The organism is Pelotomaculum sp. FP, assembly GCF_004369245.1.
In the GTDB taxonomy this organism is placed as follows: domain Bacteria; phylum Bacillota; class Desulfotomaculia; order Desulfotomaculales; family Pelotomaculaceae; genus Pelotomaculum_C; species Pelotomaculum_C schinkii.
The window spans coordinates 1-98,982 of record NZ_QFGB01000009.1; the positions used below are offsets into that span (position 1 = coordinate 1).

Here is a 98,982-nt window from a genome sequence, read left to right on the forward strand (position 1 = left end):
GGCTTCTTTAACAAGCTGCTCTTTGAAATCCTGAGGATATCTTTTACGTTTCATCCATACCCCTCCGTTAATATTAGTTTATATTAATAAGGGGGTATGGCTCAAACTCAATTAAGGGGCTTAATAGAAAAGATCAATAGTCTCAAATATCAGTGTGGGGTCAAATTGTATCCCTGCATATTTTACAAGTTCTTTCTTAGCCACTTCAATTGACATAGCCGCACGGTAAGGACGGTTGCTGGTCATAGCATCGAAAGCGTCCGCAATCGCCAGGATACGGCATTCAATTGGAATTTGCTCTTCCTTCAGACCAAGAGGATAGCCTTCACCGTTCCACCACTCATGATGTTTAAGTATCCAATCGGAAATCAGAACAAGGTCCGGGGCAGACTGTGCGATACGATGCCCGATTTCACAGTGGCAGCGCATAACCTCTTTTTCCTCTTCAGTAAGAGAGTTTTTCTTAAATAAAATGCGATCAGGTACAACCGATTTGCCGATGTCGTGAAACTTTGCAAAAAGGCGCAGGTCTGAAAGGTTTCGCTCGTTCATACCAAGGTTCTCACCTATTTTTACAACGAGGTCCTGTATCCGGTCGGCGTGTCCTTTGGTAAGATAATCCCTTTCCTCAAAGGCTATCATCAAAGTGTGTACGATGGCGCTGCGGGTGCTTTTACTACGGTGCAGTTTCTCACGGTACATATTGTTGTCGGCCTCTTTAAAGGCATCAATAATATTTGTGTTAGAGCCACAGGAAAATCCTGTTGATATACTCAGAGGTAGATTTGGGTTAGAGTCATTATAAGCGGCAACGGTCTTTTGGATCCTGGCGCAAACAGCTTTTGCGGCATCAGGATCATGGCCGGGGAGAATTAATGCAAATTCATCCCCGCCTATACGGGCTACAATATCCTTTTCGCGAAGGGTGCTTTTCAGTAAACTTGCGGCTGTTATAAGGAGTTTATCGCCAATGTCGTGCCCGAGGGTGTCATTAACCAATTTTAGTCCGTCCACATCGCATACGACAAGGCAAAACTGTTTGCTTAGCTGTTTCATTTCCCGCTCGAAATAGGCGCGGTTGTATAACCCGGTTAGAGAATCCTGTAAACTTAAAGTTTTTAATTGTTCCTCAAGCTTTTTTCGCTCGCTGATGTCGATAATTATGCCGCGAAAACCGACTGGCCTGCCGTCTTCTATCATGGCGTTGGAGTGGATTGTTATTGGGAATCTGCTCCCGTCTTTTCTCCGGGCTGTGTATTCCTGGCCGCCAAGATAACTACCGTTTATGATTTTTATCATATTCTCCCGAACTCTCAACCTATCCTCCGGAACAATATAATCGAATACTACAATTCCTTTGTCGAAATCTTCCTGTGTGGCGCCAAAAAAATTAATCGCGTTCCGGTTGGCGTAAAGAAGGTTTCCTTTCAGGTCAATTTCATAGATTACTTCAGGAAGGGAGTCTGCCAAATGCCGGTATCTATCCTCGGCAAGCTTTCGTTCATTGATATCACGGACAATAGAAATGACTTTGTCTGTTCCTCCAACTGCTGCCCGTTTTAAATTCACTTCCACCCAAAAAGGCCGGCCATTTTTTCCCCTGGCCCGCCACTCAAAAATTTGCGGACCCTCGCTGCTTGCCAATCTAATTTTTTGCAGCGCATCATCTTTTGAGTAAGGTGGCGGTTCGCATGAAATTATGTCCATAGGGCCCTTCAGCTGATCAACTGTATATCCGTACATTTCACAAGCCTTTAGGTTGGCGTCTATCACGTTTCCTGTTTCAATATCGTGTATAAATATAGCGTCATTGACAGCATTAAAAATAGAAAGGTAGTCATTACAGTCGCAGTTTCTCACAAGAACCTCTCCCTCTGCTACTTGAATTTAACCATTTCGACAATATCGAATAGATTCCTTTAAGCTCCAGACATGGGATTATTCATTATCTAATTTTTTATTTAGATATTTAATCAAAAACAGAAGAGTTGAACAATGCGGAGGTTGAGAAGGTATGTGATGGAAATGGTTTTTGGCGGGAATTGTACTCATGGCGCCAAAAAACCTGGCAGCCGCCAGGTTTTAGTGTTTTCTGGAAGGCGATGTTTCACCCATTTCCTGTCTAAGGATCAGTATCCCTTCCATTGAGGTTGGGAAACCGGCTGTGGGTGCGACCAACATAAGCGCATGTTCAATTTCCTCTCTGCTGCACCCGCTTTTTATTGCTTTAATTATATGGGTTCTGAGTGAATAATGATGTTGACCGGCGGCAGAAATAGCAACTTTGATCAGCCAGCGAGTCTTTTCGTCCAGCGGGCCGCCTTCAGTGTGCACCAATTTGCCGTAGTTCTCATAGGCCCTATAAACATCTTCATGTTTGCCGATAAAATACTTTAAGTTTTGTTCTATTGTATCCATAACCACAAATCCCTTCATTAGATCAATTTTCCTTTAGCATAGCCAGCGCTTCTGATTGTTATTCATATTAGCTTTTTAAATTCTTCCAACCATGGCGAAGTCCCTCTTAATGCCGGGCATGCCCGGCTGCCAGCCGGCCGGGACACCGAGGCCTGTGGCCTCTTCGAATTGCAGCCCCTGAATCACCCGGATGATCTCGTCGACGTTGCGGCCTACTTCGCGAGGGTAAAGGCAGGCATATTTGATCTCCCGCCGGGGAGATATGATGAAAGTGGCCCTGTAGGTGAAGCCCAATTCCTCCCTCAGTACTCCATACTGCCGGGATATTAAATGGGACCTGTCGGACAACAGAGGATACTGCACGGTGCGGGCGGAGGGCGAAACTTCGGCGAACACTTTGTGGGCAAAGACGCTGTCGGTGCTGATAGCCAGGACTTGAGCGCCCAGCTTTATAAACTCGTCGTACCGGGCAGCCACGGCTGCCAGTTCGGTCGGTCAGACAAAGGTAAAATCACTGGCATAGAAAAACAAAACCACCCACTGGTTCTGGAAATCACGGAGTTTTACCGTGATTTGTCCGCCGCGGTAATAAGCTTCCGCCTCAAAGTCCGGAGCAGGTTGGTCTGGTTTAACTAATATATTGGGATATTGGCAGGGACGAAGGCTGCCCGGTGCTTTTGTTTCAAGCTCGATGGACAAAAATACCACCCCCTAAAGGTTTCCATTTATTTTACGTATTCCTGGATTGGTTTGCTACTAATAATAAAATCTGGTGCAAGTGTTCTTTCCCCGTTGTGATGGATATTCTTAGGAATATTTGGAGGTTTTGTTAATTGCCTGTTGAATTGTAGTAGTGCAAGAATTTAAAGATAAGGCTATTCTGTTTAGCAATAATGGGGAAGAGATCTGGGAGCCCCTGAATGCCCGGAACATTCGATGCCATTCCAGGAGGTGGGTATAATGAAAGCCCTTATTTTTGGCGGGACAGGGTTTATCGGGAGGAATTTATGCAATGAATTGCTTTCTGCCGGCTACAGAGTTTCAATTGTCAGCCGGAATCCCCAAAAGGCAGGTTTATCAGGAAGCGGGGCGGAGGCAGTAGCATGGAGTGTATCTGCTGGCGCGCTACCCGTGGAGTTATTGGATGGTGTCACTTTAATTATAAATTTGGCCGGAGAATCCATTGGAAACCGGCGTTGGACGCAGCCTGTAAAAGAGGAAATCTTGAACAGCAGAGTCCAAATAACACAGGCTATTGTAAATGCCATCAAACAACAACGATTTATACCCAGAGTATTGATCAACGCATCGGCTATTGGGTTTTATGGTCCCCGTGGGGATGCGGAAATAACCGAGAGCACACCGGCGGGACATGATTTTTTAGCTAAAGTATGCCAGGCTTGGGAAGAAGAAGCTCTTAAAGCTCAAACTTCAGGCGTTAGGGTAGTTGTTGTAAGAATTGGCGTGGTAATTGGGGATGCAGGAGCGCTTGCCCGGATGAAGGCTCCTTTTCGCTTTTATGTAGGTGGGCCGCTGGGAACAGGAGCCCAATGGATGTCTTGGATACATGTTAAGGACTTGACAAGGTTGATACGATTTGCGGCAGAAAATGAAAACATGAATGGTCCGGTTAACGCCACTGCGCCGGAGCTGGTTCGAATGAAAGACTTTTGTAATACGCTGGGCCAAGTTATGGGAAGACCCTCATGGTTGCGGGTTCCTGGCTTCCTGCTTAAAGTTGTTTTGGGAGAAATGTCAAATATCTTGTTAAACAGCCAGCGGGTCTTGCCGGATAAGATTCTCAAAGAAGGTTTTTTATTCCGCTTCCCGGTCCTCAAGAATGCCCTTGAGGATATTATTCAGCAGTAAAAAGCTTGAGATAGTCTCCATATCCTTCATTTTCTAAATCTTCTTTGGGAATAAAGCGCAGCGAGGCGGAGTTTATGCAATAACGGAGTCCGTTGGGCCCCGGTCCGTCGTTGAAAACATGCCCTAAGTGAGAATCGGCAGTTTTGCTTCGCACCTCGGTACGAACCATTCCGTGGCTTTGATCAACCTTTTCTTCAATAGCAGCTGAAAGAATCGGTTTTGTGAAGCTGGGCCAGCCGCATTCACTATTGAATTTGTCTTTTGAGCTGAATAATGGCTCACCCGAGACAACATCGACATAAATCCCTTCACGTTCATTATTCCAGTATTCGTTCCGGAATGGGGGCTCAGTTCCGTTTTCCTGGGTAACGTGATATTCTAAATCCGTTAGCTTGGCCTTTAAGTGGGACTTATCTGTTGGCCAATGTTTTTTGATAAATTCATCCCTGCCCGAACCTTGACGGTACAGCGCATAGCGAAAAGAGTTCTTTTTGTGAAAATCTTGATGATACTCTTCAGCAGGGTAAAAGGTTTTGGCGGGTAGAATTTTTGTGGCAACCGGTTTTTGAAAACGTCCGCTTTCATCTAGAGCCTTTTTAGATGCTTCCGCCTTGCGGCGTTGTTCGTCGTCATGATAAAAAATCGCAGTTTGATAGGACTGCCCACGGTCATTGAACTGGCCGCCGGGGTCGGTCGGGTCGATTTGCTGCCAAAAGATCTCTAAGAGTTTATCATAAGATATCTGACTAGGCTCAAATGTAATCTGGACGGCTTCATAATGCCCGGTCGATCCGGAGCAGACTTCTTTATATGTTGGATTCTCCGTGTAACCCCCAGTGTAGCCCGATACAACATGAATAACCCCATCCATTTTTTCAAATGGAGCTGCCATGCACCAAAAGCATCCGCCGGCAAAGGTTGCCAGTTCCATTTTGCTCCTCACCTCGCAATTAATTCCCAAATAGTCCTTATTTCACTATAGCATGTTGAAAAATAGTCCTGTTTATGTAAAGATTATTCTTGGATCACGACCAGTGATGATCAACGCGGCCTGGGGAGTGGGTAGGCCCATTGCCAGAGGTAAGGTAGCCTGATACAATCGTGGTCGACAAGACAATACATTCTAAGAGGAAAGCTTAAGATAGAAGCTATTCGAGGTTTGGGATGCAAATAGTTCCAGTTTATACAGCCTATTGGCATGTTATTTGCTATATATTTTGTAGGGTATTCACAACACTAATACAAGTTTTATGAGACGAGTTTTAAATTTAAGTTATCTTAGGTAAGTGCGAGGGGTGTGAAGGGTAATGAGTGATGATTTGGCTGATTTCTTGAGGGGGAAAAAACAGTTGTTACAGAAAGGACTAGAAGAAAAAAGAAATGATATTAAGGAATTATGTCCCAGCGGGATAAAGTCATTTTTTCAGTGCCTTGAAGATTGGCTATCAGATTTAATTGAAGAACAAATGATATCAACTTCTTATGAAGTGGTAACCGTAAATAAGCAAAAATCGGGTGCTTATAAAACAAAAAGATTTAAATTAAAAACAGGAGAAGATGAAATTGAGTTTATACCAAATGGAAGGACTATAGTTGGGGCAACCGGGAAAATAGAAATGAAGACCAAAAAAGGCAATATTTTTTTTATTAGAGATAGAGATGGAATTTGGAAACAAGTAATTTCAAGAACACCATTTAATGTTGAGACTTTAACAAAACCTTATTTTAGGGGTTTGTTAAAATCGGTATTGTCTTAATATAGGGGAGCGCTCCACCAGCAGTAACAGAGTTCTAACCCGCTGCAGAACCCGGGCTGGATTGGCAGAAAAATATACGGGTCTGTTTTAAATTGGTATTGAACCGGCTCGCCCCGGACATTTTAAGTTGGGGGTGAGTTTATTTATGTCCAAAGAACAAGGCTGCTACCGTGGTTTCCAGGGAGGTTCCTGGCAAGAGGGTATTGACGTAAGGGATTTCATCCAATCCAATGTCAACCCTTATACCGGGGACGCTTCCTTTCTGGCAGAACCTACCGAACGGACCCGGAGCCTCTGGGAAAGGTGCCGTACTTTGCTGACGGAAGAGACAAGGAGGGGCGGGGTCTACGAGATCGACACCCATCAGATTACAGGTATTACTGCCTTTAAGCCAGGTTATATCGACCGTAAATTGGAGATTATAACCGGTCTGCAGACTGATGAACCCTTGAAAAGGGCGGTCAACCCTTTCGGGGGGATCCGCATGGCCGTGAAGGCCTGCCAGCAGTATGGAGTAGAACTGGATCCCGGGATCGTCGAAGTTTTTACCAAGTACCGGACCACCCATAATGAGGGGGTGTTCCGGGCCTACACCGGTGAGATACTGCGGCTGCGCCACCACGGCATCATCACCGGCCTGCCGGATGCCTATGGCCGGGGCCGCATCATGGGGGATTACCGCCGTGTGGCCCTGTACGGGGTAAACCATCTGCTCGCCGCTAAAGAGGAAGACCTGAAAGCGCCTGATCTTCTGGTGATCACAGAGGAGACGATCAGGCTCCGGGAGGAGGTGCGGCTGCAGCTCCGTGCCTTGCGGGAGTTAAAGGAGATGGCCGCAGCTTATGGCTATGATCTCGGCAGGCCGGCGGAGAACGGCCGGGAGGCGGTGCAGTGGCTCTATTTCGCTTACCTGGCGGCTATTAAGGAACAGAACGGGGCGGCTATGTCCCTGGGCCGGGTGAGTACCTTCCTGGACATCTACCTGGAGAGGGATCTGGCCGAGGGCAAGCTGGAAGAGTCAGGCGCCCAGGAACTGATTGACGACTTTGTCATCAAACTGCGTCTGACCCGGCAATTGCGGACAAAAGAATATTACGAGCTTTTTGCCGGAGATCCCAACTGGGTGACCGAATCAGTCGGGGGGATGACCACGGACGGCCGCACCCTGGTGACCAAAACCTCTTTCCGGATGCTGCAGACCCTTTACAATATGGGATCCGCTCCGGAACCGAACTTAACGGTGCTCTGGTCTGTGGACCTGCCCAGGGGTTTTAAGGAGTTCTGCGCCAAATTGTCCGCTGATACCTGTTCCCTGCAGTATGAAAACGATGACCTGATGCGCCCCATCTTCGGGTGCGATTACGGCATCGCCTGCTGTGTCTCCGCCATGCGCCTCGGCCGTCAGACCCAGTACTTCGGGGCAAGATCGAACCTGGCCAAATGCCTCTTATTGACTTTAAACGGCGGCAGGGAGGAGTTCAGCGGGGAAAAAATCGCTCCCGAGGTGTTTCAGGCGGGTGACGGGCCTCTGGATTTCCATAAAGTATGGCCCGCCTTTCAGAAGATGGCGGCCTGGCTGGCGGAAAGGTATGTGGCTACCATGAACATCATCCACTATATGCACGACCGGTATTTTTACGAGGACCTGGAGATGGCTCTCCTGGATACACGGGCCGACCGGCTTATGGCCTTCGGCCTGGCCGGGCTGTCGGTAGTGGCGGACTCACTTAGCGCTATTAAATTCGCGCAAGTTGAGCCTGTTTTTGATCACCGGCGTTTGATCACCGGTTTTAACATCACCGGGGATTACCCCAAGTACGGGAACAATGATAACCGGGTAGACGACCTGGCCGTGGAGGTCGTCAAACTGTTTGACGCCGAACTGAAAAAACACCGGACCTACCGCAACGCCAAGCATACCCTGTCCATTCTGACCATTACCAGCAACGTGGTTTACGGCAAAAAGACCGGGAGCACCCCGGACGGCCGAAAAAGCGGGGAACCTTTTGCCCCCGGCGCCAACCCCATGCACGGACGTGACACCAAAGGAGCGTTGGCCGCCTTGAGTTCTGTGGCCAAAATACCCTACGAGCACGCTTTGGACGGCATCTCCTATACCTTCTCCATCACTCCGGGAGCCCTGGGCAGGACCCCGGAAGATCAGGTCAACAACCTTATGGCGCTGTTGGACGGTTACTTCATGAAAGGCGGGCACCACTTGAACGTCAACGTTTTCGACCGGGAACTCTTACTGGACGCTATGGACCATCCGGAAAAATACCCTCAACTGACGGTCAGGGTTTCAGGCTACGCGGTGAATTTCGTTAAACTGACCAGGGAGCAGCAGGAGGAGATCATCAGCCGCACTATCTTTGCAAGGGAGGCCGGACTATGATTGGCTACATTCATTCCATTGAAACCATGGGCGCCGTGGATAACGGCGGGATCCGTTTTGTTTTGTTCCTGCAGGGCTGCGGCCTTCGCTGCAGCTTTTGCCACAACCCGGACACCTGGCTGGCGAGCGGCAAACCGGTGGAAGCGGCAGAGGTTATCGAACAGCTGAAAAGTTATAAGACTTTTTTCGAATTGTCCGGCGGTGGTCTTACCGTCTCCGGAGGGGAGCCCCTCTTGCAAAGCGGCTTCGTCAAGGAACTGTTCATCGAAGCGGGCAAGTTGGGAATACACCGGGCTTTGGATACAGCAGGTTACTGCAAGCGGGGGGATTTACAGGAAGTTTTACCGCACACGGATCAGGTCCTCTTTTCTTTAAAAGTGGTAGACCCGGAGAAGCACCGTCAGCTGACCGAAAGGGAAAATGTCGATATCATCAAGAACCTCAGGATGACTGCTGAAAGCCAGGTGCAATTGGTGGTCTGTTACGTTTTGATTCCCGGTGTCAACGACGCTCCTGAAGACGCCCAAGCCTTGGCGGACCTGGTCAAATCCCTGAACAGAGTTGTCCCGGTGGATGTCCTGGCCTATAGCAAGCTGGGAGCTGACAAGTGGGAGGAAATGGGGCTTTGCGATCCAATGGCCGGAGTTGCCCCGGCGACGCAAAAGCAGGTGGAGCTCTTCCAGGCGGGACTGCGCCGGTTGGGTGTACACCTGCATCATGTACGCAGGTGGGGAAATTTTCTCGATGATGAGGGCCGGGACAAGTTTGCCGGTAATTACAGCGTGATCCATCCAGAGTAAAAGTGATACAGGGGACTGTCCCCTGTATCACTCCTTTTCTAATTGACTAATTGTTGACATACGTTCAGAATAAAACTATAATAATTATCAGAAAACGACAATATTTTCACAACTGATGCTAAGATTCGCTCACTGCTTATGCCCGCCCGCTTTAAATTATATCAAGGAAGTGGAATGTATGCATGATCAGTTCTATACCGATACAGTGATTGAGCATTTCAAGTATCCAAGAAATATCGGAAGAATGAGCGATGCAGACGGAGAAGGGATGTATGGGGATCCTGGCTGTGGGGATTTTTTAACCATATATATCAAAGTCGCAAATAAGGTCATTCAGGATATAAGTTTTCTTATTTTCGGATGCGCTGCCGCAATAGCGACGAGCAGTATGATAACTGAACTTGCCAAGGGCAAGACTATAGAGGCAGCAATGAAAATAACGGAGGATGATGTTGTAAAGGCATTAGGCGGTTTGCCCGAAGACAAAAAGCACTGTTCCAATCTTGGTGTAAAAGCTTTAAGAAGTGCTATTGAAGACTGCAATTATAGAAAAGTTCGGGATAATATGGAATAGGACTGTGAATTATTTACCATATAGGTGCGAATTCATTCGCACAAAAGTTACTTTAGTGCCCAAGTTCTGCGCTACCGCGCCGTGTGTGATTGAAATCGCACCTGCATCGCTGGCATTTTCATCATACGTGGCGCCGCGATAGCGGCGTGTGGAACTACCCAAAAAATATCTGCCTGTGCTTTCTGCGTTTTCAAAAAGTAGTATCCTTTCTTTCAATGACCCATATCCCTGGGTACCCCCCATTACAGAAGAAGTCGTTCAGCTATGGAACACCGTCATATTTCTGTTGCCTTGTGTGCCATAAATTCGATTTCGTTGCGGCAATCGCAGGTGCTGGTTGAATTGATTTTATTTTCATATGATTAAAAGGAATATTGTGAATCTTACCGAATGAAATTTAGTATACCCTACTAGTCTCATATTGATACTCCAAACAATCAAAATGATATATTACTATGGTAATCATGAAAAACCGGTTAGAGAGAGGTGCAGAAGCTTGCTGCAAGAAAATTTAACGCGTTTTTCTCAAAAGATTATCGAATTATCATCAATAACAGAAATGGACGTATGTGTAGTAAATTCTAATTTGGTACGTATTATGGGTACGGGTAGATACTATAGTTTAATAAATGAAAAAGCTGTAGATAGATCCCTTCATAACAGATTGTTTCAAAGTAGCGAAAAGTATTTATTAGTAAAGCCTCATGAAGATAAGGTTTGCAACAAATGTGAGTATTTGCATGATTGTTCAGGACTGGTCCATCTTGCTGTTCCATTTAAGATTAACAAAAATAATATGTCACTATTGTTAACCGCTACAAAAGACCATTATAAGAAAGAATTGTTAAATAATACTTCTTTGTATTTACATTTAGTGGACTATTTTAATAAGCAGATTGAAAAGGAGAGCCATGTACTAAATGATAAAAATGCAATAGATTGTGCTAACAAATCTATTCAAAGCCTTATCAATTTAATTGATAAAAATGTAATGATCATGAAAAAAGACGTTATATTATATGTCAATGATCATTTAAAAATTTTGTTTGGATTAAGCCCATCTGACAGCAATGATTATGTTCAAAACAATCTGCGCTTTGGTAGCGTAAAAATGAATGACAAGAGCTTTCAATTGAGTGCCGATATTTCTGGTGAAACAAGATACTTTAGTGTATATTCCAGGACTATTGACAAGGTGTTGGGTTTGAAATTGGTTTTTGTTGAATCTGCAAGGTCCAAAAATATAAGTTTTTTTGATAGACATATATTCTTAAGTCCTAATATTAAAAAAGCTATTGATATCGCAAAAAAAGTATCAACCTCGAATAGCACCATTCTCTTGGAGGGAGAAAGTGGTACCGGTAAAGAAGTCTTTGCTGACGGGATACACTATGAAAGTGATAGGTCACAAGGGCAATTTATCAGTGTTAATTGTGCTGCGATACCGGAGACATTATGGGAAAGTGAGTTTTTCGGATACGCAGACGGAGCCTTTACAGGGGCTAAAAAAGGTGGCAAAATGGGAAAATTTCAGGCTGCTGATAAGGGCACTCTTTTTTTGGATGAGATAGAAGAAATGCCGATTTCTATGCAGGCTAAATTGTTAAGAGTTTTAGAGACGAAAACCATTATACCCGTTGGTTCCAATAAACAAGTTGGTATTGATGTCCGTATTATTGCTGCAACCAATAAAAATTTAGAGGAAATGGTACGTAAGGGTTTTTTTAGGGAGGACTTATTTTATAGACTTAACGTAATTAAGATACATATTCCCCCGCTTCGTGAAAGGAAAGAAGATATAATTCCTTTAGCTAATTATTTTCTTAAAGGTTTTAGCATAAACAAAGGTGGCAGAGTCATAGAATTGACTTTTGAAGCTTGCGATTGTCTTACTAAATACTCATGGCCTGGCAATATAAGGGAACTCAAAAATGCGATAGAATTTGCGGTTTCAATAACTAATAATACTTACATTACTCCCGAGGAATTACCGGTTTATATTACTGAGGAGAGCAATAGTTTGTCTTCCAATTTATATCAAATAGATACTATAAAAGACTTTGAATACAATGCTTTAAGGACCTGCATTGGAACTTATGGCTTGACAGAAAAAGGAAAGAGGAAAATAGAAGAAAAATTGGGAATCAGCAGAGCTACATTGTATAGGAAGTTGAAAAAGTATAATTTAAGATAAACTGAGGTTCTTTGCTCCAGGTAGAATTTTTAATCAAGCGCTTAACCGGTGGACAAGTATTTTATGTTTTCCTTGTAAATTTTTTAACTTCACAGCTGTTGGACAGATAAAACCAGTATCACTATGAGAAATATTTCTCATAGTGATACTGGTTTTATGTTGTAAATTGGTTGTAACGGTCTCATATTGAGAAAAGTTATTGTTTCATTTGTGGGAAATGTCTGAAAATGTCGGGATCTCTATTGGTATATGCCTCTGGCACGAAACATGCTTATTTAAAGATACACAAAGAAGTTTACATTTTAGGAGGTGATAAATTGATTAAGGCAATTGTAATGAATGAAAAAGACAATGTAGCAACCGCTTTATGTGATATCAGCGAGGGCTCAAGGCCTGTTATTGTAGGATTTAAGTCTAAGCAAGGTATCGTAGTCAAATCCAATATACCTTTTGGGCACAAATTTGCGCTTTGTAAAATACCCGAAAACGTATCTATCATTAAGTATGGTGAAGTAATAGGTGTTAGTAATTCCTTTATTGAAGCCGGAGATTATGTGCATGTACACAATGTGGAGAGTTTGAGAGGCAGGGGAGATCATAATTAAGGAGATCTGGATGAAACGCGATAGGACGCTATCCAGTTGTCTTAGCAGGAGGATCGACATGAACTTTTATGGATACCACAGAAAAAATGGAACAGTAGGCGTTAGGAATTACCTTGTTATTATGTCCACAGTAATTTGTGCAAATGAAGTAGCAGAAGCAATATCTGATAAAGTTAAAGACTCTGTACCCATTTTACATCCTCAGGGCTGCTGCCAAATGCCGGTAGATTTAAAAAGAGTGACTGCTACTTTAGCCGGGCTCGGGATAAATCCCAATGTGGGGGCTGTCCTGCTGGTAAGCCTTGGATGTGAAGGCGTGAATTTGAACGAATTGGAGGAAAGGATCAGACAATCCGGCAAACCCGTTGAAAAAGTCATTATCCAGGAGATAGGCGGTATCTCCAAGGCTGTTGAGAAAGGGATTGAATTGGCCAACCTTATGGCGGAAGAGTTACAAGCCCAGGAGAAAAAGTTAGCTTCCATTTCCGACCTGGTGGTTGGTATAAAATGCGGCTCTTCGGACACGCTTTCTGGTTTGCTGACAAATCCCATAGTGGGAATGGCAGTAGACAAAATAATTGACAGTGGCGGCAGGGTTGTTTTTGGCGAAGTTACGGAAATGATCGGCGCTGAAAACCATATTGTCAAAAGGATAGAAAATCCGGAGATAAAAGACAAGATAATCAACTCGATTATCAACATCGAGAACAGGGCCAAGAGTGTTGGAGAAGATATGCGTGAGGGTCAGCCTACCCCCGGCAACATCAAGGGAGGGCTCACAACTATTGAAGAAAAAAGCCTGGGAGCGATTATAAAATCAGGTTCAAAGACTATAGATGACTTTATTGAATATGGCGAGCAGGTAAAAGGGGGGAAACTGACTGTGGTAGACAGCCCCGGAAGAGAGCCGGAACTGCTTACAGGACTGGCTGCCGCAGGAGCTCAAGTCATCATATTTACTACCGGTAGAGGCGCGCCCCAGGGGTATCCAATATGCCCGGTAATAAAGGTCACGGCAAACCCAAGGACATATGAGAAGCTGCATGAATTTATAGATGTAGGTTTTACGATAGATGATGATATTGAGACTGTAAGATCAGTTTTCGATGCGGACAGCAATAAATTACTTCAATATTTTAATGAAGTATGCAGCGGGAGACAGACTAAAGCGGAAATCAATAAATACAATAAATTTATAAATATTTACATTACAGGGCCAGTAATCTGATATTTAAATAAAAATTTTACAAGCATTATTAATGGTATGGCGTTTTCCCTTTGCTAGTAAAGATGTTATTGGGGTATGTGAATATTCTTGGTAAAGGGGGCGAGCGAAACCAGTTAATGTGAAAGTAAAAAATATTTTAAGAAAACGCAGTAAGTTTAAAGAGGGTGGTGGAAAAATCAATAAGGTGAAAAATGTTAATTGTGAAAAGAAAGGAGAAAAAGGAATGAGAGAAAAGTGGCAAGATGATGGTGGGGAAAAGAAAATCACCATGAAAATTAATAACCAGGAATATAGTATGGTAGTTGAACCGCATTGGACCTTAAGAGAGGTCATTCATGACAAATTAGGGTTGACTGGAACAAAAGAAATGTGTGATAAGGGAGCTTGCGGCTCCTGTACCGTCATAATGGACGGCAGGCCTATTCTATCGTGCATGTCCTTGGCTATTGAATGCGAACGCCATGAGATAGAAACTGTTGAGAACCTTGAGGTCGTAGGGAACCCGCTGGTTGAGGCGTACGCAAATAACCATGCCATGCAGTGTGGTTACTGTACGCCAGGGTTTGTAATGACTGCAAAAGCTTTGCTGGATAGAAACCCTGATCCGGATGAGGAAGAAATCAAAGACGCCCTTGAAGGCAATATATGCCGGTGCGGCACCTACCCGGCGCATTTAGGGGCTGTCTTGGAAGCAGCTACAAAACTGGGAGGAGGGAAAAAATAACCATATGGATAAGAAAAAATTAGGAATAATGGAAATTGAGCCATTGGTATGTGACCGTTATATTCAAGATGAGTTCTCGATTATTGGGAAGCGCGGCATCCAACGTATGTGCGGCAAGGAAAAGGCCGGCGGAAGGGCCGAATACACAAGAGACGTAAAGCTGCCCGGGATGTTGTATTGCAGGATCCTGCCGTCTCCCTACGCTCATGCCAGAATTAAATCAATGAGCACGGAAAGAGCTGAAGCGCTGCCGGGTGTAAGGGCTGTACTCCGGTATGATGACCCCGAGTTGGAAGATAAGGCGCTTTTTGGGCTGGAGACCAAATTTAATGCCGGCCACCTGGCTTCAGATGGACAAGCTTTTTATCATGGCAAAGAGGAATTGGCGGTAACCCTGGAACAGTGGAAGCAAGGGGCGGGACGTGTACTGGATGGTGTGGCATGGTGGGAAGGCCATCCGGTTGGAGCGGCGGTGGCCGCTGATACTCCCGAACTGGCTGAAGAAGCTTTGACCCTGATCGATATTGAGTGGGAAGAGCTGCCATTCCTCCTGAATCCAATGGAAGCTCTAAAACCGGGAGCGCCTTTAGCGGCCCCTGAAATAAACAGCAAGAACAATATCATCAGAAAACTAAAGATAGAGCATGGGGACGTAGAGAAGGGATTTAAAGAGGCTGATCAAGTAATCAAGTTTGATGCGAGACGGCGCCCGTATTCAGTTGCCGATGCGGAACCAATGAGCGATGTAATCCTTTGGAGAGGCGATAACGTAGAAATCTGGGCACACCAGCAACAAGCCTATGACGGAAAAATCATTTTTGCCATGAAAATGGGCCTTCCGCTAAATAAGATTAAACTCCATGTGCCTTATCAAGGCTCTCAGTTTGGCGGGGGCGGCAATCCCATGATGCACCATACCCACGGAGTCCATATCATAAGCGGTATTTTGTCCAAGAGAACGGGCCGGCCCGTTAAGACCTTCTATAACAGAAGGGATAACTTCTACAACCTGTCGCAAGACGCCGACTGTTTTACCACCTTTAAAGTTGGATTTAAAAATGACGGGACCATCACAGCGGTAAAAATAGATAACATTTGCGCTAAAATGGGTCAATACGGCATAGACCACTTTGAAGAAAACACCAGGATCCCTAATTTATTATTGAATTATCTGGAAGCGAACACAAACATTGCGCCTGCTTATTGGTTCAGGTGTGAGCAAAACCATAATGCGCTTTGTCTGAGTTTAGTCTTTGAGCACGTGGCCGATGCGCTTGGTATGGATCCGACCATTGTCGCTTTAAAGAATGACGGGGCTGAAGGGCATGACATGGAGTATCTCTCCAAGTTTAAGAAAGAACACGGTTTCCCCGATAGAGACAGCCTGGCAGAGGCAATAGAGCTTGGGAAAAAAGCCATCGACTGGGATAAGAAATGGCATAAGCCGGGCGCCAAGGTGCTTCCAAACGGCAAGCTGCATGGCATGGGCTTTACCTGGACGCACGAGTGGGATGACACCCGTGGCGTGTCATGTGCAGGTGTGCTGATGCATTGCGATGGAACAGTGGATATCCTGTCGCAAAAATCCGATTGCGGACTTAATGCGATTACAACCCACTGCCAGATTGTTGCGGAAGAAATGGGACTTCGTCTCGAAGACGTCAACTTCAGGTGCTTTGAAGAAGTAGGGTTCCAGATGATGACGCCGGACGGTTCCTGCAATTTAGCTGTCGATGCTTATGTTACCCGTAATGCCGCCAGAGAGGCGAAACAGAAGCTCCTGGAATATGCTACAACTCCTATTAAATTAATTGATATTGAGTATCCTCCTGTTTTCCCAAACAATTATCCGGATGACCTGGATGTCAAAGACAGTGTCGTTTATCTAAAGGCTGACCCCAGTAAGAATGTTCCAGTAGCAGAGGTCGTCAAGCGGGCAACCCTGAACCAGGGTGGTACCCAGGCGCCTATCTTTGCCTGGAACTGGCACCGTCAGGGAAGGTACGGCACTGAAAAGGGAAGACACCGTTTATGCAGGGAGGCGTATTTTGCTGAAGTGGAAGTGGATCCCGGCACCGGTGGAGTTGAAGTTAAGAAAATAGTAAACATAAACGATGTTGGTAAGGCAATAAGTCCGGAGACCTGTGAAGGCCAGCAGTATGGCGGGGACTATATGGGCATCGGCAGAGCTTTAGCAGAAGAAGTAGTATACGATCCCAAAACCGGAGTAAGGCTGAATGCCAACCTCTTAGATTATAAGGTGTGGACCATGCGGGACATTGACACTACAGTGAATCTCCTCCTTGAAACCGGAATGGGATACGGCGCTTACGGATTGAATGGTATCGGCGAATGTATCGCTACCGTGGTGCCGGGTGTGATTGGAGCCGCTATTTACAATGCCATTGGTGAATGGGTTGACGATCACCCGATGACTCCGGATAAGGTCTTAAAAGCAATCAGTAAAGCGAAAGCGAAGCGGGGTGATGTGAAGTGAAAAGATTTAAACACTTTGATGTGCGCACGATAGATGAGGCGGTTTTTCTGTTAAAAGAATTTGACGGTAAAGCGAATGTCATCGCGGGCGGTACGGATATAATCGGTTTGTTTAAAGATAACGTCCTTGCTGAAAGTCCCGAGGCCCTCGTTAACATTAAAACAATACCCGGCCTGGATTATGTCAAAGAGGAATACAACATGTTGAAGATCGGCACGTTAGCTTTACTTCATGACCTCTCTCATAACGAGCTGATCAAGAGCAAATATACCGCCCTTGCCGAAGCGGCGCGGCGTACTGCTTCACCCCATATAAGAGAAATGGGCACAATAGGCGGAAATATATGTCAGTTCAGCCGCTGCTGGTATTATCGCGCGCCGAATAACAGGTTTAAATGTATCAGAAAAGGCGGAGAGGATTGTTTTGCGGAAGAGGGCGAGAACAGGTACCATTCGATATTCGGCAATGTCAAGGATTGCTTAGCGGTTCATCCGAGTGACACCGCGCCAGCCTTGATCGCCTTGGGAGCTAAAGTGAAAACGTCAAAAAGAGTCATTGAGATGGCGGATTTTTATCAGGCCGAAGATCCCAAGAAATTCTCGGTGCTGGATAGCGATGAGGTCGTAATCGAAATACAAATCCCGGCGCCTGCGGCAAATGTAAAGAGTAAATTTGAAAAATTTTCCATCAGGAAGTCGATAGATTTTCCCATTGTAAACTGCGCTTCAATGGTTGAAGTTGAAGGGAATACGGTAAAAAAAGCCAGAGTGTGTTTAAATGCAGTGTTCGTCAATCCTTATGTGGCCCAAAAAGCTCAAGAGTATGTTGAGGGCAAGGCGTTAGAGGATGAAGTAGTTGATACTGCCGCTGAATTAACCATGCAAGATGCCAAGGCGCTATCAAGAAATGAATATAAGATTGAAATTGCCAAGTCTTTGATCAAAAAAACCTTATTGGCCTGCAAATAGTATTTGAAAATAGAGCTTGGCGAGCAATCTGCTCGCCAGGCTCTCCAAAAATAGGTGAAAGAAAAATATAAAATATCAGAAAGGAATCAATTATGGGATTTAAAATAGTTGTTTGCATAAAACAAATAAGTGATCCGGAATACTTTTCTCAGATAACTCTGGATCCGGTAACAGGCGGCATTCAAAGAGATAAGGTTCCGGCTATATTAAATCCGCTGGATGAGAACGCAATCGAAGAAGGTTTGAGGATTAAGGAGAAGTTCTCAGGCAAACTTACCGTTGTAACCATGGGTCCTCCTCAGGCAAGAGAGGTTTTGGATTGGGCCCTGGCTATGGGAGCCGATGAAGCGGTTTTATTGTCTGACAGGGCGTTTGCAGGAGCCGATACGTTAGCTACCGCCTATACTTTATCGGAATATATGCGTAAAACGGGAATACCCGACATTATTATATGCGGCAACATGAGTGAAGACGGAGCAACAGGACAAGTGGCGCCGCAGCTTGCTGAATTCCTAAATATTCCCCATGTAACTTGCGTCAGTGAAGCTGATTTTATTGATGAGTCAACTATGGTTGCTAAACAGAATATTGAGTATGGTGGTTATTTAAAAGTTAAAGTCAAATTACCTGCCCTAATTGCTGTTGTAAAAGATATTAACGAAGTACGGGATATTACCGCTGAAGGCTTGATGTCTGCGGATGAAAAGGACTTTTTTACCCTGGGAGCGGCGGACATTGGGGCTAATGAAGATTTGACGGGTTATAACGGTTCGCCGACGAAGGTGGTTGGCACATTTAAGCAGGAAATAAGCCGGCAAAAAGAAATATTGAGCGGTACGCCTCAAGAGATGGCAAAAGAAGCAATTAAGAAATTACAAGAGGCAAATATTTTATAGGAGAGGAGACTATGGTGAATACAAATAATGAAATTTGGGTATGGATTGAACAAAGAAACGGTAAATTAATGGAGGTTTCACTCCAGACATTAGGGAAAGGCTTGGAGTTATCTAAAGCCTTAAATGGAAAACTTTCAGCGTTATTGATAGGGGATCATGTTGAAGGGTTGGCTCCGGAAATTATAAGCTATGGCGCGGATAAGGTTTATCTGATATCGGACCCGCATCTGAAGTATTACGAAAGCCTGGCGTATACCAGAGTAATTAGCGAACTGATTACTCAGTATAAACCGGATATCATGTTATTTGGCGCAAGCAGTATAGGTATGGATCTGGCTCCTGCAATAGCTGCCAGGGTAAGAACAGGTCTAACCGCCCATTGCAGCGACTTGTATATAGAGATGATAGATAATAAACCTCAACTTGTTGCTGATATTCCCGGCTTTAGCGGAGGTATGATCATCAAGCTCACCTGGGATGAAAAGAGGCCCTGGATGGCGACAGTAAGCTCAGGAGCCGCTGAAAAACCAAATAAAGACGATTTAAGGCAAGGGGAAATTGTTAAAGTTGAATATAAAGTAAATGAGGAAGATCTTAGAATACAGACATTGGAAATGGTGGAGAAACAACCTTCCTCCCTGCCGGTTGAGGGAGCGGCGATTGTGGTTGCCGGAGGAAAAGGAATAAAAGCAAAGGAAGAAGTTAAACTTGTAAATGAATTGGCGGAACTTTTAAAGGCAGCCGTCGGAGGAACGAGACCTGCGCGTGATGCGGAATGGATATCGGCCGATAACCTAATCGGTTCCAGCGGGAAGACGATCAGTCCCAAGCTGTTCATAAGCATCGGCGCCAGCGGGGCGGCTCATTACACTTGCGGCTTTCTTAAATCAAAGTATATTTTAGCAATTGATAAAGATCCCAAAGCGCCCATATTTGATATATGCGACTTGGGAATACAGGCTGACTTAAATGAAATTGTTCCTGTTTTGACGGAAGAGTTAAAAACTATATAAAAATGTAATCCTCAGCCATACAAAAGATACACGGCATAAGCGCCTCCGATTATCAGTAATGTTTCATTTTTAGATTTGTATTACGGGTGGTCTGCCGCCTGTATGCAAGTAAACCGGACCTCAAACAGTAAAGTACATGAGGCGACAAAAAAGTACCGGCAGCAGTATTTCTCCTCGAAAAGCAATACTGACAGCCAGTACACCATAGTAAAAAATTCACGAAAATATTGTAACAAGATTGGTGTTTAAAGACAACATGAAAAATTATCATTGGCAAGCACGTGGTATAAATTGCTAAAGCTCTTGCAGCGCTTGCCGGAAACAAACATTGTCCCTTGTATATTTGAAAATTTGGCAGTTCGGTGGTCCTAAAATAAAAATACGAGGTGCTGTGAAATGGGAAGGTATGTTAACTTTGCTGAGGATACGACACATAGGCAGGCTAAATGGACCGGTTTATATGAAAAGCTAAAAAGTTTTGTCGCTAAGAATCCTGATGTTGATATTCAAGCTGACGTGATAAACATACCCAAGTCCAAGCAGCCAATATTTTATGATTTGTTTGATAGGGTCAGAGATGCCTTTGTCACCGAAGAATTTCCCGCATTGCTTAAAGAGGCTAACCTTTTGAGCATGGCTTATCTAACTATTGAGCAGGAATTAATGCAGCTGCTTGCTTTAAAGGATATTCTCATGCCCAATGATGTTAAAAGATTCCTTTACGACCCGTTGAAACAACTGAGGCGGGAAGCATTTGATCCCTTATTTGATTTGCTCAGCGGCAAGATTGAATTGCAAGGATTTATTTCAGAGATATCGGTAAATGTAAACGCATCTTACAAGCAGCTGTATACGGAAGGCTATGAAAAATGGATCCTGCTTTCTTTAATGAAGCAGTTTGAGCCGGACAAAATCTACCATGTGCCTATTAATGAACTTGGCTCAAAAGAGGTAATAAAACGTCCCGTTTTAGCGAAAGAAACACTTCCGGCGCCTGTTGAATCAGATTATTTTTGTTTTGAGGTTGGACGAAGGCAGTCGTTATTAGTCCCTGACGCCATCATTCACTCCAGCAGGCTAAATAAATATGTTTCCTTTAGAACAGAGTTTTGCAGAGGTATGTGGATTGCGAACAGCTACAGCGCCAAAAGGGAATGGTATTCCGTTGAGGCGCTCATTGGAAAATATGGTTTCGTCACAATAAGGCCGGATATATTAATCTATATCGGTGATGAATTGGAAGATGTATCCTTGGTGGCGGATGGGGAGAAAATTTGCAGACCGGATATAATTGTGGAATGCATAGAGAATATGGATGTTGACAGGTGCTTATTCAGAGAAAAATTGCAAGATATCAGTTCAAATTATACTATTTTAAACCCTATAACCGGCAGTTATTTGGCATCAGGGCAACGCATACCACAAGATGTTTATGCTGAGTCGGAGGGAAAAATCAACTTAATAGAAGTTGGCTTCGAAGAGTCAAAATTGAGATCTATAGTGAATGCAATAAAAATCTGATAATAACTGACTAAAACTCAATATGAAAAATCTTACGAAAAGGAGGAGAGCGAATGGATATTTTAGCATTAATAATATCATTTTGCGGCGGCGCGTTTGGAGCGGCGATAGGCGCTTTGGGAGCTTTTATATTTACTGGTATTACAGGGTTAATAGGTATAGCGATGGCGGCTTCCGGTGTAAGTTTTAATTTTCTCGGGGAGGTTGCTTTCGGCACATTTTTCGGACCTCATATAGCGTTTGCCGGCGGTGTGGCAGCGGCGTCATTTGCAAGGAAAATGGGGTACCTTGGTTCCGGGAAAGATATCATAAGCGCGTTGACGGGGTTGAAAAGACCAAGTGTGTTGGTTGTGGGCGGCATTTTCGGCATGATGGGATATATGTTGAATACAGGGATTGCGTTATTGCCTGTTAAACTGGATACAGTCGCATTAACTGTATTCATACTGGCAATTATTGCGAAGGTTGCCTTTGGAACTACAGGTCTCAGCGAGATATTCGGTACGGTACCGGAAGATATAAAGAATATTGGCGGCAGGTATTGCCTGAAATGTCAAAATGTATGGCTGCCATATTTTACTCTTCCCGGTGAAAAGACCATAATTGGTATTAGTGCCGGTGGAGCTTCAGCTTATCTTACCTATTTGATGCTGCAAAATGCTGAGACTGCGCCTGTAGCGGCTTTTGTGGGATTTTGCATCTCAGCGATAACACTTGTTATGTTCTACTCAGGTTTAGCGGTACCTGTGACACATCACATAACCATATGTGCCTCCTACGGGGTGGTCGCCAGCGGCGGAAGTATCTGGTGGGGGTTTGCAGCGGCGGTAGGGGCGGCTTTTGCGGCGGATTTCCTGGCAAGGACCTTTCATTGTTACGGCGACACCCATGTTGACCCTCCGGCAATGGCGATTGCTACAGTTTCATTTGTTTTAATGACAATTATTCCAAAAGCCATTTATGAAATTGATTATATAGCTGCTGCAATATTAATCCTGGTTGTTGTATATAGTTTTATCCGGCATTCGCAGGGAGCTTGCAACGCTGTTAATGTTGACGCTGTTGAGAAAGCCTAACTAAATAACTGTTATGTTTATTTAGAAAGTTCGTTATCCTCGCCAGAACTGAGATGGCCTCCTTCATCTGCTCATCTCAGTTCGGCGGGGAATTTTGTGCCTGCCTATAATTTGCGAAATATTTAGTAACTTGACATGAGGTGAGCTGAATTGAATCCTGGGAATAGTTTTACCGGGCCGAAATCTTTGGCGGTTATTGGAGCTTCAAAAACACCAGGTAAAATAGGCCATTCACTGGTGGATAATATTATAAAAAGCGGTTACAAAGGCAAGATATTTCCCATTAATCCCAAAGAAAAAGAAATACTGGGACTGAAGTGCTATAAATCTGTTAAAGAAATACCGGAGGATGTGGAGACCGCCATATTTGTCGTCCCGGCGGGCAAAGTCCTTGACGCGGCGCTGGAATGCGGTCAAAAAGGTGTAAAAAACCTGGTTGTTCTAACAGCAGGTTTCAAAGAAACAGGCCACGAAGGTATGGAATTGGAGAAAAAGTTTTTGTCTGTTTGCCGGCAGTATAACATGCGCGTGCTGGGTCCCAATTGCATTGGATTTTTAGATACCCACACTCCTGTGAACGCCACCTTTTTAAAGAAATTTCCTCCAAAAGGAGAGATTGCTTTTATCTCTCAAAGCGGGGCTATGCTGGCCGCGGTATTGGACTGGAGTATATCAGCCGGGATAGGTTACAGTAAAATTTACAGTATGGGCAACAAGGCCGACCTGAATGAAGTGGACTGTATATCTGAAGCAGCGGGAGATCCCAACACAAAAGTCATTCTTTGTTATCTTGAAGACGTGGCGGATGGTCCCCAATTTATAAAGGTTGTATCAGAAGTTACACGAAAAAAGCCGGTTATAGTTTTAAAATCAGGCGCCAGCCAGGCCGGCGCTCAGGCGGCTTCTTCCCATACCGGGGCGCTGGCGGGAAGCGACCTTGCTTACGACGTTGCCTTTAAGCGGTGCGGGGTATTAAGGGTAGACAGCATGTCCGAGCTCTTCGATTTGGCTATTCTTTTCGTTAACCAGCCAACACCCGGGGGTAACAGGGTAGCAATCGTCACCAACGCCGGCGGGCCTGGTATTATCGCCACAGATAAAATTGAAGCGCATGGTCTGTCAATGGCCCGTTTTACCAAAGAAACCATTGAAGAACTACGTCTCAACCTGCCTCCCGAAGCCGGCATTTATAATCCGGTGGACTTATTGGGTGATGCCAAGGCGGACCGTTTTAAGTTTGCCCTGGAAAAAGTTTTGCAGGATGAAAACGTTGACAGTGTAGTAGTGCTGTTATGCCCGGTAGCGGTTACCCAGCCCATTGAAACAGCACAGGCATTGATCGAATTAAATAGATCTTATCCGGCCAAACCCATGATTGCGGCGTATATGGGTGGAGAGTCGCTGGCTGATGGAACAAAGCTGCTCCATGAAAGCGGCATCCCGACTTTTGCCATGCCGGAACCCGCTATAGGGGCTCTGGCCGGAATGTCAACATACACCAGGATGAAAGAACGGGGCACAGATAAAACCAATAATGATTTCAAACCCGACCAAAAGACGGTTAAAGCGATTTTTTACGATGTGAAAAAGGACAACCGGCTGACCCTTCTTGGAAGTGAGGCTGCAGAGGTCATAGCTGCTTACGGTGTGGATGCGACCCCCATCAAATTATCGCAAAGTCCTGAAGAGGCGGCGTTAACGGCAGAAGAAATGGGCTATCCGGTAGTCCTCAAAGTAGCTTCGCCGCGAATACTTCACAAAACTGATGTGGGTGGGGTGAAAATTGGCTTAAAATCCTTCGCTGAAGTTAAAATTGCCTATGTCAATATAATGGAGAATGTACACAGATACCTACCCGAAGTAGTGCCGCATGGCATCGAAGTTCAAAAAATGGCGCCTAAAGGAGTAGAGTTGATAATAGGCGTGACCAGGGATGTGCAATTCGGTCCAATGATTGGTTTTGGCCTTGGTGGTATTTACGTTAATTTGTTGAAGGACGTTTCTTTCAGGCTGGCGCAGGGTTTGACAATTAGTGAAATAAAAGAAATGGTTGCTGAGACAAAAGCATATTCACTCATGAAGGGCTTTCGTGGCGGGAAACCGGTCGATATCGACGCCGTATGTGAGGCAATCAGGCGTCTGGCCATGTTGGCCATTGACTTCCCGGAGATCATGGATATAGATGTTAATCCAATATTTGCTTATGAGCGCGGGTTAGCTGCTCTTGATGTGAAAATTACTCTATCCTGAGGTGAAGGACATGAAAAATTTATATATTACAGGTGTGGCGGGATGTGGTAAAACAGCCATTGCCACAGGGATTGCCTTAAAGCTTAAAAAGGAAGGATACAAGGTAACCTATTTCAAACCTGTGGGAAACCGGTCAAAGTTTAACGGCAGTTTAGACAACGACGCTTTTTTCATGCGTGAAGTCCTTAATATTGATGTCGATATCAAAAAAATAGCGCCTTTTACTGCCGGCACTTCTTACCTGTCCGGGCTCAAAAACCGGGAACTGGCAATTGAAGGCATTAAAGAGGCGTACCAGGTTGTAGCTAAAGATGCTGATGTGGTGATTATTGACGGAGCTGCTTTCCATCATGTCGGGGCAGCTTACAACCTGGACGTGGTTAACCTGGCAAGCCTGTTTAAAGCCTCAATCATAAATGTCATTAAACTTGAAAATGACTTCAGCGTTGACCAGGCTATCTTTTTAAATAACTATTATGTTGCAAAAGGTTTGAAGGTAATCGGCCACATTTTCAATAATGTGCCGCGGCAGCTGTTTTCTAAAACAGAAGGCATATGCAAACCGCTCCTTGAGCAGATGGGCTGCACGACAGTTGGGATCATACCCATACGCTCTGAAATTGCCTCACCTACAGTTTCAGAATATTATGAGGCTCTGGGTGGAGAGCTGCTTACCGGCGAAGACCAGTTAGACCTTTTGGTGGAGGAAGTTATTGTGGGCGCTATGACTATGGACAGCGCTTTAAAATACATGCGCCGCTCGGCAAACAAGGCGGTTGTTATCGGCGGCGACCGGGCAGATATTGCCCTGGCTGCCCTTGAGACCAGCACCTCAGCCTTAATCCTGACTGGAGGACTTTACCCGGACGTTAAGGTGATATCTTCCGCAGCTGAGAAAGGTGTGCCGGTGATTTTGGCGCACAGGGACACTTATACTACCATTGAAAAAATTTCGGAGGTTTCCAGACGAATCCGGCCCGGTGATGCCCACGGGATCAATATTACAGTAGAAAACATTGAACAGCACTGTGATTTGCAAAGGGTATTGAAAATGCTGGGAGAGTAAGTATGCTTCTAAAGAGCTGTCATAGTGACCGTTTTTGTATAGTTACCGTAAACACCAGTAAGCAGAACAGCTCATTGAAAAGACACAAGAAGATGCCAAGGATAGGTATGCATTCTACAAAAAGCTTGCAGAAGGCTAAAACTTACTGCTAGCTTTCAAAGAAGCCAATGGAACGGAGTACACCTACGTCCTCCGTTCCTTTTTCTGTATGACTACCAAGCAATATCCCCACTCGACTAAAAATGATCTAGATTCAACTGCCTATTTAAAATATTCATACGAAGTGATACACTACTAGTGGTTCATCCAAAAGCAAGACGATTTCTCAATAACGTCTCGGGTATTAAATGGGATTATGCGCAAGAGTGGACCAATTTACCATAAAAAGTTAGTTGTAATTTGCATATAAGTAAATGAATTTAAACTTCAAGGAGGCGATAAATTGGTCAAGGCAGTGGTAATGAATGAGAAAGACAATGTAGCAACAGCATTATGCGATATCAGCGAAGGGTCCAGGCCCGTTGTTATAGGGTTTAAGTCTAAGCAAGGTATTATGGTCAAGTCCAATATCCCTTTTGGACACAAATTTGCGCTTTGTAATGTACCTGAAAATGAACACATCATTAAATATGGTGAAGTAATAGGTGTAAGCACTTCCTTTATTGAAGCCGGAGAATATGTACATGTGCACAATGTAGCGAGTTTGCGAGGCAGGGGAGACCATTAAGGGAGAAGATTTCAAAATAAGGGTTTGAACCGATGGGGGAATGTAATGATGAGCTTTTATGGATTCAAACGGCCGGATAATTCTGTAGGGATACGAAATTATCTGGGGATTATATCCTGTTCAGTATGCGCCAATGAACTTGCCGTAAGAATAGCTGGTAGTTTGAACGGCGCTGTAGCGTTCACTCATAATCAGGGTTGCTGTCAATTAAATGAAGACTTGAAGATTGTATCAAGAACTTTGGTATCATTGGCGTACAATCCCAATTTATCCGGTGTAATTTATGTCAGCTTGGGCTGTGAGAATATTGATGTCGATGATATTGTATACCTTGCCAAGCAATCCGGTAAGCCTATTGGCCTAATAAGTATATGGGCTGAAGGAGGGTTGACCTTAAGTGTATCTCAGGGCGTATTTTTAGGACAAAAAATGATTAGGGACGCTTCCAGGATAAAACGTGTGGAAACTCCGCTTTCGGGTTTGGTAATAGGTTTGAAGTGCGGCGCTTCGGATTCAACTTCAGGCCTTATAACCAATCCTTCAATAGGGATAGTTTCTGATAAAGTTATTGAACTGGGCGGCACGGCAGTTTTTGGAGAGGTATCCGAATTTATTTATGCTGAAAACTTAATATCGAAAAGAGGAGAAACTGACGATGTTTGTGAGAAAGTACGAGAACTGATAGTACAAACTAAAGATAGGATCAATAAGAATGACAGTAATTATAAAAAGGAACAAAAAGCTTTATTAAATTATAGTATTGGTTTGACAACAATCGAAGAAAGGGCTCTGGGATCTATCTCCAAGTGTGGCAATCAAAAAATAAAAAAAGTTTATCGTTATGGAGAACGTGTTACAGAAAAAGGTTTGAATCTGATAGATTTTCCCGGTAGGGAGCCTGAGGCTTTAACCGCACTGGCTGCTGCAGGTTGCCAATTGGTTTTGCTTACTACCGGTACCGGGGATCCGCATGGTTTTCCTTTCATGCCTGTCATAAAGATAACTTCAAATGAAGAAACCGCACATAGGCTGGAAGACTGTATAGACTTGGACATTTCATATGTAACAGAAGGCTTATATGACTTGACTCAGTCCAGCAATCTTATTTATCAAGAAATGATTAATGTTATGAATGGTAAAATGACAAAATCTGAAATCAATCGTTATCATTCTTTCATGGGTATTTCTACGAACGGTTTAATAGTTTGAACTTAAATCCGGTGGGTAAAAATCAAGAAACCAGTTAACAGGCAGCCGGTCCAACAGGTAAATTCGTGAATTAATTTAAGGCTATGAAAGGAAGCTTAGAAGAAGGAGATAGATAAGGATAGCGTAATATTAATAAGCATGTTCAGGGAAGGAGCGATACTTTAATGCCTAATACTGTATTGGAAATAACTGTACTTAGCGAAAATACTGTAGGTGCGCCACTGGGACTGGCCGGGGAGTGGGGCCTTGCCATGCTGGTGGAAACAGCAGGGAAGAAATTTCTTTTTGACACCGGGGAACGGGGCGCTTTGTTAGAGAATGCCGCCGCCCTTGGAGTCGGACTGAAGTCGGTTGACGCCCTGGTTATGAGCCACGGTCACTACGACCACAGTGGAGGCATGCAAGCTTTTCTACGACTGCGGGGCAGGCTGCCCGTATATGCGCATCCCGATTTTTTCACCTTTCATTATGATAATCGTGACAAGCCACGCTATATTGGAGTCCCATTCTGCAAAGAAGCGCTGACAAGTTTAGGCGCGGATTTTATTTTAACCCATGGACCCAGAGAGCTTATACCTGGTGTTTGGATCAGCGGAGAAATACCTCGAAAAACGGATTTTGAAAAAGGAGACAGTAGCCTGATTTGCCTGGACAATAATGGTAATCAAGTGCCTGACGCCTTGCATGACGACATGAGTTTGTACTGCGTTGTACCGGGAGGACTGGTGATCATCCTGGGCTGCGCTCATGCCGGTTTAGTCAATATTATAGAGCACGCCCGGGAAGTGACCGGTGTATCCAAGGTTTATGGAATTATCGGCGGCACTCATTTGGGTCCGGCGCCGGTCTCCCAGCAAGAAGCTACCATCAAATTTTTGCAAAGCCTGGAACTTCAATTCATAGCCCCCAATCATTGCACCGGGCAGCCGATGATGGCGCGGTTAGCCGGTATTTTCGGATCGCGCTTCCACTTTGCTCCCGCGGGAGCTAAATTCATCTTTTCTACTAATGACTAATCAGTATAATTTTCTTAAGCGTTGCATACCTAAGGTGTTGGGTGCAAGCTTAACAGGCGCTCATCTATGATATGAACGAGGTGTTCATAGTGCTCCATGAGTTTTCCAGAACAGAAATGCTTATCGGTACGGAAGGTTTAAATAAACTAAAACAAAGCACAGTGGCGGTATTCGGCGTCGGTGGCGTGGGGACCTTTGTTGTTGAAGGACTGGTCCGAAGTGGTGTTGGCGGGTTTGTCCTGGTGGACGACGATTGTGTCTGCCTGACTAACATCAACCGCCAGATCCATGCCACCAGAAAAACCATAGGCCGGCCCAAGGTTGAGGTAATGAAGGAAAGGATCCTGGAAATAAACCCGAAGGCCGGGGTAGAGGTTTACCAAGAACTGTATACCGCCGAAAGCGCCGATAAGCTTCTTTCTGCCGGCTACAGCTATGTGGTTGACGCTATTGATATGGTTACAGCTAAACTGGACCTCATTGAAAGATGCTTTAAAATGAACATTCCCATTATTAGCAGTATGGGAGCAGGGAATAAGCTTAATCCGACCCAGTTTGAGGCGGCCGATATCTTCGACACCAGTGTGTGTCCGCTGGCGCGGGTAATCAGACGGGAACTGAGAAAACGCGGCATTACCGCGCTGAAAGTAGTATATTCAAAAGAACCTCCCATTCTGCCTTTACAAACAGGGGGAGATTGTAGTACCGACTGTATCTGTCCAAATAAAGGCATGAACAGGTCCTGCGCCGACAGAAGAAGCATTCCCGGCAGCGTGTCTTTTGTTCCTTCGGTGGCCGGCTTAATTATTGCTTCGGAAGTAGTAAAGGATATTATTGCCGGGTAATCAAAAACTTGGACAATTTGAGGCGCTCTGTTATGCACCAATGTTGCTTCCCGGCGCCGGACTGGGGTAGCTAAAGTAACATTTGTGCGAATGAATTTGCGCCTTGGTATTTTTTGGATTCGCTCTGTGCGGACAACTGTGCAGTCATTCTTCAGAAAAGGAAGCAAAAGAACCGTCCCCCTGCTTCCGGAGGAGTCATTATGCCTTACACTTACATGCTTCAGTGTTCTGATGGAACGTTTTACACAGGTTGGACAGTCGATCTTGAGGCCAGGCTGAAAGCGCATAACAGCGCAAAAGGCGCCCGTTATACCCGAAGCAGATTACCGGTTGAATTAGTTTATTGGGAATCTCACCTGAGCCGGGGCGATGCCCAGCGGCGGGAGGCAATGATCCGAAAACTCGGTAGAAAACAAAAAGAAGAACTGGTTTTAAGAATACGGAAGGGATAAAAGAATAAATTTTGGGCTATAGGGATACCAATATCCTTGAAAATCAAGATTTCAAGGAGGTATACCGATGACAGTTTCAGCACAGGTAAAACAAACCTTAGCAAGCCTTAAAAGCGCCCAGGCCAACTTGGAGGCCTATGCTCTCCAGACGCAAAACCAGCAGGCCAAACAACTCTATACCAATGCCGCCCAGCAGACTCAAACGATTATTGACACTCTGGAACCGAGGATTGGTCAAATGGAGAGCCAGGAACCCCAGTATAAAGGCTTCTAGCCCTTAAAGCTACAGACTGAGACCGGATTAAAAAAAGATCCGGTCTCAATTTTTTGTATATTAATTTGCACTGGTATGCAAAATACGGATGGGAGGGTGTTTACTAAATGACAATCTCTGCTCAGGTAAAGCAAACTCTGGCCAGCCTTAAAGGAATAGAGGCCACACTGGAAGACTTCTCCAGAATTGAAGAAAACACTGAAGCTAAGGAAGTACTGCGCCGCAATGCGCAACGGGTCAACCAGGTTATCGGGAATTTTGAAAAGAGACTCAGCGTATTGGAATTTGAAGAACCGCAGTATAAGGGTTTTTGAGGCAGGGGACTGTTCTCTGTCTTACATATCAAAATTGAGACAGAGAACCGTCCCCTGTCTCATATAAGGAGTTTACTGTTAAATGCCGGATTGGTTGGTTTTTTTGCTGCGCTCATCAGGTTTATTTATCATTACCCTGTTCCTTGTACGCCTGATTGGGAAGAGACAGACAGCAAGGTTGACTTTTTTTGATCTGGTGACCGGCGTGACTATAGCGGCGATAGCGGCCGCCATCTCGATAAATCTTGTCGCTAATCCGGTCAACGGGCTGATCGCCCTGGCGGTTTGGACCATTTTCCCGGCCTTGATTTATGTCCTGTCGATGAAATATAAAGCAGTAAGAGATATCGTGCAGGGAAAAGAAACAATCCTGATCAACCATGGTAAAGTACTGGAAGATAAGTTGCTTGAGGCCCGCTTCACACCTGAAGACCTGTTGAGCCAGCTGCGCAGGAAAAATGCGTTTAATGTCGCCGATGTGGAGTTTGCGGTAATGGAACCCACCGGAGAGTTAAGTGTGCTGCTCAAAAAAGATAAACAGCCTGCCACCCCCAAGACTTTGGGCATGGAGGTGGGGCAGGAAAGCGTACCCCAGACGGTTATGCTGGATGGAGTGGTGATGGACGAGCCGCTTGCGGCAATGGGGCTTAACAGAGGCTGGCTGCATACGGAACTGGAGAAGGCAGGCGTGGCGCCTGAAAACGTCTTTATCGCCCAGGTTGATTCGGTGGGGCAGCTTTACCTGGATTTATTTGACGATACTCTTCAGGCGCCGAAGCCCAAAACCAAAGAACTGGTCCATGCCACTTTAAAAAAATGCCAGGCGGACTGTGAACTGTTCGCCTTGGCCGCAAAAAATCATAAGGCCAAGGACATGTACGAAAGCTCTTCCAGGATCCTGGCGGAAGCAGTCCGGGATCTGAAACCTTTATTAAAAAGATAAACACCAATCTTTTCATAACATCAGTAGTAGAAGATGCTAGTCAGCGATGCAGGTGCGGTTACAATCGGCCAACCGCGCTCGCGCCGGACTTGTGTGGCTGATGGTACATTTGTGCGAATGCATTCCGCGCCTGCATTTTTGAGATTCGCCCGTGGGCTGTAAAGTTATTTTCAAGGAAGCAAAAAAGGAAGCAAAAGAACCGTCCCCCTGCTTCCTGGAGTGGGAGAAACAAAGATGTCAAATAAAAAAAAGAAGAAGCTGACTAAAGTTCAGCAGGAGTATCAAGATTTTTCCAAGGCCAGGGAGCCGCAAAGGCCGGTTTTGCTTAATGTGGTCAGAGCTTTTTTCGTGGGAGGGTTCATATGCCTCTTGGGTCAGCTTGTTCAGGATTTTTTTATCTGGAATTTTGATTTTACTGAAAAAACAGCGGGGAACCCGGCTGTGGCGGTAATGATTATACTCTCTGTCATTCTAACAAGTCTGGGGGTCTATGATCATATCGCCCAGTGGGCGGGAGCGGGTACCGCGGTACCTGTGACCGGGTTCGCCAATTCGGTTGCTTCAGCAGCTATTGAACACCGCAGTGAAGGGTTTGTGCTCGGTGTTGGCGGGAACATGTTTAAATTAGCCGGTTCGGTAATAGTTTTCGGTGTTTTCGCTGCTTTTATAGTTGCCCTGATCAAAACGACATTAGCAATACTGGGGGGCTCCTGACATGCTGCAAGGACACCAAACGTGGGTATTTCGCAACAGGCCGGCCATTATAGCCACTGCCGCTGTGGGGGGGCCCTTTGAGGCCGAAGGTCCATTGGCAAAAGACTTTGATAAATTGCACGGCGATTTATGGCTCGGCCAGGACAGCTATGAAAAAGCCGAAAAGAAGCTGCTGGAAGAGGCCTGTTCAACCGCCATTGAAAAGGCCGGTTTGCAAAAAAGCGACGTCCAGTTCTTCTTGAGCGGCGACCTGATGAACCAGATTATATCCAGCAGTTTTACCGCCAGAACCCTGGCCGTGCCCTTTATTGGACTTTTCGGCGCCTGTTCCAGCTCAATGGAAAGCCTTGCCTTGGGTTCCCTGATTGTAGACAGCAAAGCCGGTAATTATGTTCTCTGCGGAACTTCCAGCCACAATGCGACGGCTGAAAAACAGTTCAGGTATCCTACCGAATATGGTTCCCAAAAGCCGCCCACCGCGCAGTGGACAGTGACCGGCGCCGGCGCCGCTCTGCTAGGCCGGGAGGGGCAGGGGCCAAAGGTTATGGCCGCCACCGTCGGCAGGGTGGTGGATATGGGTATCAGCGACCCCTTCAGTATGGGGAGCGCCATGGCGCCGGCGGCTGTAGACACGATTACGGCTCATTTCAGGGACCTGCGGATTTCGCCCCGGGAATATGACCTGATCGCCACGGGAGACCTGGGGAAGGTAGGGTTCAAAATCGCCGGCGATTTGCTGCAGAAACACGGTTTGGGGATCCCGGAAGATATCTTCACGGACTGCGGGATACTCATCTACAGTGAAGAGCAGCCGGTATTGGCCGGGGGAAGCGGTTGCGGCTGTTCGGCTACCGTCACTTATGGCCATATCTTAAACAGAATGAGAAAGGGCGAGTTGAAAAAAGTCTTGATCGTCGCCACGGGGGCGCTTCTATCGCCGTTGTCTTACCAGCAGAAGGAAAGCATCCCCTGCATCGCTCATGCCGTTTCAATTGAGTATATATCTTAAGGAGTGCTCTTATGGAAGTTTATTTTTGGGCTTTTGTGGTGGGCGGGCTGATCTGTGTAATAGGGCAATTGCTGCTCGATGTCGGTAAGTTCACCCCGGCCCATACCATGAGTATACTTGTAGTCTCAGGCGCTGTTTTGGGGGGGTTGGGCCTTTATGGCCCTTTGATTGATTTCGCCGGCGCCGGAGCGACTATTCCAATAGCCAGCTTCGGAAATTCTTTATTCCAGGGAGCCATGTCTGAAGCTGAGACTTCCGGAATAATCGGGATCCTTACCGGCATTTTTGAAATTACCAGCGCAGGTATATCCGCGGCCATCATTTTCGGCTTTCTGGCCGCCTTGTTTTTTAAGCCCAAGGGATAAGGAAAGGTGATACAATGAAGAGCATTTTAAGGGTTACTGCTATTGTGCTGTTACTGCTGCTGGCGACTGGCTGCGGCCTGCAGAATTCCCCTTTAAAAAAGCAACAAACAGGGCAGACAAACCAGAATGAGCAGGATATCCAGATCAATACGGAGCTTACCCGGAGGGCAAAGGAAACCGCCGGATCCATTAAAGGGGTCAAGGAGAGTACGGCTATAGCCATAAACCGGGACGTGACGGTTGCCGTAAAGGTAACCGGCTTTGACAGGTGGCGCCTCAAACCCATAAAAAATGAGGTGCACGATAAAATAAAAGAGCTGGATAAGGCTTATAACGTCCATGTGACCTCTGATAAAAAGCATTGTGTACAGCTAAAACAGATAGAAAGCCTGTTGAGCGATCCGCAAGACACAAAAATGACAGATGTCCTGAGCAAGGTCAACAAGATCATCAAAGAGATCGACAGCTGATGGAAAGAGAACCCTTCCCTGTATCATTTAGCCCAGACTCCTGACGGCTCTGGGTATAAAGGCGCTTGGTTAGGAAAAAATAAAAGAAATTTAAGAAAGGTGGGGGAGCGATTGTTTAAACATGATAAAAACCTTTTGCAGATCGTAAAAGTCGAAGGGCCAAATCCTACCTATGCCGCGATGTTAAATGAGCAGTTGGGTGGCCCGCAGGGTGAACTAAAGGCCGCCATGCAGTATATCGCCCAGAGTTTCCGGATCAAGGACCCACAGATAAAAGATCTGTTTATGGACATCGCGGCGGAAGAATTAAGCCATATGGAAATGGTTGCTACTGCAGTAAACCTCTTAAACGGTCACGATGTAAACGCTCAAGCAGTCCAGTCCGGGCATATCGAAAGCCAGGTTTTAACAGGCTTGAGCCCTTACCTCGCTAACGCGTCCGGATTTCCGTGGACGGCGGCCTATGTAAATGTCACCGGCGACCTGCCGGCAGACCTGCTTTCCAATATTGCGGCGGAACAAAGGGCAAAAGTTGTCTACGAGTATCTGCACAGGCAGATTCAGGACAGGCACGTAAGGGAAATGATTGATTTCTTACTGAACCGTGAAGAAGCCCATAACACCATGTTCCGGGAAGCTTTCACCAGAATCCAGGATACCGGTTCCAATAGAGACTGGGGTGTTGACAGCAACGCGAGACTGTATTTTAACCTTTCCACGCCCGGAGGGCAGTATTTCGATGTCTCAAATCCGCAGCATCCGTCATTCCAAAGTCCCAATCAACCCATGCAACAACATTAAAACGGTAGTAAACTATGGGGCTGATCTGACGTCAAAGCAGGTCGGCCCATTAAGTATTGACGTAATCATTCTTAACTTTAAGGATTCTTTTATTGATATGACACAATATCGATATTTGTTATTGCTGGTGATTAATTCACTACTTGCTTTTATGAATCCCAGAATGAGTGATGTATTTCAATTAACTCATTAGTCAATTAGTCAAATCCAACTAGTTAGTGGGAACCAAATTTCTAAAAGGCCTTAAGGAATCTCCGTTAAGACCGAAAAATATAGAAGATAGGAAATTCCAAGGGGAGGATTTAATGCTTAAGAAAATTGCTGCAATGGTTTTAACTCTATTTTTTCTAATGGTTTATACAATACCGTTAGCTGAGTGCTATGACGCAGGCAACCCCCAAATTATCTGGCAGGCTCAGAAATTGGGAAAGTCAACGGATTTTAATTTAGGCCCCAATGGCCTATTCTATCTGTTTTCAGGAAATAAATTGGTAGCGGTGGATGCCGGTGGTCAAAAACTTTGGGAGGCTACTGTACCTGGCGGCGCTAAAGCCGGCCGGTTGATTTTTGATCAGCATGGTTCGGTCTTTTATCCGGGCAGCGCATTCATTCAGGAAATTAAGTTAAACGGAGGCAGCGGTTGGAGTTTTGCTGTTTATCAGGGTAACAACAAAGATGACTCTCAGTTAACCTTCGGTCCCGGTAATCTTTTATACCTCCCACTGGCGTCGGGACTTTATGCTGTTGATACGGCGGGTAAATATAAATGGATGATGCATTGGGAAAGTGACGATGCGATAAGTACCCAGGCTGATAAAGGGCGAAAAACCCTGGCCTGTGCTGGAACTACCCAGGCTGTATATGTGGCTACCGGTATAGGGGGTAAGGAAAACCGGTTGGTGGCAGTGGGTGGAGATGGGGAAATCCTCTGGGGGTACTGGCTGGGGGATATAAAGGCAGTCAACCTGGCAACCGGTTCTGACGGGAGGCTTTTTGTCAATACGGGTCCCATTAAGAATGCTGATGGAACACTATGGAAGGTATGCGCCTTCGATAGCAAAAGTGACGGCAGCCCGCTCTGGAGCAATTCCGTTAAATGTAACAATATGACGGAGCCCACTGTGTCTGAACACGGTCTGCTATATTTTCGCGCTGATGATAAACTTGTTGCTTTAAACCAGGCAGACGGGACAGAAGCATGGAGTAATCTGATTTATAAAGTTGTGACAGCGCCGGCTGTTGACGAGGGCAGCAAACGGGTTTACCTCGGGACGCAGGACAACCGTCTGCTGGCTGTAAACCAGCAGGGACGCCTTGACTGGGAACTAACTCTCGACGGCAAGGTGTCATGCCGGCCACTGTTTGGCCCTGGTGGAATTATATATGTGACAACGGAAAAAGGAAGCCTGTATAAAATTCAAGACTAATTGCTGGTTAACCAAATTCATTTTTGAGATACAGCGTTATTTTAATGTTAACCTGGAGGACGATTCATGAACATAGGATTAGCGAAATATGTTGGGTTGGGGCTATTATCCTTCTTTTTCCTTCTATTTGCATTTTCCAGGTCCTTGCCTGCCGGAGCAGCGTCAATTACAGAGGACGCTGTTCGCTTAACCGATCTGCAAGGCCACTGGGCACGCACCCAAATCACGCGGTTGGTTGCCCTGGAGGCTGTCAGCGGTTATCCGGATCACACTTTTTTGCCGGACCAACAGATTAGTCAACTGGAAACCACGGTTTTGATATTAAGGTCGGGTGGTTTCACCGCAGAGGCAGAGCGCCTGACGTCCGGAGGGGTAACAGCAACACCCCGGGTACCCTGGGGGCAGCAATATCTTGACCTGGCAGTGCAAAAGGGGTTTCTATCTTACGACGCCGCTTCCGGTTTTGACTTTGCCGCGCCCGCTACCCGGCTATGGACAGCAAAGCTGCTTGCCCGTGTCCTTTACCTGACACCGCCCGCATCTAAATCCGGGACGGCGGCGGATGACTTGCCTGAAGGGACCGGTTATACGTTGGACAAAGTCTTTTCCGACGTGATGCCGGTGGACTCTGACGACCAGGCCTGTATCAGAGCAGTGGCTGCTGCCGGTGTCATGTCGGGCTATCCTGACGGTACATTCCGGCCCTTTGGCTGCCTGACGCGAGCGGAAATGTCGGTGATCATCAGCCGCTTGGCGGAGCAGGGATGGGTGCGTATGAATGCAGGCCGGAGCCTAACAGGGTGGATATCCGGTATAGAAACGCAAAAAGGAAGTATGGAGCTGGAATTGACTTCATTTGGCAAAGCGCAAAGGTTCAAGGTGGCCCAAGGTGTATATTGTCTCAATGCCAATCAGGAATATCCTATTGAGCGGGCGGCCGGTTATATTGGTGAAATAATATTGGACAAAAGCAAAAAGGTGAGTTGGGTTAACCTGCTGCAACAGAAGAATACCGTACAAAACCCGGTCAAAATCAGGGGTTCCGTGAAATCAGTGGCGCTGGGCAATGACAATTTGTTAATCGTAAGTGACTTGAACTGCACAGAGCGGATTTTGCACCTGGCCTGGGATACAGTAGTGGCTGGGGAAAAAGCCCCCAAAGACCTTGCCTCTCTTAAGGCGGGCACATTTGTAGACGTGGAAATAGATTCGGATCGTGCTACAAGGATAGAGCTGCTGGAGGTTAAGAATATATCGGGGCAGGTAGAAAAACTGGGCGATAGGCGCCTGTATTTAAAAGGTACTGCATCAGCCAAAAAACCGGGATGGTTCAACAACTATGAATTTGCCCGGATGGTAGATAAAGAAGGGGTTAGAAAAGACGGTATATTGCCTGGTGAAAAGGTCCAGGTAACCTATTTGGATCCATTCCCGGGAGAAATTGATGATGAGATACCTCTTGAAATAAAAGTTATGTAATTACGCAGCACCGCCGGCTGAGTCCGGTAATCGTCCAGGCTTTGATGCGTAAAATATAGATGAGCTTTGGTCGGACATACTGATATTATGCTGGAATCTATGTCTTGACATATTGTGAATACTGATGGAGTCAAGTTCCATTAATTGTTGTGACCGTAAGGTCATTTTTTACTTTAAACGCCGGTTCTTATAATGATGCAGTCTTTTCCAAGTCTCGCATTGTTGTATTTTAAACTGATCATAGACTGTTACAGTGTTGATACTTGGCGATATTAGCAATAGTGAAATATTACACTATCTTTATGCTGATTTGGTGATTAATTTCGCGATTGTTCTGCAATATCCGGATTGATTTCACTTATAGCTATTAACGCTAAGATTTTTTAGCTTTATGCAGGATTATTTCTTATGTCGGTTGAAAAAAAATACAATAAAATGCTATATTGAATATCAGTAGCGCATTTATGGGTAATATATATAATATTGCCAGAATTAATGGAGAGGGGAAAATCAAATCATGGGAAGACTGGACGATAAAGTATTTGTAATCACCGGCACAAGCTCCGGCATGGGTCGCGCTATGGCGATACAATTCGCTAAAGAAGGCGCCAAGCTCGTTATTTCCGACATCAACCCAAACCCGCCCGCGGGCAACTATGTTGCCGACCCTGACATGAGGCCGACTGAAGAGGTAATTAAAAGCCTGGGGGCCGAAGTCGTCTATACCACCTGCGACGTCACCAAGCAAGAAGACGTCAAAAACCTGATCAAAACTGCTGTCGACAAGTTTGGCAAGGTTACCAACGTCGTCGCCAACGCCGGCATCTGGCGCGGCGGCGTGATGATGCACCACGAGCCGGTGGAGATCTTGGACGAGATGTATGCTGTCAACGTCAAAGGCCCGTATTTAACCTGCCAGGAAGCTATAAAGCAGTTCCTGCGCCAGGATAGCCCCGGCAACATCGTCGTAATCTGCTCCTCCACTTCACTGGCGATATACGCTTCGGAATGCGCCTACTGTATGACCAAGTCCGCCCTGCCGGCTCTGGTTAAGGCCATCGCCTTGGAGTACGGGCCTAAAGGCATCCGTATTAATGGCATCTGCCCCACCTGGGTCAAGACCGCCCTGTCCCACGAGCTGTATGAGAACGAAGCTATGCGCCGCGAGGCCGAGCTGTTCATCCCCTTGAGGAAATGGTGTGATGTTGGCGATGTTGCCAATCTGGCTACATTCCTGTCCACCGACGAGTCTTCCTTCGTCCACGGCACTCTGATACCGGTAGACGGCGGCAACATTCTCTCCCTGGGTGAAGTACCCCCTTCCTTTATCAACTGGGATTACTCCGTCGACAAAGAGAAATAATGGTAAGCCTAACCAGATAGTAACAGCAGGGACGGTTTCTGTTGCAGTTTTATTGCCAACGGAACCGTCCCTTTTCTCAAAATAACGTCCTATAGTATATGTCCCAATGCGGGTGCAAATTTTATAAAAGTATTTGCAAGAAAACAATTAAGTCTCGACATTTAACAACAGCACGGGGGGCAAAAATTGCCGGTATGGTTGCCGTGTGGTTGATTGTAATTAAGCTTTATATTCTGATTTTGTCTTTCTTAGTCCGTTATATGCTCAGATATTCTGTAAATTATTGAGTGAATTTAGACTTTGAGTATATGGATATATCTAATGCGGCTTTTGTGATTTATTTCACATAGCTACAAATATTAGTGAACTATTTCACATGTTTCTTTAAGGTGCATAATTTTTCATAGTATTTGCTAATTTCAACTATTTAGTTGCAGATAGTGTAACAATATGCTACATTTATAAAGGACGTGTGGTATTAATAGTTTTAGCAAAAAGTGGTTAAGATTTTACGTTTATTGATTATAGTACTACAAGATAAGGTGGAAAAAGCATGCAGGATTTTATCGTTCAATCATAATAGCGCTGGTGGCTGTGCTTCTGGCGAATACTTGAAGGAATTATGGCATGTTTAGCACAGACTGCCTTACGACACTTCCGACGCTGGCTTGCACCGTGTGGCTGGATGGGAAACCCGTTCTATCCTGCTAGATACTTCACAACATACGCAAGCAATATCATAGCCGGCGCATTCTACGTACTTTAAAAAACAATTTTTGTTTTAGTACTTAAAGGGAGGTGAAATTTGTAGTATAGAAGCCTATTAGCTCTTGAATAGCCAAAAGTTAAAGCTATGTTTCCAACTTTGAAAGTTCATAATTCATGGAGCCCCAGAAAAAGGGTTTTTGGTGTCTTTGAGTTAGAAAAAGAGAGAGGATGAACAATGAACAATGTGAACCAGTTGGATCAGCTCTGCATCAACACGATCCGCGTGCTGGCAGCGGAGGTGGTCGAAAAAGCGAAATCCGGACACCCCGGCATGCCCATGGGATCTGCCCCAATGGCCTACGTGCTGTGGACCAAGTTTTTGCACCATAACCCGGCCAACCCTTCCTGGACGGACAGGGACCGCTTCGTCCTGTCGGCCGGACACGGCTCGGCGCTGCTTTACGCCCTGCTGCATTTAACAGGCTATGACCTTCCTTTGGAAGATTTGAAGGAGTTTCGCCAGTGGGGCAGCAGGACACCCGGCCACCCCGAGTATGGACAAACCCCCGGAGTTGAGGTAACTACCGGGCCTTTAGGCCAGGGCCTGTCCAGCGCGGTCGGTATGGCCATAGCCGAGTGTTTTCTGGCTGCGCATTTCAACCGCCCTGGTTTTAATATTGTTGACCACTACACTTACGTGATTAGTGGTGACGGGGACCTAATGGAGGGGGTCACCAGCGAGGCGGCCTCGCTGGCCGGTCACCTCAAATTGGGACGCCTGATCTGTCTATACGACGACAACCATATAATGAACGAAGGAGACACCGGACTGGCCTTTACCGAGGACCGCGGTAAGCGCTTTGAGGCTTACGGTTGGCAGGTTTTGCGGGTAGAGGACGGGAACGATATCGCTGCCCTAGAGGCGGCTCTCGAGGCGGCATTGGCTGAGAAGGAGAAACCCTCACTGATCATGGTGCGTACCTGTATAGGTTTCGGTAGCCCCCATAAACAGGGTCAAGTCGTTGCGCACGGCGAGCCGCTGGGAGCCGAAGAGCTCAAGCTTACCAAAGAAAACTTAGGTTGGCCGCAAGAGCCTCCCTTTTACATCCCGGACCAGTCTCTGGACCATTTCCGCCAGGCAGTGGAAAAGGGCCGGTCACGTGAGGCCAATTGGCAGGACCTTTTTGACTCCTACACCAAGTCTTTTCCCGCATTGGCACAAGAATTTCGCCAGTGGACAAGCGGCCGGCTGCCGGCCGGGTGGGATCGCAATGTACCCGTTTTCTCACCCAACGAAAAGGGAATGGCTACCAGGGATGCCTCCGGCGAATTCATCAATGCGGTTTCGGGCAGCCTGTCCAACCTTTTGGGCGGGTCGGCCGACCTGGGGCCCTCAAATAGAACAATTATCAAAGGCGCCGGCGACTTTGCCGCCGGTCATTACCAGGGGCGGAACCTTCGTTTCGGTGTCCGCGAGCATGGTATGGGTTCAATTCTTAACGGGATGGCTCTGCATGGCGGTTTAATCCCCTACGGGGCTACTTTCCTGGCTTTCACCGATTACATGCGCCCGCCTATGCGCCTGTCGGCCATGATGGGTTTGAAGGTCATTTATGTCTTTACCCACGACAGCATCGCGGTGGGCGAGGACGGCCCCACCCACCAGCCTGTTGAACACCTGGCCTCGCTTCGGATAATCCCCGGTCTGACAGTTATCCGTCCGGCTGACGCCAACGAAACAAATGAAGCCTGGCGTGCTGCTCTCACGGTAAAAGGGCCGGTGGCCCTGATTCTACCCAGCCAAAAACTGCCGGTGCTGGACCGGCAGAAGTTTGCTGCGGCAGACGGGCTATCCCGGGGCGCCTATACACTCAACCAGGAAGGCGACAGCACACCGGACGCCATTATTCTGGCCAGCGGTTCTGAAGTCCACCTGGCCTTGCAGGCTGCGGAAAGACTACAGAAAACTGGTGTTGCAGCTCGCGTGGTCAGTATGCCGAGTTGGGAATTATTTGAGCAGCAGCCGCAAGAGTACCACCAGGCAGTTTTACCGCCGCAAGTTAAAGCACGGGTGGCAGTGGAGGCCGGCATCAGCCAGGGGTGGCATCGCTATACCGGGGCTAGTGGTGAAATTATCAGTATCGACCGTTTCGGAGCATCAGCCCCTGCCGACACGCTTTTTGAAAAATTCGGGTTCACAGTGGAAAATATAGTAGAAAAGACTTTAAAGGCAGTGCAGGCGTGTAAAAATGCTGTTTGAACTGATGGCTCCTATCTATGATAAGTTGTGTGGTTGAGCACAGTGTGAATGTTATATGCACCAAATTGCGATCAACAATGACTTGATTGAAAAATAGTAATATAAAGTTATTAATTTAGGGAGGAAAGAGACTATGAAGTTACGTTCGGCAACATTAAAGGTGAAAAACTTAGAGGATTCTTTAAAGTTTTATCAGGAAATAGTTGGTCTTGTAGTGGACAGAAGATATATAGATCGTCCAGGAGTTGAGATTGCATTTTTGGGAGATGGGGAAACAAAGATTGAACTTATATGTATGGAAGACTATAAGGATATTAATTTTGGTAAGGATATTTCTTTAGGATTTGAAGTAAACTCCGTTGATGAAAAGATAAAGTTTATTAAGGAAAAAGGTTTAGACATTCTTAGCGGACCTTTTCAAGTCAATCCAGAGTTGAAGTATTTCTATATGCTGGATCCCGATGGATTAAAAATTATGTTTGTAGAAACCATATAAGTTTATAGTATAAGTTGAGTGAGGCTGAGTAAAACCCGAAATAATGGAGGTAGGAAATGAAGATATTTATTGATACCGCGAATGTCGATGAGATCCGGGAAATTGCGTCATGGGGTGTTTTGTCGGGAGTAACGACTAATCCCAGTCTGGTAGCAGAGTCAGGAAGAGACTTTAAGGAATTATTAGCTGAAATAGCAGGTATAGTCGACGGACCGATCAGTGCCGAAGTAATGGCTGATGACTGGGAGGGAATGGTTGAAGAAGCACGTGACCTGAAGAAGATACACAAAAATATTACAATTAAAGTCCCTATGATTGAAGAAGGTCTAAAAGCATTGGGCCCTCTTGCAAAAGAAAATATTGCGACTAACATGACACTGATTTTTTCGGTAAACCAGGCGCTGCTTGCAGCCCGGGCAGGCGCAACCTACGTGAGTCCGTTTTTAGGAAGAACAGATGACATTGGCGGGAGTGGAACCGAACTTGTAAAGAATATAGCAGATATCTTTAAGGCCTATGATATAAAGACTCAGATCATAGCAGCAAGTCCAAGGTATCCTAAGTACACGGTTGAATGCGCACTGGCAGGCGCTCATATTGCAACTATCCCTTACGCGGTCCTTAAGAAGATGGTTAAACACCCACTCACTGACATTGGATTGCAAATGTTCAAGGATGACTGGAATTCTATGAACAAATGACATAAAATCATTAACACACGTAAGGGTATGCTTTAAAACAATATCTGTACATTTGGACTAATGTTCAGACATGCGGGAATTGGCCTCCGGATTACTTAAACAGTATTGACAAAAATACAATGTTTAAGTATTCCGGAGGCTAAGCAAAGAAGAGGAACTCTTAAAAGAGAGCAACCTCAGATGATTAACAATTGAGACCCCCGAAAAAACCGGCAGCAAAGGCGTAAATCACCTCCTGAAGACAAATGGTTTATTTGAGATGATACCTTCTACCAGTAAGAACAGGAGAAGAGCTATACCTAGACTAAGAAAGTTGGTATAAGTAGGTATTATCAGTCGGAGACGTTGCTTTCCGGTGTTATTTTAGTCGATGGATGAAAAGGTGAACTTAATATTTTGATATATTGTTTATCACAAAAACTGAAATATTAATTACCCTGGAAGTAGGAGTGTTGAACATCGCAAAGATTCTAAAGGTTAAAGAGATGAGACGGTGCATTGGTTGTTTTTCCTGCATGACGTCCTGTGCGGTGGTTAACCGGCATAATCATTCCCTGGCCAAAAGCGCCATTAAAATTAAAACCGCAGGCGGTTTATCAGGTAGAATGGCAGCTGTTGTTTGTGTCGGTTGTACAGGGGTCAGGGCCTGTGCACAGGCCTGTCCCACCGGCGCCCTTGCAGACAGGGAGGGCGGTGGAGTCACTTTACTGCCTGACAGATGTACCGGCTGCCAGAAATGCGTTGCCGCCTGTGCTTTAGGTGCGGTTCATTTCGACAGTACAACCAATCAGCCGATTATCTGCAAGCACTGCGGTGTTTGCCCGCAGTTCTGCACGCATGGATGCTTGGAAATGGAGGAAGTGTAATGCTGTATGAAAATACGATAACAGTCCTCTATGTGGATCTGTCCTCCAGAACAACGCGTGTTGAAAAGCGGGCAGATTTAATTGATTATTTCGGTGGAGTGGGTGTGGCCGCCAGGCTTTTAGAGGAAAACATGAAACCTGAGTTGGAGCCCTTGGATGAACAGCAACCGGCTGTGTTCGCCATCGGGGCGCTGTCCTCCGTCTATCCGGCGATTACCAAGACCGCGGCGATGTTTATTTCACCCTTGACCGGCGAACTGGGGGAGAGTTATGCGGGGGGACGGCTGACTCTGGCGCTGTTTATGGCGGGTTATGACGCCGTTGTCCTCACCGGCAGGTACAGCCACCCTTGTTACTTGTCTATTACCGAGCAAGGAGTTGCGTATCGGGACGCCAGACCTTTGTGGGGCATGCTCTCAGAAGAGGTGTGGCAGATGGTTCACGATAATGAACCGCCTGCAAGTAATAGGAGCATTATGCGGATTGGGCCGGCGGGCGAGAACAAAGTTGCCTATGCCAGTGTCAACGTTGATAACTACCGCCATTTCGGAAGACTCGGTTTGGGGGCGGTCCTGGGCAGTAAGAACGTTAAAGCGATTACGGTTACCGGCGACAGGGATATTCCGATTCCTACCGCCAATTTGGAGGAATACTTCAGGGTGTATTGCTCCATATTCGAAAAGGTAACCGGCACGGATATTATGAAGAAATATCGCGGGCTGGGTACGGCAGCATATGTACTTCCTCTCGATGCTATGGGCGCGTTCCCCACTAAAAACCTGGCTTCGGGGCGTTTTGAGAGCGCGGAGGCAATCAGCGCCGAGGCTTTTGCCGAAAAGAATCTGGTGCGCAAGATGGCTTGTGCCGGCTGCCCCGTTGACTGCATCCACGTCGGGCAATTCAGACGGGAATTCAAAAAAGAGGGATATGAATATGAAGCAGTGCATACCAATTATGATTATGAGCTGGTCTTCGCGCTGGGTTCCTATCTTGGCCTCAAAACCACAGATGAAATCCTCATGCTGACTGATGCGGTTGAGGAAACCGGCATGGACGCCATGTCCAGTGGCGTAGCCCTGGGTTGGGCTACCGAGGCTTTCCAAAAAGGGCTGCTTTCCACCGGGGACACCCTGGTTCCTTTGGCGTTCGGGGACACGGAAAATTATGTCAAAGCCGTCTGGTATATTGCCGGGGCGGCAAATGAATTTTACAGTCTGCTGGGCCGCGGCTGTTATCACGCGGCACAGGTTTATGGCGGACAGGACTTTGCCATGACCATGGCCAAAAACGAAATGTCCGGGTATCATACCGGATATGGCATTTTGGTGGGCAGTGTGGTGGGTGCAAGGCATTCCCATTTGTGTAACGGTGGTTATGAGCTGGACCGGGACCATCAGCAGCTCACCAGCCGGGAGATGGTTGAGGGATTGTTAAAAGAAGAAAAGGAGCGCTGCATGATCAACTCCATGATCATCTGCTTGTTTTCCAGAAGAGTCTATGACCGGCCTACGATCATTGCCGCAGGCCGGGCGGTAGGCTTTGATCTGGACGATGCATTTTTGACGCGAATTGGCCAAAGGATCTTCCAAACTAAAATGAGGATCAGGGATAAACTGGGTTTCGATCTCAAGCAGGTTCAATTGCCCAGGCGCTTCTTTGAAACGCCGGGTCTTCATGGTGTGCTGAAGGAAAAGGTAGCAAAAGAAATGATCGATCTTTATGCTGCTCTGGTGGCGGAAGAAATGAAAGGCTCAGGGAGTGCCGGATGAAAGGTTCCGGATTATTCCAGGCCGGAGACCAGGACTGACCGCTTGCGGAATGGTTGGAGCTTGAGCTGAAAACGCGTATACTGCAAAAAAATCCTATAAAAGCATGGGGGGCATCGATTATGGACCAAGATTTAACGCGGTTCTTGGAATTAGCCAAAAGCCTTGGCGCTTATGAAGCAAAATTTATTGATCCGGCCACCATCAAAACAGCGGCCTGGGTAAGGATGAAGTGCATGTATGGCTGCAGCTCCAGAAGGGGGCACTGCTGTCCTCCCAACACCCCGACCCCCAAAGAAGCCCGGGAAATAATTGATTGTTATCAAAAGGCTATGCTGATCCATTGCCACCAGGATGACCGCCCCACCAAAATCGTTTTGCAGTTGGAAAGGGAGTTGTTTTTATCCGGTTACTATAAAGTTATCGGGCTGGGTAACGGAGTTTGTGAGTTGTGCCGGCCTTATTACAAGGAAAAGTGTGCCTATCCCGCAGGTGAGAAATGTGCTCAGCCCAAAGAGGCCAGGCCGTCCATGGAAGCCTGCGGTATAGATGTGTTTGCAACAGTGAGGGCAAATGGTTTTCCAATCGAGGTTTTACCGGACAAAGAAAGCAAGGGGAACTATTACGGTTTATTATTGATTGAGTAACAATATGATTACATATGGTTAAACGACCTCCAGCCAGGGGGTCGTTTTATCGTTAACTGATAACTTGTCACGTTGATTCCGTCTCAAGCCGGTCTGCCGTCCCTACCTAAGCGGGTGATTGACCGCCGATCACATAATTACCCCGCAGGCCAAGCGCTTGCCCGCAGCGCCGGCCGGCTGAGTCCGGTAATCGTCCGGGTTTTGGTGAATGATTACAGCCTTGCCAATTAACTGCGCGACACGAAACTTGTTGGTGAAAAAATTCATAACAGCCCGGCCGCTATTTGAAAACAGCACGGGAAAGTCGCCGGCATGGTTGCCGTGCGGTTGGTTGTAAGGGTTCCAGTGTTCACCGGCTGCTTGAAATGGGTTCCCGGGATCGCCGACTTCACAGTTGCCGAATTCGTGGATATGGAAGCCATGGGGCCCGATAGGCGGGTTGCCGGCCTGAGCGGGTTGATAAGGCGGCAGCCCTGCCACGTCGGCATAAACCCAGGCGCCGCCTGGAACGTCAATAAAATGCACGACTCCGGTTATCTGCGGAGCTAAAGGCCCGCCACGTATAATAGCCCCGGCCGTTCCATAGGCTGGTTTTGTGGTATTCATTTTGGAATTGTTCCCCTTTACAAGGATCTCTTTTTATGCTATGAAAAAATGTGAAAATATGAGACCAACTGAAGTAGTCCCTCCAAAAAAAATTACCCGGGCATAAGGGCGCGGTACACTCGCAATAGATTGAAGGTAGTACATGTGGAAATAAATGTTATGAATTTGCAAAGTGAGAAACCAAGAACAAAGCAAATGATTAACGGACAGCGGATTGATCCGGAAGGCAATTAATAAAGGGAAGGAGATATATAACAGAATATTACACCGACAAGATTGCGAAGAACCCTGAATGGACGCTTGTAGATATTTATGCCGATGAAGGAATCACAGGTACTATCGCACATAAACGTCCCCGCGCTACGTTCATCCACACCGACCGGTATGCCAGGGCGCTCCCCAGCCGGTGAAGCCCGGCTGGCTGCCACGCTGGATGAGAGCGACGTGCTTAAGGAGAGATACCGCAGGGCGCCGGCAAAGAAAAACCGCCCGATGATCCGAGCCGAGCGGTTTGACCTATAGTTTCAGAAAGTCTTGCGGCGCGATTGCCGGAACCGTCGAGCCTTCAAAGTCCTTTGTATTGCGGGTCAGGATGTAGTCGGCCTTGTTCCGGGCGGCAACCGCGTGAACGACCGCATCCTCGAAGTCCGGCGTTGATTCGGACAGCGCCGTTTGGATATCGAGGGCCAGGACATCGGCAATGGTGACCAACTGTAGCAAACGCTCCAGACTTTCTTTTGCCTTGACCATATCTCCCAGCCCCTTACGCAGCAGGTAAAAGATATCAGTGACGGCGGTGGCGGACACGAGACATTCTGTATCGTCCAATGCCGCTTGCTTGAACGCGCCGTAAGACGCTTCAAAGAACGGTTCTCGCTTGCGCAATATATCAAGGATGACGTTTGTGTCGATGAGTATTCTCATTGCTTTTCCAAACGCTTCCTCTTGATGTCGTCAAGCGTCAGGTTCCTATCCGGGACGATGCCGACGAGGCTGTCAAGCAGCGCGACCTTATCAGCTGCGGCGCTTGTCAGCTTGGCGATGCTCTTCCCGTTCTTGGTAATATAGATATCGTGTGTGGCGGCAAGCGCAAGGTACTTGCCAATGTTGTTTTTCAGTTCAGTAGCTGTAATCAACATACGACCGGGCCTCCTTTCGTGATCCAATATTATTATATCAAATCGCACGAAAGTATCAACTAAATCGTGCGATTTGATTTTTATGAATCCTGCATTGCCGAAAAGGACCCGATGTCAACAGCCGGTGAGCCTATTCTTGAAATATGTTGATAGTATTATCAGCATCCCAGTTAACCATGCAGCCAAGGCTTTTACTCAGAAAGGAAAGGGGAATCATAGTCGAACCGTTAACCAGTTGGCATTTCGTATCCATGATCATTTCGGCGCCGTTAACCAGCGCCACATTGCTGCCTGGTTGGAAGGACACTGTCAGATCTGTTTTATTGGCCGTTGCCACCCCCTCAGCCTCATTCCACGTAACCGTGAAGCCCAAAGCGGTAAAAACCGGCTTCAATTGGGCTAAAATGGAACCGTCTTCGGGGCGCAAGGGCTCGCTGAATTTAAGCCTTTCGCCGTTTACCCGTGTAGTTGCCTCTTTTATGCCGTCTGCTTCAAACTCTGCCATGGCTGCCGATAGGTGGTTGACATACATGTTTACGACAGCCTTGTTTTCCAGGAGCCCCTTCAGATAGCCATCGATTGTATAGCCGTTCTCCGCAAGCTGGGATTTCCAGGATTCTTCCTCGTCACCGTAAAGATCGTTCAAAGCATGATCTCCGGCGATGTTCATAAAGGGCATCAGGGTGATCTTCGTAACGCCGGAGTCCTTCAGGTCTTGCCGGATTTCCTCCAGGGTGGGATAACCTTCGACCGTGCCCAAAAATACGTTTTTATACTTATGCCTTAGAATATCGTTTAGTTTACCGTAAGCGGAATCGGCAGGATGTTCACTACCGTGTCCCATTAAAACTACGGCATTCGACGAGGTATCGGCGGGAAACTGGGAAGCTAAAGCTTCTACCGCATCGAAGTAGTCCTCGTGGTAATACAAAAGCGGCTTGCCCAGGGCCAGCTTTTTGGGGCCGAGGCTGCCGTCAGCCGTCTGGAGCGCCAGAAAGTTGTTGACGAGTTCCCGGAGATCGCTGTACTCCTGTCCGGAGAAAATATGATCCGACTGAACAACTATTTGGTCATAGCCTTCCGCCTTCAATTTGCTCAGCGCGGTAAAGGGATCATCAACAATCCTGCCGTCCCTTTCGGCGATTTTATCTCTGATTATTCCTGAGGTGAAAGACCAGCGCACCTCAACGCCAGGAAAAGCCTCTTTAACAGCGTTTTCTAAATTGTCGTAGGCAGGCATTGCCGACTGGACGCTGGTCCCGAAGGTTACCAGCAAGATGGCTTTTTTACCTTTTTCACTCTGTTCGGCCGGCGCTGTTGCACAGAATATAAGGACCAGTGCAAGAGTCAGGATGGAAACGGTAACTCTTTTGAGACATATCACGATTTGGCTACCCCCTTACGGTAATTAAATAGCTTCTTTTCGATAATGGATGCCCATGCTTTACGCAGTACCAGCGGAGGATGAAAGTCAGCGATGCAGGTGCGATTTTTACTTAGTTCATAGCAGCTTTGCCACCCCCCCGGGTTTTATCCTATAGAAACTGCCGGTACGCGCGAAACCAAAATTTTTCCGCAAATTTCTCTCGCTGCAGGGGTAAATGAAAACCCCGGCCTTTGGGAAGAGCCAGGGTAATGATCATTATGAGCAATTTAATTGCCACGGAAATATGCTCATTTACACCACCGGCCTTTCTTATGGAAGGCAACACGTAGTACAACACTATTCAGGCAGGTATCCTGACTCGTGGCTCACAGCGTACTTCCCGCCTTCCCAGGTGTCGAAACCCAGTGGCATATCGGGAGCCGCTCCCCACTTACAGTGGCCGGACCGTCCGGGATTCGCACCCGGTTCCCTTTTCATCCCCGGCATGACCGGAGATTCCTGGATAGTTATTCATTTTTTTCATAATAACATCGTTTTTTGTGTTTGTCTATAGAATAATGAACTAATTTATGATAGTCGATGCGATGACTTTGTCCTGATAATTGCGCTTAAACCCAAGCTTGTCCTTCCGCTGTTTCAGTATTGGGCATCAAATGCATTTGCATCATGATTTCAGGGCAACCGTTCTTGATCATCAGTTTGTTGGCAATGGCTGCCGCACTCCTGTTCGCAGCAAGAGCAGCCTTCAACCTTGGCGTTTCTGACAAACTGGCGCATCAGGAGCCCCGCAGCCAGGACGCCTATTCCCAGCAAAATTATAGTTTCCATCTCCCTAAAAGCCTCCTTTAATCAAATATCTTCTTAGCCGAGACCGAGCAGTCTGCCGAACTGGTAGACCAGGACTGCCATCAGCCAACCGAGTACCAGCGTGTATGCCACGGCAAAAGCCGTCCAGGTCCAGGAGTTTGTTTCCCTCTTAATTGTCCCGATCACGGCGGCGCAGGGAATATAGAGCAAAGTCATAACCATGAAGGCATAAGCGGACAGGGGTGTCCAGGCTTGAGCGATTGCCGCCGTTAAGCCGGCCTCTTCAGCTCCGTAGATTACACCCAGGGTGCCGACAACCACCTCTTTGGCCAGGATGCCGAATACCAGAGCGACTGCCGCCTCCCAGGTACCGAACCCGGCAGGTTTAAAGATTGGCGCCACAAAGCTGCCAATCCAGCCCAGGATGCTATCCTGGCTGGCGTATTCTACTCCAACGGGCAAGTTGGACAGTGCCCAGACCAGTACCACTACTGCGAAAATAATCGTCCCGGCCTTACGGATAAAGGAACTGCCCTTCTCCCACATGTGGATGAAGGTGCTTTTAAGGGTGGGTACGCGGTATGGGGGTAATTCCATGACGAAGTGGGAGGTTTCCCCTTTAAACAGGAACCGCTTGAACAGCATCCCCATCAGGATAGCCAGCGCCAGCCCCAGAAGGTAAAGCGAGAAGATTACCAATCCCTGGTTTGCGGTGAAAAAGGCGCCGGCAAACAAGATATAGACAGGCAGCCGGGCCGTGCAGGACATCAGCGGCGTGATCAAGATGGTGATCAACCGGTCTCTTTTATTCTCTAATGTTCTGGTGGCCATGACAGCCGGGACGTTGCACCCGAAGCCGATCAAAAGCGGAATAAAGGACTTGCCGTGTAAGCCGAGGGCGTGCATAAGCCGGTCCATGATAAACGCCGCGCGGGCCATGTACCCGCTGTCTTCCAAAAGTGAGATAGCAAAAAACAACAGAAATATATTAGGAATAAAGACCAGGACAGAGCCTACGCCGCCAATAATGCCGTCAACTATCAGTGACATCAGGAGCCCGGGCATGCCGGCGCTCTCCAGCCAGGCTCCGGTCACTCCGCCAAACCACTCAAAGAAGGTTTCAATCCAGCCGATAAAGGGGTCGCCGACTGTAAAGGTGAACTGGAATATGGCCCACATGGCGAATAAGAAGATCGGAATTCCCAGGTAGCGGTTGGTGACAATACGGTCGATCTTGTCGGATCTGGAAAGCCGTTCTTCGGTCGTCTGCCGCCGCGTCATGACCTCTTTGGCCAGGCCGCCGATAAAGCCGTAGCGTTTGTCGGCGAGCAGGGATTCAATGTCCTCTCCCAGAAGTCCCTCCAGGCGTTTGACGGCTTCGGCGCGCCGGGCCAGCAGACGCTCCAGGCCGGGATACTTCGCCAGTCTTTTCAGGACGCCTTGATCACCCTCAAGCACCTTCACCGCCAGCCACCGGGGCGCAAAATTTTCCACCAACTGCCGGTTTGACAAGATATCTTGTTCCAGGGCGGCCAGTTCAGTTTCCACTTCTTTACCATAGTTGATTTGAACAACTCGCGGGTTTTTATTGCCGGCCGCTTGTAAAGCCTGTGCCACCAGTTCTTTCGTCCCCTGGCCGCGGGTGCCTACCGTCCGGATCGCCGGTACGCCTAATAGCTCGGAGAACCTGGCCGCATTAATGTCTATCTGCTTTGCTTTCAGTTCGTCAGACATGTTCAGGGCGATTACCAGATTGGAGCCCATCTCCAGAAGCTGTGTGGTCAGATAAAGGTTGCGTTCGAGGTTGGTAGCGTCAATGATATTGATGACCACGTCAGGTTTTTCAAATAGAATATAATCGCGGGCAACCGCTTCGTCTTCCGAGTAAGCTCCAAGGCTGTATGTCCCGGGCAGGTCCACCACCCGGATCACCTTTCCTTCAGAAACAAGTTGTCCTTCCTTTTTTTCAACCGTTACGCCGGGCCAGTTGCCCACATGCTGATGTGCTCCTGTCAAACTGTTGAAGATTGTGGTCTTGCCGGAGTTGGGGTTGCCAGCCAGGGCCACCACGATCTGTTTTTCATTTTTTATGGCTTGCGCCGCTTCCATATGGAAACCACCTCCTGATAGTTAGTCGAGACTAACATTTTTTGAAAAAAATTATGCTTTACTGGCTTCTTCTACCAAAATCTTCAAAGCCATTCCCCGGCCGATAGCCAGGCGCCCATCCCCGACAGAAATAATCAGCGGGCCGCCCATATCGTTTTTGATAATGCTTAACCTGGTACCGCGAACAATACCCATTTCCGACAATCGCTGGGCTAAATTCCTGCCGCTGCCGAGTTCCCTGACGACGGCGTCCCTGCCTACCTGGAGAAATCCAAGGGGTAAAACGCTGCCACCCATGGCTACACCACCTCCACAAAGATAGTAGCGGCTTCTTCTTTTCTGAGGCTCAGATGATAGCCTCTCACCAATACCTCAATAGGATCTCCTAGAGGGGCCACGCCCTTCACGAAGATTTCTGCCCCCGGTGTAACACCCATTTCCAGGATCCGGCGGTGAACAGGCCCTTTCGCCGTAGTGCGCAGCACTTTACCCTTTTCTCCGGTTTGCAGCTCGCTGAGAGCCCTGGTATTAACCGATCTCAATATTTTTGCCTCCTTTCCTTCATCCCATATCGGGTTTTTCATGGCGCCCGCCCCGGAGGAGATGCCAGCGCCAGCGGCTCCTTCCGGTTTACCGGTTGTCTCCAGAAATTCCATAAACTTTTCCAGGGTTTGCTGGCTGACCACATGTTCCATCAGGCAGGCGTCCTTTTCGGCAATTTTAGGATCGACACCCAGCACTTCAACGAGAAATTTTCTCAATGTTCGGTGCCGGTGGCGTACTTTAATCGCCAACTCTCTTCCTGCGCAGGTTAATTCAACCGGTCCGTATCTTTCCTGAGCTACCAGCCCCAGGTCTTTCAGGCTGCTGATAGCCTGGGATACACTTGCTTTGGCGATGCTCAACATGTTGGCTATATCAGTAATCCTGGCCAAACCGTCATCTTTTTCGGACAGGTTCAGTATTGCTTCCAGGTAGTCCTGCATAGACGAAGATATGGCAAAGGTCCCGGTCATGAAAACACCTCCTTGAATAAATGGTAGAGAAAGGTTAAGCAAACCTAACTCTCAAATTAAAAAATAAGAAGAATGATTATCATTCTCAATGGCCTATTCTAAAGATAAACTTTTATTTGCCTCTTTGTCAAGAATAATTTTTGAGAATGCCGGCGTCGGACACGCGGAAGTGATCTTGCTACAAAAGAAAGTTGCGGCGACCGGATCGCTGCCTGCAACCGTCTGGCTAAAGCGATCAAAGAAGCCGGGTACGATGCAGTTTAAGATTTCCCGGTTAATCCCGGTCAAGGCTGCCGGAGGTTTGGCCGGGATGACTTAATTAATATTGATAATCATGTGATATTCTTCTTGACAATACAGGACATATAAAATTACAATTAGCATATAAATGATAATGATTATCATTATCATTTATAAAAAGAATAGCCGTGATAGGGGGTAATATCAAAGATGAACAATGGCTTAAAACAAAGATTATCCACTAGAAAGCAGTTATGGGAGATTGATAGCCAGTTGTTGTGCTCTGTTTGCGGTACCTGCTTATCTATGGAGGAACAACGTAGACTGTTGCGTAAACTGAATATAGAGGAAGCCGGCTGTTTGGATTACGAGATTCACTCTCTGGTGGTACAAAATGGGGCCTTTTATAATAAGATTTCTTACCAGTTTAACAAGCTGCTGAACCAAAAATATCGATATGAAATAGCGCAATACGGTAAGTTGAATGAAAAGGAGTTTTCCGTAATATGGCAAGAACATTATTCCAAAGGAGATGTGTGTGGGCTGTATTGGGTTGGCGTCACCCACCGGGGCTTTGCGGAGAGCTTTGTTCAAAGAATGTTTTGCGATATCCACATGTTGTCTCATCTTAACAGCAGGGAGAATCGAAAGGAAAAGGCGGAGCGTAAACAATTAGAGGAACAAAACCGCAAGTTGCGGGAAAAATTTCTTATCCAAAAAAGTCTGCGCAAGGAGCAAAGCCGGGAACTGGCAGCAAGTAATAGAAGTCTTAAGCTGTTAGAAAGAAAACTGTCCGATCTGGAAAGGCATGTGAATTCACAAAAAGATACCCGGGAAATAGAGATCCAAGGCGAAACGCCATTATATCAGCAGCTGAAAAATGAAATAGATGAGCGGCGGAGGGAATTGGAACAGTCTTTTCACCATATACAAGATCTTACCAGGGAAAAAGAGAACCTTTCCAGGGAGCTGGCTTATCAACAAAAGGTAAACCAGCAAATATACGAGGAACTTCAGCGCATGTTGAAGGAGGTGTGCAACATGACGCCTGCATGTCAAAAGGCTGCCCGGGAAGTGAATCAGTGCAGGCGCCGGATTTTGATGGTGGGGGGAGTGAGTCGTTTAAGCGCTCTTTGTCAGGAAATGATAGAAGGAATGGGGTATGATTTTACTTATCATGATGGATACATGAATACCGGGGAGAATAAGCTCAAGCACCTGATTCATAATGTAGACATGGTTCTCTGCTCTACCGATTGCAACAGTCATGGAGCCTGTCAAAGTGTAAAAAAAATATGTAAACGTTTGAATAAGGATTGCTGTTTCTTAAATAACACCAGTTTAAGTTCCATATTTAAAATTGTCCAGAATATCAATACAGCGGAACCGGAGAGCGTGGCGCTGCGTTCTCAGCGAAGTTCCTAAATATTCCCTGTCAGGATAAAGAGCAGGATTACATAATGAAAATAAGATATAGAAGGAGTTAATTTTTATGAAAATTATTACGCTTATGGAGGAGCAAGAAATAGACCCTTTTGCAGGTAATATTGAGAAAGAAAACCTCGAATGGATGAGAAAGCGGGAGGGAAGAATGAAGAAAACAGGCGTCAATCGTGTCGCTGCAGGATTGGTATTGCAAGAAACTCCTGGTGAGCAAGGAATGACAGCCGCCGCGAAAGGGCTTCTTGATGAAGAAAAAAGGCTGCAACGGGAGATGTTTTTACTGGATAAAGAGCTTAAGCTGCAGTTTATAGAAGCCTTAAACAGGATGGAAGGAAAAGAATATATAGCTGCTTTCATTGCCTTTGGAGCTGCCCCAACGCTAATGGGCAAAAAACCTTCTTCTCTTATCGCCTTTAATAGTAAAGTAAAAGGTCATATGTTTTTATGGCAGCGGTACGGCAGAGAGGTATGTGAAGAACTCAAACTGCAATACCTCGTGCTTAAAGAAGGAGACGGGAATGTGCTGGTGCTCTTTTACAAGAGCGCAATGCTTGAGTTGTTTGTTAATACCGAGCGTAGTCTGCAATTCTTAAGAAGAATGGGTTATGGGGAAGCAGTGACCCTGGAGCAGAAGCTCCATATGTTGAAGAAAAGGTTTAAGGAGCTATGTCCTCATGAGGTAGGCATATTTCTGGGCATTCCCGTGGAGGATGTGGAAGGATTTATCAAGCATAAAGGGAAAGAGTGCCTCACCAGCAGGGATTGGAAGGTGTATAGGAATCCCAGGCGGGCCGAGATCCTTTTCAGAGTTTATGACACGGCAAGGAGCAGTGTTGCCAGGGCTGTTGTGGGGAATTCTAAAAAATGGGAATATTGTAGCGGCAACGAAGGTTGCGCGGAATCAGAAAGCTTGATGCCGCATTCCTATAATTGAAACTATAGACAGAATAATGAAAATAAAGTATAATGCAAATATTAATATTATTTGACATTACTTTACATGAAAAAACCAACTGATTGAGTAACAAAATATGAACGGGGAACCAGGTGAGAATCCTGGACGGTCCGGCCACTGTATGTTGGGTAGTAACTTCCACTAGCCACTGGATATTAGTCTGGGAAGGCGGAAGCGTCGATGACCCATGAGTCAGGAAACCTGTCTATGAAACATAGCGCTTTCCAGGGAAAGGCGCGTGATTTGACTGTCATAATGTTGACATCAAAGTCCCGGTTTTTCTATTGGAAGAGCCGGGGTTTTTATTTGCTGCTATTCAATTTTCGTTATTATTTTTCTTGCATAATAATGGTAATTAAAGCATATTTTTATTTTGTGGGGGGCTGTTATATTTCTTTAAAGAAGAGGTGCTTTATGAAAAGTAAATTTATATTTTTTTTATTTATGGGAGCCGTTCTTTTTTCCTTTGTAATAATAACACCTGCCCGATGCCAGGAAAGTGAAGAAGGACAGAGTTGGAATAAAGAGCAGGTTGTCAGGGCCAAGATTCTTAACGTCGAGGATAAATTAAATTCTCAAGAAGTTATGGGAGCGCCGGAAAAAGGAAAAGAACAATCAATTACTGTAAGAGTTCTGGGTGGACAGTATAATGGGCAAGTGCTTCAAGTGCCGCACACGATCTCGAATCATCCGGGCTATGATATAAATGTTCAGCCAGGTGACGAAGTTATTTTATATATAGAACCAGATGGAAACAGCATTAAAAATGCATACATTACAGATTATGCCAGGGATAAGAAATTGCTTTACATAACCTTGCTTTTTGTGTTTACTTTGTTATTGCTGGGAGGTAAAAAAGGGTTCAAATCAACTATCTCCCTAGTCATTACCATCGGAGCAATATTTCTGGTATTGCTTCCCCTGATACTACAGGGCTATGATCCGGTTTTAATGACTATTATTATATCTGCTGTGGTGGCAGCAGTAACCCTTGCCATCGTTGGAGGAATAACAATCAAGGCGTTATCTGCCCTCATAGGAACTACTGGAGGAGTGCTGACAGCAGGGCTATTAGCCTTGACTGTTGGAACTGCAGCCCAGCTTACCGGTTTCAGCGATGAAGATATGCACATGCTCCTTTACATACCTCACAGTATAGATTTCGATTGCCGCGGCCTGTTATTCGCAGGCATGATTATCGGAGCCCTTGGCGCGGTAATGGATGTGGGGATGTCCATCGCATCTGCCATAGAAGAAATAATGAGGGCTAATCCTGCCATAGGCACAGGTCAATTAATTCGAGCTGGCATGAACGTGGGGCGTGATATCATGGGTACTATGGCTAATACTCTTATTCTGGCATATACCGGAGGAGCCATTCCCCTCATGCTCGTATTCATGGCATATGATACACCTTTTTTAAAGATAATTAACCTCGATTTAATAGCCACTGAAGTTGTACGCGCCTTAACCGGCAGCATCGGGTTAATTATGGCTATACCTATTACTTCATTCACCTCCGGTATATTGTTTGGCTTGATAAAAAGGAACGTGAATCCGATAACATAAATATTAAATAATTGACATAATAACTAAAAAGTGTTTAAATGTGGGTAACTAAATAATTTTGTCCAGGTTCCTCCGCATGGCGGGGGTAAAAAGGGAACCGGGTGAAAATCCCGGACGGTCTGGCCACTGTAAGTGGGGAGCAACTCCCAAAATGCCACTGGATTTATAATCCGGGAAGGCGGGAGACACGCTGTGATCCGCAAGTCAGGAGACCTGCCTGGTCAATAGCGCCGCCTTCCGTAGAAAGGACAGGGCTTTAGCTGTGTTTATTAAGGTATGTACCTTGAAAAACCCGGCCTCTTAACGGATGAGGCCGGGTTTTTCATGTTGATATCTCCTTCTTTCGTTTTACCTGTTCAGTGATGAATAGGTATCCTTTTTAAAATAATTAGCAATTACATAGAGCCTTCAAACCCATACTTTTACAAGCCTTGATGCAGCATTCTCATGGATATTGAAATTATTCAGGCAGATTTTGTTTATTGAGGCACAGCAGAAGCAGAAATATCTTCTTAGGACAGGAGGTGGATGACTTGCTGGAGCGTCATTGCGCTGCGGGAAACTGCGTGTCGCATTGCAACTGACGGTTAGTCGCCGCCGGTAGCGGTTATCGCGCAGTGCAAGATGGAGTGATTTGAGAAAGGCAGGATGAGACAGTGAAAGCGATAAAGTTTACCCCGCAACTGGTGGCCCTGGCGGTGACGGCTTGTTTTCTAATAAGCCTGCTGGCGCCGCTGGTTAAGCCGGGCCGCTCGGAGTCAGCAGAGCTATTCCTATCGGATAAGGCAGTGCAGTTTCTTTGTAATGAATACGTCGATAACGGCATAATAAATTCTGATGTTGGGGTGGGTTCTTATGCCCTTTTTGTTTTAATCCAGGCAGGTGTTGATGTCAGTACATGGGCGCATGAAGGGGTCAGTCTTAAGGATGCGGTAATAGCCACAGTAACAGACGATATAGCAAACGCAGATAAAGTTTCTGCGAAGTGTCTTGCCCAAGACCTAGCGGTCGTGAAGGCGCTGGGGCAAAACGCTTTGACGGACCGATTGGTTATTATTTTAAAAAACAAGCAGGGGAGCCAAGGATTTGAGGATACGGGACCGTTCAGTATATACAGCAATATGCCGGCCTTTGATCTGTTAAGCAGGGTCGGACGAATCAACCAGCTAAATGCCGTCCAGGCAAAGGACTATATCCTGGAGCAACAGTATCTCAAGGTAAAAGATGTACATTACGGCAGTTGGGGGTCATCGGAAAATGATCAATATTATGCCGATTTCATGGCAACAGCTGGAGCAATACGGACTCTTAATGGCCTGGATCCCGAAAAGAGTGACGCTCAAATACAAGAGGCTATCAATAACGGCCTTGGCTGGATGAAAAATCAGCAAAAAGCCGGCGGCAACTTTATGGCCGGTATGGACGATACACTGATAGACACCTGTGAAGTAATTATAACTTTAAAGGCGCTGGGAATGGACCCCGGGACCTGGCAGAGCAGTGAAGGAAATAGTGCTGTTGATTATATCATAAACAATGCGCTCAATCCTGACGGAAGCTTCGGTGCGGCACAGAACGCTATGGATGCTACCTGGGTGCTTTGGACGTGCCTGGCCCTGAACGGGAAAATTGATACACAGCCGCCGGCACAACCGGATTTGCAGGTACGGCCTGACCCGGAAATTTTCAATGACATTCCAGACCATTGGGCTGAAAATACTATCTATTGTTTGGCGGGGAAAGGCATTATATCGGGTTATCCTGACGGCGCCTTTAAACCTGAGGCGCAGGTGACACGTAATGAAATAGCCGCCATGACGGTGCGGTTATTAAAGCCGGAACCGGCAACAACGCAAGAATGGCAAATAACCGGTGAAAAGTTTACAGACGCCGCAGATATTCCCCAGTGGGCGCAGGAGTCCATTGCCGCAGCGCTGAGGGAGGGGATTATCTCCGGATATCCTCAGCCGGACGGTTCATTCACCTTTGAAGGGGCAAGACAGGTAAGCCGCGCCGAATTATCTGTTATTATGACCCGGATTATCGAAAAGAAATTAGGGCAGGCAGCGCCTAAAACCCTGGATTTTGCCGATGTAGCTCAACTTCCTGAGTGGGCTAGAGGGGCTATTGGTATCGTATACGCCAAAGGTATTGCCGGGGGATATCCAGATCGGACTTTTCAGGCGGAAAACCCGGTGACCAGGGCGGAAGCGGCCTCCATGATGATGCTCCTGGCTGATCTGCTTGAGACAAAATAAAAGTGGAAGACTACGCTCTCCATATGGAACGTTTAAAAAAACAGGTATCAAGAAAATCTGGTTGATTAAATGGGGGAATGGAGCTTGTGTATCAGTAAAAAAAAGTTTAAAAAATTAACTGTGCTGCTTGCTGTGTTGATGACCCTAATGCTAATAATGCCCGCTGCCGGCGTTAATGCTTCAGGGAAAGCAGTACCGCCGGTAAATAGCGCCGTGCAGTTTCTCTACAACGACTACACAATAAACGGCATAAACAATTCCGACGCCGGGGCAGGCGCTTATGCGCTTTATGTTTTAAACCAGGCAGGTGTTGATGCCGGCACATGGCTGCATGGAGGGGTCAGTCTCGAGGATGCGGTAATAAGCGCCGTATCCGGTGATATAGCAAACGCCTCAGATTCGTCTGTAGCTCCCGCCAAACTCCTGGCCCAGGATCTGGCGGCGGCAAGGGCGTTGGGGCAAAATGATTTGACAGGGCAATTGGTGCAAGTTTTACAAAACAGAGAGAGCAGCACGGGTGTTGACAACAACCTGTACAGCGATATACCGGCCTATGATCTTTTAGGCAGGGCAGGCTCGATTAGTGTAATAAATGCAGTTTATGCAAAGGACTACATTTTAGGGGCACAGAACACTACAGTTAGCGATGCTGCCTATGGCAGCTTTGGCAGCTCATTTGGCGGGACTTTTTATCCTGACTTTATGACCACGGCGGAAGCAGTGCGGGCGCTTTATTACCTGGACACTGCCGGGAGCGATGCCCGGATCCAGGCGGCCATCGATAACGGCCTGAATTGGATGCGGCAGCAGCAGCAGGCCGACGGAAGTTTTAATGTGGGAGGCTGGGATGACCCTGTTGTAGATGCCTCAGAAGTAATTTTAACCTTAAAGACGCTGGGAAGAGATCCTGCCGCCTGGAAGAGTAGTGAAGGAAAAACCGCAGTTGACTATCTCATGAACAATGCCTTAAATGCTGACGGGAGCTTCGGCGCCTCAAAGAACTGCATGGACGCCACCTGGGCACTTTGTGCCTATAATTCATTGGGAGCGGAATGTACATGCTGGCGTTTTTATCTTTACCCCTCCAGCGCGACCTTGAAGGTAGGGGTTCAAAAACAGTTAGATGCGATGTGGCAAAATGCAGGCGGGACAGCTGATGTAACGCAGTACGCGCAGTGGTCTGTCGCCGACAGCAGCATTGCCGGTGTCGACAGCAGCGGCCTGGTCACCGCTTTAAAAGCCGGGCAGACCGTAGTGAATGCTGTTTACGGTGGACTTACGGCTTCAGCTGATTTGACCGTAAATTCTTCGGGTGGGAATAGCGGGACAGAAAATGCCGTGGGCCTGGCCGTTGTGGGTGTAAATGGTGAGCTTTTATACGGCCCTTCTGATGTCACCGTGGCTGAGACAAATAAATGGGGTCTCACCGCTCTGGGCGCTCTGGACTCCTCCGGCATATCCTACCATACCTCTTCATGGTCTTACGGCTATCTGGTGGATTCAATCTGTGGACAGGCCAGCAGCGGGATGTCCGGCTGGATGTATGTCGTTAACGGTTCAAGCCCAAGTGTCGGCGCAGATAAATACAGTATTAAGGACAATGACAAGATCATCTTTTATTACAGCAAAAGCATGGATCAGCAGCCTCCCAAATGGGATGAGCTTGGAAAACAGACTTCTTCCGGGGGTTCCGGTGGCCAATCCAACCTGCCTGCCCCGGTGAGCGATACCGCCTTAAATACTGCTATCCAAAAGGCCGACGCTGCTGGCGTGGTTGCCTTACAGGCGGATGATGCGCAAACTTCACTGGCCCTGTCAAAGGACCAGTTGACCAAAATAATAAACACAGATAAACCGCTGGCCGTTACCGTCCAGGGAGTGCAGTTCGTTTTATCCACAGACAGCCTCAAAGTACCGGAGTTAACGTCTGCAAGTACAGTACAGCTGCAGCTGACCGCGCAGAAATTAAGCAGTAAGGACGCGCAAAGTCTAATGGAGTCCTTTGGGGTCAAATATAAACTGGCCGGCGATATTTATGAGCTAAACGTGCTGGCCGTCAATGAGGACGGCACGCAGCAAAAAATTGAACAATTTCCTGGATGCACGGTGCTGTTGCCAGTACCAGAGGATTTACGGGAGACAGCGGCTGATGGCAAGTTAATGGCCTACCGGTACAATGAAGACAGCAAAATGTGGGAAGAAGTGGGCGGTACATACGATCCTGACAGCAATACCATCACCTTTAAAACCGGACACTTCAGCAAGTACGCCTTGATGGAATCAATTTCCCCACTTGAGGTGAAGAGCTTCAAAGATATCGCCGGACATTGGGCGCAGAAGGAGATTGAATGCATGGCCGCAAAAGGGTATGTGGCCGGTGTAGGCGACAATGAATTTGCGCCGGAGGTCACGGTTACACGGGCCGAATTTGCTGCTATCCTGGTCCGTATGACTGGATTGACGGCCGATCCCGGCGGAGCGGATCGCTTCAGCGATGTACCTGCCGGCGCCTGGTACAGGGGCACGGTAGGCGCAGCTACTAGCGCCGGTTTAATCAACGGGACGTCCGAAAACAGCTTTGCGCCGGACGAGCCGGTTACCCGTGAACAAATGGCGGCCATGATCTTAAGACTGATGGCTAAAAACGGCCTGGACATGACCCTCAGCGACACAGACGCAGCTGAATTGCTGGGAGGTTTTAACGATGCCGCAGATATTTCTCCCTGGGCCTGCTCGCCGGTAGCCCTGGTGGTAAGGGATGGTTTAATGCTCGGCCGGGAAAACGGACAGTTCATGCCGCTTGGCAATGCTACCAGGGCGGAAGCCACGGTTATGCTCTACCGTGTGCTGCAAAAGCTCCAACAGGCAGGAACATTATGAATTGGCTGGTTTTTTGCGCGGGAGCGGGTCTTACTCCGCTCCCTGCTCTGAAAACAACTGCTCAGCACATAAAGCGATACCCAAAAAATGTAGGTGCGCATCATTTGTACAAACGTGTCGCATTTTTAATATGAGGTGATTTTATGAAGCGAAAGGCCTTTTATCTTATTGCTTTGCTGGTTATTCTGGCCGGGGTAATCGTGCCGGCCCTTTGCATGGACAAGGTGTTTAGTTCCGGCCAGCAGTCCCGGCAGACGGAAAGCACCGGCATAAATGCTGAAGAACAGGGCAGTCCGGCAAACCAGAACAGGCCAGACGCGGATGATGGCCTTGCTTCTCCTGAGCCGGGTAAAGTCCAGCCTGCTGATGAAACAAGGCAAGGCGATCCGGCTCCGGAACAGCAGGCGGCTGCGCCGACCAGCGATTCCCAGGCAAAAGCGGCGGTTACCCAGGCTTCGGACGATGCCGCTGCAACTGTCCAGACTACAGGTGATACTGTGGCGGCTGCGGCGCCAGATAACGGCTGCGCGGTGTGTATTGCCATTGTGGGGAAAAATAGCGAATTACTTTACAGGGCTGGACAGGTTGTTGTGGGAAAGGACAATAAATGGGGCATTACCGCCTTAGGCGCCCTTGATGCCGCCGGCATCCCTTATACCACTTCGCCGACCTGGCCCGATTTTGTTTATTCCATCAGCGGACAGGCCAACAGTGGCGTGTCAGGCTGGATGTATTCAGTCAACGGTGATGTTCCCATGCACATGGCTGATAAACACCCGGTAAAAGCAGGGGATAAAGTGATCTGGTGGTACAGCAACAGCATGGATCAGCCCCAGCCCCAATGGGAAGAGCTGTCCCAGTAAAAGAACGCCCTGCCGTGATACCGGTTTCATTGAAGATATACATAAAAAGTAAAGGGGCGGCAAATTTGTTCGACAAGCTTTACTATCAGGAAAAGGGCCTTTTTTTGCAGAGCTTTCATCCTGCTGCAGTCCTGGCATACCTTTTGGTCCTCCTTGTGCTCAGTCTGCTGTATGCAAATCCCCTTTATCTTTTAGCCTTGTTTTTTCTTCTTGCCCTTTTAATCAAAGAGGTAGACGGCATGGAGGCCTGGGAGGGGTTTTTGAAAGCAGGCGTCTTTTTGATGCTTATGATCATGATTATCAACCCCCTGGTAATCAGGGCCGGCTCCACGATCATCTGGCACGGCCCGCAGGCGCCATATCTGGGCAAGCTCGATATATCAATGGAAGCTCTGTATTATGGAGCTGTTTCGGGGATCAGGCTGCTGGTAATCATGAGCATATTCTGCCTTTATAACCTGATGATCAACCCGGACAAGATCCTGAATCTCTTTTCCAAAGTGGCCGGCCAATCCGTTCTGATGATCGCTTTATCCACGAGAATGTTTCCCACCATGGTGCGGGACTTAAAAAGGATTAAAGAAGTGTTGCAGTTTCGCGGCGTTGATTTCGATGAGGGAAGCCTGTGGAAGAAAGTAAAGAAATATTCCTGTCTTTATACTGTTTTGCTTTTATCCTCCATGGAAGATTCCATGGAGATTGCCGAATCCATGCAGGCCAGGGCTTTTGGAAGCGGTAAGCGTTCGGTTTACAGCCGTTATATGCTGAGACCCAGAGATATCCTCTGCGCGGGGGGGAGCTTCCTGGCTTTGTTTGCCGCCATCTGGGGTTTGCAATACGGGTGTGGTCAATACACCTTTTATCCTGAGGCAGATGTTTTGATTAAAGGATTACCGACACTCATTACCCTGGCCGCTGTGCTTTTTTATATGTCCGTACCGCTTATTTTGAGCGAGGGGTGGAAAAATTGCCGCTGTTTAAAGTCGAAAATTTAACCTATTTTTATCCTGAAACGGATCGGGCCGCATTAAGAAATATAAATTTGGAGATTGAGGAAGGGGAATTCATCCTGGTGGCGGGCGGCTCCGGTTCGGGCAAGTCCTCTTTGGCCAGGGTATTGGCGGGACTGGCCCCTGATTTTTACGGGGGCAGGATCGGAGGCAAGGTTTTCTTTAAAGGGAAGGACATCAGGACCATGAACCGCAAAAAGCTGGCCAGGGAAGTAGGTATGGTCTTCCAGGACCCGGAGAAGCAGATCGTGCAGACCCATGTGGAGGCGGAAATTGCCTTTGGCCTGGAGAATCTGGGCTTAAGTAATGAAGAGATGCTGCGGCGGATTGCGGAGGTAATCTGTTTCATGAATCTGGAGCAGATCAGAGAGGCATTTGCGGCCAATCTCTCCGGCGGTCAGAAACAAAAGCTGGCGCTGGCTTCCGTTCTGGCCATGCAGCCTCACGCGCTCATCCTTGATGAACCGACTTCCCAGCTGGATCCCGTCTCGGCGGAAGACATCCTGAATCTGGCCAAGCGGCTGAATGAGGAAATGGGCTTTACGGTGATCATGGTTGAGCAGCGGCTCGAGCGCTGTTTTCATTTAGCGGACCGGGTTCTGTTTATGGAAAACGGCGAAATTTCATGTGACGGGAGCGCTCAGGAGGTGGCCCGTAAAACAATAAAAGGAGGCATGCCTTTTGTACCGCCGGTGTCCAGGTTTTTTGCCGACCTGAATGTCTCCTCTGTGCCCATTACGGTAAAAGAAGGCAGGAATCTTTTACGGTCTTATCTAAAAGAAAATCAAACTGCCGGCGGGAACCAATCCGGCGCATGCCATAAAAGTGTCCGCGCTGGAGATTTGATGGAGCGTCAGAGCGCAGTCCGCATGAAAAACCTGTGGTTCGCCTATCCAGGGGGGCGGGAGGTTTTAAAAGGCGTCAGCCTTGATCTAAAAGAAGGAGAATTTGTAGCAGTCCTGGGCGAAAACGGCGCGGGCAAGTCGACCATGCTCAAACAGATAACCGGCATGCTTAAGCCGGACCGGGGCAGGGTCGAGGTGCTGGGCAAGGACATAAGCAAGAATGGGTTTAAAGAGATCAGAAGGTTTACCGCATACCTGTCCCAAAATCCCAATGATTATCTTTTCCAGGACACGGTAGAAGATGAGCTGCTCTTTACCTTAAAGAATTTTGGCTTAAAAGACTTATCTGTTGTCAATGAAATACTGGAAAAATTTCATCTGTCGAAGTACCGCAAGACGAACCCCCGGGACTTGAGCAGCGGAGAGCGGCAAAGAGTTGCCCTGGCTTCGGTCATGGTCACCGGACCCCGGCTCATTATTCTGGACGAGCCGACCAGAGGGGTTGATTTTCGCCTGAAAGCGGAATTGGGCGGATTTTTACAAAAAGAGACAGAAAAAGGCAGCACGGTAATTGTAATAACTCACGATGTGGAGTTCGCCGCCGAATTTGCCGCAAGGGTGGTGATGATGTTCTCGGGGAGAATTGTCAGCGATGGAGAAAAGCACGATGTGCTGGCCAAATCAGTTTTTTTTGCTCCACAGCTAAGCAAAATGACCCGGGGTATCTGCGATGGAGTGCTCACTGTAGCCGAGGCGAAAGAAAAAATCTATCCTCTTGCCGCCGGTAAAGCAAGTATAGCTTAAAAAAAGCAGGGGTGAAAGTATGTGGGAGCGAATTGGGGTCTTTACATGACCTTGATCGGCATTTTTTCCATTGCCCTGCTTATGTTCGGCATGGAGAAAAAAAAAGACTTTAACGCGCGGCAGGTATCCGTCATTGCCGTGCTGGCTGCTTTGTGCGCAGCAGGCAGGGCGGTAACGGGCGTTGCCCTGCTCTTTTTGCAGCCCACCATGTTTTTGGTGGAGATAACGGGGTTTGTATTCGGGTCGCGGGTCGGCTTCTTTGTAGGCGCCATGACACCTTTGATTTCCAATTTTTTTATTGGGCAGGGTCCCTGGACGCCCTGGCAGATGCTTTGCTGGGGTATGGTGGGTGTCTCCGGGGCGGCGGTCAAGGTTTTCTTCCCCGGGGCGGGTCATAAAACCCTGGCTGTGCTTTGTTTTTTCTGGGGCTACCTTTACGGAGCAGTCATGGACATCTGGCAGTGGAGCACCTTTATGAACCCGTTAACGGTTAAGACTTATTTTCTCCTCTGGGTGGCAGGTTTCAGTTTTGATTCCATGCGCGCCGCAGGCAATCTTCTCTTTTGCGCCGCCCTGGGTTCTCAGACTATAAAGATATTGAGATACTTCCACAAAAAAATGGATGTGCAGTATCTGGAAAATCTATAAGGGGGTCAAGGCTTTTTGAAAATGAAAAGAATGCTGCTGTATTTTATATTTTCACTGGCCTTGTGCTTTATCGTGCAAGGATTGTTGTTTGCTGAGAGGTCAATAGCAGCATCCGCTCAAACTCCTGAGGTAGAGTGGGCCAATACTTTTGAAAGAGGAGAGGCCCATTTTGTAGAACAGACAAAAGATGGAGGCTATGTTGTATCCGGCTGGATAGAAGCAGGCCAGGAAGGGCCCGACGTTTTCCTCGCCAGGTACGACGGCGGCGGTAACAGGTTATGGCTGAAGACATACCGGGGCAATGGCTACAATGACAGTCACTGCGTCAAAGAAACCAGCGAAGGCGGTTTCATCATTGCCGGCGAGACCAAATCCAGGCACGGGTATGACCATGATGTATACGTGGTGAGGACCGATGAGAAAGGTGAAATGATCTGGGAAAAGGAATTCGGCGGAGAGCGCTGCGACTATGTCTGGTCGGTTCAGCAGACAAAGGACGGCGGTTTCATTATTGCCGGGGGAACGGAGTCCTGTGGCGCGGGGATCTATGATGTCTACCTGATTAAATTGGATCTTAACGGTAACGAAATCTGGGAAAAAACCTATGGCGGGGCGGGTTCCGACTGCGGCTATGCTGTTTTGCAGCTTGCTGACGGAGGGTATCTTGTGGCGGGGAATGCCGAGTCCTTTGGCGCCGGTAATCCTGACCTGTATCTTCTCAAGACGGATGGCGACGGAAAAATGCTCTGGCAGAAAACATACGGGGGTAAAGGTTCAGACTACGGCTGGTCTTTAGTAAAAGCCGGTGACGGCGGGTTTTTAATTGCCGGTGAGAAGGAGATTACCGGCGACCGGGGCGGTGGATTTGCGGCGGTTCTGATAAAAGTTGACCCCGATGGAAATGAGCTTTGGGAAAATACATACGGAAACAACAGCGTAAGTTCGTTTTATTCTGTCAGTCAAGCGAAAGACGGCGGTTATATCCTGACGGGTAAGAAAGAATCTGCGGAGGGTGGCTACGATCTTTACGTGGTTAGAACAGATAAAAACGGCGGCCTTGCTTGGGAGAAAACAGTAGATGGTACCGGCGGCAACAGCGGTTACGCTGTTTTGCAGTCTAAAGACGGCGGCTATATCGTGGCGGGGGAAAAAGGAATTGAGAAAAGCGCCGGTAGCGAAATATTTCTGTTAAAACTAAAATCGGAGCGTAACCCAATTGGCGGCCTTGTATGGTTAATTGGCGCTGCAGCAGTTATTCTCATCATAAGTTTGCTCATTTATAGAAAGTCTTTGCCCAAAAAAGCCGGGCTTTTTAGAAAAGAAAATGTAGTCTGAGTATCTGAAAGGATGGAATTGTGTGCAGAAAGAGGATGAGCAAGGAAAATGCGGAGAAGAAGTAAAAGTAGCGCTGGTCCATGCGGCTATCCACTGGAAGGATAAGGAGAAAAACCTTGCTAAATTATTGACCTTAAATGAAAAGGCTGCCGGAACCGGAGCGCGCATTATCTTGAACACAGAATTGGCTACCGCCGGCTATGCGTTTGAAAGCAGGGACGATATTGCCCCCTTGACGGAAACCATTCCCGGCCCTACAACCAGGGCTTTTGGCCGGATTACGAAACAGTATGAATGCTATATCTGTATTGGTCTGCCGGAGGTGGATCCCAGGACAGGCGTATTTTATAATGCGGCTGCATTAATCGGGCCCAAAGGACGTGTTTTAGGCAGGCATCGCAAGGTGGCGCCGGCCTTCAGGGAAAACCTGTGGGCGGCCAGGGGCAACCTTCCCGTACTGGTGGCGCAGACGGAGTTCGGTAAGCTGGGGGTAATGATTTGCGCCGACGCCTATTCCTATAAACCGGCCAGGGCAGCTGCACTGCAGGGAGCCCGGCTCCTGCTCGTGCCGGCGAACTGGCCTCCCGACCATCAAAATCCGGAAAAATTTTGGCGGGCGCGGGCGGCGGAAAACGGGATTTACGTACTGGCCTGCAACCGGACGGGCAAGGATAAGAGCATGGATTGCCGTTCGGCGGAGTCTTTTATTATTGATACCGGCGGCGGTGTGGTCAGGCAGTTTAGTTCAACGGATGACAGTATTGTTTACGGTACACTGCCTCTGAAAAACGGCAAATTTATCTCATCGGCGGCGGAGGATATCCTGGGCCGCAGGCGGCCTCATTGTTACACTAACATATCTTTGGATACCTTTTCTCATTTTAATCCTGAGTTTCTGCTCGGGTTGCCGGAACCAGCGGACTTTACGGTCGCTACCCTGCAATTCCGGCCTGTATCCCGGGATCCTCCGGCAAATACGGAGAAGATGCTTAAGCTTATCGATGAGGCCGCAGCTATGGCTGCAGCTGAGGGCTTTACACTTAACCTGGTTATCCTCCCGGAATTATCCGCCACGGGAATTATTTTTGAGCAGCGGGAGGCGGCGAAGTGGTGTGAAGAAATTCCCGGTCCTGTGACTGGAGCGTTTACCCGGAAGGCAGAGGAAAAAAATATTTTTATTGTCCTGGGGATGGCGGAAAGACACGCCGGAAAAATCTATAACAGCTGTGTCCTGATCGGTCCCGGTGGAGTGGAAGGGAAATATAGAAAAATCCATCTATCGACCTATGAGCAAAAATGGGCTGAAGCGGGAGAAGGGGAGGTCTCTGCCTTTGATCTTCCCTTCGGCAGGGTCGGTATGCTGGCCGGCTGCGACCTGATGTTTCCCGAGAGCGCTGATGCGTTAGCCAAACTGGGTACGGACGTGCTCTGTGTGCCGGCCCTTTGGGGAGACTGCGAGAGCAAGTTTATCTGGGAGGCCAGACTGGGGGAGCAGATGCACCTGGCCGTAGCCAACCAGTGGGGGGATTTCGGCAAGTTTTATGCCATTGGCGGCAGTCTCATTTACAGTTATTCCCGGTATCCGGAAAAAAGGATCAAGTCGGAGTCTCCTGCAGGAGGTGACAAGATCAACATCATGCGGCTGTGCGCTAAAGAAACCAGGGAAAAGAGGTTCCTGGAAAATATAGATTACGAAGTCCTGCTGTATATGGAAGGCGCTACCTGATCGATACATTTTTGCAGCGTCATTCCTTATTATTGAAAAACATTGTCGATCCGTATATGACGGCGGCAGCTTGATGCCGCATTCCTGTAATGGAAACTATAGACAGAATAATGAAAATAAAGTATAATGCAAATATTGAGAGCAATTCCATTGCCTTACATGGAATGAGTTGATTGTCAAACAAAATATTGGCAGGGAACCAGGTGAGAATCCTGGACGGTCCGGCCACTGTATGTCGGGTAGTAACTTCCAAAAAGCCACTGGAGTTGGTCCGGGAAGGCGGAAGCGGCGATGACCCGCGAGTCAGGAAACCTGTTCATTTAACATAGCGCTTTCCAGGGAAAGGCGCGTGATTTGACTGTCATATTTTTGACATCAAACTCCCGGTTTTTCTTTTGAAAGAGCCGGGATTTTTATTTACTGCGATTTAATTTGCGAGGAGGTATTTATGGTGGGTACATCGGATTTGCAAAAAGGATATGTGCAGGTGTACACCGGCAACGGCAAGGGCAAGACGACGGCTGCCTTAGGGTTGGCTTTTCGCGCCATGGGCCGCGGGCTAAAAACCTATATCGGCCAGTTTATGAAAGGACAAAAGTATTCCGAATTACAATCGGCGCAGATGTGCAAGCCTTATATCACAATAGAACAGTACGGCAAGGACACCCTTATCCATGTGCAGAATCCGCCTCTGGAAGAGGACGTCAAAATGGCCCGGGAAGGGCTTGAAAAAGCGAAAAAAGCCATGAATTCAGGTGAATACGATCTAATCGTTTTTGATGAAATAAATACCGCCCATTTCTTTCATCTCATTACCATTGAAGAAATGCTCGAAATCATTAACTCCAAGCCTGAGCGCGTTGAAGTAATATTTACCGGCCGATATGCTCCGCAAGAGATTGTTGACGCGGCGGACCTGGTAACGGAAATGCTGGAAATAAAGCATTATTACACCAAGGATGTCCCTGCCCGTGCCGGTATTGAACGGTAACAACTTTGCCCATAGATCTTTAGAATGGTATTGAAACAGGCCAGAATTTTACAGGCGCATGAAAGCGCCTGCGTTTGCGCGAGGGGAGGGGGGAAATTTTTAACGACAATTGAAAAGTGCGGAACAGGTTGCTTGTTGTAATCAAAGGGAAGACCGGTGCAAAGCCGGCGCGGTCACGCCACTGTATGGGTGATTGCCTCGAAATATGTCACTGGCAGGCATTGCCGGGAAGACTTCGAGGTGCAGATGACCCCGAGCCAGGAGACCTGCCTGTTCCAGATCACCAGATGTACCTACGTTTGATAGGGAGGTGATGGTTAAACTGCGGGTTGTAGTTTTTTTGCTGCGACCTGTACTATGTTTGGCATAATATCCCTATCCCGGACAGGATGGGGTTTTATATTTTTCAGCAATAGCCGGTTTAAGGAGGTGAAGATTGGCTTTATGAAGCGAAGTTTATTGATATCCAGTCTTGAGCCCGAGTTCGATGAGTTTCTCCTGGATTGTAATGATCACCTGGAAAAGATTGCGTTTACACCTCTGGAGGAACGCATCAGAGCTGAAGACCCCGCATTAATCAACGGCATTTCTAACCTAAAAGCTTTGATGGGGGAATTTGACTTTGATAAATATATTAATTCCTTGATCGGTATGAGCAGGCATGAGGATATAATGTTTTTAATTACAAAAAATGCCATGTACAAATCGGTGATTGAATTAAGGTTCGTCAAGTCAATCATTGAGAGTTTTGGAGCAAGCGGATGCAGGATTATGGTCATGCCCTTTTGATTCATCCAGAAAGACAGCGGATATTCAGTATAGAGTTTCATAAATAAATTGATTAGTTCTTGCAGCAGAAAGGAGTGAAGACAGCGGCTCAAAACCTGTCTTGATCAGACAGACATTCTTGCCGCTGAAGCAGCGCCGGCAAAAGGATGCGGGCAAATTTGCACCGCGTTGGCTAGGCCGGGGCTGCCGGGATTCATTTTCAGGACAGAGATGGTCCGCGAATATTATGCCAGGAGAGGATAAAGGCATAGAACAGAAAGAGACATGCGGGTCAAGCCGGTTGTTTGGCGAATTTCCTTACGCCCGCTATGAAGAATGGCGTAAAGCTGCCGAAAAGTCGCTCAAAGGAGCTTCTTTTGAGAAAAAGTTAATCAGCAAGACTTATGACGGCTTCGAAGTCCAGCCGATTTATTGGCAAAGCGATGTTGAAGATCTGCCGCATATGGGTTCATTACCCGGATTTCCGCCTTTCGTGCGAGGCAGCGCAGCTCTGGGCTATTTTTTGAAGCCGTGGGAGGTAAGCCAGGAGTTCTCTTATGGCGATCCGGTGATGTTGAACCAGGCGATCCGGCACGACCTGCAGCGCGGCCAGACAGAGTTTAATTTTTGGCTCGACTATGCCGGGCTGGCGGGCCTGGACGCTGACGAGGCCGTAAGCGAAGATGTCGGCCGTGCCGGCGTTTCCATTTCCAGCCTGGCTGACCTGGCCAGGGTGCTGGAAGGCATAGACCTGGAAAAAACACCTGTCTATATGCAGGTCGGCACGATGGGTTTGCCTGTTCTCGCGCTGTTAAGCGCTTATATGCGGCATCAAGGGAAATCTACAGAAAAGCTGCGCGGCTGTATCGGTATGGACCCGCTGGGCCTGCTTGTCCGTACGGGCGTCCTGCCTTATTCGCTGCAGGACGCTTATGACGCGATGGCCTGGACCACCGCCTGGGCCAGGGAACATGCTCCGCTATTGCAAACGGTTTTAGTTCAGGGGCATCCTTATCACGACGCCGGCGGCAGTGCAGTACAGGAACTGGCCTTCGCCGCGGCGACAGCGGTCGAATACCTGGGAGAGATGCAGGCCAGGGGAATACACGTTGACGACGCGGCTGCGCGGATGCGTTTTTCCTTTTCGCTGGGGTCGGATTTCTTTTTGGAAATCGCCAAGCTGCGGGCCGCCCGCCTGATCTGGTCGCAAATCGCGGGTGCTTTCGGCGGCAGTGAAAAGGCGCAAAAAATGTACATGCACGTGAGTACTTCAAACTGGAATAAAACGGTCTACGATCCTTATGTGAATATTCTGCGTACGACGACGGAAGCGTTTGCCGGCGTTATAGGGGGCGCCAACAGTATCAATATCGGGGCGTTTGACCGGGCGATCCGGCCGGCCGATGAGTTTTCCCGCCGCATTGCCCGCAACATTCATTTTATTTTAAATGATGAGGTCAATTTGACCATACCGGTTGACCCGTCGGGCGGGTCCTATTATATTGAAAAAATGACTGACTCCTTAGCCGGGCAAGCCTGGTCCTTGTTTCAGGAAGTAGAAGCAAGGGGCGGCATGTTCAAAGCGCTGCAGGAGGGATTCCCGCAGGAGCAGGCAGCCCAGACAGCGGCCGGGCGAAAAGCAAACATAGCCCGGCGCAAAGATATCTTTGTCGGAACGAACATGTATCCAAATACCATTGAAAAACCGCTTGCCGACAATCCGGTCGACTACAAAATGATGAAACGGGACCAATCGAAACTCCTTGCCGGCTACCGCGCTTCCATGGATAAAGCCGCGTTGCAGGAGGCGCTGAACGCGCTGGTGGAAGCGAAGGCGCAAGGCGGCGGGGTTGTCGAAGCGGCCGTTAAGGCGGCTCTGTCCGGCGCTACGCTCGGAACCCTGGCCTGCGCTGTGCAAACAGAAGGCGCCGTTGTCCCTTCGATCTCTGCCATTAACATCCACAGGGGTGCTGAAATCTTCGAATTTTTGAGGAAAACCTCGGAGGCGTACAGGGATAAAACCGGGTCGCCGCCCAGGGTCTTTCTGGCCAATATGGGGCACATTCCCCAGCATAAACCAAGGGCCGATTTTACCACGGGTTTCTTCGAGACCGGAGGATTTGAAGTGCTTAAAAATGACGGTTTCCCCACCGTGGAAGAAGCAGCCAGGGCGTTTGCCGATTCCGGCGCTTCCATTGCTGTTATTTGTTCAACCGATGATACCTACTCCGAGCTGGCGCCGCCGCTGACAAAATTGATCAAAGACGCCAGACCTGACACCACCGTGCTGCTGGCCGGTTACCCGGCCGATCTCGTGGAAGCCTTCAGGCAGGCCGGCGTGGACGATTTTGTTCATGTGCGGGCCAATTGCTATGAGCTGCTTCTAAAACTGATGAAGCAGAAAGGAGTACTGTGATGGGTAAAAAACCTGATTTTACAACGATAGAATACGGCCCGGACGGTCCGGCTCCCGATCTGTCCAAGTGGCGCGCGCTGGCGGAAAAGCAGGCGGGAAAAGCTCTGGAAGATATGTGCTGGCGGACGATGGAACAAATCGACGTCAAGCCGCTTTACACCAGGGAAGACACTGAAAAAGAAGAACACCTGGGCTACACGGCGGGAGTACCTCCCTATTTGCGGGGACCTTATCCCACCATGTATGTGGTACGGCCCTGGACCGTGCGTCAGTATGCCGGATTTTCCACGGCGGAGGAAAGCAACGCTTTTTATCGCCGCAACCTGGCCGCCGGGCAGAAGGGCTTATCCGTCGCTTTTGACCTGGCCACGCACCGGGGGTATGACTCCGACAACCCCCGGGTTGTTGGGGATGTGGGTAAGGCCGGGGTGGCTATAGATTCCATATTGGACATGAAGATTCTGTTTGGCGGCATTCCGCTTGACAAGATGTCGGTTTCCATGACCATGAACGGGGCGGTTCTGCCGGTCCTGGCGTATTATATCGTAGCGGCAGAAGAACAGGGCGTCAAGTTGCCTCAGCTTTCCGGTACCATTCAAAATGATATTCTCAAAGAGTACATGGTGCGCAATACCTATATCTACCCGCCCGAGCCGTCTATGCGCATCATTGCCGACATTTTTGCCTTTACCTCCCAGAACATGCCCAAGTTCAACAGTATCAGCATCTCAGGCTACCACATGCAGGAGGCCGGCGCTTCGTGTGACCTTGAATTGGCCTATACCCTGGCAGACGGCCTGGATTACGTGCGTACCGGCTTGAAGGCGGGTATCGATATTGACGCGTTTGCGCCCAGGCTGTCTTTTTTCTGGGCCATCGGCAAGAATTATTTTATGGAAGTCGCCAAGATGCGGGCCGCCCGCCTGCTCTGGGCCAAGATCATAAAACAGTTCAATCCCAAGAACGAAAAGTCTTTGGCCCTGCGCACCCATAGTCAGACTTCAGGCTGGAGCCTGACGGAGCAGGACCCGTACAACAACGTGGCCCGGACCTGTATTGAAGCGATGGCGGCAGCTTTGGGCCACACCCAGTCGCTGCACACCAATTCCCTCGACGAGGCAATCGCCCTGCCTACCGACTTTTCCGCCCGCATCGCCCGCAACACCCAGCTTTACCTGCAGGATGAAACCGGTATCTGCAAAGTAATTGACCCGTGGGGCGGCTCGTATTACGTGGAGGCCCTGACCGGCGCTATCACACGCCGGGCCTGGGAGCACATCCAGGAGGTCGAATCTCTCGGCGGTATGGCCAAGGCGATCGAAACCGGCCTGCCGAAGATGCGCATTGAAGAGGTGGCGGCCAGGCGCCAGGCTCAGATCGACTCACGCAAGGAATCAATCATAGGCGTCAATAAATATCGCCTGGCCAAGGAAGACCCGATTGAAATTCTGGAGGTTGATAATACTTCCGTACGCCTGGCGCAAATAAACCGCCTGGAAGAATTGCGCGCCGGGCGTGATGACGCCAAAGTGCAAGCGGCATTGAACGCCATTACCCATGCGACGGAAACCGGGGAAGGCAACCTCCTCGCCCTGGCTATTGAGGCGGCCAGGGCAAGAGCCAGCCTTGGTGAGATCTCTGATGCCATAGAAAAGGTGACCGGTCGTCATAAGGCTGTCATCCGTTCCATTTCCGGCGTGTACAGCACCGAGTTTGGCGAGGAGCGCGAAGTGGCCGTGGTCAAGCAAATGGCTGACGACTTTGAAAAGCGCGAAGGCCGCCGCCCCAGGATCATGATTGCCAAGATGGGACAAGACGGTCATGACCGTGGCGCCAAGGTGATCGCCACCGCTTTCGCCGACCTGGGCTTTGATGTGGATATCGGTCCGCTTTTCCAGACTCCGGAAGAAACGGCCAGGCAGGCGGTGGAAAACGACGTGCATGTTGTCGGTATGAGTTCGCTGGCGGCCGGCCACAAGACTTTACTGCCGCAGCTGGTAGAAGAATTGAAAAAACTCGGTCGGGAAGACATCCTGGTTGTAGCCGGCGGGGTTATTCCCGCGCAGGATTACGAGTTTTTAAAAGCACACGGAGCCGCCGCCATATTTGGGCCGGGTACGGTCATTCCGGTTGCCGCTCAAAAGGTTATAGAAGAAATCAATCAACGCCTGCAGGAAGTCAGTTGATCGTATGAACAAGGAGAAGCAAAGGCCGGAATGGGTTCCCAAACAAACCGATGATGTTTTTGCCACCTATGTGGTGGAAGGGGTGGAGGGCGGTCATGATGGGATGCCGGGCCAATCCGTCGGTGATTCTGTACGTGCTGCCGGCGTTCCCCGCCGCCGGTTTGGCGTAGATGACTATGTGCAAGGCGTGCTGTCCGGAAACCGCACGATCCTGGCCAGGGCGATAACGCTGATCGAGAGCAATGCTCCCGCCCACATGGAAGCAGCCCAGGAGGTGTTGAAACACCTGCTGCCGTATACCGGCAAATCTGTAAGAGTTGGTATCACCGGTGTGCCTGGGGCCGGGAAAAGCACTTTTATCGAAGCGCTTGGCAGCATCCTCTGCGACAGGGGGCGTAAAGTGGCGGTATTGGCGGTCGATCCCAGCAGCACGGTTACCCGCGGCAGCATCCTGGGAGACAAAACCCGCATGGAGGTTTTATCCCGTAAGGAGAATGCCTTTATCCGTCCATCGCCTTCCGGCGGCACATTGGGCGGAGTGACCCGCAAGAGCAGGGAAACCATGCTGCTCTGTGAGGCTGCCGGCTTTGACGTGATCCTGGTCGAGACCATAGGTGTCGGGCAAAGTGAAGTCGCGGTACGCACGATGGTAGATTTTTTCCTTCTGGTCGTATTGACCGGCGCGGGCGACGAGCTGCAGGGAATCAAGAAGGGGGTCATGGAATTGGCCGACGCCGTTCTGATCAATAAGGCTGATGGTGATAATAAAATCAGGGCGCTTGCCGCAAAGGCGGATTATGCCAGGATCCTGCATTACCTCCAGCCGGCCACAGAGGGCTGGAAGACCCTGGCTTATACCTGCTCTTCCATAACCGGTGAAGGTATCGCTGAAATCTGGTCTGCCATCGAAGCGTTCCGTGACCAGACGGCCGAATCAGGCGTATTCTATGCCCGCCGGCGTTCTCAGACACTGGATTGGGTTTATGCGATGGTTCAGGAACAGCTGCAGGCCAGTTTCTTCAATCATCCGGGAGTAATCCGGATCAAAGCAAAAATTGAACAGGCCATTGTGGAAGGCAGGTTGTCCGCCACCCTGGCTGTGCAAGAATTATTAAAAGCTTTTGAAGGGTGACCGGGGATTTTGCAAAAATCAGAGTGAGAGGTTTGATTACCCGGGGTTTTTAGGCCCGGGTAATCAAACAGGCTATCTTTAGACGCTGCACGGCTTTGATTTGCTCGGGTCAGACTTGCGTAAATGGGGTGAACAACGGTTGTATCAAGACTTCATTGATTTTAACGAGAAAATCCCAATGAACGACATCAAATTTTCCTTATTCGAAGGAAGGACATTCCTTATCGTTTCACAGCAACAATTGAAGGTCTTGAGTTCTGCCGTCCTTGGAGGAGGATTGCGGAGAGTCAGGTTTATTATAAATCATACCGTCGATAGAAATTACTATGGCAAATTGACGCCCGCAAAATATCTTTCCCATATGGCGAGAAAGATGAACCTGGGGAGTGATACTGTGGGCTTGATGACAGCTGTGGACGTTAAGCGCACGGTGATGAGCTTTGGAACAAGAGATGATGTTGCTGTCGCCGCCTTATCCACGGTGGGGGTGGGCAACGCCTGTTCTGCAGGCGCCAAAAACGCTTTTTTTAAAGGCGAGGACAGGCCGGGAACAATCAACATAGTCGTTCTTATTGACGGTGACTTAACCGACGCAGCCATGGTCAACGCCGTTATAACAGCGACGGAGGCAAAGTCCATGGCGATGATGCACGCAGACATTCGCCTGCCGGATGGAACAGTGGCTACGGGCACTACGACCGACGCTATAGTGATCGCCTGTACTGCGAAAGGAAGGCTGCACCATTACAGCGGGATGGCAACCGACCTGGGCTTTTTAGTAGGGCGCGCAGTTTATAAGGCTGTAGCCGAGGGTATCAGTAACAGCTGTGCTTATGAAGGGTCTTACGGGTGCGTGAAGCTAAACTGAGTACATTTCCGCCGCAGCATTGCTAACATAAAAAAATAGATAGAATTTAATCAAAAACACAATAAATATTTGACAAAATAACTAAATAATGTTTAAATATGGTCAACTGAATAATTTTGTCCAGGTTCCTCCGCCTAGCGGGGGTGAAAAGGGAACCGGGTGAAAATCCCGGACGGTCTGGCCACTGTAAGCGGGGAGCGACTCCCAAAATGCCACTGGATTTTATAATCCGGGAAGGCGGGAGACACGCTGTGATCCGCAAGTCAGGAGACCTGCCTGGTCAATAGCGCCGCCTTCCGTGGAAAGGACAGGGCTTTAGCTGTGTTTATTAAGGTATGTACCTTGAAAACCCGGCCTCTTAACGGATGAGGCCGGGTTTTTCATGTTGATATCTCCTTCTTTTGTTTTACCTGTTCAGTGATGAATGGGTACATTTTTAAAGTAATCAATATTGACATAGAGCCGCCATAATCCATACGCACACCTTTGTTCACAGACCTTGCCCGGTGATTCCTTGCACCAACATGAAATATTGACATGATTCAATCAAGGTTGGTAAACGCGCCTGTTTGCGAAAACAGACACACTTTTGTTCAACAAGAAAAAATCAAGCGCAATGCGGAAAGGATGTGATTCCATTGGGCTTGTAAAACAACACAAAGTCTGCCTGTTTGCATATTTCAGTAATAGTGAAAAAACTTATGTGAAATGGAGGAAAAAACATGAAAACCGCTTCTAACAAATTCGTGTTCGTGAATAAGGCGTTGATTCTGCTTATAGCAGTGGTGATGATGCTCGCGATGAGCGCCACGGCGTTTGCGTCCGACTCTGATCCCAACTTCACCAAGTCGCCGAGCACCGAATATACGTATCATGTTGGGCAGGGCTCGGGAACGCAGATTACCTTGCAGGTAGGACCAGCCGACTCCGCATGGAGCTTTACCGGGTTCAGCACCCCGGCGGAAGCTGCCAAAGTCACCTGGACTGAGACATACGGCGCAGATCTGATGAACGTGGGCACGCCGACGGTGGTTGATATCGGTGGCGGCGTGTACGTCAATCAGGTCGTGCTGACCACCCAAAACTACTGGAGCGCCTACGGCATCCGCGCCACCTGGAACAATGGGGCGGCCAGCGAGCCCTATATGGATTTTACGGTCAATGTGGATCCTATCAGCATGCAGGCCGCCAAGACCGGCATCACCGTTGACGTTCAGGCGCCGGAGTCTGGTGCGCTTGCTGCATGGAACAATCTAAACACCAACATCACCGCGACGCCGGTCGGCGCGTCCAGCTCGAACCCCCTGTATAACACGCTGGCGATCCAAAAATACTCCACTCCGTTTGCGGCCCTTGTCGCGATGTTCAACAGCAATCCCACGGAGTTAGATTATTCAACCTGGCTGAACACCGGCGGATTTACGCCTGACGGCACCTATCTCTACAGCCTGACCGGCTATACGGGATATGACGAGCTTGAAGAAGAGTTCCTTACTCAAACAAGGGATGCCTCAGGGCTGTATGGCTGGCAATACTGCGTATACAGAGGGCAAGACCTGCATAAGGTCGCGATGTCCCAAACCATCGGCGCCTCCGGCTTCGCGCTCAACAGCGGGGATACCGTTGTCTGGTATTATGGAATATTGGGATATACATTCCCGGCCTATTACACTCCCATGAACTGATGCCGGTGTCGGGGGGCGTTCCGTACAGGGCGCCCCCTGCTCTAAGCAATCATTCAAACAGAGGAGGAGAGCAATAATGAAAAATAGAACGGCCCGCAGGCTGGTGTACCTGCTGCTGGCATTTGGCTTGGCCTTCGCCCTGCTGCCGCTTTCGGCTCCGGCGGAGAACGCCGCGCCGCCGCAGACAGACGCGTCCGTGACCGGCGCGGCATACTCCAGCGCCGGCACGTTGACGGTGCCCAACGCGGTATACCTCAACTCCGGCATTTGGACGGTGACGGTTCAAACCAACAGCGCCGACGCGGATGGGGGGGTACCGGTCCTTGAGCCGGAGTTCTCCTATGGCGCCGTGTACATGGAGAACGGCTTTGACGAGGCCAACAAGCTGACGCCCGCGGTCTCGTCTGGTGAAAACGGCTGCACGGTATATACCCTCAGCGTCCCCGCGCAGACCGGAGTTCTGTTCTATAAAGCCTCCACCCTGTGGGAGGGCAATCAGGTTCCTGCCGGCGGCGGCGCTATTCCCGTCACGGCCGACGGGCAGGCGGCAACGCTGGCAGTATTTCTCCTGAATCTATGGAACAGTATGCCTGTTTCAAATGGGGAAGTCGGCATCAGCGACGTTGCAACCACCATGACGGACGGGCAGGGCTGGGCCTATCAGTGCTATGTCTACCAAAATCCCGATAATATCCCGAACAACCGTTTCATATATACGTTGCCCGCCTACGGCAACGACAATCTCTATTCCTATGACGTAACGGTCAGCAAGGACGGCTACCTCGGCTTCGGCAACAACGCGATGGCGGTGTTTTTAGGCGGCTATCATTCCGATGACATCAGGATCTGTCCGTCAACCTCTCTTACATTGAAAGTACCCAAAGGCGCCACGACGGTGTTGCAGCGGAAAACCCGCCATTATATTCCGTTCATTCCCGCGAAGCTGCTCGCGTCCGACACGTCTGACCCCGATTACGACAGGTATACCTATGAGTGCCCCGTTGGCGGAAATATCGGAAATTACCACTACCGCATCTCAAAACCGGGATATGTTACAAAGGCGGCCTGCTTATCCAGCGCAATCAGCGAACCGACAACGATAACCTTTCATCTGGAAGCGGCCCCCGCAGAGCGGGTAACCTACCTGGAAAGCAATTATAGATCGCCCAACGGGTACGAGGACAACCTGCTGACGAATGCCCCGGACAGCGCTTTTATTAATCTGGCTGCAAGTGAAACATTTAAAATAAAGCCTTTGCGCGCCTGGCAGATATGCAACAATGAGGTGGATAACTATTTTATCGAGCCGGATTTTCATTACAGCGTGGTATCCGGCGCTTCGGTCACGGTGGATGAAAACGGATTGGTGCAGGCCGTCGGGGACGGCGTCAGTCTGGTTCGCATTACCTACGACCCGATTGAGGTCAACGGCGTCTATTTTAACGGGATTGACCCAATCAACACCGGTTTGATCGTGGTCAACGCCGGCGGCGGCGCCGCCGGTTTCAATACCGGCATCGACCTGCGGGAATACGACACCGTATACATAAACGGCGGGGTGAACTATCCGGACGGCGCCGCGGCGCCCGCGCAGGAGACGGCGCAGTACACCTTTACTCCCGAGGCGGGCGCGTCCGTCCGTGTGCTTGCCCCCCCATCCAATCCCGTTGGGTGCGCCGACTGGGGCTTCACAAACAGCGGGCAATGGACGTCATATGCAGCAGACAGTGGTGGCGCGTTCACTGTAAACCTGCATGAAGGGCGCAACATAATCGAGGTTGCAAAAGGCGGTCAGGTCCAGTACCATGTGGTCCGGGCCAGAAAGCTTGCAATCAATATAGCCAATAAAACAAATCCCGGCAAGGCCTTGCTGGCCGGCGACACCGCGGACATTACCTTCAGGGGTGTCTCCATGCCCGTGCCGAAGCTGGCGGCCATTTATAACCCCGGCTTTTCCTCCGACAGCGATCCCACGGTGGGCATCCGCTATGATATGAACGGGGATTTGGTCCGCAGCCGTGGAACCCAATACTATATGACCACGTACAACGATATCGTGGTGAAGATGGATGAGGAAGGAGACTACAATTTTACAGGCGGCTGCATCGGCCTGAGCTGGTTCGGCTCTCCTCTGGGCGCGCACAGGAATATCTCGGAAGCGGGGCTTTTGCCCAATTTCAACGCGCCGGACAACGCGCTGAAAACCTTCAGCCGGTTGCCGGATTTTACGATCAGGGTCAAGAGCAATGAAGAACGGGCGGAACAGGAACGACTGGAATTCGGAAAGCTGACCAAAATCGTAACAACGGGACTTTCTTCGCAGTCATACCCTGACGGATTCCCGCAGAATCATGCTTACAAGCCCAGCGCAACCGGTAATGCTCCCTTAAAGATCAAAGGTATCGAGTACGGTGGTATAATATATGGCTACAACGAGTATGATGTAGCGCAAACTGAGGGACTTCCCGATGATTTTGATCTGTACTGGCGTTACTGGGCCGAGGGAAGCAAGGACAATGCCGTCACTGAAAAGGTAACGGAATTCCCCGTTCAGGCCGGAAGTTTCACAGTTGCAAATAACAATTCGTCCACGCTGGATATCATAAACGGTGAATTAATAATAGTTGCAAAGGACGGCACTGAGGGATATCCGCGCACATATACCAGTATAATGAGTTCAAGCGCCACAACACCGTATTTTACTAAATTGGACGATATTGAATTAAGTTTTGCCGGCGGTACGGATAGTTTCAGCCTGACGGACGGACTTTTGCAAGCAGAGCCGGTTACACTTGAAAACGGAACGATGAATCTCGGATATGGTTTTCTTTATACTGAAACAGATTATACGGTAACCGTTCCATACGGAACCGAAAATATCTCTTTGACACCGGTTGCTTTTCCTAATATGGCGGAGTACGTTTTGCCTTATGTCAAAGTTTCGGTGAACGATCAATACCTGGAAACCGTATATTCTCCCGGCCGGGGCGCCAATGTTCAGCCGAACTCTAAGGCGACGGCTGCCAATATGAAAGGTCCGGACAAAGCATTGCCGGCCACACAGGAAATCGCGCTTGCAGCCGGAGAGACGATAACGATTCAATTGCAGGTCATCAATCAAGGGCTGTTTTATGAAGCGGCCGATGGCGTAGGACAACAAAAATTTGCCCCTGCAACCTATACAATTAAAGCGACCCGCGCGGCGGCGCCCACCGATGTCACCTTTAATCTTCCGGAGAACACCAGTGTGATTGTCAAAAAAGCGACCGGCAAAACAATGACTGCGGCGGCGGGCAAGGCAAATCTCTATCAGCTTCCCCAGGGCAGTTATACCTACACCGTGTCGGGCGGCGGTTACGCGGCGAAAACCTTTAACCTGGTAGTTGACGGCACGGAAGCGCTTACGGTAACGGTAAAGGCGGAAGACTTAAATGAAGCTGCCGGACAAACCGGAAAGGTCACCGTCAACGTGGTGAGCTATGACAAGGTGCTCGTCGGCAATGCTTCCATCCCCATTGCGGCGGAGCCGGCCGACCTGACCGCCTATCGGGCGGCGGACGCGGCTCCCATTCGCTGCGTGGAGTACAATGTCGGCGGCTATACCGCGCTGCATGCTATTTTGGACGCCTTCGCCAGCGGCCAGACAACCCGTATTGATTTTGACTGCCGCCGCGGCGACCTCACCCCACGGGCCGGCATAGACAACAGCAGTCACGGTGCAAATGCGGATTGGCTCTGTACGGTCAACGGCATCACCGTCGACCCGTCTACCACAGTCCTGAAAGGCGGCGACCGCGTCGACTTCTTCTATTACTCCGATCAGGGGGAGACCACGCAGGCGTGGTTTACAGACGGCAGCAAGTCGGTGTCCAGGAGCGGCAGCGTCACTCTGACCCTTATGTCCGCACCGCTGAACAATAAGGACGCCGCGGGCGTTGCGCCTTGCGCCAATGCGGATATTCTGGTCAATGGACAGAAGAAAGCCGCTACGGACGCAGAAGGCCAGGTAACGCTGAACGGCGCGGATTTGTCTGAGTCTAACAGCATCACCGCCTTTAAGGACAATGGAAGCGGCAAGAACCTCCTGACCTTTACCCGTTGTGTGGTGACGGTCACCACCGGCAGCGTTACGCCGCCTTCCGACGCCGACAGCATCACGGTTTCCTTCCGCCTGATCGGCGACTCCTGTCACGGGGATGCCGGCGCCCACGTAAAGTATGTGACCTGGATCGCGACCAGGCAGGTTACTGTTAATAAGGGTGCGACCGTTTATGATGTATTTACGAAGGCGCTGAACGAAGCGGGTCTGCAATATGTAGGCGCGGAGAGCAACTACGTTTCTTCCATCGAAGCGCCGGCTGCTTACGGAGGATATTGGCTGTCGGAATTCTCCAACGGCCCGAATTCCGGCTGGATGTATACCGTCAACGGTATTCATCCCAATGTGGGACTGGAGTATTACACTCTAAGCCAGGGCGATAAGATTATCTGGCATTATGTGGACGATTATAAGGTGGAAGCGCCCTGGAATGGAACGCCATCCTATAAATGGCTGGAAGCTGAGGACGTGAATCCGCCGTCTGGCGGCACGGTTATTGATATGAGCGGCAGTGGAAAAGTTGAAAAGCCCGCGCTTGAAGAGCCTGAAGGTTCTCTCAACGGTGTGACGGTTGCGGCCGTACTTGATCAGAATAGTGTTGCCGTCGCGACTCTTGCCGCAGACACCCTCGACGCATTCAATAAAGCGATCACGGCCGGCGAAGACGCGAAGGGTGCTGTGGTGGTGGTCACGGTGGAGATCCCCGCAGGCGCAACTGCCATGAAACTTACTATACCGCAAACCGCCGTGGCCGCGCTTGGCCAAACCGGCAATACCTCGCTGAGCATTGCAACCGGGTTGGGCAATCTGACCTTTGACGCCAAGGCGGTCGCCGTCATTAGCGCTTCCGCCGTCAGTGAAGGTTTTACCGTTTCAATTGTCCAGGCAAACACCGGCGCGTTAAACGAAGAAGCCAAAGCATTGATCGGTAACCGGCCGGTCTATGATTTTTCAGTGACCGCGGGGGACAACCTGATTGCAAGCTTCGGCGGCGGCAGCGTGAGCATAAGCATTCCCTATGCCTTGCAACCCGGCGAGGATCAAAACGCGGTTGTTGTTTACCGCATTGACGATGCGGGGAATCTTCAAACGATACGCGGGGCGTACCATGCGGAAACGGGCACAGTAAACTTTGCCGTCACCCATTTCTCCAAATATGCCGTGGGATATAACAAGATAACCTTCACCGACATCGACGGCGCCGCGTGGTACCACGGGGCGGTGACCTTCTGCGCCGCGCGCGGCATAGCGGTCGGCATAGGCGGTAACATGTTCGGCCCGGAAAACACTCTTACAAGAGGGCAGTTCATCGTCATGCTGATGCGCGCTTATGGCATAGAGCCCGACGAGAACCCAACCAATAACTTTGCCGATGCGGGAGACACATATTATACAAATTACCTTGCGGTCGCAAAGCGCCTCGGGATATCCACCGGTGTGGGCGACAACATGTATGCGCCGGACCGTGAGATCAGCAGGCAGGATGTGTTTACGCTGCTCTATCGCACACTTGACTTGCTCGGAGAGCTGCCCGAGACGACTGCCGGCAAAACCCTCACGAGCTACACGGACGCCGGTAAAATTTCGGACTACGCGAAAACCGCCATGGAAAACTTCGTGGCAAGCGGCACGGTAACCGGAAGCGATGGAAAGCTCGATCCGGGCGGAAACACCACTCGTGCACAGATGGCGCAGGTCCTGTACAACCTGCTGGCAAGGTAGGCCGTGCCGGCCGGTGCGAAACTTGTGCGGGTGGAAGCACTCTCTTTTGTGAAAGGACTGAGAATAGATGCAAAAATGCAGTAAAGCTCTTGCCCTTTTCCTCGCGGCTTGGATCATGCTGGGCTGCTCCGTCGCGGCCCTTGCCGCCGAAACGGTGAAGCCGCCTGTTTCCCTGGAAAAGGCTATCGCGGATACCGGCGCTTACCTGCTGAAAACGGTGCCGGACCCTCAAGTCGGTTCCATCGGCGGTGAATGGGCCGTAATCGGCTTGGCGCGGGCCGGATATAAGGCGCCGCCAAACTGGTACGAAGCGTATTATAAAACCCTGGAAGCTGAAGTTGTTAAAAGACAAGGCGTTTTGCACGACAAAAAATACACGGAATACTCCCGTGTTGTGCTGGCGCTGACCGCCATCGGCAAAAACCCGGCGGATGTGGGCGGATACAACCTGCTGGCCAAGCTGGGCGATTACAACAAGGTCCTTTGGCAGGGCATCAACGGTCCCATCTTTGCCCTGCTCGCCCTGGATGCGGGGGATTATGCCGTCCCGGCCGGCGGGGACGCGCAGGTGCAGACCACGCGTGAGCTGCTCCTTGACACCATCGTCAAGCGGCAGCTTCCCGACGGGGGATTTTCGCTGGGCGGCGAGACAGGCGATCCGGATCTCACCGCCATGGCGCTTCAGGCGCTGGCGCCCTATCAGGAGCGCGCGGATATCAAAGCGGTGATCGACAAGGCCCGAAACTGCCTGTCGAATCTGCAAAACAGCGACGGGGGCTTTGCAAGCTGGGGTGCGGCCAATTCGGAAAGCGTCGTGCAGGCGCTGGTCGCCCTGACCGCGCTGGGCATCGATCCCGATACCGACAGCCGGTTTATTAAGAACGGCAATTCCCTCATGGACAATTTGCTGACTTTCTATGTGCCGGGCGGCGGCTTCAAGCACATTGCGGACGACGCCGGCCCGAACGGCATGGCGACGGAACAGGGGTTTTACGGACTGATTGCCTATAAGCGTTTCAAAAATGGGGAAAACAGCCTTTACGATATGAGCGACGCAAAGGGTCCGGCAGCCGGGCAGAATCCCGGTACGGCGGCCCGGTCCGAAAAAGCTCCCGGTGTAAAGGCAGGCCCGGTCATTTATCCCAATAAGGCCTTTGCGGATACTGCAGGAAACGACTCGCGGGAGGCCATCGAAGCCCTCGCCTCCCGCGGTATTATCAACGGTGTTTCCGATGCCGCCTTTGAACCTGACCGCACCATGACCAGGGCGGAGTTTGCCGCGATTGTTGTCCGGGCGCTGGGGCTGCCGCCGGCCAATGATGCTGTCTTCACCGACGTTGCGGCAACAAACTGGTATGCCCCCTATGTCGGAACGGCATATGCCCGCGGTATTGTAAACGGCACATCGGAAACCGTATTTTCTCCGGCGAGCACTATCGCCCGTGAAGAGGCGGCTGCCATGGTCGCCCGCGCGGCAAAGCTCTGCGGCATGGACACCGGGATGACCGACGCGGAAACACGTGACATGCTGGCGCAGTTTCCCGATTACACCACAAGCTCCACATGGGCGAGAGAATCCCTTGCTTTCTGCTACAAAGAGGGCATCCTTTCCCAGGAGGCTTTGAACATTGTGCCGCAAGAGGCCGTCACACGCGCGGAGATCGCCGGTATGGTTTACCGGATGCTGCAAAAGGCGGAGCTTTTATAGCCCTACTTTTATAGCTCTAAGGAAGGGATGTGAATTGAAGATAGGGATAACGAAGAATAAAATAGCCGCCGCAGCCGTCATCTGCTGTGTCCTTGCGGCGGCATGGTTTTATGGCGGCAATTACGCGGTAAAAACCACCGTGCCGGAGCAGACCGCTGCCGTCGAAACGGGCATGTCAAAGCCTGTGGAGAATGCAACTCCATCCGGTTCGGAGCACTTTTCCGAAAGCGCGCCCTTCTCCGGAGCAGAAACAACGCAGGCACAAAAAACAGAATATGAAACCAAACCAGCCGGTTTCACCGGGAGCAAAACGGAAGACAAAACCGCCGAAAATGATTCAGGCCAGATGGTCATAGACCCTGAAACGGGCAAGGACCGATATCTGACCGACCCGGCGCCGCCGGGAAAGCCCCGGCCGGTGGAGTGGCAGGACGTGACAGTAAACACTGAGTTAAGGCTTGCCTGCACCCTGTCGGTAACCTGCAAGACCATCCTCAACAACATGGACCGCTTTAATAAGGATAAGCTGGAGGTGCTGCCGGCGGACGGCGTGATCTACCCGTCCCGGACCGTGGCCTTTTACGAGGGCGAGTCGGTGTTCAACGTGCTGCAGCGGGAGATGAAAAAGCATAAAATTCACATGGAATTTGAAATGACGCCCCTCTATAACTCCAACTACATCGAGGGTATCAACAACATCTACGAATTCGACTGCGGCGAGTTGTCGGGCTGGATGTACAAGGTCAACGGCTGGTTCCCCAATTACGGCTGCAGCCGTTATCAGCTTAAAGACGGCGACGTAATTGAGTTGGTGTACACCTGTGACTTGGGACGGGATCTGGGCGAAGAATGGCTGGGGCAAAGCGGCGGATGAAGGACGCGTTTTCAACCCTGCACCCTGTCGTGACCTTCACCTATTTTACCGCGGTGCTGCTGTTTTCCATGTGCTTCCTGCACCCGGTATGCCTGGCCGTTTCGCTGCTGTGTTCCTTTTGCTATTCCGTCCTGCTCCGGGGGCAAAAGGCAATCAGGTTCAACCTTTTGTACCTGCTGCCCCTCTTGCTGTTCATGGCGGTCATCAATCCCGCTTTTAACCACGCGGGCGTGACAATATTGTTCTACCTGAAAAACGGCAACCCGGTCACTCTTGAATCCATCCTTTACGGCATAGCTGCGGCCGGCATGTTCGGCGCGGTCATTTTGTGGTTTTCCTGCTATAACGCCGTCATGACCTCGGATAAATTCATCTATTTGTTCGGCAGGCTCATCCCCGCGCTGTCGCTGGTTTTGTCCATGGCGCTGCGCTTTGTTCCCAGGTATAAGGCGCAGATTCAAGTCATTTCCATTGCGCAGCAAGGCATAGGCAGGGATGTATCCAACGGGAATATTCTGGAGCGGGCCAGAAACGGCCTGCAAATTCTCTCCATGATGACGACCTGGGCGCTGGAAAACGCCATAGAAACGGCTGACTCCATGAAATCGAGGGGTTACGGGTTGCCGGGGCGCACCAGCTTTTCTATTTTCCGGTTCGACCGGCGGGACAAAACCGTCTTCGGGGCAATGCTGCTGCTTATGGCGACAATACTCGCGGGCGCGGCGGCAGGATACAACACCATGCGTTTTTTCCCGTCCCTCAGGCTGCCGCCGCCAAACGCCTTTAGCATTGGCGTGTATTGCGCCTATCTCGCCCTGGGGCTGCTGCCGGTTATTATCGATACGGCGGAGGAACTCAAATGGAAGCGTATCAAATCAGAGCTTTAAGCTTTACCTATCCGCTGCGGGAAAAGCCGGCGCTTAAAAATATTAACCTTATCGTCAAGCAGGGCGAATTCGTCACTATCTGCGGCAAGTCGGGCAGCGGCAAGAGTACGCTTTTGCGGCATCTCAAAACCGTGCTGACACCCCACGGAACAAGGGCGGGCGAAATATGCTTTTATGGCCGGCCCCTGGCCGAGAGCGGCCGGCGCGCCCAGGCCGCGCGTATAGGCTTTGTCCTGCAAAGCCCGGACAATCAGATCGTCACCGACAAAGTATGGCATGAACTGGCCTTCGGGCTGGAGTCCTTAGGCTTTGACAATAAAACCATCCGTTTGCGTGTAGCCGAAATGGCCAGCTTCTTCGGCATCCAGACCTGGTTCGGGAAGGATGTTGCGGAACTTTCCGGCGGGCAGAAGCAGCTCTTAAACCTGGCCTCCATCATGGCCATGCAGCCCTCCGTCCTGGTGCTTGACGAACCCACCAGCCAGCTCGACCCCATCGCGGCGGAGGATTTTCTGGGAACAGTCAAAAAAATCAACCGTGAGCTGGGTACGGCCATCATCATGACCGAGCACCGGCTGGAGGGGGTCCTGCCCATGTCCGACCGGGTGGTGGTCATGGACGAAGGTGAAATTATAGTCCATGATACGCCCCGGCGGGCCGGGGAGCGGTTAAAGGAAATGAAACATGATATATTTCTTGCCATGCCCTCGCCTATGCAGATCTATGCAGGGGTGGACAGCACCCTGCCCTGTCCTGTCACCGTGCAGGAGGGGCGCGAATGGCTGGACGCCTTGCATATCGACAAAAAGGCGCTTCGCGAAGCGCCCGGCGCGCAGTACCGCCGGGAGCCTGCTTTGCGGACAAAGGCCGGAGCGCTGCCTGTTATCCAGTTGCAGGAGGTATGGTTCAAATACGCCAGGGACCTGCCCGACGCGGTGAAGGATTTGTCGCTGGAGGTGGAAGGGGGGCAATTCTATTGCATTGTCGGCGGCAACGGGACCGGAAAGACCACCGCTCTTTCCATTGTCGGCGGCATCCTGAAGCCCTACCGGGGGCGGGTGCGCATCAATGGCCGGGACCTTCGCAAAATGAGCGGGCAGGAGCGGACGGCCAACAAACCCGCCCTGCTGCCCCAAAATCCGCAGCTTCTCTTTGTTAAAAAAACGGTGGAGCTTGATTTATACGAAATGCTGTCGGGCAAGCAGCTTTCCAAAAGGGAAAAAGAGCAAAAGGTGCGGGATGTTTGCGCGCTGGCCGAGCTGGAGGGTCTCTTGCAAATGCACCCCTATGATTTGAGCGGCGGGGAGCAGCAGCGCGCGGCGCTGGCCAAGGTGCTCCTGCTGGAGCCGCAAATCCTTCTGCTCGACGAGCCGACCAAGGGCCTGGACGGCCATTTCAAGATCAAGCTCGCGGGTATGCTTAAAAAGTTGACCGCCCTGGGCAAAACGATATTAATGGTATCCCATGATATCGAGTTTTGCGCGCGCTATGCCGACGTTTGCGCCCTGTTTTTCGACGGAGGGATCATCACGCAAAACACGCCCCGCGCCTTTTTCTCGGGAAACAGCTTTTATACCACGGCAGCCAACCGTATGGCGCGCCATATCTTCCCCGCTGCCGTGACCATAGAGGACGTGATTGAAGCATGCAGGAAAAATCTCTGACCGTCAGATCCCGGAGCCGGCGTACTTTTGTGGCTGGTATGCTGATGGCGCTGGTCATTCCCGCGACCATCCTGTTCGGCGTGTTTTTTCTCGGCGACCGGAAATATTACTTTATCAGCCTTTTAATCGTACTTTACAGCATGCTGCCCTTCGTGCTGGTATTTGAAAACCGCCGGCCCCAGGCCCGCGAGCTGCTTGTTGTCGCGGTGCTGGCGGCGATAGCCGTTGCGGGACGCGCGGCCTTTTTCATGCTGCCGCAATTCAAGCCGGTGGCGGCCATCGTCATCATCGCGGGTGTGTGCTGTGGCGCGGAGGCGGGTTTTCTGGTCGGCGCGGTGGCTGCCTTTGTGTCCAACTTTTTCTTCGGGCAGGGGCCGTGGACGCCCTGGCAGATGTTCTGCTTCGGCCTTATCGGTTTTCTCGCAGGCATTCTCTTTAAAAAAGGCTTTCTGAAAAAGGAGCGTCTGCCTCTTTGCCTGTACGGCGGCCTTTCCACTTTTTTCATCTACGGCGGAATAATCGACCTTGGCTCCCTCTTGATGTTTACGCCGCGGTTCTCATGGCCCGCGCTTATAGCGATATATATCTCCGGCTTCTGGTTCAATGCAGTGCATGCTGTGGCGACGGTGTTTTTTCTGTTCGTTTTAGCCCGCCCCATGATTGAAAAGCTTGACCGGATTAAGATAAAGTATGGATTGCTCGAACCTTAGAAAAATAGCATATTGGCTGAGCGACGGGAAAACTGTTGTTAGGTTAAAGAGGCGTTATATTAAAATATATTGTCGATCCATATATTGACACATTGCCTGGTTAATTATAAAATCAATCGTAATGGGACTGCTGAAGCTTTCCGTTAAGAATTGCTGATTCCTTTTTAGCTTTTATGCCGCAGGAGCCTTATTACATACTGCATTTCGATTAGGTCTTGTGCGAGTGAATTTGCGCGTATCATGAAAAACACCAGCTGTAGGCGCCATTTCAATCGCACAACGGCGCATTAGCGCCGCACTTAGGTATCTAAAGAAACTTTTATGCGAATGAATTCGCACCTACATTTTTAGGGTTTATAAGCAGGTAAAGCCATATCTTTATAACCGGATTTAACCACGAAGGTACGGCCTGAAGAATTCAGGCGGGTACTTCGTGGTTTTTTGATTTTAAATATACATTAAAAAAGAGGAGTGATCAGATGTTAAAAAAACGGAAGCGCGCATTGAAGCTGCTGGGCTGCTTGCTGGTCCTTGCCGTCTTTGTCCTTGCGGCGAACAGCTGTGGAGAAAAAGGATCAAAAGAACCGTTAGGTGAGGTAAGCACTTATACCATAGCCGACCCGACCGGGGATTGGGGTTTTCCATCGCCTTACGCTCATTATGCCCGCGGTCCGGGTTATGTGCGGATGAGTTTTATCTTCGACACCCTGGTCTGGAAAGATGCCGGCGGCTACATACCGGCACTGGCGGAGAGTTGGGAGTACCTAAAAGACGAGGATGCCTACCTGTTCCGGTTGCGTAAGGACGTTGCCTGGCACGACGGTCAGAAGTTCACAGCCGGGGACGTTGCCTTCACCATCAACTACACCAAAAAGCATCCTTATCAGTGGGTTGACACTGGCGTTGTCAAGGATGTGGAAGCATTAGACGAATACACCGTCAAAATGTACATGGAAAAGCCTTACGCCCCGTTTTTGGAGCTGGTCGGGGGTACTCTGCCGGTGCTTCCCGAGCATATCTGGAAAGACGTCCAGGAGCCCCGGCAGTTTCAACAAAAAGAAGCTTTGACCGGGACCGGGCCTTATAAGCTTGTAGATTACAGCAAGGAGCAGGGTACATACCTCTACGAGGCCAACGAGCAGTATTACCAGGGCGCCCCCGTGATCAAGCAGTTGAAGTTCGTCAAGGTAGGCGGGGAAGTGTCGGCCGCGGCGTTGCGGCAAAAGCAGGCCGGTGTGGCCCAGATACCGCCGGAGATGGCTCAGGAACTGGAGAAGGAAGGATTCAAATGCCTGGAATCCTCGCATGACTGGGTGGCCAAAATGGTGATCAACCACCAGAAGGCGCCTCTGGACAGTCAAGAGTTTCGTCAGGCTCTGGCTTACGCTATCGACCGTCAGGCGCTGGTCAATACCTGCCTGCGGGGGTACGGCCTGGCAGGCAGTCCCGGGCTTTTGCCGCCGGACAACGCCTGGTACAACCCGCGACTTGACGGACAGTACTCCTACGACCCCGGCAAGTCGGCAGAGCTTTTGGCCGGGCTGGGTTACGTTAAAAAAGGCAGCTATTTTGAGAAGGACGGCCAGACGCTGGAGCTGGAACTGTTGGTCAGCGGCAGCGGTTCCACCACGCAGGGGGCGCCCGGCGAACGTGAGGGCGAGTTTATTAAGGGACAACTGGAGCAAGCCGGCATCAAGATCAACCTACGCAGTCTGGAGGCCAAGACCCTGGACAACCGCGTCCTGGAAAATAAATTTGACCTGGCCTTAAGCGGCCATGGCGGGCTGGGCGGGGATCCCGAAAATTTAAACAAAGCCATCATCGCCAAGGGGTTTAACAGCGCCAGGTACGAGCAAAGCGAAGAGCTTAACAGCCTTTTAAAACAGCAGCTTGCCGAAATGGATCAAGAAAAGCGCCGGGAACTGGTCGGCCGGGTCCAGGAGCTATATGCCCGGGAAATGCCTGCTTTACCGCTGTATTATCCAAACTGGTACTACGTTCACAACGGACAGGTAAACCTTTTCTATACCATGCAGGGTATAGGAAGCGGCGTGCCGCTGCCGTTTAATAAAATGGCATTTATCCGGTAGGAAGGCGGCTATCAGAGGCTGTCTTCTGCGGAATGAGTATCAATCGAAGTAAAGGGGAAAAGTCAGTGAAAAAGACCGGTCTGGTTGCCAATTATGTGATAGCCCTGCTCGTGATCCTGGCCATCAACTTCATATTGCCGCGTTTGATGCCGGGCGACCCGCTGCAGGCCATATACGGGAACGAGGCTATCCTGGCCATGACCCCCCAGTTGCAGGAAGAATTAATCAGGCGGTTTGCCCTGGACCGCTCTCTCTTCGAACAGATGGTTTCATACCTGGGCTCGCTTTGCCGGGGCGACCTGGGATACTCCTATTTTTATAATGCTCCGGTGGCCGGGGTTATTCTCGGGTTTTTACCCTGGACCATGTTGCTGACCGGCCTGGCCCTGGTTTTATCAACTCTGCTCGGTCTGTTTCTGGGCATTGAGTCCGGTTACAGGCGGGGCCGGCTGCTGGACAAGGTTTTGCTGGGCGGCAATATGCTTTTGAGCGGGCTGCCGGACTTTTTTGTCGGGATCCTGCTCTTGCTTTTCTTTGGTGTGTTTTTAAGCCTGGCGCCTCTGGCCGGAGCGGTGGAGCCGTATGCCGGGCACAGCGGCCTGGCCCTGGCGCTGGATGTCCTGCGGCACCTTGCTTTGCCGCTGGCCGCCCTGGTTATAGCGCGCATGACCGGCGCCTACCTGCTGACCCGCAATACGATGGTCGCAACGCTGGGCTCTGCTTATATCTTAACCGCCAGGGCCAAGGGCTGTACGGATAGTTCCATCAGGTACCGTCACGCCGGGAGAAATTCCCTGTTGCCGGTTATCACCGCGGCAGGAATGCAGTTTGCCAACCTGGTAACAGGCACGTTGTTTATAGAAATCGTGTTTTCCTACCCGGGCATGGGATCGCTTTTGTACAAGTCCCTGCTGGCGCGGGACTACCCTCTTTTAGAGGGCATCCTTCTGCTGGTTGCGCTGATTGTTTTACTGGTTAATTTGTTGGTTGACCTGCTGTATCCAAAACTCGACCCGAGGGTTAATTATGCACATTAACTACTGGCAGGAAATCAAACAAGACAGTCTGGGCCGCGGCGGTGTCGCTTTGATTGTTCTGGTCGTGGCCATGGGCGTTTTGGCCCCGCTTCTGACCTCCTATCAGCCGTCCTGTTATGCGGGGCCTGTCTTCAGCCCGCCCTCGCTGCGGCACTGGTTAGGGACCAACGACGTGGGGCAGGATATCTGGACACACCTGCTTTACGGGGCTCGCACGTCGCTTGCCGTCGGCTGCGGTGTGGGCCTGCTTTCAATTATACTGAGCATTGTTGCCGGTGGCACGGCCGCCCTTTGCGGCGGCCTATATGACCGGATCCTGATGCGGCTGGTGGACGCTCTCATTATTATCCCGCCGGTCATTGTGGTTATTCTGGCGGCGGCTTACTTGAGGCCAAACACGATGCTGCTGGTGATCCTGCTCTCGGCCCTGCTCTGGCCGGGCGGGGCGAGAGTGGTACGGGCGCAAACCCTTTCACTTAAAGAAAAGATGTCCGTTTCGGCGGCCCGCACTTTTGGAGCCTCCTGGAGCCACCTGTTGCTTCGCCACATCGTGCCCGATTTGGGGCCTGTGCTGGTGGCTGTAATCATCCAGGACATCCGCCGGGCCGTGTTTATGGAAGCGGGGCTTTCATTTCTGGGCGTCAGCGATCCGTCTATGGTCAGCTGGGGCAAGATGATGCAGCAGGCCCTTAAATTTATCTACCTGGACGTCTGGAAATGGTGGCTGCTCCCTGCCGGACTATCACTGGCTGTAACCGTAACAGGTTTTACTTTTACAGGTTTTGCCCTTGAAAAATCTCTAAATCCTCGCTTGCGAAGAGAGGTTAAGCATGCTGGAAGTTAAAGATCTGAAGGTTTCTTATGACGGATTGCCCGTTATCAATGACGTGAGTTTTGAACTGCGCAGGGGAGACGTACTGGCTGTAGTTGGTGAGTCAGGCGCCGGCAAGACAACCCTGGGTTTAAGCATCATCGGCCTGGTGGCGGGCAGCTGTACGGGCCGGATTATTGTCAACGGCAGGAATATTCTGGTCTGCCCGGAAGAGGAGCGCCGCCGTATGCGGGGCAAAGAGGTGGCCATGGTATTTCAAAATGTTGAAGACGCCCTGAACCCGCTGTACACCGTTGCCGACCAGATTGTCGAGTCCTTGGAGAACCATGGTGTGAGGGACCGGGCCGCGGCCTTCAGCAGGACTTTTGAGTTGCTTGGCAAGGTGGGGCTCGGGCAACGACACGCCTGCGCTTTCCCCCATCTCCTTAGCGGCGGGGAAAAACAAAGGGCGCTGATAGCCCTGGCTCTGGCCAACGATCCGGACGTCCTGATTTTTGACGAGCCCACGGCAGCCCTGGATGCTTTGACGAAGGCGCATATCATCTCTTTGCTTAAAAGGTTGTCCATTGACAAGATTTCTCTGGTGATAACCCACGACATTGCCACGGCGGCCAGCCTTACCAACAAGATGGCTATTTTGTACGGAGGCAGGATTGTCGAGGCCGGCGTTACCGGCGAATTGCTGGCTTATCCGCGTCACCCGTATACGCGAGGGCTGCTACGTTCATATCCGGGAATGGATACAACCAAGGACCTGCAAGGGATCCCGGGGAGATTGTCGCATGGGGGCGCCGGCTGTGTCTTTCACCCGCGCTGCACCCAGAAGGCTGCTGTATGCGGCAGCGAAGTACCGCCGCTGGTAAATGCCGGCGGCCGCCAGATAGCCTGCCACCGGGGCGGTATCGTACCCTTGCTGGAGATTAAAAAATTGAGCAAGTCGTTCGGCTCCCACATGGCTCTGCAGGGCATCGAGCTGACTCTTTGCGAGGGAGAGACACTGGCCCTGGTGGGGGAGAGCGGTTCGGGCAAAACCACCCTGGCCAAAACCGTTATGGGTCTGATAAAAGCCGACGAGGGGCAGATCCTGCTGGATTGCGGGGGTGAAAAAGCCAAAAATGTCAGGAGCCACGAGAGGGTGCAGATGGTTTTTCAAAACCCCGGAGAGTCCATCAATCACCGCATGAATGTCCTGCAAGCTGTTAAGGAGCCCCTGGATATAAACAGAAGGGGTACAGAAGAAGAGAAACTGGCACAGGTCAAAGGTGTGTTGAATGATGTGGAACTGCCGTCGGACGATCTGTTTTTGCGTAAATATCCACACCAATTAAGCGGCGGCGAGGTCCAGCGGGTGGCGATCGCCAGGGCGCTGGTTTTAAACCCGAAAGTGCTGATCGCCGATGAGCCCACTTCGGCGCTGGATCCCAGCGTACAGGCCAAAATACTCAAGCTTTTGTTGAACCTGCAGGAAAGAAAGGGGGTGGCCATCTTGTTGATAACCCACGACCTGGCTCTGGCCAGGAAAGTGAGCGACAGGCTGGCGGTAATACAGCAAGGCAGGATCGTCGAGGAAGGCCCATGCGCTCAAGTTTTAAGAAATCCGTGTAGCGAATATACCAGAAACCTGCTGGCAGCCATGCCTGGTCAGGCTGCTTTGGAACAGCTTAAGAAAAGTCCGTCCGGCGCCGGATTGGAGGCTTTGCCCTGTGTTTGATGTGTATGATAGTTTTGAGACAACCAATTATAATCGATAAAGGAATGATGAATGATGATGAGTGTAGAAAAAAATGATTGGGAAAAATCAATCGAGTTTCACGGCCACTCCTGTCCCGGCCTGGCCATCGGCTACCGGGTGGCTCAAGCCGCCTTGGCGGAACTGGCCGCAGTCCGCGCAATTGATGAGGAACTGGTGGCTATTGTGGAAAACGACGCCTGCGGTGTAGACGCCGTCCAGGCGCTGACCGGCTGCAGCCTGGGCAAGGGCAACCTGATTTACCGTGACCACGGCAAGCAGGTATACACCTTTGTCTGTCGCGACAGCGGCCGGGCGGCGCGTATTGCCGTCAAGGCTTCGGCCTGGCGGAATCATCCCGGACACAAGGAACTGAGAATCAAATACTTCAGCGGCGCCGCCTCTCCGGAAGAGCGGGAGGTTTTCCAGCAAATCCAGCGGGAGCGCACCGAGAGGATTCTCGAAATGCCTGCGGAAGAGCTTTACGAGGTCCGGCAAGTAGAAGTGGAGCTTCCCCCCCTGGCGCGTGTATTTGATACCCTCATCTGTGCGGAATGCGGCGAGCCGGTCATGGAACCCCGCGCCAGGTTGCAAGAAGGCAAGGTAGTCTGCCTGCCCTGCGCCGGCCAGTACAGCCGTGGCTGGTAGCGGGGGATATTTCAAAAATAGCAAAGTGACGGAATGATTAAATGATTAGCTTCTAGTCAGTATAGTGTTTAACGCCAGAATATCGGTTTCGGTTGCTACTCGATCCAAAAATGGACTTCCATAGGGCTAGAAGCTTTCAATTATAAAAAATCATCACTACTACCATACAGTATGCCATCGTTGGATTGGCAAAACCCAGCGGTGGTTTTTATTTTTTCGTACGGCATTGGTTCTGAGAAACTATGCCAGGGTCTTGGAAGGAGCATATGGCAATTATGTCATCAAAAATGGCAATACCATAAATAAAACTTGATGCAGGAGGTGGAATTACACAAATTATTAATCACTATCCAATACCAAATTATTATCCTGGAGTGTTCAGATTGATGAAAAGAGTCTATCTATTACAGAAACGTAGCCGAAAGCCCACGGTTTTAATCGTGGTATGAAGGCGGCTCCCGATTTGCCCCCCCTCGTTCTGTTGCAGTAGTATTAATTAAGTGATACAATATAATTATGGGACAAGAGTATAGAAGAACACAAACCACAGTATCTCTAATCAACTATCATTTTGTTTTCTGTCCACGGTATAG

At 49.2% G+C, this 98,982-nt stretch carries 83 protein-coding genes, 1 pseudogene and 6 riboswitches; of the genes and pseudogenes, 71 read left to right on the top strand and 13 right to left on the bottom strand.

Annotation, left to right across the window (positions count from 1 at the left end; translation table 11 throughout):
• Nucleotides 1-120 precede the first annotated feature (120 nt).
• The 3 genes from Psfp_RS05275 to Psfp_RS05285 all read right to left on the bottom strand — a co-directional run bounded on the left by Psfp_RS05275 (nt 121) and on the right by Psfp_RS05285 (nt 3,057).
• Nucleotides 121-1,860, bottom strand: coding sequence for a PAS domain S-box protein (locus Psfp_RS05275; protein WP_192895277.1), 1,740 nt, complete (start codon nt 1,858-1,860; stop codon nt 121-123).
• A gap of 222 nt (nt 1,861-2,082) precedes the next feature.
• Nucleotides 2,083-2,436: a carboxymuconolactone decarboxylase family protein gene (locus Psfp_RS05280; RefSeq protein ID WP_243120491.1), complete on the bottom strand. Its 354-nt coding sequence runs from the start codon at nt 2,434-2,436 to the stop codon at nt 2,083-2,085.
• 57 nt (nt 2,437-2,493) lie between these two features.
• Nucleotides 2,494-3,057 carry a peroxiredoxin gene (locus tag Psfp_RS05285; protein ID WP_243120496.1) on the bottom strand — a complete coding sequence of 188 codons (564 nt, stop codon included), beginning with the start codon at nt 3,055-3,057 and terminating at the stop codon, nt 2,494-2,496.
• Between the two features lie 321 nt (nt 3,058-3,378).
• On the opposite strand from Psfp_RS05285, the gene Psfp_RS05290 reads away from it, so the two are divergent.
• Entirely contained in the window at nt 3,379-4,287 is a 909-nt protein-coding gene (locus Psfp_RS05290; RefSeq protein WP_134217507.1) for a TIGR01777 family oxidoreductase, read from the top strand.
• On the opposite strand, the gene msrA is transcribed toward Psfp_RS05290, so the two are convergent.
• A complete protein-coding gene (msrA, locus tag Psfp_RS05295; protein WP_134217508.1) occupies nt 4,274-5,218 on the bottom strand; it encodes a peptide-methionine (S)-S-oxide reductase MsrA in 945 nt (314 codons plus the stop codon). The genes Psfp_RS05290 and msrA overlap by 14 nt on opposite strands.
• Before the next feature lie 376 nt (nt 5,219-5,594).
• On the opposite strand from msrA, the gene Psfp_RS05300 reads away from it, so the two are divergent.
• The 4 genes from Psfp_RS05300 (at nt 5,595) to Psfp_RS05315 (ending at nt 9,813) form a co-directional block, all read left to right on the top strand.
• Nucleotides 5,595-6,044 (top strand): hypothetical protein, encoded by a 450-nt coding sequence (locus Psfp_RS05300; RefSeq protein ID WP_134217509.1) that lies wholly within the window; start codon nt 5,595-5,597, stop codon nt 6,042-6,044.
• A 145-nt stretch (nt 6,045-6,189) separates the two neighbouring features.
• A complete protein-coding gene (gene pflB / locus Psfp_RS05305) occupies nt 6,190-8,439 on the top strand; it encodes a formate C-acetyltransferase (protein WP_134217510.1) in 2,250 nt (749 codons plus the stop codon).
• A complete protein-coding gene (gene pflA, locus Psfp_RS05310) occupies nt 8,436-9,239 on the top strand; it encodes a pyruvate formate-lyase-activating protein (RefSeq protein WP_134217511.1) in 804 nt (267 codons plus the stop codon). Before pflB ends, pflA begins: the two co-directional genes overlap by 4 nt.
• A 178-nt stretch (nt 9,240-9,417) precedes the next feature.
• Nucleotides 9,418-9,813, top strand: a complete 396-nt coding sequence (locus Psfp_RS05315) for an iron-sulfur cluster assembly scaffold protein (protein ID WP_134217512.1) — start codon at nt 9,418-9,420, stop codon at nt 9,811-9,813.
• A gap of 9 nt (nt 9,814-9,822) precedes the next feature.
• Here Psfp_RS05315 and Psfp_RS05320 read toward each other — a convergent pair whose 3' ends face one another.
• Nucleotides 9,823-10,029: a hypothetical protein gene (locus Psfp_RS05320; protein ID WP_134217513.1), complete on the bottom strand. Its 207-nt coding sequence runs from the start codon at nt 10,027-10,029 to the stop codon at nt 9,823-9,825.
• 280 nt (nt 10,030-10,309) lie between these two features.
• Between Psfp_RS05320 and Psfp_RS05325 the strand changes: the two genes are divergently transcribed.
• The 34 genes from Psfp_RS05325 to Psfp_RS05490 all read left to right on the top strand — a co-directional run bounded on the left by Psfp_RS05325 (nt 10,310) and on the right by Psfp_RS05490 (nt 46,703).
• The gene (locus Psfp_RS05325) at nt 10,310-12,007 is read left to right on the top strand and encodes a sigma 54-interacting transcriptional regulator (RefSeq protein WP_205079470.1); all 1,698 of its coding nucleotides are present in this window, start codon (nt 10,310-10,312) and stop codon (nt 12,005-12,007) included.
• 317 nt (nt 12,008-12,324) lie between these two features.
• Entirely contained in the window at nt 12,325-12,612 is a 288-nt protein-coding gene (locus Psfp_RS05330; protein ID WP_205079472.1) for a UxaA family hydrolase, read from the top strand.
• A 58-nt stretch (nt 12,613-12,670) separates the two neighbouring features.
• Nucleotides 12,671-13,840, top strand: coding sequence for a UxaA family hydrolase (locus Psfp_RS05335; RefSeq protein ID WP_134217516.1), 1,170 nt, complete (start codon nt 12,671-12,673; stop codon nt 13,838-13,840).
• A gap of 223 nt (nt 13,841-14,063) precedes the next feature.
• Nucleotides 14,064-14,564: a (2Fe-2S)-binding protein gene (locus tag Psfp_RS05340; RefSeq protein WP_134217517.1), complete on the top strand. Its 501-nt coding sequence runs from the start codon at nt 14,064-14,066 to the stop codon at nt 14,562-14,564.
• Nucleotides 14,565-14,568: 4 nt separating this feature from the next.
• Entirely contained in the window at nt 14,569-17,061 is a 2,493-nt protein-coding gene (locus Psfp_RS05345; protein ID WP_134217518.1) for a molybdopterin cofactor-binding domain-containing protein, read from the top strand.
• A complete protein-coding gene (locus tag Psfp_RS05350; protein ID WP_134217519.1) occupies nt 17,058-18,029 on the top strand; it encodes an FAD binding domain-containing protein in 972 nt (323 codons plus the stop codon). Before Psfp_RS05345 ends, Psfp_RS05350 begins: the two co-directional genes overlap by 4 nt.
• Before the next feature lie 92 nt (nt 18,030-18,121).
• Complete coding sequence (locus Psfp_RS05355; protein WP_134217520.1) at nt 18,122-18,925, top strand: electron transfer flavoprotein subunit beta/FixA family protein; 804 nt, start codon at nt 18,122-18,124, stop codon at nt 18,923-18,925.
• An 11-nt stretch (nt 18,926-18,936) separates the two neighbouring features.
• Complete coding sequence (locus Psfp_RS05360; RefSeq protein ID WP_205079474.1) at nt 18,937-19,938, top strand: electron transfer flavoprotein subunit alpha/FixB family protein; 1,002 nt, start codon at nt 18,937-18,939, stop codon at nt 19,936-19,938.
• 396 nt (nt 19,939-20,334) lie between these two features.
• Nucleotides 20,335-21,459, top strand: coding sequence for a hypothetical protein (locus tag Psfp_RS05365; RefSeq protein ID WP_134217521.1), 1,125 nt, complete (start codon nt 20,335-20,337; stop codon nt 21,457-21,459).
• A 53-nt stretch (nt 21,460-21,512) separates the two neighbouring features.
• Nucleotides 21,513-22,535 (top strand): hypothetical protein, encoded by a 1,023-nt coding sequence (locus tag Psfp_RS05370; RefSeq protein ID WP_134217522.1) that lies wholly within the window; start codon nt 21,513-21,515, stop codon nt 22,533-22,535.
• Nucleotides 22,536-22,685: 150 nt separating this feature from the next.
• On the top strand, nt 22,686-24,785 hold the full coding sequence (acs, locus tag Psfp_RS05375; RefSeq protein WP_134217523.1) for an acetate--CoA ligase alpha subunit: 2,100 nt from the start codon (nt 22,686-22,688) through the stop codon (nt 24,783-24,785).
• A gap of 10 nt (nt 24,786-24,795) precedes the next feature.
• Nucleotides 24,796-25,851, top strand: a complete 1,056-nt coding sequence (locus Psfp_RS05380) for a phosphotransacetylase family protein (RefSeq protein WP_134217524.1) — start codon at nt 24,796-24,798, stop codon at nt 25,849-25,851.
• Between the two features lie 442 nt (nt 25,852-26,293).
• A complete protein-coding gene (locus Psfp_RS05385) occupies nt 26,294-26,578 on the top strand; it encodes a UxaA family hydrolase (protein ID WP_134217525.1) in 285 nt (94 codons plus the stop codon).
• Nucleotides 26,579-26,623: 45 nt separating this feature from the next.
• Nucleotides 26,624-27,787 (top strand): UxaA family hydrolase, encoded by a 1,164-nt coding sequence (locus Psfp_RS05390; protein WP_134217526.1) that lies wholly within the window; start codon nt 26,624-26,626, stop codon nt 27,785-27,787.
• Nucleotides 27,788-27,951: 164 nt separating this feature from the next.
• On the top strand, nt 27,952-28,803 hold the full coding sequence (locus Psfp_RS05395; RefSeq protein ID WP_134217527.1) for an MBL fold metallo-hydrolase: 852 nt from the start codon (nt 27,952-27,954) through the stop codon (nt 28,801-28,803).
• 89 nt (nt 28,804-28,892) lie between these two features.
• Complete coding sequence (locus Psfp_RS05400; RefSeq protein WP_134217528.1) at nt 28,893-29,648, top strand: tRNA threonylcarbamoyladenosine dehydratase; 756 nt, start codon at nt 28,893-28,895, stop codon at nt 29,646-29,648.
• A gap of 200 nt (nt 29,649-29,848) precedes the next feature.
• Entirely contained in the window at nt 29,849-30,100 is a 252-nt protein-coding gene (locus tag Psfp_RS05405) for a GIY-YIG nuclease family protein (protein ID WP_134217529.1), read from the top strand.
• Between the two features lie 67 nt (nt 30,101-30,167).
• Nucleotides 30,168-30,374 (top strand): DUF1657 domain-containing protein, encoded by a 207-nt coding sequence (locus tag Psfp_RS05410; RefSeq protein ID WP_134217530.1) that lies wholly within the window; start codon nt 30,168-30,170, stop codon nt 30,372-30,374.
• Nucleotides 30,375-30,481: 107 nt separating this feature from the next.
• On the top strand, nt 30,482-30,688 hold the full coding sequence (locus tag Psfp_RS05415) for a DUF1657 domain-containing protein (protein ID WP_134217531.1): 207 nt from the start codon (nt 30,482-30,484) through the stop codon (nt 30,686-30,688).
• Nucleotides 30,689-30,770: 82 nt separating this feature from the next.
• Nucleotides 30,771-31,631 carry a DUF421 domain-containing protein gene (locus tag Psfp_RS05420; RefSeq protein ID WP_134217532.1) on the top strand — a complete coding sequence of 287 codons (861 nt, stop codon included), beginning with the start codon at nt 30,771-30,773 and terminating at the stop codon, nt 31,629-31,631.
• A 234-nt stretch (nt 31,632-31,865) separates the two neighbouring features.
• Nucleotides 31,866-32,345 (top strand): stage V sporulation protein AC, encoded by a 480-nt coding sequence (gene spoVAC / locus Psfp_RS05425; RefSeq protein WP_134217533.1) that lies wholly within the window; start codon nt 31,866-31,868, stop codon nt 32,343-32,345.
• A 1-nt stretch (nt 32,346) separates the two neighbouring features.
• Entirely contained in the window at nt 32,347-33,354 is a 1,008-nt protein-coding gene (gene spoVAD, locus Psfp_RS05430) for a stage V sporulation protein AD (protein WP_134217534.1), read from the top strand.
• Nucleotides 33,355-33,365: 11 nt separating this feature from the next.
• Nucleotides 33,366-33,719, top strand: a complete 354-nt coding sequence (spoVAE, locus tag Psfp_RS05435; protein ID WP_134217535.1) for a stage V sporulation protein AE — start codon at nt 33,366-33,368, stop codon at nt 33,717-33,719.
• Between the two features lie 14 nt (nt 33,720-33,733).
• A complete protein-coding gene (locus Psfp_RS05440; protein WP_134217536.1) occupies nt 33,734-34,189 on the top strand; it encodes a YhcN/YlaJ family sporulation lipoprotein in 456 nt (151 codons plus the stop codon).
• A gap of 111 nt (nt 34,190-34,300) precedes the next feature.
• Nucleotides 34,301-34,990: a manganese catalase family protein gene (locus Psfp_RS05445; RefSeq protein WP_134217537.1), complete on the top strand. Its 690-nt coding sequence runs from the start codon at nt 34,301-34,303 to the stop codon at nt 34,988-34,990.
• A gap of 305 nt (nt 34,991-35,295) precedes the next feature.
• Nucleotides 35,296-36,417 carry a PQQ-binding-like beta-propeller repeat protein gene (locus Psfp_RS05450; RefSeq protein WP_134217538.1) on the top strand — a complete coding sequence of 374 codons (1,122 nt, stop codon included), beginning with the start codon at nt 35,296-35,298 and terminating at the stop codon, nt 36,415-36,417.
• 66 nt (nt 36,418-36,483) lie between these two features.
• Nucleotides 36,484-37,896: an S-layer homology domain-containing protein gene (locus Psfp_RS05455; RefSeq protein WP_134217539.1), complete on the top strand. Its 1,413-nt coding sequence runs from the start codon at nt 36,484-36,486 to the stop codon at nt 37,894-37,896.
• 517 nt (nt 37,897-38,413) lie between these two features.
• Nucleotides 38,414-39,259, top strand: a complete 846-nt coding sequence (locus Psfp_RS05460; protein ID WP_134217540.1) for an SDR family oxidoreductase — start codon at nt 38,414-38,416, stop codon at nt 39,257-39,259.
• 943 nt (nt 39,260-40,202) lie between these two features.
• Nucleotides 40,203-42,227, top strand: coding sequence for a transketolase (gene tkt / locus Psfp_RS05465; RefSeq protein ID WP_134217541.1), 2,025 nt, complete (start codon nt 40,203-40,205; stop codon nt 42,225-42,227).
• Between the two features lie 133 nt (nt 42,228-42,360).
• On the top strand, nt 42,361-42,723 hold the full coding sequence (locus Psfp_RS05470) for a VOC family protein (protein WP_134217542.1): 363 nt from the start codon (nt 42,361-42,363) through the stop codon (nt 42,721-42,723).
• A gap of 56 nt (nt 42,724-42,779) precedes the next feature.
• A complete protein-coding gene (fsa, locus tag Psfp_RS05475; protein ID WP_134217543.1) occupies nt 42,780-43,424 on the top strand; it encodes a fructose-6-phosphate aldolase in 645 nt (214 codons plus the stop codon).
• Between the two features lie 404 nt (nt 43,425-43,828).
• On the top strand, nt 43,829-44,290 hold the full coding sequence (locus tag Psfp_RS05480) for a 4Fe-4S dicluster domain-containing protein (protein ID WP_243120492.1): 462 nt from the start codon (nt 43,829-43,831) through the stop codon (nt 44,288-44,290).
• Nucleotides 44,290-46,059 (top strand): aldehyde ferredoxin oxidoreductase C-terminal domain-containing protein, encoded by a 1,770-nt coding sequence (locus tag Psfp_RS05485; protein ID WP_134217544.1) that lies wholly within the window; start codon nt 44,290-44,292, stop codon nt 46,057-46,059. Before Psfp_RS05480 ends, Psfp_RS05485 begins: the two co-directional genes overlap by 1 nt.
• A gap of 119 nt (nt 46,060-46,178) precedes the next feature.
• Entirely contained in the window at nt 46,179-46,703 is a 525-nt protein-coding gene (locus Psfp_RS05490) for a DUF2284 domain-containing protein (RefSeq protein WP_134217545.1), read from the top strand.
• 129 nt (nt 46,704-46,832) lie between these two features.
• Here the strand turns inward: Psfp_RS05490 and Psfp_RS05495 are convergent, their stop codons facing one another.
• On the bottom strand, nt 46,833-47,309 hold the full coding sequence (locus tag Psfp_RS05495; RefSeq protein ID WP_134217546.1) for a superoxide dismutase family protein: 477 nt from the start codon (nt 47,307-47,309) through the stop codon (nt 46,833-46,835).
• A gap of 384 nt (nt 47,310-47,693) precedes the next feature.
• Between Psfp_RS05495 and Psfp_RS21520 the strand changes: the two genes are divergently transcribed.
• On the top strand, nt 47,694-47,831 hold the full coding sequence (locus tag Psfp_RS21520) for a hypothetical protein (RefSeq protein ID WP_192895278.1): 138 nt from the start codon (nt 47,694-47,696) through the stop codon (nt 47,829-47,831).
• On the opposite strand, the gene Psfp_RS05500 is transcribed toward Psfp_RS21520, so the two are convergent.
• The 7 genes from Psfp_RS05500 to Psfp_RS05530 form a co-directional block, all read right to left on the bottom strand.
• Entirely contained in the window at nt 47,826-48,233 is a 408-nt protein-coding gene (locus tag Psfp_RS05500) for a PIN domain-containing protein (RefSeq protein WP_134217547.1), read from the bottom strand. The genes Psfp_RS21520 and Psfp_RS05500 overlap by 6 nt on opposite strands.
• Nucleotides 48,230-48,448, bottom strand: coding sequence for a type II toxin-antitoxin system prevent-host-death family antitoxin (locus Psfp_RS05505; RefSeq protein ID WP_134217548.1), 219 nt, complete (start codon nt 48,446-48,448; stop codon nt 48,230-48,232). Before Psfp_RS05505 ends, Psfp_RS05500 begins: the two co-directional genes overlap by 4 nt.
• Before the next feature lie 130 nt (nt 48,449-48,578).
• Nucleotides 48,579-49,832 (bottom strand): sirohydrochlorin cobaltochelatase, encoded by a 1,254-nt coding sequence (locus Psfp_RS05510; RefSeq protein WP_134217549.1) that lies wholly within the window; start codon nt 49,830-49,832, stop codon nt 48,579-48,581.
• A gap of 328 nt (nt 49,833-50,160) precedes the next feature.
• A riboswitch (cobalamin riboswitch) is annotated at nt 50,161-50,352 on the bottom strand.
• 155 nt (nt 50,353-50,507) lie between these two features.
• The gene (locus Psfp_RS05515) at nt 50,508-50,663 is read right to left on the bottom strand and encodes a FeoB-associated Cys-rich membrane protein (protein WP_134217550.1); all 156 of its coding nucleotides are present in this window, start codon (nt 50,661-50,663) and stop codon (nt 50,508-50,510) included.
• Nucleotides 50,664-50,696: 33 nt separating this feature from the next.
• Nucleotides 50,697-52,751: a ferrous iron transport protein B gene (gene feoB, locus Psfp_RS05520; protein ID WP_134217551.1), complete on the bottom strand. Its 2,055-nt coding sequence runs from the start codon at nt 52,749-52,751 to the stop codon at nt 50,697-50,699.
• A gap of 51 nt (nt 52,752-52,802) precedes the next feature.
• Nucleotides 52,803-53,048: a FeoA family protein gene (locus tag Psfp_RS05525; RefSeq protein WP_134217552.1), complete on the bottom strand. Its 246-nt coding sequence runs from the start codon at nt 53,046-53,048 to the stop codon at nt 52,803-52,805.
• 2 nt (nt 53,049-53,050) lie between these two features.
• On the bottom strand, nt 53,051-53,767 hold the full coding sequence (locus tag Psfp_RS05530; protein ID WP_134217553.1) for a DtxR family transcriptional regulator: 717 nt from the start codon (nt 53,765-53,767) through the stop codon (nt 53,051-53,053).
• Between the two features lie 124 nt (nt 53,768-53,891).
• Between Psfp_RS05530 and Psfp_RS21280 the strand changes: the two genes are divergently transcribed.
• The 31 genes and pseudogenes from Psfp_RS21280 to Psfp_RS05680 all read left to right on the top strand — a co-directional run.
• Entirely contained in the window at nt 53,892-54,086 is a 195-nt protein-coding gene (locus Psfp_RS21280; protein ID WP_153189500.1) for a hypothetical protein, read from the top strand.
• 131 nt (nt 54,087-54,217) lie between these two features.
• A complete protein-coding gene (locus tag Psfp_RS05535) occupies nt 54,218-55,432 on the top strand; it encodes a DUF2325 domain-containing protein (RefSeq protein WP_134217554.1) in 1,215 nt (404 codons plus the stop codon).
• A 67-nt stretch (nt 55,433-55,499) separates the two neighbouring features.
• A complete protein-coding gene (locus Psfp_RS05540) occupies nt 55,500-56,384 on the top strand; it encodes a DUF3793 family protein (RefSeq protein ID WP_134217555.1) in 885 nt (294 codons plus the stop codon).
• A gap of 63 nt (nt 56,385-56,447) precedes the next feature.
• Nucleotides 56,448-56,629, top strand: a riboswitch (cobalamin riboswitch).
• Between the two features lie 124 nt (nt 56,630-56,753).
• Entirely contained in the window at nt 56,754-57,974 is a 1,221-nt protein-coding gene (locus Psfp_RS05545; RefSeq protein ID WP_243120493.1) for a YibE/F family protein, read from the top strand.
• Nucleotides 57,975-58,021: 47 nt separating this feature from the next.
• A riboswitch (cobalamin riboswitch) is annotated at nt 58,022-58,210 on the top strand.
• Nucleotides 58,211-58,630: 420 nt separating this feature from the next.
• Nucleotides 58,631-60,232 (top strand): S-layer homology domain-containing protein, encoded by a 1,602-nt coding sequence (locus Psfp_RS05550; protein ID WP_134217557.1) that lies wholly within the window; start codon nt 58,631-58,633, stop codon nt 60,230-60,232.
• An 84-nt stretch (nt 60,233-60,316) separates the two neighbouring features.
• Nucleotides 60,317-63,112 (top strand): S-layer homology domain-containing protein, encoded by a 2,796-nt coding sequence (locus Psfp_RS05555; protein WP_192895279.1) that lies wholly within the window; start codon nt 60,317-60,319, stop codon nt 63,110-63,112.
• A gap of 143 nt (nt 63,113-63,255) precedes the next feature.
• Nucleotides 63,256-63,975 carry a DUF4430 domain-containing protein gene (locus tag Psfp_RS05560; protein WP_134217559.1) on the top strand — a complete coding sequence of 240 codons (720 nt, stop codon included), beginning with the start codon at nt 63,256-63,258 and terminating at the stop codon, nt 63,973-63,975.
• Nucleotides 63,976-64,040: 65 nt separating this feature from the next.
• Nucleotides 64,041-64,970: an energy-coupling factor transporter transmembrane component T gene (locus tag Psfp_RS05565; RefSeq protein ID WP_134217560.1), complete on the top strand. Its 930-nt coding sequence runs from the start codon at nt 64,041-64,043 to the stop codon at nt 64,968-64,970.
• The gene (locus tag Psfp_RS05570; protein ID WP_134217561.1) at nt 64,943-66,634 is read left to right on the top strand and encodes an energy-coupling factor transporter ATPase; all 1,692 of its coding nucleotides are present in this window, start codon (nt 64,943-64,945) and stop codon (nt 66,632-66,634) included. The genes Psfp_RS05565 and Psfp_RS05570 overlap by 28 nt, the downstream gene beginning before the upstream one ends.
• Nucleotides 66,635-66,655: 21 nt before the next feature.
• The gene (locus Psfp_RS05575; RefSeq protein WP_134217562.1) at nt 66,656-67,282 is read left to right on the top strand and encodes an ECF transporter S component; all 627 of its coding nucleotides are present in this window, start codon (nt 66,656-66,658) and stop codon (nt 67,280-67,282) included.
• A gap of 15 nt (nt 67,283-67,297) precedes the next feature.
• Nucleotides 67,298-68,617, top strand: coding sequence for a hypothetical protein (locus tag Psfp_RS05580; RefSeq protein ID WP_134217563.1), 1,320 nt, complete (start codon nt 67,298-67,300; stop codon nt 68,615-68,617).
• 22 nt (nt 68,618-68,639) lie between these two features.
• On the top strand, nt 68,640-70,343 hold the full coding sequence (locus Psfp_RS05585) for a carbon-nitrogen hydrolase family protein (protein WP_134217564.1): 1,704 nt from the start codon (nt 68,640-68,642) through the stop codon (nt 70,341-70,343).
• 149 nt (nt 70,344-70,492) lie between these two features.
• Nucleotides 70,493-70,678: riboswitch (cobalamin riboswitch) on the top strand.
• Nucleotides 70,679-70,791: 113 nt separating this feature from the next.
• A complete protein-coding gene (locus Psfp_RS05590; RefSeq protein WP_134217565.1) occupies nt 70,792-71,334 on the top strand; it encodes a cob(I)yrinic acid a,c-diamide adenosyltransferase in 543 nt (180 codons plus the stop codon).
• 108 nt (nt 71,335-71,442) lie between these two features.
• Nucleotides 71,443-71,623: riboswitch (cobalamin riboswitch) on the top strand.
• Between the two features lie 155 nt (nt 71,624-71,778).
• Nucleotides 71,779-72,123: a hypothetical protein gene (locus tag Psfp_RS05595; RefSeq protein ID WP_205079476.1), complete on the top strand. Its 345-nt coding sequence runs from the start codon at nt 71,779-71,781 to the stop codon at nt 72,121-72,123.
• A 100-nt stretch (nt 72,124-72,223) separates the two neighbouring features.
• Entirely contained in the window at nt 72,224-74,518 is a 2,295-nt protein-coding gene (locus Psfp_RS05600) for a methylmalonyl-CoA mutase family protein (RefSeq protein WP_205079478.1), read from the top strand.
• Entirely contained in the window at nt 74,518-76,704 is a 2,187-nt protein-coding gene (scpA, locus tag Psfp_RS05605; RefSeq protein ID WP_134217567.1) for a methylmalonyl-CoA mutase, read from the top strand. The genes Psfp_RS05600 and scpA overlap by 1 nt, the downstream gene beginning before the upstream one ends.
• 4 nt (nt 76,705-76,708) lie before the next feature.
• A complete protein-coding gene (gene meaB, locus Psfp_RS05610) occupies nt 76,709-77,836 on the top strand; it encodes a methylmalonyl Co-A mutase-associated GTPase MeaB (RefSeq protein WP_134217568.1) in 1,128 nt (375 codons plus the stop codon).
• 178 nt (nt 77,837-78,014) lie between these two features.
• Nucleotides 78,015-78,704 (top strand): adenosylcobinamide amidohydrolase, encoded by a 690-nt coding sequence (locus Psfp_RS05615; RefSeq protein WP_243120494.1) that lies wholly within the window; start codon nt 78,015-78,017, stop codon nt 78,702-78,704.
• Nucleotides 78,705-78,809: 105 nt separating this feature from the next.
• Nucleotides 78,810-78,999: riboswitch (cobalamin riboswitch) on the top strand.
• 427 nt (nt 79,000-79,426) lie between these two features.
• Nucleotides 79,427-80,389, top strand: a complete 963-nt coding sequence (locus tag Psfp_RS05620) for a hypothetical protein (RefSeq protein WP_134217570.1) — start codon at nt 79,427-79,429, stop codon at nt 80,387-80,389.
• Nucleotides 80,390-80,465: 76 nt separating this feature from the next.
• The gene (locus Psfp_RS05625; protein WP_134217571.1) at nt 80,466-86,210 is read left to right on the top strand and encodes an S-layer homology domain-containing protein; all 5,745 of its coding nucleotides are present in this window, start codon (nt 80,466-80,468) and stop codon (nt 86,208-86,210) included.
• 67 nt (nt 86,211-86,277) lie between these two features.
• The gene (locus Psfp_RS05630; RefSeq protein ID WP_134217572.1) at nt 86,278-87,918 is read left to right on the top strand and encodes an S-layer homology domain-containing protein; all 1,641 of its coding nucleotides are present in this window, start codon (nt 86,278-86,280) and stop codon (nt 87,916-87,918) included.
• A 34-nt stretch (nt 87,919-87,952) separates the two neighbouring features.
• A complete protein-coding gene (locus Psfp_RS05635; RefSeq protein ID WP_348981107.1) occupies nt 87,953-88,792 on the top strand; it encodes a DUF4430 domain-containing protein in 840 nt (279 codons plus the stop codon).
• Nucleotides 88,789-89,679, top strand: coding sequence for an energy-coupling factor transporter transmembrane component T (locus tag Psfp_RS05640; protein WP_134217585.1), 891 nt, complete (start codon nt 88,789-88,791; stop codon nt 89,677-89,679). Before Psfp_RS05635 ends, Psfp_RS05640 begins: the two co-directional genes overlap by 4 nt.
• Nucleotides 89,652-91,343: an ATP-binding cassette domain-containing protein gene (locus tag Psfp_RS05645; RefSeq protein WP_134217573.1), complete on the top strand. Its 1,692-nt coding sequence runs from the start codon at nt 89,652-89,654 to the stop codon at nt 91,341-91,343. The genes Psfp_RS05640 and Psfp_RS05645 overlap by 28 nt, the downstream gene beginning before the upstream one ends.
• The gene (locus Psfp_RS05650) at nt 91,325-92,053 is read left to right on the top strand and encodes an ECF transporter S component (protein WP_134217574.1); all 729 of its coding nucleotides are present in this window, start codon (nt 91,325-91,327) and stop codon (nt 92,051-92,053) included. Before Psfp_RS05645 ends, Psfp_RS05650 begins: the two co-directional genes overlap by 19 nt.
• 479 nt (nt 92,054-92,532) lie before the next feature.
• Nucleotides 92,533-94,143: an ABC transporter substrate-binding protein gene (locus tag Psfp_RS05655; protein WP_134217575.1), complete on the top strand. Its 1,611-nt coding sequence runs from the start codon at nt 92,533-92,535 to the stop codon at nt 94,141-94,143.
• 65 nt (nt 94,144-94,208) lie between these two features.
• Nucleotides 94,209-95,180, top strand: coding sequence for an ABC transporter permease (locus Psfp_RS05660; RefSeq protein ID WP_243120495.1), 972 nt, complete (start codon nt 94,209-94,211; stop codon nt 95,178-95,180).
• A complete protein-coding gene (locus Psfp_RS05665) occupies nt 95,170-96,024 on the top strand; it encodes an ABC transporter permease (RefSeq protein ID WP_134217577.1) in 855 nt (284 codons plus the stop codon). Before Psfp_RS05660 ends, Psfp_RS05665 begins: the two co-directional genes overlap by 11 nt.
• Nucleotides 96,011-97,723, top strand: coding sequence for an ABC transporter ATP-binding protein (locus Psfp_RS05670; protein ID WP_134217578.1), 1,713 nt, complete (start codon nt 96,011-96,013; stop codon nt 97,721-97,723). Before Psfp_RS05665 ends, Psfp_RS05670 begins: the two co-directional genes overlap by 14 nt.
• 51 nt (nt 97,724-97,774) lie before the next feature.
• The gene (locus tag Psfp_RS05675; protein WP_348981108.1) at nt 97,775-98,389 is read left to right on the top strand and encodes an FmdE family protein; all 615 of its coding nucleotides are present in this window, start codon (nt 97,775-97,777) and stop codon (nt 98,387-98,389) included.
• Between the two features lie 516 nt (nt 98,390-98,905).
• Nucleotides 98,906-98,982 (top strand): annotated as a pseudogene (locus tag Psfp_RS05680) (IS200/IS605 family transposase); the annotation flags it as partial.

Excerpts from the sequence above, each read along its gene's own strand:
- Psfp_RS05595 (WP_205079476.1), top strand. The coding sequence starts at position 71,779 with ATGAAGCGAAGTTTATTGATATCCAGTCTTGAGCCCGAGTTCGATGAG.
- Psfp_RS05345 (WP_134217518.1), top strand. The coding sequence starts at position 14,569 with ATGGATAAGAAAAAATTAGGAATAATGGAAATTGAGCCATTGGTATGT.
- Psfp_RS05650 (WP_134217574.1), top strand. The coding sequence starts at position 91,325 with ATGCAGGAAAAATCTCTGACCGTCAGATCCCGGAGCCGGCGTACTTTT.
- Psfp_RS05460 (WP_134217540.1), top strand. The coding sequence starts at position 38,414 with ATGGGAAGACTGGACGATAAAGTATTTGTAATCACCGGCACAAGCTCC.
- spoVAE (WP_134217535.1), top strand. The coding sequence starts at position 33,366 with ATGGAAGTTTATTTTTGGGCTTTTGTGGTGGGCGGGCTGATCTGTGTA.
- pflA (WP_134217511.1), top strand. The coding sequence starts at position 8,436 with ATGATTGGCTACATTCATTCCATTGAAACCATGGGCGCCGTGGATAAC.
- Psfp_RS05300 (WP_134217509.1), top strand. The coding sequence starts at position 5,595 with ATGAGTGATGATTTGGCTGATTTCTTGAGGGGGAAAAAACAGTTGTTA.
- Psfp_RS05360 (WP_205079474.1), top strand. The coding sequence starts at position 18,937 with ATGGTGAATACAAATAATGAAATTTGGGTATGGATTGAACAAAGAAAC.
- Psfp_RS05590 (WP_134217565.1), top strand. The coding sequence starts at position 70,792 with ATGGTGGGTACATCGGATTTGCAAAAAGGATATGTGCAGGTGTACACC.
- Psfp_RS21520 (WP_192895278.1), top strand. The coding sequence starts at position 47,694 with ATGCCAGGGCGCTCCCCAGCCGGTGAAGCCCGGCTGGCTGCCACGCTG.
- Psfp_RS05545 (WP_243120493.1), top strand. The coding sequence starts at position 56,754 with ATGGTAATTAAAGCATATTTTTATTTTGTGGGGGGCTGTTATATTTCT.
- Psfp_RS05280 (WP_243120491.1), bottom strand. The coding sequence starts at position 2,436 with ATGAAGGGATTTGTGGTTATGGATACAATAGAACAAAACTTAAAGTAT.
- Psfp_RS05290 (WP_134217507.1), top strand. The coding sequence starts at position 3,379 with ATGAAAGCCCTTATTTTTGGCGGGACAGGGTTTATCGGGAGGAATTTA.
- Psfp_RS05665 (WP_134217577.1), top strand. The coding sequence starts at position 95,170 with ATGCACATTAACTACTGGCAGGAAATCAAACAAGACAGTCTGGGCCGC.
- spoVAC (WP_134217533.1), top strand. The coding sequence starts at position 31,866 with ATGTCAAATAAAAAAAAGAAGAAGCTGACTAAAGTTCAGCAGGAGTAT.
- tkt (WP_134217541.1), top strand. The coding sequence starts at position 40,203 with ATGAACAATGTGAACCAGTTGGATCAGCTCTGCATCAACACGATCCGC.
- Psfp_RS05540 (WP_134217555.1), top strand. The coding sequence starts at position 55,500 with ATGAAAATTATTACGCTTATGGAGGAGCAAGAAATAGACCCTTTTGCA.
- Psfp_RS05525 (WP_134217552.1), bottom strand. The coding sequence starts at position 53,048 with ATGGGTGGCAGCGTTTTACCCCTTGGATTTCTCCAGGTAGGCAGGGAC.
- Psfp_RS05450 (WP_134217538.1), top strand. The coding sequence starts at position 35,296 with ATGCTTAAGAAAATTGCTGCAATGGTTTTAACTCTATTTTTTCTAATG.
- Psfp_RS05675 (WP_348981108.1), top strand. The coding sequence starts at position 97,775 with ATGATGATGAGTGTAGAAAAAAATGATTGGGAAAAATCAATCGAGTTT.
- Psfp_RS05455 (WP_134217539.1), top strand. The coding sequence starts at position 36,484 with ATGAACATAGGATTAGCGAAATATGTTGGGTTGGGGCTATTATCCTTC.
- Psfp_RS05560 (WP_134217559.1), top strand. The coding sequence starts at position 63,256 with ATGAAGCGAAAGGCCTTTTATCTTATTGCTTTGCTGGTTATTCTGGCC.
- Psfp_RS05620 (WP_134217570.1), top strand. The coding sequence starts at position 79,427 with ATGAAAACCGCTTCTAACAAATTCGTGTTCGTGAATAAGGCGTTGATT.
- pflB (WP_134217510.1), top strand. The coding sequence starts at position 6,190 with ATGTCCAAAGAACAAGGCTGCTACCGTGGTTTCCAGGGAGGTTCCTGG.
- Psfp_RS05645 (WP_134217573.1), top strand. The coding sequence starts at position 89,652 with ATGGAAGCGTATCAAATCAGAGCTTTAAGCTTTACCTATCCGCTGCGG.
- Psfp_RS05380 (WP_134217524.1), top strand. The coding sequence starts at position 24,796 with ATGAAAAATTTATATATTACAGGTGTGGCGGGATGTGGTAAAACAGCC.
- Psfp_RS05340 (WP_134217517.1), top strand. The coding sequence starts at position 14,064 with ATGAGAGAAAAGTGGCAAGATGATGGTGGGGAAAAGAAAATCACCATG.
- Psfp_RS05335 (WP_134217516.1), top strand. The coding sequence starts at position 12,671 with ATGAACTTTTATGGATACCACAGAAAAAATGGAACAGTAGGCGTTAGG.
- Psfp_RS05530 (WP_134217553.1), bottom strand. The coding sequence starts at position 53,767 with ATGACCGGGACCTTTGCCATATCTTCGTCTATGCAGGACTACCTGGAA.
- spoVAD (WP_134217534.1), top strand. The coding sequence starts at position 32,347 with ATGCTGCAAGGACACCAAACGTGGGTATTTCGCAACAGGCCGGCCATT.
- Psfp_RS05415 (WP_134217531.1), top strand. The coding sequence starts at position 30,482 with ATGACAATCTCTGCTCAGGTAAAGCAAACTCTGGCCAGCCTTAAAGGA.
- Psfp_RS05615 (WP_243120494.1), top strand. The coding sequence starts at position 78,015 with ATGAACGACATCAAATTTTCCTTATTCGAAGGAAGGACATTCCTTATC.
- Psfp_RS05485 (WP_134217544.1), top strand. The coding sequence starts at position 44,290 with ATGCTGTATGAAAATACGATAACAGTCCTCTATGTGGATCTGTCCTCC.
- Psfp_RS05490 (WP_134217545.1), top strand. The coding sequence starts at position 46,179 with ATGGACCAAGATTTAACGCGGTTCTTGGAATTAGCCAAAAGCCTTGGC.
- Psfp_RS05500 (WP_134217547.1), bottom strand. The coding sequence starts at position 48,233 with ATGAGAATACTCATCGACACAAACGTCATCCTTGATATATTGCGCAAG.
- msrA (WP_134217508.1), bottom strand. The coding sequence starts at position 5,218 with ATGGAACTGGCAACCTTTGCCGGCGGATGCTTTTGGTGCATGGCAGCT.
- Psfp_RS05420 (WP_134217532.1), top strand. The coding sequence starts at position 30,771 with ATGCCGGATTGGTTGGTTTTTTTGCTGCGCTCATCAGGTTTATTTATC.
- Psfp_RS05365 (WP_134217521.1), top strand. The coding sequence starts at position 20,335 with ATGGGAAGGTATGTTAACTTTGCTGAGGATACGACACATAGGCAGGCT.
- Psfp_RS05315 (WP_134217512.1), top strand. The coding sequence starts at position 9,418 with ATGCATGATCAGTTCTATACCGATACAGTGATTGAGCATTTCAAGTAT.
- Psfp_RS05355 (WP_134217520.1), top strand. The coding sequence starts at position 18,122 with ATGGGATTTAAAATAGTTGTTTGCATAAAACAAATAAGTGATCCGGAA.
- Psfp_RS05640 (WP_134217585.1), top strand. The coding sequence starts at position 88,789 with ATGAAGGACGCGTTTTCAACCCTGCACCCTGTCGTGACCTTCACCTAT.
- Psfp_RS05625 (WP_134217571.1), top strand. The coding sequence starts at position 80,466 with ATGAAAAATAGAACGGCCCGCAGGCTGGTGTACCTGCTGCTGGCATTT.
- Psfp_RS05515 (WP_134217550.1), bottom strand. The coding sequence starts at position 50,663 with ATGGAAACTATAATTTTGCTGGGAATAGGCGTCCTGGCTGCGGGGCTC.
- Psfp_RS05535 (WP_134217554.1), top strand. The coding sequence starts at position 54,218 with ATGAACAATGGCTTAAAACAAAGATTATCCACTAGAAAGCAGTTATGG.
- Psfp_RS05410 (WP_134217530.1), top strand. The coding sequence starts at position 30,168 with ATGACAGTTTCAGCACAGGTAAAACAAACCTTAGCAAGCCTTAAAAGC.
- Psfp_RS05505 (WP_134217548.1), bottom strand. The coding sequence starts at position 48,448 with ATGTTGATTACAGCTACTGAACTGAAAAACAACATTGGCAAGTACCTT.
- Psfp_RS05670 (WP_134217578.1), top strand. The coding sequence starts at position 96,011 with ATGCTGGAAGTTAAAGATCTGAAGGTTTCTTATGACGGATTGCCCGTT.
- Psfp_RS05395 (WP_134217527.1), top strand. The coding sequence starts at position 27,952 with ATGCCTAATACTGTATTGGAAATAACTGTACTTAGCGAAAATACTGTA.
- meaB (WP_134217568.1), top strand. The coding sequence starts at position 76,709 with ATGAACAAGGAGAAGCAAAGGCCGGAATGGGTTCCCAAACAAACCGAT.
- Psfp_RS05440 (WP_134217536.1), top strand. The coding sequence starts at position 33,734 with ATGAAGAGCATTTTAAGGGTTACTGCTATTGTGCTGTTACTGCTGCTG.
- feoB (WP_134217551.1), bottom strand. The coding sequence starts at position 52,751 with ATGGAAGCGGCGCAAGCCATAAAAAATGAAAAACAGATCGTGGTGGCC.
- Psfp_RS05470 (WP_134217542.1), top strand. The coding sequence starts at position 42,361 with ATGAAGTTACGTTCGGCAACATTAAAGGTGAAAAACTTAGAGGATTCT.
- Psfp_RS05630 (WP_134217572.1), top strand. The coding sequence starts at position 86,278 with ATGCAAAAATGCAGTAAAGCTCTTGCCCTTTTCCTCGCGGCTTGGATC.
- scpA (WP_134217567.1), top strand. The coding sequence starts at position 74,518 with ATGGGTAAAAAACCTGATTTTACAACGATAGAATACGGCCCGGACGGT.
- Psfp_RS05370 (WP_134217522.1), top strand. The coding sequence starts at position 21,513 with ATGGATATTTTAGCATTAATAATATCATTTTGCGGCGGCGCGTTTGGA.
- Psfp_RS05405 (WP_134217529.1), top strand. The coding sequence starts at position 29,849 with ATGCCTTACACTTACATGCTTCAGTGTTCTGATGGAACGTTTTACACA.
- fsa (WP_134217543.1), top strand. The coding sequence starts at position 42,780 with ATGAAGATATTTATTGATACCGCGAATGTCGATGAGATCCGGGAAATT.
- Psfp_RS05390 (WP_134217526.1), top strand. The coding sequence starts at position 26,624 with ATGATGAGCTTTTATGGATTCAAACGGCCGGATAATTCTGTAGGGATA.
- Psfp_RS05495 (WP_134217546.1), bottom strand. The coding sequence starts at position 47,309 with ATGAATACCACAAAACCAGCCTATGGAACGGCCGGGGCTATTATACGT.
- Psfp_RS05655 (WP_134217575.1), top strand. The coding sequence starts at position 92,533 with ATGTTAAAAAAACGGAAGCGCGCATTGAAGCTGCTGGGCTGCTTGCTG.